Origin of the sequence: Clostridium sp. BSD9I1 (genome assembly GCF_900185645.1) — a bacterium.
Taxonomy (GTDB): Bacteria; Bacillota; Clostridia; order Clostridiales; family Clostridiaceae; genus Clostridium_AK.
In genome coordinates, this window is sequence record NZ_FYAM01000006.1 from 57672 (window position 1) to 173014 (window position 115343).

Below are 115343 nucleotides of genomic sequence, written 5' to 3' on the forward strand. Positions count from 1 at the left end.
TAAGAGTTTTAGGATCAGCATATAAGGTTTTAGACTCTGAAGCTGTAAATATTAATAGTTTAGAAAGTGATCTTACATTTATAGGACTTGTTGGGATGATAGACCCACCAAGAGAGGAAGTTAAAGACTCTATAGCTGAAACTAAAAAATCAGGAATTATAACTATAATGATTACTGGTGACCATAAAAATACTGCTTTTGCAATAGCTAAGGAACTTGGAATTGCAGAAAGAGAAGATCAAGCAATATTCGGAGCGGAACTTGATAAAATGAGTGATGAAGAGCTTGCTCGTAGAGTTAAAGATTTAAGAGTATTTGCTAGAGTATCTCCTGAGCATAAAGTTAGAATAGTTAAGGCATTTAAATCTAATGGAAATATAGTTTCTATGACAGGTGACGGTGTTAATGATGCTCCATCACTTAAGATGGCAGACATAGGAGTTGCTATGGGTATTACAGGTACAGATGTTGCAAAGGGTGCAGCAGATATGGTACTTACAGATGATAACTTCTCAACTATAGTTGCTGCTATTAAAGAAGGTAGAAATATATTTAACAATATAAAGAAATCTATAGTATTTTTACTTTCTTGTAATATAGGTGAAATTGTAGCATTATTCTTTGCAATACTATTTGGATGGGCAACACCATTAAGACCAATACACTTATTATGGGTTAACTTAGTTACAGATAGTTTACCAGCATTATCCCTTGGTGCAGACCCAGGAGACCCTGACGTCATGAAGGAAAAGCCAAGAGATCCTAAAGCTAGTTTATTTGCTGGCGGAACAGGTTACTTCTTAGTACTGAATGGATTACTAATTGGTATACTAACTTTAGCGGCATTTATAGTTGGAATTAAGGTATACACTGGAGATGCAAACTTATTCCCACTATTCCCTAAGGGTGAGATATCAGAAGAAGCTTTAAGACATGCACAAACAATGGCATTTGTTGTGTTAAGTGTATCACAGTTATTCCATTCATTTAACTTAAGAAATCCAAGAAAGTCTATATTCCAAGTTGGAGTATTTACCAATAAGTATTTACTAGCATCTGTACTATTTGGAATATTCCTTACAGATGTTGTAATAACAGTACCATTCTTAGCTAATATATTCGACGTTTGGGACTTAAATGGAAGGGATTGGATGTTTGTAGGAATACTTTCAGTAGTTCCACTTGTAGTAAATGAAATAGCAAAGATATTCTTAAGAGCAAGAGACAATGCATAACAATAAGAGGTATTATCTAAAAGATAGTACCTCTTATTCTTTTATATACTGAGTAAGGTAATGATCAATTATTGGATTAAATTCCATACATAGGCTATAATATTTAGTCTTTTAGTCAATAATAGAAATAAAGTAAGACTAAAGGAGATAAATTATGAAAAGGGTATTTTATATATTCATAGGCCTAGCATTTATAACTTCAACTATAGCCTGTACTCAAATTTTAAAGAAAAATGATAGTAGAAATGTTGAAGTAAAGTCAGCATCTAAAGTACAAAGATCAGATAAATATAATTTTATAGATTTTAATATGATAGATAGCACACATGGATGGGCAGTTTCAAAAGAGGGAATGCTTAAAACCGGGGATGGAGGATTTACCTGGGAGAATATTACCCCAAAAGGGATTAACGTAAGCGATAAACAATATATAGCTAGTAATAGTAAGAGTGTAAATAACAATTCATTATTTTATACAGTTTTAGATAAAGAAATTGGTTTTATAGCTTATAAAGAAAAAAATAAGATAAACATATTTAAAACTTTCAATGGAGGACAAAAATGGGAACAAACTATTTTAAATCTAGAAAGAAATTGGAATGATGAAACAATAGAAGTTAATATAGATGTTGTAAATTCTAAAGAAACTTTTGTAATGGTTACATCGCCTAAGATATCAAACAAGCTAAGAATGGAAATATATAAAACAGATGACTCAGGCAGCCATTGGTCAAAGGTAACTAAAAATGTTATAGATAGTTTAAATAATAAGGATAGTTCTTATAATATAGAGGGTATAACAGGTATAAAATTCATTAGTAATAATATGGGATGGTACACTATTAAGGGTGAAAAAACAAAATATCCATTTATATATAATACAAAGAATGGAGGAGTAACCTGGGAAGTTCAAAAATTAAATGTACCTAAAGAATACTTGAAAAATAATGAATATAGTATAAACACTTTTCCACCTAAGTTTAGCAAAGATAATAAACAAGGATATCTTCCAGTAGAATTTAAATCTAAGGACAAATCATCTATGATATTTTATAAAACTATAGATGGAGGAGTAACTTGGAATCCTTCAATTCCTGTTGAGGCCCAAGGAGGCATAGAAATAATCTATGGAGTAGATAAAGATGGCATACTTTGGATTGTAGATGGAGGAGGAAATAAAATATATAGAATTTTTTATAATGATAGCAATGTAAATGAAATAACCACTGAAATAAATCTTAGAGGAAGAAAGGTACAGTTTATAGATAAAGATACAGGGCTATTGATATTGGAGGGTATACTATATAAAACTAAAGATAAAGGAATCACATGGGAAGTAGTTAAATAAAGGAAATTGCGACATTTTTAATGTTGAACCATCAGTATGGGATTTGCATCTAGGAAAGCGTTCATTTGGCTAAAAACGGCTAATATTTTTGAATTTAAAATACCTAAGCCTTCTAAACTCGTTTGACTGAAATAATTGTACGGTGTTTTAAATTTTGAAATAAAGCCGTTTTAAAGCTTATTCAATGCTTTCTACGATGCAAATCTCATACCTGTTAACATCAAAAACCGATATGGTGAAAATTTGATTATTATAAATTCATATGATATACTTACCTAGGTAATAATTACATAGGTAAGTATATGGAGGACAAAATGAAATTAAATTTATATGGTCATAAGGTAAATCAATTAGGTAGATATTTTACTAAGAAATTAAATGAGAAGATTTCTCCACTTGGACTATATGCGTCACAATGGGGAATTATATTATACTTATATGAAAAAAGGCACTGTACACAAGTTGAATTGAGTAAATATCTTTGTGTAGAAGCACCAACGATTACTAGGACATTAACGAGAATGGAAGAAATGGGATGGATAATTCGAGAAGAGGGAAAAGATAAAAGGGAAAGGCATATACAATTAACTAAAAAAGCTTTTGAAGCATTCCCTCAATGGCATGAAGTTTCAACAAATTTAGAAATGGATGCTATACGTGATATCTCCCAGGGAGAATTGGAAGTATTTAATGATGTTTTAAAAAAGATGATAAAAAACTTAGAATGAGGGGAAATAATATGTCAGGAAAGAATTATGAATTGAATAACAATGTCACAAAAATAAATTTTAATTTTTTAATTAGAATTATAGTATTTATAATTGGAATATTTATTTTAGCTTTAGGAGCTGCAACTGTAATTAGAGCTAGTCTTGGAGTAGCAACATGGGATGTTTTGCATATTGGACTAGCTAATTTAACTAACTTATCTATAGGCAGATGGGTTCAAATAGTAGGGATTATTATGGTTTTGATGACATCTTTTTTGGAAAAGAAGATTCCTGCTATTGGTAGTATATTAAATATACTTCTAGTTGGTTTTTTTCTTAACGGTATTTTAACCTTAGAATTAATACCGTCCTTTACAGGAATAATCTCAAAATCTGCATTATTAGTACTAGGTATTGTATTTATGGGAATTGGGTCAGGAATGTATGTAGCATCCAAAGTAGGAGCTGGACCTAGGGATGGTATGACTTTATTTATAGCGAAAAGATTCTCCATTTCTATTAGATTATCTAGAACTTTACTTGAGATAACAGCATTAACGATTGGATGGTTAATTGGAGGACCTGTTGCACTTGGCACATTTATTTCAGTACTTCTAATTGGACCTGTTATGCAAACTTCATTAAAATATTGGACAAGACAATTGGACAAGTTGTATTGTTAAAGCTTTTATAGTATTTTTAATTGTATTAAACTGTAACCATGATATATAATAAAATAGTAAAATACATTCATGTAACCAATATTTAACTTTAGTTCATATATTAGATAAAGATGAGGGGATAGTGGCATGGAGATATCCAGAGTTAGAAATTCTTCTTTAATAAATAAAAATGATAATAAAGCTATAAGTGAAAAAAAGGACTTTTCTCAGAACTTTAGCTTTGCAAGAGAAAGAAGAAATGAGCAACAGTTAAAAGAAATGTTAGAAGAGATACAAAAAAAGGGTAACAGGCTTGCTGTAACAAAATGTTACTCAGATGTGTTTGCGTACAAAAAAATGATAAAAGAATACTTAAACTCGGTATTATCATATATGTATGGTGTAAAAAAGGACGTAAGCTTTTGGCAAACGCAATATTTTATTACAGTAGATACTATTGATGAAAAATTACAAGAACTTACTGAAATGCTTTTAAGTAATGAAAAGGAGAATTTAGATATAGCAAAAACTATAGATGACATCTCAGGACTTATAGTAGATATTTATAAATAAATATATTTAGTATGTTTTAAGGTTAGCTATGTATAAAAATTTAACTTCACAATTAAATATCCATGTTATAATAATTTATCTTATGTGACCATGTTCAAAATCTACATTCTATGTGGGTTTTAAACATGGTTCTATATTTTTTAAAATTAAAAGGATAATTAAATTTTTGTTGAATATATATGTAATATAAATTTCTATGAAGAAAGGAAGGATATGTATGGCTCCTGTAACGGCACTTTTAATTATTGCAGTTATTTTTGCACTTGGAGACTTTATAGGAACAAAGACAAAAGCATGGATACCATCGGTATTTGTAGTAGCGGTATTATTTTTAGCAGGCTATTGGACTTTTTTACCTAAAAATTTAATTGATTTGCCTGGATTTGGAATGCCTTTTGCAAGTATAGCTATGTATATGTGTATTACTCATATGGGAACTATTATAAGTATTTCAGAATTAATAAAACAGTGGAAAGTCATTGCGGTAACTCTAGCTGGACTTACTGGAATGATAATTGCATGTTGGTTTGTATGTATTCCATTAATAGGAAGAGAATATGTAGTATCAGGACTTCCATCACTCACAGGAGGGATAGTAGCTGCGCTTATGATGCAGGAAGGCGCTGCTAAGAAGGGCTTAGAACTTGCCTCAATTCTTGCAATAGTAATGTATGTAATGCAGGGGTTTGCTGGATACCCACTTACTGCTATCTGCTTAAAGAAAGAAGGAAGAAGACTTTTAAAGATATACCATGAAAATGGAGGAGCTGAAGGAGCTAAAGCTTCAGAGCAGGCCTCAGTAGCAATAGAAACAAAGGTAGAGAAGAAAAAACTTATACCTAAGGTTCCTACAAAGTACAATACTTCTGCAGTAATGTTTGCAAAAATGGCTTTTAGTTCATTTTTAGCAGTACAAGTGGCTGCACTTACTCATAATAAGGTCTCACCATTTGTATTATGTTTAGTTTTTGGTATTATACTTCAAGAAATAGGATTTTTAGAAAGAGATATATTACATGCTTCTAATTCATTTGGATTTTTAATGTTTGTGCTTATGGTGTATATATTTGGAGCACTTTCTAAAGCTACTCCAGCAATGCTTGCACAAATAGCTTGGCCACTCATAATAATTATAGTTGTAGGGGTAATAGGTATGGCTATTACTTCAATGCTTTTGGGAAAATTCCTTGGAATAACTAAGGAAATGGCTTTTGCAACTTCACTTACAGCTTTATATGGGTTCCCACCAAATTATGTTTTAACAGAAGAAGCTTCTAAGGCGCTTGCTAAGGATGAAGATGAAAAGAAATATCTCATGGATCAGATGCTTCCACAGATGATAGTGGGAGGATTTGTAACTGTTACTATAACTTCTGTTATCATAGCAGGAATATTTATAAACCTATTGTAGAAATTCAGTTCACTGAAATTTTCCATTTAGTAGGTGTTTGTAGATTGTATTTTTAATGTTTAATAATAGTATGGGATTTGCATTGTAGAAAGCATTGAATAAGCAATTAGAAGCTCTTTATTTATGAATTTAAATCACCGTTAAGAACTTTTTACTGTCTGAGTCGACAGCGAGTTTAAAAAGTTTAGGTGATTTAAATTCATAAATATTAGAGCTTCTTTGTGCAATGAACCGTTTTCCTAAATGCAAATTCCATACGGAGTATTCAATATTAAAAATTTATGAGTTTTATATTTGTCCAAGTGCTTTTAAAATGAATTGAGCAATTATTGCAGAGCCAATATAAGTTCCTACAAATACTATGCAAGAAACTACAATAAGCCTCCATCCAGATTTTTTAAAGCTATCTAAATCTTTACCTATAGAAAGTCCAACATAAGCAAGTATTGGAGTAGTTAAAGCTAAGAAGTCTACTTTTGCAATATATTTAGACATTTGACCCGCACCAGGAAAACTTGGGTAAGTTAATATACAAGCTAGTGTTACTATATAAGCTACTGCTGGAATTTTACCAGGCAACACCTTACTTAAAGAAATTCCAGCAATGGATATTGCAATTAATATAAGCATACCAGGAAGAGCTTCAAATATATTATGCTTAGGTCCTATCATGTTCCCAACAAGGGAAAGTAATCCTATTAATATTAATACAAATAATGAATCTTTAATTCTCATAGATTATACCTCCTTTGCTATCTTAGGCTGAGTTTTTTCTACCTCAGGGGCAGGAACGCCATATTTTAATTTATAACTCTTTCTATAAAGCCACTCAGCAAAAGGTAACGCAATCCAAAGTGACATATATAATCCATCAAGACCTGATAGCATATTACTTGCTGCACCAAAAGCTGCTAAAGTATCGGCCATTTCAGGGAACATTGCGCTTAATGAACCAACTGATGCAGTCATCATACTAGCACTCCCAACACCAGATGCCATAGCCAGTGCATAAGGATGGAGTGGAGTATAAGCTGCACATAAACTTGCTATTACTCCAAAGAATACTGTTCCAAGTACTGTTCCACAAATGTAAACACCCATTACACCTTTTCCTTCATCACCATCTAAGCCATACACATCGCTTATTAAAGCTACATTTGGTTCTCTAGAAACTGAGTGAGCAGCACCTATAGATTCACGTTTTAATCCTAAAAATACTGCTATAGGAACACCTAAAAGTACAGTGCCTATATTCCCAAACTCTTGAAGTATTAAAGCAGGACTGGACTTGATTATTTTAGGAAGAGTAGGTCCGATTTGTGAACCATACTTAGCCATTAAAAGCATAAGAGATATAGTAATAAGGGAACCAGCGTCAGTCATATCTTTATCATTTAATACTTTTAAAAATTTAGGGCTTAAAGATATTCCCATTATTAATGCATAAAGCATAGGTAAAAGAACTATTGTACCAGGACCAAACTTAAATTTCATAACGCCTATCATTTCAGCAATTATAACTAATATAAGAACTAAACCATGGTTTTTCCAATTTTTCATTTATTGCACCTTCCTTTCAAAACGGGCTTCTAAAAATTTTATATATTCTTCTTTGCTTTTAAATGTTGGAGTATATGAGCTCATTAAATATTTACCTTCTACAGCATCTTTATAGAGCAAATCTATAACTGTCATAGCCATAAGTTTTGCAGGTAAAATAACAGCTGCATTAAAGTCTTCTACTTTAAAATCTTTAGTATGAAGTGCGCCAGATACACCACCTATAAATGGATGAATTGAAGGAATTAAGTTTGATACATCCCCCATATCTGTTGAAGCTGCAAAATGTCCTGCATTTATAACTTTATCTTCTGGTAAAAGCATTTCTGCATTTTCTTTAAATATATTATTTAAAAGTGAGGAAGATATTAATGGCATATGGCCTGGAATGGTATCTATTATAGTTTGTGCTCCCATGGCAAATCCACCACCAAGTAAAGCTCTATCTACTTTTTCATTGGTAGATTTAATAGCTTCTACAGATTTTGCACGTACATAGGTTTCCATTCTTACATCTGATGGAACGCTATTTACCGTATCTCCACCTTTAGTTATAATAGGATGTACTCTTATAGAATCCTCATCCCTAAATGATTCTCTTAAAGCATTTATTCCCATCATTCCAAGCATGGCCGCATTTAAAGCATTTACTCCTTCATGAGGTGCTTCTGCTGCATGGGCAGCTTTTCCCATATATTGTACAGTTTTTCCAACAAATCCATTACTTGAATCTCCAAGGGCTACAATAGGCTCGGGTGAATTTTTTAAAGAGTGAACCATCATTGCTATATCTACATCATCAAAAGCTCCTCTATATATGAGCTCTTGTTTTCCAGATAAAAAGTGAAGCTTTCCTTCTTCTTTAAGTTTTTTTCTATAAGAAATTTCTATGTATTCCTCTGCAGGCACTGCCATAAAGGAAACATTTCCACATAAATCATTTTCAATATTTGAAAGTTTTAACCCTAAGGCAGCTCCAAGCATTGAAGCTACTTGTAAATTGTGTCCACAAGTATGAGCAGCACCTGTAAGTTTATCAGCCTTGTCACTATCGAAAGTTATTACTGCATCTAGTTCTCCAAGAATTGCCACATTAGGACCATCGCTACTATCTTTAAGCTTTCCCTTTACTCCAGTAATAGCTAAATTACTTTCATAGGAGATATTTAATTCTTTAAAAAAGTCACATACTTTTTTAGAAGTTTTTATTTCCTTAAAGCCTAGCTCTGGCTCATTTTCTATAGCTGCAGCTAAGTTTTTTATTTTATCTACGTTTTTATCAATAACGTCACATACTATTTTCTTCAATTCTTCTTTAATCAATGGTTATACCCCCTAAATTAAAAATAGTCTAAATATTATGTACTCTTTGTGAGAACAAGTGTTTCTTTAATGCGTACAATATAATTGTATGTATCTAGAAACTGTTTGTCAATATGAAGAAACATACTATTAAATTAGATATAATGAATTATTAGCCAATTTCGAGCAAAAATTGCTAATTACTAGTGCATGGAAGAAATTTGAATGACTATCAATATGATAAAAATTATCATATTGATAGTCATTTTGTTTTATAATTAGCTAATTTTTAACATAGGAAGATCATATATTTAATATATGTAGTTAATAGGTAACAGGTAAATTAGAGAAAATATGCTAACTGATTTTTATTAGAAAGCATTGATTATTAAGCATAAAAGTTGGCATAAATAATGCTATGTATATGATTAAAAATAAAAAAGGGGTGAGTTGTATGAAAACAGAATTAAGAGGCAGTAATGATGTAAGCTTTCTTGAAAGGTATTTTAAATTGCAAGAAAATAAGACTACAGTCAAAACAGAAGTAATGGCAGGTATTACTACATTTCTTACTATGGCATACATTATAGCTGTAAATCCAGAATTTTTATCTGCTACTGGAATGGATAAGGGTGCAATACTTACATCTACATGTATCGCAGCAGGATTAACTACAATACTAATGGGTGTATATGCTAATTTACCATTTGCATTGGCATCGGGTATGGGACTTAATGCATTCTTTGCTTTTTCAGTTTGTATAGGGATGAAAGTTCCTTGGCAAGTTGCATTAACAGCAGTATTTTTCGAAGGTATTATATTTATAGTGTTGTCATTAACAAAAGTAAGAGAAATGGTAGTAAATTCAATACCTACCACCCTTAAAATAGCAGTTAGTGCAGGTATTGGATTATTTATAGCTTTAATTGGATTTGAAAATGCAAAAATAGTTATAAACGATGATGCCACACTTATTACCTTAGGAAAAATGACAGACCCAAGAGCGGTTATATGTATGCTTGGTGTAATAGTTATAGCAATTATGACTTATAAAAATATAAAGGGTGCAATACTATGGGGTATACTTATTTGTTCTGTAGCGGCTTGGGGCTATGCATTAGCTATAGGAGCAGATGTAGCTGCTAAAAATTATGGAATATTTGTTCCAAGTGGTATTTTTGCATTTCATAGTATATCACCAATTGCATTTAAACTAGATTTTTCTTTGCTCACTCATTCTCAGGGTATTATCACGTTTTTAACTGTAATGCTGACATTCTTATTTGTAGATTTCTTTGATACAGTAGGAACATTAGTTGGCGTTGCATCTAAAGCTAATATGTTTGATAAAGATGGAAACGTTATAAGAGCAAGACAGGCACTTTTAAGTGACGCTATAGGAACAACCTTCGGTGCAATGATAGGAGTTTCTACAGTTACAACTTATGTAGAAAGTTCAGCTGGAGTTGCTGAAGGTGGAAGAACAGGACTAACATCTGTAGTTACAGGATTATTATTTTTAGTAGCCATAGTATTTGCTCCTATATTTATGTCAATTCCAAGCTGTGCTACAGCACCAGCATTAATTGTAGTTGGATTATTTATGATGCAAAATGTAGTTCAAATAGATTTTTATAACTATGTAGAAGCAATACCAGCATTTTTAACAATAATACTCATGCCCCTAACTTATAGTATAGCTACTGGACTTATGTTTGGAGTTGTATCTTATGTTATATTAAGTGTACTTGCAGGTAAAAAAGAAAAAATATCTGGAACTATGTATATACTTGCGCTATTATTTTTATTAAAGATGATATTTATGTAAGTAAGGTATTTTAATTATAAAGGGGAAATGAAATATGCTAGAAAGTATGAAAAGTAATATTAAAATTGCCGCCCGTAGAGAAAAGGCCCCTTTGGTATTAAAAAATACTTTTTTCCTAAATGTATTTACTAGGGAGTTTGAAAAAGGAGATATTGCTATAAATAATGGAATCATAGCAGGTATCGGCAGCTATGAAGGAATGGAAGAAATAGATTGCAATGGACTTTTTGTAACCCCTGGGTTTATAGATGCTCATGTTCATATAGAATCATCCAAAGCAATACCTGAGATTTTTTCTCAGGTATTGCTACAAAATGGAGTGACTACTTGTATTACAGATCCACATGAAATAGCTAATGTTTTGGGAGAAAAGGGCTTAGACTTTATGATGGAAAATAGCAAGAAGAGTTTGATGGATATATTTTATATGATACCATCATGTGTTCCAGCTACTGAATTTGAGGATAATGGGGCATTACTCAGGTCAGAAGATATAGAATCCTACAAGGATAGAGAAAATGTAATTGGTCTAGCAGAGGTGATGGATGTACCTTCAGTTATAAATTGTACCGAATGGATATTAAAAAAGATAAATATGTATAAAGATAAAACTATAGATGGACATTGTCCTCAAATAAGTGAAGATTGGTTAAATGCATATATAGCGGCGGGAGTAAAAACTGATCATGAATGCAGTGATGCTATGCAGGCTTTAGAAAAAGTTAAAAAGGGTATGTATGTAATGATTAGAGAAGGCTCTGCTGCTAAAAATTTATTAAGTTTACTACCAGCAGTAAATGAAAAAAATTACTCAAGATTTTTATTTTGTACTGATGATAAAGATATAGGAGATCTTATAGAAAAGGGATCTATAAATGAAAATATAAAGCTTTCGATAGAACATGGATTGGATGAAATTATAGCATATACTATAGCATCGTATAATGCAGCTCAGTGTTATAATTTAAAGGACAGAGGGGCTATAGGTCCAGGTTATAAAGCTGATTTAGTAATATTAAGTGATTTAAAAAAGGTTGCTATAGATAAAATTATAAAAAATGGAGTAGTTTATAATAATGAATTTAATTTTAAAGGTACAAATCCCAACTTGCAAAACTCTATGAATTTAGATGTCGTTACCGAGGAAAGCTTTAAGATAAAAGCTAAATCATCTAAAATAAATATTATAAAGGTTATAGAAAATTCTATTGAAACCCAAAAGGAAGAAAGAGAAGTTATAATCCAGAATGGATATGTAAACAGTGTAAAGGGAGAAGATATTTTAAAAATAGCTGTATTTGAAAGACATAAAAATACAGGTAAATATTCATTAGGATATATTGAAGGATTAGGACTTACAGAATGCTCTGTAGCGCAGACTATAGCACATGACTCCCATAATGTAATAGTAGTTGGAAGTTTAGATAGTGACATGGCACTTGCTGTAAACAGACTTATAGAAATTGGTGGAGGAATAGTTTTAGTTTCAAATGGAAAAGTAATTGAAGAGTTAGAACTTCCAATAGCAGGTCTAATGACATACAAGGAACCAAGTTATGTTATAGATAAACTTTCTAATATGAATAGTTTCATAAAAACTCATGAAAAATATGAAGATAAGGATATATTTTTAACTTTAGGTTTTATGGCACTTCCTGTAATACCTGAGTTGAAAATAACAGCAAGAGGACTATTTTATTTTAAGGATTATAAATTTATAGATTTGTTTTGTTAATATAGGATTATAAAATAAGTGGTAAGGCAAGATCTTTATCACTTGTTTTATTTATAATACTGAGATATTCTAATCTAATTCTAATCTTTCATTAATTGTTCTCTAATTAATCTACTCTATAATAAAATCATAAGTTAAGTCAATAAATTTTGGAGGGATTAAAATGTCAATAAAAATAGAACAAATTGATGAATTAAGAAAAAGAATTAATGTAAGTTATGAAGATGCAAAGGAAGCTTTAGAAAACTGTGATGGAGATATGTTAGAAGCAATAATATATTTAGAAAAAAACAATAAAGTTAAAGCTGAAAAAAATGATGACGAAAAGGGATGTCTCTTTGACAAAATTAAAGCACTTATAAAGAAGGGAAACAATATTAGGCTTGTTATTAAAAAGAAAGAGAAAATAGTTCTGAATTTATCTCTTAACGTTTCTATATTAATAGCGGTATTTGGGTTTCATATAGCTTTTATTGGTTTAATTCTAGCTTTACTATGTGGGTTTAGGATGAAGTTTGAAACTAATAAGGGTGAAGATATAAAAATAAATCAAACTCTTGATAAAGTACAAGATGAAATACAAGAAATTAAAAATGATTTAGTAGGTTAAATATAAATTGCATTGGCTATATACCAGTGCAATTTTTTACTTGCAATAGTTTGGTTATTTAGATTTAATAATAATTAAGGTTGAGTTTATATATATGGTTAAAGTGGAGGACTATCATAAATGAATAATCAAAGGATTCTTATTATTGAAGATGAAATTAAAATAGCTAGGTTTTTGGAACTTGAGCTTAAACATGAAGGATACGAAGTGGATAAAGCACATGATGGAAGGAAGGGACTTGACAAGGCTCTCGAGAAAGAATTTGATCTAATAATATTAGACATTATGCTTCCTTCCATGAATGGCATTGAAGTGCTAAGGAGATTAAGGCAAGGTTCGGAAGTTCCTGTCATCATGCTTACGGCTAAAGATGAAATTATGGATAAAGTTGTGGGATTAGATATGGGTGCTAATGATTATGTAACTAAGCCTTTTGCAATTGAGGAATTACTTGCAAGAATTAGAGCAGCACTTAAAAGAAAAGTAACTCAAATAATAGTATCAAATATTCTTGAGTTAGGTGATTTAAAGGTTGATTTAGATAAGTATATAGTAACATATAATAATGAGGTAATAGAGCTTACTAAAAGAGAATTTGATTTACTTCAATATTTCCTAGAAAATAAAAATATTGTTCTTACAAGAGATAAAATCCTTCAAGCAGTGTGGGGATATGATTATATGGGTGACACTAATGTAGTTGATGTATATGTTAGATATATAAGAGGTAAGATTGATGATAAATATAATAAAAAAATAATTCATACTGTTCGAGGGGTGGGATATCTATTAAAAGATGGAAAATAAGGCGAAGTATTTACAATTAATCAAACAGATAATAAGATGGATATCCATAGTTCCTTTTTTATTGCTTAAGAAGATAATAAGTTTAGTAAAGAATTTAAAAAATAGATTTGTTGAAAAACTAAGGTTTTCTTTAACTTTTAAAATAACAATAGTGTATATGTTTATAATAAGTCTTATTCTAATGCTGTTAAGTGGTGCAATAATAGGTGGATTTGCTATATATGTTGGATGGAACGCCGAAGGTAATTTGCAAAAAGATTTTCAGTTAATTTCAGATTATCTAAAAGAAAATACCGAAATTCCAGCAGAGAAGTTAAATAGGATCTCTAGGCTTGACAATATTTCAATATCCGTATTTGATGAAAATAGAAATTTATTATATACAACAGAAAGTGAGAAAGATTCTATAATCTTTTATGATGAAAGTAAACAAAACCAAAGTATAGTTATTAATGAAAACTATATGGTTATAAAAGATAGAGATAAGGTTTATGTGAATTGGGATTATCTTAACCATAATGATAATAATTTTGGATATGCGATGATGCTTAGTAATAGAGTGAACTGGCAATCAAAAGATATTTACATTCAAGTTAAAGATAAAATAATAAATGAAATATTTAGTGTAATAGTTTTAGCTTCTACACTATTATTTATAGATATAGTTGTTATAATCATAGTTCTACTTGCTGGTACAAGGGCTAGCAGAAAAACTTTAAAACCAATTCAAACAATGACAAATACAGTTGAAAATATAACTATTAAAGCATTAGATACAAGACTTAATATTAGAGGCTCTCAAGATGAACTTAAAGATTTAGCAAGAACTTTTAATACTATGCTTGATAGAATACAGCAGTCCTATGAGCAACAAAATCAATTTGTATCAGATGCTTCTCATGAATTAAGAACTCCGATTTCAGTTATTCAAGGATATGCAAATATGCTAGATAGATGGGGAAAGGACGATAAAAGCGTTCTTGAGGAATCTATTTCTGCAATTAAAACTGAATCTGAAAGTATGAAATCACTTATAGAAAAGCTTTTGTTTTTAGCACGAGGAGACAAGAATACTCAAAAGGTTGAAAAAGAGGAGTTTTATTTAAATAAATTAATTGATGAAATAGTTAAAGAAACAAAGCTTATTGATAGCACTCATGAAATAAAAAGTGAAAAGAATGATTTAGCAAAGATTAATGCAGATTATAAAATGCTTAAAGAAGCTCTGAGAGTATTTATAGATAATAGTATAAAGTATACTCCAGAGGGAGGATTAATAAAGATTAATTGTTCACTTCAAGATAATGAAGTTTTAATTTCTATTGAAGATACAGGCATGGGGATTTCAAAAGAAGACTTACCACATATCTTTGATAGGTTTTATAGAGCAGATAAATCAAGAACAAAACAAACAGGTGGCACAGGACTAGGCTTATCTATTGCAAAATGGATTATATTTAAGCACAATGGAGGGATTACTGTTGAAAGCAGAGTTAATGTAGGTACAAAGATAAATATAACATTACCTAGTATATAAAAATAAATATATAAACAGGAAGATAGTAAAAGAATAGTTGAGTTAGATGTAGGCTTAAGAAGGGATTTCTTAAGTCTATATTAATATACTAAATAATTATAACGTCAAAAAATACATTAAATATCTTAATAAAACACAAATTTCTAATCAAATTTTAATATTAAATAAAGAAATTCTTAAGAATTAGCTGATATAATAGGTCAAGTGATTAGAAAATATGAGTAATATTAAGGAGTTTGATTATAAAAAATGAGCCATAAAAATATTTATCTAGTTTTATCTAGAACAGGCACCTGGCTTTCAAATTTAATAAGTTTATTCACTGAAGGCAAATATATACATTCTTCTATTAGTTTTGATAGTAGTTTTACTAAGATGTATTCTTTTGGTAGGACAAACCCTGACAATCCTTTTTCAGGTGGATTTGTTGAAGAAAGTTTATATGATGGAGTATATAAAAAGTTCTCTAGAAGTGAGTGTGTAATATATAAATTAGAAGTTACAGAAGAACAGTATAATATCTTAAAAAATGAAATAGAAGGATTTTTAGAAAAAAGGGATGAATATAAGTATAATTTTTTAGGCTTATTTGGAGTTTTGCTTAATCAACCGGTTAAAAGAAAAAATTATTATTTTTGTACTCAGTTTGTTTCAGAAGTTTTAATTAAAAGTGGCGTTTATGATACTGATAAAAACCCTGCATTAATTAAGCCGGATGATTTATTTTCAATTGAAAACAAGGACTTAATTTACGAAGGTTTTATAAATCAATGTTTCAGATTTCAGAAAGCATATAATTTTAACTAATAATTCATATATATAATAAATAAAGAATTATATAATTAACAAATAAAATAGCTAATATTACTTCATAAATACAGTAACTGCAATGGATTAAAAAATTTAGAGTGTAATCCTTAATAAATAGTATTCAAAAGCAGCCTTTAAAACGGGCTGTTTTTTTATTAATATACTGTATTAAAGATTAAGTTAATTTTAACAAAGTTATATAATAAAAAAATTACAATTAACATATAAGTTAAAAATTTCGGAAAATTATAAAAAGAGTATTGACATTAATTAGGTAAAGTTGTATTATAAGGATAACACTTGTATGACAGGTGACAACAGTTATCTGTAATATGATAGAAGGGAGGTAAATAGTTATGATTGGGGAAAATCTTGAAAAAATTTTTTCATTAGAGAGAAAAGTAATAGTTTTAACAGGCGCTACAGGTGGCATAGGAAGTGCTTTAGCTAAAGGACTTGCTAGCGTAGGTGCTGAAATGGTACTTTGTGGTACAAGCATGGAGAAATTATCAATGCTTCAAGAGGAAATTGAAAATTTTAATGGAAAAGCAAAAGGTTTTGTGCTTGATATTGGTAATATGGATTCTATAAAACAATGTGTAAAGGATATCAACCAGGAATATGCCAAGATTGATGTTCTTATCAATTGTGCAGGAATTAACAAAAGAGAAGGTTTTTTAGATGTAGAAGAAGAGACCTATGATAAAATTATGGATGTTAATTTAAAAGGACTATTCTTTTTTTCACAAGAAATTATAAAGATTATGATTGAAGCTAAAAGTGGAAATATCATAAATATAGCATCTCATAACTCATTTGGAATGTTAGGTGGTTGTAGTGTATACGGTGCTACCAAAAGTGCTCTTTTAGGTATAACAAGGTCAATGGCAGTGGAGCTTGCTCAATATGGAATTAGAGCAAATGCAATTGCACCAGGACATATTTTAACACCTTTAACAACAGTCACTTGGGAACATCCTGAGCGCAGTAAATTTTTAAAAGAAAGAACTGCAATGGAAAGGCCAGGAAATCCCGAAGAACTTGTAGGAATAACTATTATGCTTGCATCAGATGCATCAAGCTATATGACTGGTATGGCTTACCATGTAGATGGAGGATATTTAGCTGGAGGAAAGCCTTGGTCATATGATACTAAATACTAATTGCAAAGATTTTATCCTGTATGTAGCACTTCGTATAAATAAGTGATATAATCAACTTAATTAATTTCAAAATTCATTAAAATGGAGTGGGAATACAAAAGAATGGCTATTAAACAGGTTAAAAAATCAAGTGTAGGAGAACAAGTTTTTGAACAACTTAAAAATCAGCTCTTAAATAATGAATGGAAGCAGGGCGAAAAAATTCCATCAGAAAATGATTTGGCAGATGCCTTTGGAGTTAGTCGTGCAACAGTACGGCAAGCGATACAAAAACTTACGGTTTTAGGACTATTAGAAACAAGATTAGGTGAAGGCTCCTTCGTAAAGGAAGCAAAGCCAGGATTATATATGAATACAATTATTCCGATTGCTTATCTTGGACAAAATTCATTTGAAGAAGTTTTAGAATTTCGTAGAAAAATAGAAGGCGTAGTAGCAGAACTAGCAACAGAAAAGATCACTGAGGATGATATAAAAGAGCTTGAAAAATGTTATAGAAATATGGAGTTATATAAGGATAATTTAGAACAATTTTCTAAGGCGGATTTTGAATTTCATTTGACTATAGCAGAAGCAACAAAAAATTCATTGTTTATAGAGATATATAATATCATTCATGATATTTTATATGATGCCATGACCAAAGTTGTTATCCAAAGGGGTAATTCAGCTGGTCTTTGCTATCACAATCTACTTTTGGAAGCTATGAAAAAAGGTGATTCAAAAGAAGTAAGAAGGCTTATGGATGAACATATGGAAGATACAGTAAATTCATTTAGAAAGTATGATGAAAAAGAAGAGTAGAAGACCTACTTTTCTATAATAACACCTGTATGACAACATACATCATACAGGTGTGTGTAATATGTAAACGTTAAAGGAGTGATAATACATAGATTTAAAATAAGGGATAGGGAAAAGAAAGAAGGTAAAACTATAAAAAATTAGGGGGAAATAAAATTATGTTACCAAGTACTTTTTTACTTATTTTAATTGGGGCCGTGGCGTTTCTTATGCTATTTATCTTAAAGTTTAAAATGAACCCAGTGCTGGCAATATTGCTTGTGACACTTCCTATGGCAATACTTCTTGGAAATTCACCAACTAAAGCAATTGAAGCTATCAACAATGGGTTTGGAGCAACTCTTTCATCTATAGGTATAGTTATTATTCTAGGTAGTATTATAGCAGTTATCGTACAAGATACAGGTGCAGCTATACCAATAGCGAACTTCTTTGTAAAGCTTGTACATGGAAAAAATGTTGAACTTGGGCCATCTATGGCTGCATATATACTTTCAATTCCAGTGTTTGGTGATATAACGACTTTACTATTAGCACCTATTGCTAGTAATCTTGCACAAAAACATAAAATAAGCATGGCTAAAATGGCAGTGTTTATCTGTATTGCATTAAATATAACGCACTGTCTAGTACCACCAACACCAGGTATCTTAGCAATTACACTTCAAATAGGTGCAGATCTTGGTAAAGTAATATTATTTGGTACAGTTATAGGTCTTATAGGTTTCTTTGCAGTATATTTCTTGCTTAGGAACTGGGCAGGAAAAGAAATGATACAGCCTATTGATGAATATCTCGAATCTGAAGAAGAAACAACTTCTGTAGCTAATCGTGAAATTGCAGCTGTTAGTGATGCTGTGATTAGCAACTTACCATCAACAATACACTCATTCTTACCACTATTTTTACCAGTAGTATTAATTACAGTTGCTTCTTTTATAAAGGTAGCATTAGATCCAAATAGTTTATCTTATACAATTATCACATTCCTTGGTGACCGTGTAGTTGCATTACTTCTTGGAGTGGTCGCTGCTATGACCCTTGTAATTGGAAGGGAAGATAAAGTTAAACATATAGCTAAAAAACATAATCCAAAGCTCGGAGAAAATGTTTCTTTACTTGATTGTATATTCGGAGAATGGGTAACAAGAGCATTACACATGGCAGTAGTTCCGCTACTTGTAACAGGTATGGGGGGAGCATTTGGTAAAGTTCTTGCAGCAGCGCCAGCAGCTAAAGACTTAGCAAGCATAATAGCAGGTTCTGGAATACCAGCACTTGTAATTCCATGGTTAATTGCTATGGTTATGATGGCTTGCCTAGGATCCATGACAATGGCTCAAATGACAGCGACAGCTCTAGTACTACCATTAATACCAGCACTTGGGCTATCACCGCTTGCAACAGTACTAGCTATTGGTGCAGGTGCAATTGGACCTAACCATGTAAATAACAGTGGGTTTTGGGTATTTAGCGGATTTTATAATTTAAATCCAAAACAGGCATTGAAGTATATAACACTTCCTAGTGTAATTATCAGTGTAATTTTATTCATAATCGTATTTGCATTTAATACAATTGGACTTTTGGGATAATTTAATTAGTTAGATTCTCAGGTTTGGGCAATAAAGTATTGCCCAAACTTGATTTGGAAAAATAATATTTAACAGAAAAGGAGATGTTAATAATGGCTAATATAAAACAAAAAAGTGCTCCAGAAAGACTTTTGTGGGCACAATTTGATGCATTACAAATGGGATCAGGATGGGATGAAGAGGATATTACAAAACCTCAAATATTAGTAGAAGATGTATTTGGAGATAGCCATCCAGGTAGTGTTCATTTGAATAAACTTACGGATCAAGCAAAATACGGTATATTCGAACGTGGGGGTTTCCCAGCACAGTTTCATGCAACAGATATTTGTGACGGATGTGCACAGGGACATGATGGTATGAATTACATACTAGCTTCCCGTGAAGTACTTTGTGATATGGTAGAAATTCATGCTTCAGTTAGTCCTTGGGATGGTATGATTTTAGCAGCTTCCTGTGATAAATCCATTCCTGCACACTTAAAGGCTGCAGCAAGGCTTGATATACCAGCAATATTTATTCCAGGTGGAAGTATGAGGCCAGGCCCTAATATGACAACATCTTTAGTGGCAGGAGATATATCACTTCGTCAAAAACGTAAAGGTGAAATTACAAATCAAGAAATAAGGGATTATAAATTAACGGGATGTCCTTCAGTAGGTGCTTGTACATTCCTTGGAACAGCAAGCACTATGCAGTGCATGGCAGAAGCTCTTGGATTAGCATTACCAGGTTCAGCTCTTATGCCTGCAACCATGACAGATATACTTCGTAATGCCAGAAAAGCTGGAAGAATTATTATGGAACTTGTTGAAAAAGGAATAACACCTAGTAAGATATTAACTAAAGAAGCATTTATAAATGCTATTATTATTCATAGTGCCATAGGGGGATCTACTAATGCAACTATTCATCTTCCTTCTATAGCTTTAGAACTTGGGATAGAATTAGAACCTGAATTATTTGATGAAATAAATCATAGAATACCTCACATTGGGAATATCAATCCAAGTGGACAACATTTAACAGAGACATTCTGGTTTGCAGGTGGTATTCCAATGGTACAGCTTATGCTTAAGGATTATCTAAACCTTGATGTCATGACAGCTACAGGAAAAACTCTAGGTGAAAATCTTGAAGATTTACAAAGAGAAAATTACTTTGAAAGAAATCTTGGATACCTACATAATTATGGAGTTAAGAGAGAAGAGGTAATATTTCCTGTAGAAAATGTTAAGGAAATAGGTTCCATAGCCATCCTTAAAGGGAATATAGCTCCAGAAGGTTCTGTAGTTAAATACTCTGCTTGTGCTGAAAATATGCGTTTTCATAAGGGGACTGCAAGAGTTTATAATTGTGAAGAAGATGCATATAATGCAGTTGTTAATGGAGATATTAATCCAGGTGATGTTATAGTTGTTCGTTATGAGGGACCTCGTGGAAGTGGCATGCCTGAAATGCTTATGACAACAGAAGCCATTGTTTGTGACAAACGTTTAAATGGTACGGTTTCCCTGATAACGGATGGAAGATTTTCTGGTGCTACTCGTGGTGCTGCAATTGGACATGTTTCTCCAGAAGCTGCATCAGGTGGTCCGCTTGCATGGGTAGTTACAGGAGATATCATAGAATATAATATTGAAAAACGTACATTAAATGTTGTGGGCATAAATGGAGTGGAAATGCCTCTTAAAGAAGTTGATAGAGTATTTGCTGAAAGGGCTAGGGAAGGAATAATTCCAAGACCTCCAAGAAAAGGTATATTTAAAAGATATACGGATTCTGCATTGTCAGCAATGAAAGGTGCGGGTTATTAAAAATTTAAGAGAATATTATATAGATATTAATTAAAGGGGATGTTTTTAATGAAAGCAAGATTTTTAACACCAGTGGTAACAGCATTTGATGAAAACGGAAAACTGGATATACAAGCTAATAAAAATATATATGATCATCTTATTAATGGTGGGGTAGATGGCATAGTTGTAATGGGAAGTACAGGTGAATTTTTTAATATGCCTTTAGCTCAACAAAAAGAACTTATTGACTTAGCTGTAGGTTATATAAATAAAAGAACAAAGGTTTATATTGGAACAAGCTGCATGTCAGTTGAAGATACAATTGAGATGGCTAACTATGCAAACAGCGCAGGGGCTGATGCTGTTATGATTATTAGTCCTTATTATTTCAGGCTTTCTGATGAGAGTATAGAGTCGTTTTATAATCAGGTTGCTTCATCAACAGAAGCACATATATACCTTTATAACTTCCCAGATAGAACTGGGCATGATTTATCACCAGAACTTACACTTAAACTTGTTAAAAAGAATAAAAATATTGTTGGATACAAGGATACAGTAACAGTAATGGCGCATACGAGATCACTAATTTCATTAATAAAACCGGAGTTTCCTGAGTTTGATATTCTATCCGGATTTGATGAAAACTTTACACACAATATTCTTTGCGGTGGTGGAGGATGTATAGGCGGACTTTCAAATCTTGCACCAGAAATATTTGCTGCATGGACCAAAGCTGTTAATGAAAAGGACTTTGATAAAATAGCTGAATATCAGAAGATTGTTGATAAAATGATGAAGATTTATGATATAGGAACTCCGTTTATACCAATTATAAAGAAGGCAATGATGATAAGAGGAATTGATATGAAAGACTACTGTACAAAGCCATTTATTCAAGCAAGTTATGAGCAAACTCAAAAAATTATAGCTATTATGAAAGAAGTGAATCTTTTATAGAAATTATTAATATATAGATAAGGATAAAGGAGAAAGTTATTATGAGTATTTATTATATACCACCAGTAAATTTACTTGGAAGAGGTTGTCTTGATGAAGCAAAAGAACCTATTAAATCACTTGGAGCTAAAAAGGCTTTTGTGGTCAGTGATAAGTTTTTAACTTCTAATGGAACAGTAAAAAAGGTAACAGATTTGCTAACTGAAGTAGGAGTAGAATATGTTGTATATGATGACGTTAAGCCAAATCCAACTGTAACCAATGTTAACAATGGGTTAGAAATTCTTAAAAAAGAAGGTTGTGACTTTGTTATTACAATTGGGGGAGGATCGCCACAGGATTGCGGTAAGGCTATTTCTATCCTTGCTACAAATGGTGGCTCTACAAAAGATTATGAAGGCGTAAATAAAACTACTAAAAAATGTCTTCCAATTGTGGCTATTACAACAACTGCTGGAACTTCTGCAGAAGTTACAATTAATTATGTTATAACTGATGAGGAACGCTATGTAAAAATGATTATGGTTGATACTAATTCATTAGCATCAATTACAGTTAATGATCCAGATCTTATGGTAAGTAAGCCAGCGCCTTTAACTGCTGCAACAGGTATGGATGCATTGACCCATGCTGTGGAGGCGGTAGTAGCTAGCGGTGCATATGATGTAACAGACTCAACTGCATTATATGCTATAAAACAAATATTTGAGTTTCTCCCAAGAGCTGTTAAGGATGGCAATGATATCGAAGCCAGGGAACAAATGTGCTATGCTTGCTTCTTAAATGGTATTGCATTTAGTAATGCTGGACTTGGAAATGTACATGCTATGGCACATCAATTAGGTGGATTATATGATCTACCACATGGTGTATGCAATGCTATGTTATTACCTATAGTTGAAGAAGAAAATGCAAAGGGCGCTCCTACTAAGTTCCGAGATATAGCAGAAGTAATTGGAATGGATGTTAAGGGCAAATCAGATGAAGAGTGTGCTGAATTTGTAATTAGTAAAATGAAAGCTCTTTCAGAAGAAGTTGGAATTCCAAAATCCTTAAAGGATGTTGGAGTAGACAATCCTGATTTTCAGCTACTTGCTGAAAATGCAATGAAAGATGCTTGTGCAGGTGCAAATCCAGTGTTTTTTAATAAAGAAAAATTGATTGAGTTATTTAAAAAAATATCTTGATCATAAAATAAATGCCAATTTTTATTGGCATCTCAGGCTGTTGATAAAACATTTTATCAACAGCCTTTTTATATTTATTAAAGCCAATACATTAAAAAAGAAGTATTTAAACTTGTAAAGACAGTTAAAGAGAAAATAATTTATAAAGTTACTTATTATACATTAGATACCTATTAAACATAATGGTATTGATTTTAGGAACTTATTTTGTATTTGCTCTATAATTGTTATATAATGGATATACAAATAATTCAAAAAATTTAGAAAGGATGTAAACTATGAAATCTATTCTAATGGAAATACAGCCTTCTATAAAAAGATATGCGGATATACTTTCAAAGGTTTTAAAGGTAGATGTTGAAATTGCTGATAGCAATCTTGTGAGGGTTGCAGGTACAGGAATGTACAGGAACCTTATAAATAGAAGTATGGAAAAGGAAGGATATATATATAAGCATATATTAAAAACTGGACAACCTAAAATAATAGATAAGCCAGGGGAAAGTGAATTATGTATACCTTGCAGTAAATATGGCAAATGCAGCGAAAAATATGAAATATGTACGCCAATAAAACTTGGTAGTCAAATTGTAGGAGTAATTGGACTTATATGCTTTGGAGAAGAACAAAAAAACCACCTTCTAAATGACTTTAATACATATATGGAATTCTTGCAGCAAATTTCTGAGTTTATAAGTATCACTGCCTATGAGAGAAAGGAAAAGCTTAGAGAAAATACTTTAGTAAAAGGCTTAAATTTAGTAATAGACAAGATGGATAGAGGAGTTATCATTTTAAATAATCAAGACAAGGTAACTCATATTAATAAAAAAGCTATTGAAATTTTAAAGTTTATAGATGGAAACTTTAGGCACACCATACAAATAGAAAAAATAGATGAAAGTATATTAGAGATGAGCAAATATAAATTAACTATAGATAAGCAAACTTTTACTGTCTATGGTCAATTTTATTCTATAGGACTAAATGAAGACCAATTTGATAAACTATTTATATTTCAGGAAGGGAAAATTACTAAAGGAGAAATTACATCTCATATAAAAATGGATATACAATGTAATGATATTTTAGGAGATTCACCTGCAATGTATGAGTTGAAAAATAATATAAAGAGAATAGCATCTTCCTGCTCCACGGTACTTATAACAGGGGAAAGTGGTACAGGTAAAGAAATGTTTGCACGTGCAATTCACAATGAAGGGGTAAGAAAAAGCGAACCATTTATAGCTATAAATTGTGCAGCTATTCCTTATGAATTGCTAGAAAGTGAACTTTTTGGTTATGTTAAAGGAGCTTTCACTGGAGCATCTGCATCAGGTAAGATTGGGAAATTTGAATTAGCAAATCATGGAACAATATTTTTAGATGAAATTGGAGATATGCCCTTAGCACTTCAGACAAAAATTTTAAGGGTACTTCAAGATAGAAGGATAATAAGGATAGGATCAAATACCCCAGTTGATATAGATGTAAGAGTAATTGCGGCGACTAATAAGGATTTAATGGCCCTTATTGAAAAGGATAAATTTAGAGAAGATCTTTATTATAGATTAAATGTCATACCTTTTAATATTCCACCACTTAGAGAAAGAATAAAAGATATAGAGTTCTTAGTAAAACACTTTATAGATAAATATATGAAGATACTTGGAAAGAATTTTACCAAGATGGATATACACCAAGAAGTTATGGATTTATTTTATGCATATAGCTGGCCGGGAAATATAAGAGAGCTTGAAAATACAGTGGAATTTATGATAAACATGGTTGATACCAGTGGAGTTTTGGTATTAGATATGGTTCCAAGGAGTATAATAAATTCTCAAAGAAAGGTTCAAAAGGGAAAGGAAGAAATAATGACATTAAAGGAGCTTGAAAAAAGAGAAATATTGAAGGCGATTAATATATTTGGGGATACAACTCAAGGAAAAAAGTTAGCTGCAAAAAAACTTGGGATAGGAATTGCGACTTTATATAGAAAGATAGATGAATATGGATTGAATAATTTATAGAAAGCTATTATTTCCTTATAAATTAGCACATCTCAATTCATTGAGATGTTTGATTTAAATATTAATTATCAATATAAGAAAGTTTATCAACTTGATAATATGCATAAAATAATAATTAGTTAAACATCAATGAACTCTATACTGCTAATAGAAATCTTATGAACGATATTGATAAAAATACCTTTATTGTTAATGATGTAAAGAAGTTTAAATAACAGTTTTTTTATGAATGACAACAAAACTTATATTGGCATAAATAATGCTATGAATAGTGGAGATTAAAATTTAATACGAGGGGGGATGAAGGTGAAAGTATTAACAAATGTCTCTATATATGATTTTCATTCATTAAGGAAAAACTGTTATATAAAGTTTAACTCGGAAATAGAAGAAATAGGGGAGATGAAAAACTTTAATGATGAAGATATAAATGAAATATATAATCTCAAAGGATCGATAGTAATGCCAGGGCTTACAAACTGTCATACTCATATATATTCTACTTTATCAAGAGGAATGAATGTTCCATTTAACCCCAAAAGTTTTCTAGATATTTTGGATCAGCTTTGGTGGAAACTTGATGCAAAACTTGATAACGAAGCTAATTATTACAGTGCATTAGTTTATGGCATTGATTGTATAAAAAACGGAGTGACCTCCATAATAGACCATCATGCTAGTGGACTTGAGATAATATACTCCTTAAGTGAAATTAAAAAAGCTATTTCAAATGAGTTAGGCTTAAGGGGAATATTTTGCTTTGAAACTAGTGATAGATTTAATACTTATGAATGTATCAAAGAAAATATAGAATTTTCAAGAAAAAAAGATGAGAAATTCGCAGGACTATTCGGAATGCATGCATCTCTAAGTTTAAGTGATAAATCATTAAGCATCATATCAAAGGAACTTAATGGACTACCTATACACATTCATGTAGCAGAAAGTCAAGAAGATGTAGAAGATTGCATGGAAAAACATAACATGTCAATAGTAAAAAGACTTGATAAGTTTAATCTTTTAAATGAAGAATCTATTTTAGCTCATTGCGTTCATATAAATGATGAAGATGCAAAAATAATTAGAGACAGGAATTGTAGAATTGCTATAAATCCAACTTCAAATATGAACAATGCAGTAGGTATAGCAAATTATGAAGTATTCAGGAAAAACAAAATAAAATGCATGATAGGAAATGATGGTCTGGGAGCAAATATAACCCGTGATTATTTAAATGTAGTATATGCTATGAAAAATAGATTAGGCAGCCCAACAAAGTTTGGTTTGAATGATTTATTAGAACTTATACAAAATGGGTATGATTATGTATCTAATATACTAAATATAAAAATAGGAAAAATAGAAGAAGGATACAAATCAGACTTTATAACTGTTCCTTATGAGCCGCCAACACCATTAAATGATGATAACGTTTTAAGTCATATCTTCTTTGGAGTTTTTGAAAGTTTTCATCCTAAAGATGTATGGGTAGATGGGAAAATGTTAATGGAAAACTATAAGGTTAAATATGATACAGAAGCTTTATATGAAAAGTCTGCGAAAGTAGCAGAAAAGGTGTGGGAAAGAGTAAATCAGTAGGGGGTTTTTATATGAATTTGAAAACAACTATAGCAGGTATTGAGCTTAAGAATCCAGTTATGCCAGCTTCGGGACCATTAGTTGGAGATTATGAAAAGATGATGGCACTTGCAGGCTTTGGACTTGGTGGAATGGTAACAAAAACAATATCTATAGAGGGAGCAGAAGTTGTAAGACCATGTATATATGGTAATAAAGACAGCATAATGAATGCTGAGCTTTGGTCGGAGTATTCACTAAAACATTGGCTAGAGTATATACTTCCTAATTTAAAGAGAGATTTAAATATACCTCTTATAATAAGCGTTGGATACACTAAAGAGGATGTGGAAAAATTAATTCCAGTGTTAGACCCTTATGCAGATGCCTTTGAGGTTTCAACTCACTATGTGGGAAAGGATTTAAGTGTTATAGGAGAAACTGTGAAAGCAATAAGAAGTAATACAAAAAAACCTGTATTTATGAAAATAAGTCCTCATATTCCAGATCCTGTAGCCTTTGCACAGGCAGTCAGAGATAATGGAGCAAGTGGGGTTGTAGCTATAAATTCTCTTGGACCTACTATGAAAATAGATATTCAAAATAGAAAAGTGTTAGTTGGAAATGAAAAAGGAGAAGTTTGGACATCAGGACCTGCTATAAAACCTGTAGCACTTGCCATAGTAAATAAAATAAAAAGTGCTATGCCAGATTTTACAGTAATAGGGGTAGGCGGTATAGCAACAGCCGAAGATGTAGTCGAATTTTTACTTGCAGGAGCAGATGCTGTGCAAATGTTATCGGCTGCAATGCTTAGAGGTAAGGATTTATATGAAAAGATAATAAAAGATCTTCCAGAGATCTTGAGAAAGTATAACTTTAATAGTATAGAGGAAGTTGTAAACACAAAACTTCAAAAGGGTGAAGTTAAATATGAACCAAATCATCCTGTAATTGATGAAGATAAGTGCACAAAGTGTAAGCTTTGTGAAAAGATATGCCCTTATTTTGCAATAGAAGTAAAAGAAATAGTTGAAGTAAATAATGACAAATGCTTTGGATGTGGGCTGTGTGAATCTAAGTGTGCTGTACATGCTATAAGTGGGGTTTTATAGAGAGGAGTGGGGATATTTGAAAATAAAAGAGTATTTAAAGCCAGTAAGTATACAAGAAGCTTATAATCTTGTAAAAAATGAACAAGCTGTTGTAATTGGTGGAGGAGCATTTATAAGACTTGGAGATAGAGAAATACAAAAGGCTCTTGATTTATCAAATTTAAACTTAAGTTTTATAGAAGAAAAAGGTGATGAAATAGAAATAGGAGCTATGACAACTCTAAGAGAAATAGAATGCTCTAAGATCTTAAAAACTGCATTTGATGGAATGCTATCAGATGCAGTTTCTGAAATAGTTGGAGTTCAAATAAGAAATATAGCAACTATAGGTGGAAGCATTTGTGGAAGATATGGTTTTTCTGATGTTATAACTCCGTTAATGGTACTGGATACTTATCTAGAATTTTATAATTTGGGGAGAGTTCCATTAGAAGATTTTTTAGAAAGCAAGTCTAAGATAGATGATATTTTAGTAAAAATAGTTATAAAAAAGGACGGAAAACGTGGAAAGTTTTTAAGTATAAGAAATACAGCCATAGATTTTTCTATACTAAATGTAGCAGTATCAAAAAAAGATAATAAATTTAAAATTGCTGTAGGGGCAAGGCCACTTATGGCAAAGCTTTCAATAGAAGCTATGGAATTTATAAGTAAAGTAGAATTAAGTGAAGAAAATGCTAAAAAGGCCGGGGAGTTAGCTGCGAAACATTTAAGTTTTGGAGAGGATTTAAGAGCTTCTGCGATATATAGAAAAGAACTTTGCAAGGCACTAGTTAAGAGAGGAATCATGGGGGTGATTTAATGAAGATTAATTTAAAGATAAATGGTACTCTACGATTGATTGAAATTGAAGCTCATGAAGTGCTTCATGATGTTTTAAGAAGCTGTGGATTTACAAGCGTTAGAAAAGCTTGTGATACAGGAAATTGTGGGATTTGTACAGTGCTTTTAGACGGCAAACCTGTTCCATCTTGCTCCTACCTTGCAGTAAAGGCAGAAGGTCATGAGGTAACTACTATTGAAGGAGTAGAAAAAGAAGCTGAAGAAATAGCAAAACTTATAACTGCAGAAGGAGCAGAACAATGTGGATTTTGCAGCCCAGGATTTGTACTTACAGTAATAGCTATGAAGAGAGAATTACAGAATCCCACAGTGGATGGTATGAAGAACTATTTAGTAGGAAACTTATGTAGATGCTCAGGATATCAAGGACACTTAAGAGCAGTTAAAAAGTTTATGGGGGTGGACTAAATGAAGGAAGTAAAAAGATCCATACCAAAGTTTGAAGGTATGGGACTTATAAAGGGAAGACCGGCTTATACCAATGATTTAGCACCAGCAAACTCGCTTATAGTTAAGGTTTTAAGAAGCCCTCATGCTTTTGCAAAAATTACGAGCATAAATATAGAAAAAGCTGAAGCACTACCAGGAGTAAGTTTAGTTTTAACCTATAAAAATGTACCAAGAAATATATTTACCCGTGCAGGACAAGGATTTCCAGAACCATCACCTCATGACAAATATATTTTAGATGAGTATGTAAGGTATGTGGGAGATGAAGTAGCTGCTGTAGCTGCAGAAAATGAGAGTATAGCTTTAGAAGCATTAAAGCTTATAGAAGTTGAATATGAAGTATTTGAGCCAGTACTGGATTTTGAAAAGGCAGAGGGACATACCTCCATAATACATCCTGAAAAAGAAGCTCATGAAATGTTTCCCATAGGATTTGAACCTGAGAAAAATATAGCTGCTGCATATAATATGAGCTTTGGAGATTTTGATGAAACATTAAAGAATTGTGAACATGTAGTGAAAGAGACATATTATACTCAAGCTCAAGCTCACACTGCAATGGAAACACATGCATCCTTCGCATACTTAGACTTACATGGAAGACTTACCATTGTATCTTCAACTCAAACACCATATCATGCAAGAAGGCTAGTAGGAAGAGCATTAGATATGCCAATAGATAGAATTCGTGTTATAAAACCTAGAATAGGCGGCGGATATGGTGGAAAGCAAGGATTGCATGGAGAATTCCTAGTTTCCTTAGTAGCTTTAAGAACGGGAAGACCTGCAAAGCTTATATATACTAGAGAAGAAGTATTTGAAGCAACCTACTGCAGGCATGCTATGAAGGTTGAAGTGACTCTTGGTTGTGATAAGGAAGGAAATTTAAAGGCCATAGATATGGAGATCTTATCAAATACAGGAGCTTACGGCGAACATGCTCTTACAGTATTTATGGTAGCAGGTTCTAAAACACTTCCTTTATATAATAAAGTTCTAGCAGGTAAATTTGGAGGAAAAGTAGTATACACTAATTTAACTCCAGCAGGAGCTTATAGAGGATATGGGGCCATACAAGGTAACTTTGCATTAGAATCTGCTGTAGATAAAATGGCAGAAATTATAGGAATGGATCCTATGGAATTTAGAAAGAAAAATATGATAAGACAGGGAGAAGGATCACCTGTATTTAAGATAATGGGAGAAGGTACAGAGGGAGTTGATATGATAATTGACAATTGCAAACTTCCTGAATGTATAGAAAGAGGATTAGAACTTTCAAATTGGAAGGAACAGTATCCAAGGAAACAGATTGCACCAAACAAAGTTAGGGGCATGGGTTGTGCTATTGCAATGCAGGGTTCAGGTATTCCAGCTATAGATATGGGGTCCGCACTATTAAAGTTAAATGATAAGGGATTTTTCAATCTTTTAGTTGGAGCTACAGATTTAGGAACTGGAAGCGATACTATACTTGCTCAAATTGCAGCTGAGACCTTAGGAATTCCCACAGAAAAGATTGTAGTTTATTCTTCAGATACAGATTTAACTCCATATGATGTAGGTGCATATGCATCAAGCACTACCTATGTTTCAGGAAACGCAGTAAAAAGGGCTGCTGAAAATATGAGAAATATGATTATTGATGCAGGAGCAGAAAACTTAGAGGTAGCAGTAGAAGATATAGAATTTGATGGAGAATATATTAAAACCTGTAATGGACAGAAACAAATTAGTTTAGAACAGCTTTCGGTGGAGCTTTATTATAATAAACATCATAAACAGTTAATAGCATCAGGCTCTTTCTCAGGAGAAATTTCACCAGCTCCATTTATGGCAGGATTTGCGGAAGTAGAGGTTGATACAGAAACAGGTAAAGTTGATTTGATTAACTATACAGCTGTAGTTGATTGTGGAACTACAATAAACCCAAATCTTTGTCGTATACAGGTAGAAGGTGGACTTATGCAAGGAATTGGCATAGCAATGTTTGAAAAAGTTAAGCATACAGAAAAAGGTAAGCTTTTGACCAATAATTATATGACTTATAATATTCCAACAAGAAAAGATGTAGGAAAACTTACTGTAGAGTTTATAGACAGCTTTGAACCTACAGGACCTCATGGAGCAAAATCTGTAGGAGAAATAGGAATAGATACTCCACCAGCAGCCATAGCAAATGCTATATATAATGCAGTAGGAGTAAGAATTCAAAAGCTTCCAATAACATCTGAAGATGTGCTTTTGGAAATGAAAAAATAGGCACTGAGGAGAGGGGTAATCTTAAGTGAGTAGAGAAGGAATAATTTTAGCGGCAGGTTTGTCCTCGAGAACTAAGACATTTAAAATGCTTTTACCCTTAAACGGTAAGAGTGTTATTGAAAACACCATAGATAATATGCTTGAGTTTTCGCAAAGGGTAATAGTTGTAGGAGGTTATAAGATAGAACTTTTACAGCCTATTATTCAAAAATACAGAAATGTAGAGCTTATATTTAATGAAAATTATCAGGAAGGAATGTTTAGCTCTGTTAAGTGCGGAATTAAAGCTGTGAGAGAAGATGAATTTTTCTTTACTCCGGGGGATTATCCTCTTATTTCTAAGGATGTGTATTCAAAAATTCTAAGTAAAACTGGTGATATAATAATCCCTACATATAAGGGGAGAAAGGGGCATCCAATACTCATAAAGAGTAAGTTTATAAAGGAAATACTTCAAGAAGGTAAATATGAAACTTTAAGAGATTTCATAAATATCCAAAATCCAAGTTTTATAGAGGTTAATCATAAAGAAATACTTATGGACATAGATACTATAGAAGATTATAAGAAAGCTTTGAAAAATTTAGGGGAAGATTAAGGGGGTGCAGTTTTATATGAAATGCATCAGTGAATCCATAAAAAGATTTGATACAGAAGACAAGATTTCTGGTAAGGCTAAATATATAGGGGATTATAAATTCCATAATATGCTTTATGCGAAAACATTAAGATCTACCGAACCAAGAGCTAAAATAAAAAGCATAAAGTATCCAGAATTTCCTGAAGGGTATTATGTAGTAGATAAAAATGATGTTCCTGGAGAAAATGGAGTGAAAATTATAACCTATGAAGAACCTTTTTTTGCAAAGGATATTGTAAATTATGTAGGGGAGCCTATTTCATTAATAGTAGGACCGGATAAAAGTATAATTTCAGATATAATTTCAAATACAAAGGTAAACTATGAAGCCCTAGACCCTATTTTAACATTAGAAGAATCCTTAGAATGTAAAAAGGAATCAATGTATAAAGATAATAATTGCTTTGTAGAATTTGAGTATTCAAAAGGAAATTTAGGAAAAGTGAAGAAAAATGCAAGCTATGTTATAGAAGGGGAATATGAAACAGGATATCAAGAGCAACTTTACTTAGAACCACAAGGAGTAATAGGTACTTATAAGGATGGAAAAGTTACTGTGTATGGTTCTATTCAGTGTCCATATTATGTTAAAAATGCCTTAATAGATGCTTTGAAATTACCAGAAGATAAGGTTCAAATTGTGCAAGCCACAACAGGGGGAGCTTTTGGGGGAAAAGAAGATTATCCTTCATTAATAGGAGGTCATGTAGCTTTTGCAGCATTAAAAACTAAGAAACCAGTACAACTTATATTTGATAGAAATGAAGACTTAGAATGTACTCCTAAGAGACACCCAAGTAAGATTAAAATTAAAAGCTATCTAGATCAAAATTACATGATAATTGGTAGAGAGGCAGATATAAGTTTAGACGGCGGAGCTTATGAAGGACTTTCAAGTGTAGTACTTCAAAGAACTATGTTTGCTGTAATTGGAGTCTATAATGTAGAAAATGTAAATATTAAAGGAAGAGTTATGGCCACAAATACTGTGGTTACAGGAGCTTTTAGAGGATTTGGAGCACCACAGGCTTTCTTTGCAGAGGAAATGCATATGGAACATATTGCAAAGAAATTAGGTATTGATTCATTAGAATTTAAACTAAAAAACATGGTAAAACAAGGTGATAAATCTTCAACAGGAGGAGTATTTAGAGATAAAATAAGAATGCCTGAAATGGTTGAAAGAGCTATACAGATGTCAGGATATAAAGATAAAAAACAAGTATTTAAAAATAATAAGAAAGATGGAAAACTTAATGGAATTGGAATATCACTATTTTTCCACGGTGGAGGCTTTACTGGCAGTGGAGAAAGAGATCATATAAAGGCTAAAGTTAAACTTGTAAGATACCCTGATAATAAAGTAGAAATACTAATAGCTAATGTAGAAATGGGTCAGGGGACTCAAACAGCACTGCGAAAGATAGTTGCTCATACTTTAAATGTACCAGTAAACACTATAATTTATGAAAACCCTGATACAGATAGAGTTCCTGATTCAGGACCTACAGTTGCATCTCGCACTACAGTTGTAGTTGGAAAACTTTTAGAAGAAGCAGCTTCAAAACTTAAAGCAAGGTGGAACGAAGAAGGGCAAATAGAAACGGAAGCAAATTACAAATTTCCAGAGATTTATTCTTGGGATGGAGATAATTTCATAGGTGATGCATATAACTCATATTCTTGGGGAGTAAATGTGGTGGAAGTAGAGGTTGATTCACTAACTTATTTACCAGATATAAAAGGAGTATGGTCAGTATTTGATATAGGTTGTGCTATAGATGACAGAATAGTCAGAGGACAAATTGAAGGTGGAATGCTTCAGGGGTTAGGCTATGGCGGCATAGAAGTTATGGAAATCAGGAATGGACGCATAATGCAGAAGACCAGCAGTGACTATACAATTCCAACTATTAAAGATGCTCCTAAAATTGAAAATGAACTTATATGTGAGCCTTACTTTAATGGCCCATTTGGAGCAAAGGGGCTTGGAGAGTTAACACTTATAGGTGCAGCACCAGCTTATGCACTAGCTATTCAAGATGCAATAGATAAAAATATTTATAAAATTCCAGTGAGACCTGAACATTTAATGGGGGTGATGGAAAATGAGCAAAATTAGCTTTGTTTTAAACTTTGAAAAGGTAGAAATAGATACAAATCCCCTAAGAAGGCTGTTAGATGTACTAAGAGAAGATTTTAATTTAACAGGGCATAAGGAAGGTTGTGGCGAAGGAGAATGTGGAGCTTGCTCAATTATCATTGATGGAAGACTTATAAATTCATGTTTAATGCCCATTGGAAGGATAGAGGGCAAGGAAGTTTTAACCATTGAAGGTATTCAAAGCACAAATAAATACGAAGTTCTAAAGGAAGCATTTGAAGAAGCAGGAGCAGTACAATGTGGCTTTTGTACTCCTAGTATGATAATGGCCACAGAAGTACTATTAAGAAATAATTCAAAACCTACAATAGATGAAATAAAGGAAGGGCTTTCAGGGAATCTATGTAGATGTACAGGGTATAACATGATAATAGAAGCGGTACAAATGGCAGCAAAAAGAGGTGACGGACTATGGTAGAAATATATAAACCTAAAACATTAAAAGAAGCTCTTCAAATATTGAATAAAGAGCAAGTAGTAATATTTGCTGGTGGAACAGATCTTATGGTTAAAAGAAAACAATGGTCAGGAATGACACCTAAATTTCAAAAAGCAATAGTATTTATAGCAGATATTCATGAGCTTAAGAAAATAGAAAGAAGTGAAGATAAGCTTACAATAGGAAGTGCTGTAACCTATACTGAACTTATTGAAAGTACAGTTATTCCTGAATATATGAGAAGTATATTTAGTGGGGTGGCATCACCTGCAATAAGAAATATGGGAACTATAGGTGGAAATATAGGAAATTCATCGCCAGTAGGAGATACACTTCCTTTACTATATGCCTTAGAAGCAAAATTAAATTTACAAGCGGAAACTTCAAAAAGACAAATAGATATAAAAGATTTTATATTAGGACCAGGAGTAAATGATTTAAAGGAAGAAGAATTAATAACTTCTATAGAGATACCTTTGAAGGATTTTAGCGTTAAAGATTATCATAAAGTAGGAACTCGTAAATCAACAGCGCTTGCAAAGCTATCATTCCTTGGTATAGCTGAAATTAAGGACAATAAAATTCATGATATAAGAATTTCATTTGGAGCAGTAGCTCCAACAATAGTGAAATCTAAAGAAATAGAAAATAGAGTTGTTGCACAATCATTAAATGGTGAAGAGATAGATAGAAATGAATTAATAAAACTATATGACAAACTTATAAGACCAATTGACGACCAAAGATCTACTAAAGATTATAGAAAAGCTGTTTGTTTAAATTTACTTAATAGTTTTCTAGATAAAATAATAAAATAAGGTTTAAGGTCATTATGATAATTCTAACTAAAATAGAATTATCAATGTGATAAGCAATTTCTCTTTCATACTAATTTTTTTAAGGTTATAATCTTCAATTTTAGTTATCAATTTGGTAAGTATTATCATATTGATAACTATTTCTTATGATTTTTCTGTGTATAAAACTATTATGCCATTATAAAGTAAAGAATAAAGCACTATAAAGCTTTTAAAAGATTATATTTTGATAGAATTACACAAAAATTTTTGCTTTATTGTTAAAGCTAATAATGTAACAAATTATTGGCATGGTTAATGCTTCTAAATAAATTATGATATCAGATACTAGAGATTAAAGTAGGTAACTTATCACTAATAGCTTGTTACTAAAAAGGGGGAAGGTAATATGGATATAAAATATAAAAGTAATGGCAAATGTCGAAGTGGAAATTTTAAAAGGACTTTGGTAAGAGACTTTGAAATGGATGAAATAAAAAAGGTGAATAAATTTCACGAAAGCTTTGAAGTTTATAATAAAACTCCACTAGCAAGACTTGATAATTTAGCTAAAAACTTAGGAGTGAAAAACATATTTGTAAAGGATGAGTCCTATAGATTTGGATTAAATGCATTTAAAGTACTAGGAGGTTCCTATGCTATAGGAAAGCTTCTTGCAAAAAAACTTGGTGTAGATATTTCAGATGTAAGCTTTGAATATCTAAGAAGTGAGGAAGTTAAAAATAAGATAGGACAAATTACCTTAACTACTGCAACAGATGGAAATCATGGAAGAGGAGTTGCTTGGGCAGCACAGCAGCTGGGACAAAAAGCTGTTGTTTATATGCCAAAGGGATCATCACTCACCAGATTAAATAATATAAAGGCGACTGGAGCAGAGGCTTATATAACTGATTTAAATTATGATGATGCAGTGAGACTTTCACTTGAAAATGCTAAAAAATACGGATGGGAAATAGTTCAAGATACTGCTTGGGAAGGATATGAAGAAATTCCACTTTGGATTATGCAAGGTTATGCAACTATGATGGTAGAAGCAGTAGAGCAATTAAAAGAAGCAGGAACTCAAAAGCCAACCCATGTATTTATACAGGCAGGGGTTGGTGCACTTGCCGGAGCAGTTCAGGGGTTTTTAACTGCATATTATGGTGAGGATAGGCCAATAACTGCAATAGTCGAGCCCAATTTAGCAGATTGTATATATAGGTCAGCTGTAAATGGAAAAATGACTAATGTTACAGGAGATATGCCTACTATAATGGCGGGACTTGCTTGTGGAGAGCCAAATCCAATTGGATGGAATATACTTGATGCATATACTGATATGTTTGTATCCTGTGAAGATTATGTGGCAGCAGAGGGGATGAGAGTTCTTGGTAATCCATTAAGAGATGATAGAAAAGTAATATCTGGAGAGTCTGGAGCAGCACCTGCAGGATTTATGTATTGCATACTTAAAGATGAGAAATATAAGGAAATAAGAGAAGCCCTTAGTATAGATGAAAACTCCTCAATACTTGTAATAAGTACGGAAGGAGATACAGACCCAGATAATTATAGAAAAATAGTATGGGATGGAGCCTATCCTTATCCTGAAGAATAAGGTGATTTTATGAAACTATTAATAAAAAATGGCACTATAGTAACTGCTAGTGACATATATAAAGGTGATATATATTCTGAGAATGGAATCATTAAAGAGATAGGAACCAATATCGAATACACAGCAGATGAAATTATTGATGCGGAGGGTAAGTATGTAGTTCCAGGTGGTGTAGATGTTCATACTCACTTAAATCTAGATGTAGGATTTGCAAGGGCAAATGATGACTTTTATACAGGTACGGTTGCCGCAGCCTGTGGAGGAACGACTTCAATTGTAGACCACATGGGCTTTGGTCCAAAGTGGTGCAACTTAAAGCATCAAGTGAGTGTATATCATGAGTATGCAGATAAGAATGCAGTAATTGACTATAGCTTTCATGGAGTTATTCAACACGTGGATGAAGGTATATTACAAGAAATGAAGACTATAGTTGAAGAAGAAGGAATACCAAGCTTTAAAATTTACATGACATATGATTATAGAGTAAACGATGTAGAAGCCTTTAAGGTATTAGAAACGCTTAAAGGGCTAGGAGGGATAACTACTGTTCATCCTGAAAATCATGAAATAGTAAATTATTTTAGGGAAAAGTTCGTAAAGGAAGGAAAGGTAGCCCCTATTTACCATGCACTAAGCAGACCTGAAAGGTGTGAATCTGAGGCAATAAATAGAATGATAGATTTAGCTTATATGGCAGGTGATGCTCCACTTTATATAGTCCACTTAACTAATAAAGATGGGTTAAAGCATATAAAAAGGGCACAAAGGAGAGGACAAAAGGTATTTGCAGAAACTTGTATACAGTATCTTTTGTTAGATATAGATAGGTATAATGAGCCAAATAATGAAGGACTTAAATATATAATGAGTCCTCCTCTTAGAGATAAGAAAAATCAAGGGGCATTATGGCAGGGGATAAGAGAGGGTAATATACAGGTAGTAGCTACAGATCATTGCCCATTTAGTTTTAATAAAGATAAGCAAATGGGAAGGAACGATTTCACAAAATGCCCTAATGGAGCGCCAGGAATTGAAGAAAGAATTCCACTTATGTTTTCGGAGGGAGTTGTGAAGGGGAGAATAAGCATAAATAAATTTGTGGAAGTATGCTCAACAAATCCTGCAAAGATATTTGGGCTTTATCCTAAAAAGGGAACTATACAAGTTGGATCAGATGCTGACATAGTAATTATAGATCCTGATAAGGAAGTGAAGTTAAGTAAAGATATGTTGCATGAAAATGTGGATTATACTGCTTATGAAGGATTTAAGCTTAAAGGATATCCTATATATACAATAGCCAGAGGAGAAATAGTAGTAAAAGATAATAAGTTTGTAGGCAAAAAGGGGTATGGAAATTTTATGAAAAGAGTAAAAAATTATTACTAGGGAAACACCTCAAAGAATTGAGATGTAATGATTTACAACAAAATTATAAATTTTTATAAATCATGTAAAAACATTAGGGGGTATGGAATATGTCAAAGGATTATAAAGCAGAGGAGATATTAAAGCTTTCTGAGGAATACAAGCAAGATATGAGCAAATTTTTAAGAGATATGATTTCAATTCCAAGTGAAAGTACACAGGAAAGAGAAGTAGTTTTACGTATTAAAGAGGAAATGGAAAAGGTAGGCTTTGATAAAGTAGAAATAGATCCTATGGGAAATGTACTTGGCTATATTGGACATGGAAAGCACATAATAGCTATGGATGCACATATAGACACAGTGGGAATTGGTGATCCAAATCTTTGGCACTATAATCCATATGAAGGATATGAAGATGAAGAGATTATAGTTGGTAGAGGTGCAACAGATCAAGAAGGCGGTATGGCTTCGATGGTTTATGCAGGCAAGATAATAAAGGATTTAGGACTCGAAGATGATTATACATTAATTGTTACAGGTACAGTTCAAGAAGAAGACTGTGATGGATTATGCTGGCAGTATATTATAAATGAAGATAACATAAGACCTGAGTTTGTAGTATCAACTGAGCCAACCTCATGCAACATATATAGAGGACAAAGGGGAAGAATGGAAATCAAGGTTACAACTAAGGGGATAAGCTGTCATGGCTCGGCACCAGAAAGAGGAGACAACGCTATATTTAAAATGGCTCCAATACTTATTGAACTAAGAGCTTTAGCAGAAAACTTACATTATGATGAGTTCTTAGGAAAAGGATCGCTTACAGTATCAGAAGTATTTTTCTCATCACCATCTAGATGTGCTGTAGCAGATGGATGTACAGTTTCAATAGATAGAAGATTAACAGATGGGGAAACCTGGCAAGGTGCTTTAGAAGAAATAAGGAACCTTCCAGCAGTGAAGGCAGCTAAGGCCGAAGTTTCAATGTATGATTATGCCAGAGCTTCTTATACAGGACTTGTATATCCAACAGAGTGCTATTTCCCAACTTGGGTATTACCAGAAGAGCACCCAGTATGTGAAACACTAGTGGAAGGATATAAAAAGTTATTTAGATCTGAACCATTAGTAGATAAATGGACATTTTCAACTAATGGAGTATCTATTATGGGGAGATATGGAATACCATGCATAGGATTTGGTCCAGGACATGAAGATCAAGCTCATGCACCAAATGAGAAGAATTGGAAGAGTGAACTTGTAAAATGTGCAGCTATGTATGCAATAATTCCGATATTATATGTTAAAGAGCATGCAAGTAAATAAGAGGGGGATATAAAAATGCAAACAGTATTTAGGGGAAGACACTTTATAACATTACAGGATTACACAAATGAAGAAATAGAAACAATGCTAGATGTATCCTATGATTTAAAGAGAAAATTTGCAATGGGAATAGATACTCCATATTTACCACATAAGACAATGTTTTTAATGTTCTTTGAACAATCTACAAGAACAAGAAATTCTATGGAAGCGGGAATAGCTCAACTTGGAGGACATGCAAATTACTTAGATACAAGTACAATGCAAGTATCCCATGGAGAAAGTGCAAAGGATACAGCAGTAATACTTTCAAGATTTGGTCATGGAATAGCTTGTAGAAACTGTTTCTGGGAAGAAGGAAATAAATATATAACTGAAATGGCAAAGCACTCATCAGTTCCAATATTCAATTTGCAATGTGATTTATATCATCCAATGCAGGCATTAGCAGACCTTATGACCATGGAGGAGAAGTTTAAAAATACTAAAAAACTAAAGGTATCAATAATTTGGGCATATGCAACAACACACAAGAAACCAATATCTGTGCCATTAAGTCAAGTGTTGCTTTTCCCAAGGTTTGGAATGGACGTAACTCTTGCATATCCAAAGGGATATGAATTACCAGATTGGGTAATAGAAAAGGCAAAAGTTTATGCAGCACAATATGGTGGCAGCGTAACACTTACTAATAACATGGAAGAAGCATATAAGGATGCAGATGTAGTAATACCAAAGAATTGGGGGAACTGGGTAACAAATCAAAGTAAAGATGTTATAGATGACCTGCTTGAAGCAAACAAGGCATGGAAATGTACAGAGGAAATGATGGCACTTACAAAACCAAATAGCATATATATGCACGCATTACCAGCAGATAGAAAAAATGAAGTTGTGGATTCAGTAATAGATGGACCACACTCTGTAATATATGATGAGGCAGAAAATAGAATTCATACAGCCAAGGCAGTTATGACTTTACTTATGGGCGGAAAGTAAAGTAGTAATTAGGGTGTAGGTTTAGAGATTAGTTGATTATAACAGGCGGTGATTTTCAATGAAGAAGTTATTAAAAGGCTTGAGTAAAGTTGTAACTTTTGATGATAAGGATAGTATTTTTGATGGCTATGACATTTTGATTAATGATAGGGTAATTGAGAAGATAGATAAAGATATTAAGCCGGAGATGGACATGGAGGTTATAGATTGTAGAGGACTTCTAGCTATGCCTGGTTTTGTAAATACCCATCATCATTTATACCAAACTTTATTTAGGGGTATAGATGAAGTTCAAGAAAAGCCCCTTTTCCCATGGCTTGTTGGGCTTTATGAATTTTGGAAGCATATAGGTCCAGAGGCTGTATATTATGGAGGAATGGTTGGATTTAGTGAACTTTTGAGAACGGGTTGTACAACAACGATGGATCATCATTATGTATTTCCAGAAAATAAACCATCTACCTTAATAGATGAACAGATAAGAGCAGCTAAGGAAATAGGGATAAGATTTCATGCCACAAGAGGTTCGATGTCGCTTGGGAAAAGTAATGGAGGACTACCACCAGATAGCGTAGTTCAAAGTGGAGATAGGATACTTGAGGACAGTGAAAGACTTATAAATAAATACCATGATAAAGAAGATTTAGCTATGACAAGGATAGCACTAGCACCATGCTCACCATTTTCTGTAACTGAAGATTTAATGATTAAATCTCAAGAACTTGCAAGAAAAAATGGGGTTATGCTTCATACTCATTTAGCAGAAACAAAGGATGAAGAAAGATTTTGCTTAGAAATGTACGGAAGAAAGCCAGTGGAGCTTATGGAAAGTGTAGGATGGCTTGGTGAAGACGTATGGTTTGCTCATGTAATTCATGTAAATGAAGAGGAAATGAAAAAGCTTAAGGGATCAGGGGTAGCTCATTGTCCATCTTCAAATATGAAATTAAATAGTGGTATATGTCCTACTACAGATCTACTAAAGGCAGGAGTGAAGGTTAGCATAGCAGTGGATGGAAGTGCTTCAAATGATGGGTCAAATATGTGGGAAGAAGTTAGACGTGCTTATCTTTTAAATCACTTAAAATATGGTACTGAGGGGCTAGATGCTTATAATATACTAAGACTTGCAACTAGGGGAGGGGCAGAGGTGCTGGGAAGATATGATATTGGTATACTTGAAGGTGGAAAGGCTGCAGATATAGTACTTTATGATTTAGACGACGTAGCTTATGCAGGATGCCATAATCCGTTAGTAGGATTAGTTACCTGTGGAAACACAAGTTTGGTTAAGATGACCATGGTAAATGGAAGGATAGTTGTAAAAGACGGCGAATTATTAACTGTGAATACAAAAAGTGTAAGAAAAGAAGCACATAAAATTGCAGAAGATATAGTTAAAATTGAGAGAAATAAAAGGTAAAAAGACGGGGGGATGCTCTATGGCTAAAGTTATTTCAATTAATATTAGTGAAAAAAAAGGAGTTATAAAAAATCCTATAGAAAAGGGATTTTTTAAAAAGGATTTTGGGCTAGAAGGTGACGCTCATGGAGGGAATTGGCACAGACAGGTAAGTCTTTTAGCTGAAGAAAGTATAGATAAAATGAAAGAACTAGGGCTAAGTGAGCTGACCCCTGGGGTATTTGCAGAAAACATAACTACCAAAGGAATAATTCTTTATACATTACCTATAGGCACAAAACTCAAAATAGGTGAAGTAGTTATGGAAGTCACTCAAATAGGAAAAGAGTGTCATAGTGGATGCCAAATAAGTAAGATTACAGGAAAGTGCATAATGCCAAGAGAAGGTATATTTGCACGGATATTAGAACAAGGCTACATACAAGCCGGGGATGAAGTTAAGATAGTTTAAGTAAAAGATTGGGGGATATAAAAATGCAAACAGTATTTAGGGGAAGACACTTTATAACATTACAGGATTACACAAATGAAGAAATAGAAACAATGCTAGATGTATCCTATGATTTAAAGAGAAAATTTGCAATGGGAATAGATACTCCATATTTACCACATAAGACAATGTTTTTAATGTTCTTTGAACAATCTACAAGAACAAGAAATTCTATGGAAGCGGGAATAGCTCAACTTGGAGGACATGCAAATTACTTAGATACAAGTACAATGCAGGTATCCCATGGAGAAAGTGCAAAGGATACAGCAGTAATACTTTCAAGATTTGGTCATGGAATAGCTTGTAGAAACTGTTTCTGGGAAGAAGGAAATAAATATATAACTGAAATGGCAAAGCACTCATCAGTTCCAATATTCAATTTGCAATGTGATTTATATCATCCAATGCAGGCATTAGCAGACCTTATGACCATGGAGGAGAAGTTTAAAAATACTAAAAAACTAAAGGTATCAATAATTTGGGCATATGCAACAACACACAAGAAACCAATATCTGTGCCATTAAGTCAAGTGTTGCTTTTCCCAAGGTTTGGAATGGACGTAACTCTTGCATATCCAAAGGGATATGAATTACCAGATTGGGTAATAGAAAAGGCAAAAGTTTATGCAGCACAATATGGTGGCAGCATAACACTTACTAATAACATGGAAGAAGCATATAAGGATGCAGATGTAGTAATACCAAAGAATTGGGGGAACTGGGTAACAAATCAAAGTAAAGATGTTATAGATGACCTGCTTGAAGCAAACAAGGCATGGAAATGTACAGAGGAAATGATGGCACTTACAAAACCAAATAGCATATATATGCACGCATTACCAGCAGATAGAAAAAATGAAGTTGTAGATTCAGTAATAGATGGACCGCACTCTGTAATATATGATGAGGCAGAAAATAGAATTCATACAGCTAAAGCTGTAATGACACTTTTGATGGGTGGAAAATAGAATCTTGATTTTTAGTAGTAATTTTCTTTGTAAAGTCATAAATAAAATGAAAATTACTACTAAAACTTTCTTTGAATTGTATAGTTAAAATAAAGGGGGATCTTTATGAAAATTGTTATAGCACTTGGTGGAAATGCACTTCAGGCAAACCCAAAGGATTTAACATCAGAGGCACAGCTTTTTACAAGTAGAGAAACAGCTAAATCATTGGTTGATTTAATTGAAGAAGGGCATACTGTAGCAATTGTACATGGCAATGGACCACAAGTTGGACAAATAATAAATACTCTAGAAACTGCAAACAAAGCATCAGGGTCACAAATTCCTGTTATGCCTTTTGATGTTTGTGGAGCCTTTTCCCAAGGATATATTGGATATCACTTGCAAAAGAGTATAGAAGAAGAATTGAAAAGAAGAGGAATAAAAAAGCCTGTAGGAACGGTTATAACCCAGATGCTAGTAGATAAAGAGGATTCTGGTTTTAAAAATCCAACCAAACCTATAGGTTCTTTTTATAGTAAAGAGGAAGCAGAAAAACTTATTAAAGAAAAAGGATATGTGATGAAAGATGATGCAGGTAGAGGATGGAGAAGGGTTGTTGCATCCCCAAAGCCAATTGATATAGTTGAAAAAGAAATTATTCATACTATGATAAGTTCAGGTATGATTACAATATCCTGCGGGGGTGGCGGAATACCTGTAATATATGAAGAAGACAGGATAGAAGGAATTGCTGCTGTAATAGATAAGGATTTTGCAGCAGAAAAGTTGGCTGAAGTAATAGATGCAGATATACTTTTAATATTAACTGCAGTAGATAAGATTTGTGTAAATTATAATAAATTTAATCAAAAGGAAATTTCAAATATAAATATAGATAAATTAAATGAATATATAGAAGAAGGCCAATTTGCACCAGGAAGTATGCTACCTAAAGTAGAGGCAGCTAAAAAATTTGTGCAATTTGATAAGAATAAAATAGCTATAATAGCATCATTAAGTAAAGCAATGGAAGCATTGAATGAAACAAGTGGCACAAGAATAGTCAGATAATTCAGTTGAGAAATTTCTTTATAAAGGATATAATACTATTAAGTAACAAATGCGTATATATATGGGGGTATAGATATGAAACAAGTCAAAGTTGAAGATGCTATAGGAATGATAGTTGGACATGATTTGACTAAAATTGTACCGGGAGAATTCAAAGGAGCTGCATTTAAAAAAGGACATATAATTAAAAAAGAAGATATACCCATGTTAAAAAGCATGGGTAAAAATCATATAAATGTTGTAGAAATAAATGAGGGAGAGCTTCATGAAAATGAAGCAGCAGAAAGAATAGTACTATCGGTAGCAGGAGAAGAATTATATTACGGAGATCCTAAAGAAGGTAAGATTGAGCTAAAGGCTAAGAATAGAGGCATCGTAAAGGTTAACATAGAAGCATTAAAAGAAATAAATAATATAGACCAGATAATAGTAGCTACTCTTCATAATAATACTTTGGTAGAAAAGGATCAAGCTGTAGGAGCTACAAGGACTATTCCTCTTGTAATAAAAGAGAACAAGATAGTAAAGGTTGAAGAAATTGGAAGATTAAATAACAAAGATATAATAAATATAAAGCCTCTTAAAGCTTTGAAAATTGGAGTCGTAGTTACAGGGACTGAAGTATTTGAGGGAGTGATTAAAGACAGATTTGCACCAGTGTTAGTTGATAAAGTAAAGGGATATGGAAGTACACTTATTGATTTAGTATATGCTCCAGATAATAGGGAAGTAATAAAAAATGAAATAGAAAAGTTAATTAAAAATGGAGCAGAAGTAGTGCTTGTATCTGGCGGAATGTCTGTAGATGCGGATGATGTAACCCCTCTGGCAATAGAAGATACAGCAACAGAAGTGATATCCTATGGAGTACCTGCTCTTCCAGGAAACATGCTTATGATTGCATATAGAGGAGAGTGTGCCATATTTGGAATACCAGGAGCTGCAATGTACTTTAAAACCACTACTTTAGATATTCTTCTCCCAAGAGTACTAGCAGGGGAAAAAATAAGGAGAGAAGAGATAGTAGAATTAGGGCATGGTGGTTATTGTCCAATGTGTAAAGAATGTACATATCCAAATTGTCACTTTGGAAAGTAAGAAATGGGGGTACAAATAATGAGGGCTGGGATAATTACTGTAAGCGATAAAGGAGCAAGAGGAGAAAGAGAAGATATAACGGGAAAGGTTTTAAAAGAAATGCTTATTAAAGAAGAGTATGACGTATGCTATTATAATATAGTTCCAGATGAAATTGATCAAATAAGTAATGAAATAGTAAACTGTTGTTATGAATTAGATATAGATTTACTGCTTACAAATGGAGGGACAGGCTTTGCTAAAAGGGATGTAACTCCAGAAGCTACATTAAAAGTTATTGATAAGGAAGTTCCAGGAATTCCAGAAGCTATGAGAATGGAAAGTCTTAAGATAACTCCCAAAGCAATACTTACAAGAGGGATAGCTGGAATAAGGGGAAATACTCTTATAATAAATTTACCAGGAAGCCCTAAAGGTGCATCGGAAAATTTACAAGTAGTACTCCCAGCATTAAAACATGGGATAGAAATTTTAAAAGGTGAAGCAAGTGAATGTGCTAGATGATAACTAGGCAAGGGGGATAGGTATGATAGATAAGCATGGAAGAATAATAAATTATTTAAGAGTCTCATTAACAGATAAGTGCAATTTAAGATGCATATATTGTATGCCTGAAATATGTCTAAAATCAAATAAAGAAAATCCCCCACAGCTTAAAATTAATAATGTGATTAAGATGATAAATGCTGTTTCAAAGCTTGGAATAGAGAAGATAAGATATACGGGTGGAGAACCACTTGTTGTGAAAAATATAGATAAACTTATATATGAAACGCATAAAATAAATGCAATAAAAGATATAGCACTAACTACAAATGGAATATTTTTAGAAGAGATGATTTATGACCTGAAAGTTGCAGGGTTAAACCAAATAAACATAAGTCTAGATACATTAAGAAGTGATAGATATAAAAAAATAACTCGTGGTGGAGAATTAAATAAGGTATTTAAAGCTTTAGAAAAATCTTTAGGTCTTGGCTTTAAAGCCGTTAAAATAAATACAGTGCTTTTAAAAGGAATTAATGATGATGAAATAAGAGATTTCATCAACTTAACAAAAGAGTATCCAATTCATGTACGGTTTATAGAGCTTATGCCATTAGGAGAGGGTATTAAATATTATGATAAGTTTTCTATGACGTCAAGAGAAGTTTTACAAAGGTTTCCTGAGCTTATACAAGAAAAGAGGAATGAAGTTTCTACTGCAGAGATATATACATTAAAAAATGCAATTGGAAAGGTAGGATTTATAAGTCCACTAAGCTGTAAGTTTTGCGATAGTTGTAATAAGATAAGGTTGACATCAGAGGGGAAAATAAAGCCTTGTCTTCATTCAGATGAGGAAATAGATATAATGCCATATTTAGATAATGAAAAAGAGCTTTTAAGTAGAATAGGATATTCAATAATGGAAAAACCAAAGGAGCATCATATTGAAGAAGTACATAAAACAAATACACATAGAATGATGTTTCAAATAGGAGGATAACTATGCAAAAGGACAAACTTACACATATAAATGAGCAAGGAAGAGCAAGAATGGTGGATGTAAGTTCTAAGGAAATTACTGAAAGAGAAGCAGTCGCTTATGCATGTATTTATATGAAAAATGGAACTTTAATGAGAATAAAGGAAGGAAGCATAAAAAAGGGAGATGTACTTTCTGTATCTCAAGTAGGCGGAATAATGGCATGCAAAAATACATGGAACATTATACCTATGTGCCATAATATAAATTTATCTTCTTGTGATGTAAATTTTAATTTAGATGAAGAAAATAATAAAGTTGATATATATGTAACCACTAAAACCATGTCACAAACCGGCGTGGAAATGGAAGCACTTACAGCGGCATCTGTAGCAGCACTTACCATATATGATATGTGCAAGGCAATAGATAGGGAAATGACAATAACAGATGTAAAACTTTTAAAAAAAACTGGGGGAAAATCAGGGGATTTTGTTAGAGAGTAAATTGAAGATTCTAGTATAAATTCTTTTAAATATAAGCAAATTAATAATGTACTTAATTATATTTAAAAGGAGTGATTTATATGGCAAAGAAAGGTATGACAAGACCAGCACCAGATAATATGCCAGGTAAAAGAGTTAAGAAAAGAAACAATAATGAACAAAACCAGGTTGTAGAAACAAAAAAATAATGAAGGATGAGTGTATATATGACTACTCATGAAATTTTTTTAGAAATTACTAAGCATCTTATGGAGGATGAAAAACCTTCTATATATTTAAATGAACTTGCAAAAAGAGAAGTGTTTAATGAATACCCTTTTAAACTACTTAAGGCTATGATAAAAACAGAGCAAAGCCCAACTCATCATCCTGAAGGCTCTGTGTGGAATCATACAATGATGGTAGTTGATGCTGCGGCAAAGGAAAAAAGTTTAAGTGAACACCCTAAAGTATTTATGTGGGGGGCACTTCTTCATGATATAGGTAAGCCACCAACTACTAAACTTAGAAAGGGTAGACTAACTTCCTATGATCATGATAAGGAAGGTAAAAAGCTTGCAGAGGAATTTTTAAGATGTTTTACAAATGATGAAGATTTTATAGAAAAAGTAGTGGCATTTGTAAGATGGCATATGCAGCCATTGTTTGTAGCTAAAAATTTACCCTTTGCAGATATAGATAAGATGTCTGAGGAAATTGATTTAGATGAAATAGCTCTTCTTTCTCTTTGTGATAGGCTTGGAAGAGGGGAAATGACAGAAGAAAAGATAGAAAAAGAAAAAAACCACGTAGAAGAGTTTAGGCATAAGGTTGAGGAAAAACTTGCTAAAGCATGCAAATAAGTAATAAAGTCCCTTGGCAATAAATACAATTAACTATAAAGCATAGGATTTTTTATAAATAAATGATATAATTGCTTTAGAGGATCTTATATAGTTACTATTTATATAAGGGGGCTTTATATGTTAGATGGAAAAAAGGTTAGAGAGTATAGGCTAAGGCTCGGATATACCGCAGCAGACGTGGAAATACTTACGAGAAACCCGAGATTTGAAACATCTATATCTAAATCTTATCTTGAGGAACTTGAGAGAGGAGATAAGAAAAACCCCAGTCTTCAGAAGATAGTGGTTTTAGCAAGTATACTTTGCTGTAAAGTAGATGATTTGTTATTACAGGCTTGTTAAGACTTTTAAAAACATATGTGTATAAAATAGGCGATGTTTAATTAAACATCGCCTTAAATGGCTAATGAAAGCTTTATATAAATAAGGCTTTGAAAATAAAGGAGGAATACATAATGACAAAGAATCCAATTGTTACTTTTACTATGGAAAATGGAGATGTAATGAAAGCTGAATTATATCCAGAGGTTGCACCAAATACAGTGAAGAATTTTATAAGTCTTATAAATAAAGGATTTTATAATGGACTTACATTTCACAGAATCATACCTGGATTTATGATACAGGGAGGATGTCCAGAGGGAACTGGAATGGGTGGTCCAGGATATGGTATAAAGGGAGAATTTAAGAGAAACGGCGTAAAAAATGATTTGAAGCATACAGAAGGTGTACTTTCAATGGCAAGAGCAGGACACCCTGATTCAGCTGGAAGTCAGTTCTTTATAATGGTAGCAGCAGCTCCACACTTAGATGGAGATTATGCAGCATTTGGAAAGCTAATAGAAGGAATGGACTTAGCAAAAATGATAGTTAAAGTTCCTGCAGATTACATGGATAAACCATTAGAACCACAGGTTATGAAAGAAGTAACTGTAGATACTTTTGGTGAACAATATGGGGAACCTGAAACTGTTTAGTAATTTATCAATTTAGGTTTTGTTAAAGAATAGTGTTGAAATACATGTTTTCAAGGGAACTCGAAAAAGAGTTCCCTTAATTGTTGCTTTAAAAAGATTCTCCACCTATTCTCAGTCAGATTACTTCATTCTATTTTACTAATGTCATATTAATTTTATTTGCATATAATATTTTAAAGCACTAAGTAAAGTTGATAAAGATGAACAACTTATTAGAAATTCAAAATTGTACGTTTCTTGGTTCTGGAACTGAAGGTAGTGTATACTTAATAGAAGAAGGATATGCACTTAAATGTTTTAATGATCTAAATGCAGCTAAAAGTGAGGAAGAAATACTTAACATAGCTAAAGACAGTGTTTTTTTTCCAAATACTATTTTAAGAGTTAGCAATATTTTAATAAGGGAATATGTTGATGGTGAAAACCTGTACGAATACATGAGTAGGAATGGATTACCTTATAGTCTTTCTATAGAAATTATTGAATTGATTGAAGATTTAAAAAGGCTAAACTTCAAAAAGCTGAATGTAAGGAATTCACATACATTTGTTACTTCTAGTGGAAAGATAAAGGTTATTGATCCAAGAAAACCTTTTACTACCAATATGCCATATCCAAAAGATATTATTAAAATGCTGCTAAAATTGCACCTTTATGATAAATTTTTAAAAGATGTAATAAGATATAAACCAAAATTACTTTCTTATTGGATTGAAGGTCATAATTATTTTGCATTTAAAAAAAATCGTAGAATGCGAAAATATGCTTAAGAACTAATAGCAGAGTTTAAAATAAAACTCTGCTATTAGTTTTATTTTAATAATTATAATATTTCTACTTACCTGAATCGCTTATATCTATAAGATCTTCAGGATAAGAGTTAAATATGGTTTGAGATAAAAGGTAATCTTCTTTAAATTGTATAGCATAGGATTTTAAAAGATGCAGTGGAACGCTTAAAGGTACCTTTTTACTGCGATATTCTTCAAAGGTATTTAATAAAAAATCCTTTTCTTTGGCAGATAAGTCCTTTGAAAAGTATCCGAAAATATGCTGAAGCGCATTAATTATAGAGGTATACCGTGGAGGATTTAAAAAAACCATTTCAAGATAATATTCATATTCTTTAATTAATTCATCAAAGTTTTTTCTTTCGTGATTAGCAACAATTTTACCTAGGGTCTTTTGATGAGTTTGATGATAAGCCATAAGCAAATACTTGTTATCACTTTGAAATTTTACAAGCTCAGCCATGGAACCCAAGGTCTTTACCTTTTGAAAATTGAACAATGTGAATAACTTGGTTAAAAAGTGTTCACGTAATCTAAAGTTTTTAAGCCTTCCTTCCTCTTCAATAGCTTTAAAGGGATATTTTTCAGTAACGGATTTTGCAAAAAAGCCCATCCCTTTTTTAGAACCTGTAGTCTTTTCTTTCCCCAGATATACTTTCACATCTTTAATTCCACAGGAAGGAGAGCGGCCTTTTAAAATAAATCCATCTACTTCAGTCAAAGAGGATAAAAATTCATTAGAAAAAAGGTTCATTTCTTCTGTAAGCTCTTTACCAGTAGCAGGTTGATAAAGTATATATTCACTATTTTCTAAAACCACTCTAATAGTTTCACGAGGAATTCCAAGTTTAATTTCAACTTCAGGACATACAGTTATAAAATTTACAAAGGGCTCTAATTTTTTTACAAAATCATCATGGGTTCCTTGACCGTCAAATCTACAATTGGCAAAGCCAAGACATTTACTAACTACAACTGTAGGTTTTAAACTATTTTCCATAATATTAATCTCCTTATTTATAAGGTGAAAATTTATATAGATTTTTTTATATTAAAAATGAGGCGTTGCTTGCATCTGATGGCATTCTTAAATCTCCTCTAGGGGATAGACTTATAGTTCCAACCTTTGGACCATCAGGTAGTGCTGAACGTTTAAATTGTTGAGAGAAAAATCTCTTAATAAATATTTGAAGCCATTTTTTTACTTCATCCTTAGAGTAATCTTCTTCAAAGGCTTTTTCACTTAAGAATAAAATTTTTTCCGGTGCAGCACCCTTCATAAAGTGATACAAGAAGAAGTCATGTAGTTCATAAGGTCCTACGATATCTTCTGTTTTTTGTGCTATTTCACCTTTAGAATCCTTTGGCAAAAGTTCAGGGCTTACAGGGGTATCTAGTATATCTAAAAGGATTGTTGAAATATCTGCTGAAACTTCATTTTCGGCCACATATCTAACTAAATATCTAACCAAAGTCTTTGGTATAGAGCAGTTTACAGAATACATAGACATATGATCTCCGTTATAAGTTGCCCAGCCTAGTGCAAGCTCTGATAAATCTCCTGTGCCTATGACAAGACCGCTTTCTTTATTTGCTATATCCATAAGAATTTGAGTTCGTTCCCTTGCTTGAACATTTTCATAAGTAACATCATGAATATCTGCAGCATGACCAATATCATCAAAATGTTGAAGTGAGGATTTTACTATATTTATTTCTCTAAAATCTGTGCCTAATTTTTTGCATAAATCTACTGCATTATTATAAGTTCTATCAGTAGTCCCAAAGCCGGGCATAGTTATTGTAACTATATTTTTTCTATCAATATTAAGCATCTCGTAAGTTTTAAGTATAACTAAAAGTGCAAGAGTTGAGTCTAGTCCTCCTGAAATTCCTACAACAGATTTTTTTAGTCCAGTATGAGAAATTCTTTTAGCTAAAGCAGAAGCTTGAATATTAAATATTTCCTTACATCTTTCTATTCTCTCACTTAAATTAGAAGGAACAAAAGGATGTTTATTTATGTATCTTTGAAAGTTTATAGTTTTATTAGACAAATACTGGAATTCTATTTCGCGAACTTTTGATATGGAAGTTTTAGAACCATCTCTAAAGCTCATATTTCTTATTCTATCATTCATAAGTTTTTCTACATCAACAGTAGATACTATGATTTCATTTCCCCTTTGGAATCTATCATTTTCCTTAAGCATAGCTCCATTTTCAGAGATTAAAAGATGCCCACTAAATAATAAATCAGTCGAGGACTCAAATACTCCAGAAGATGAGTACACATAAGCTGCCATGCATCTGGCACTTTGGGAATTAACAAGGTTTCTTCTGTAGGAAGCTTTACTTACTATTTCATTTGAAGCGGAAAGGTTTCCAATTATATTTGCCCCATTTAATGCAAGATAGCTACTTGGGGGAATGGTAACCCAGATATCCTCGCAGATTTCAAATCCAAATTTAAATATTCCTGAATAAAATAATAAATCTGTTCCAAAGGGTACATCCTTTTGGAATGGGAGATTTACCATTTCATCTGTTATATTAAGTCCTTCAGTAAACCATCTTTTTTCATAAAACTCAGAGTAGTTTGGTATAAAGCTCTTTGGAATAACTCCTAAAACTTCCCCGTTAAATATTATAAAAGCACAGTTATACATGCAGTTCTTAATTATAAGGGGAGCGCCTACTGCAATTAGTATATCTTTATCTCTTGAAAAATTACATAATTCATTTAAAGCCTCCATGGAAGAGATGTATAATTTGCTGTTTAAAAATAAATCTCCACAGGTATAAGAAGTTATACAAAGTTCAGGAAATACTATAAGCTTTGATTTCGTATCTAAAGCTTTATCTATACATTCCTTTATATTTTTTAAATTAAAGCTTATATCAGCCACATTCGTAATAGGACATGCAGCTGCAACGTTTATAAAATCCTTGGAAGGAGAATAAGTTGTATTAGTCATTGTTAAACCTCCAAACTTAAATAGTAACCAGTGACTAGTTACCAGTAATTATAATTAATAATGAATAAATGATAAACAAATAATAATTAATGTAAAAAAGTTGGCTGAAGGCCCACTTTGATTATATATAATAGTATAACTCATAGTTGGTAAATTTAACATAAACGGCATGAAAAATAATATTGTTTTATCAAGCTATTACATTGGGAAAAAAGATGTAATCGAATTTATAAATACGTCAACGCTTTTAGATAAATATCGATTCTTTTTTCGTATCAAAACCAGTTCTCTACTAGAAAGTTCCCCATCTAGTTTATAGAAGTAAACATCTTGATTAAAGTTCATATAGCGTACTAAAGAATCTCGTATAAATGCAATTCCAATACCTTTGCAAGCAATATGATAAGATGTCATTAATTGATCTAGATGCATTACTGCTTTTGGTACAAATCCAGCTTGCTGACAAAGTTTCATACCACGTGTATACATATCATTGCCTTTTTTAAGCATCACAAAGGGCTCATTTGCAAATTTATTTAACTGTACAGATGGAAAATCTGGTGACAGATGTTTATTCTTAGATATATCTTGAAAGGATAAGCGGTAGTTATTTAATTCATCGTTGATTTTGTAGTCTTTTGGTACTGCTAAAATAATATTTTCCTTTCCAATTACGTGATTTTCAAATTGCTTTGTATCTAAATAACAGCATTCTATTCCTAAATCAATTGTTTCTTTCATCAGTTCTTCCTGTAAACCAAAGGAATTTACTTCAACCAAATCCACAGTTATGCCAGGATGCTGCTTTTTGAATTCTGCTATTATGTCAGGAAGCACAAAGGAGCAAAAGAAAGTTGCACCGCCAATAGAAATTTTTCCTGTTTTTAGAGTTGTTATATCCTGAAAGTACTCTTCAAGATTATTTTGGATGGCTTTAACTTGAAGTATAGCTTGTATATACATCTTACCTGGCTCAGTTAAGTGTACTGGTGTTGTACTTCTATCAAACAAAGGAACACCTAATGATGTTTCTATTTTCTTAATATAAGCACTTAATGCTGGCTGACTGATATAAAGATTCTTTGCGGCTTTTGAAAAGCTGCCTTCCTTATAAACCTCGTAAACATAATCCATTCCTTGAAACATTTTGTTATCTCCTGTGTATAATTAAATTTGTATAATAATTATATAAATATATAAATTGGATTATATCATTTAGATGTGGTATTATCAAGTAAATGATATAATTTAAGGAGCTGATATTTATGGTTTCACTTTCAATTCCAGCACTACTTATGCTGTATTCTTTAGTTTTTATAGCTGGATTTATTGACTCTATTGCTGGCGGCGGTGGGTTAATTGCACTTCCTGCTTATCTAATTACTGGTATGCCCGTTCATATAGCTTATGGATGTAATAAGTTTTCTTCTGCTTGTGGGACTACCATTGCTACTATTAGATTTTTAAAGAACCGTTCAATAGATATTTATATTGCAGTGGTTGCTGCTGTAAGTTCGTTTATAGGTTCTGCCATAGCATCACAAATTGTATTAATCCTTGATGGAGAAATTTTAAAGAAGATGCTTGTTTTTATCATACCAATTGCAGCTGTTATTATTATATTTAATAGGAACTATGGACATGAAAATGCTTCTAAAGAGATTGGTAAAGCAAAAGGTTTTATTATAGCAGTACTAATAGGATTGCTTATTGGTTTTTATGATGGTTTAATTGGCCCTGGGACAGGCACCTTTGCTATTATTGCTTTTTCAGTTCTTATGAAATACGATTTAAAAACTGCCTCAGGTAATTCAAAACTTTTAAATCTTGCATCAAACTATGCATCTTTAGTAACATTTGTAATTGCAGGCACAATTAACTATAAAATAGCAATTCCAGCTGCTTTCTGCGGGATTTTAGGAAACTATCTTGGTGCAGGTTTTGCTATAAAAAAAGGAGCCAAGTTTATTCGCCCAACGATGGTAGCGGTGTTAGTTCTATTGTTAGTTAAAATGCTATCTGATGTATTTGTTTAAGGATGACTGTACAAAAATATATTCTTAATTATCTGTGTATTAAAAGAAGGTAGTCTAAATTTAGGTTGGACTACCTACTTTTAGTCTTTACTTATTTAGAATGTAGAAGTTCTATAAATGAAGAATAAAATAGAATAGCTGTTGAAAATATATTAACAGGAATGATAAAATATTAGATTTGAACCGTTGAGGCTAAAAATGAGGTCGCAATTTTTATTCAATTGATGTATAATGATATTAATAAAATTATATAAATGAAGTTTTACGTGCGAATTTGTAAAAAAACAAAATTTTTTTACAAATTCCCTCGCAAGTAATTAGTAAAGGAGGGCAAATACTATGGGGACAACAGCAGCTGCAATAATGTGGGTAATTATAGGGGCAGTGGCGCTTACTGTGGACTTAACTACAAGTAGTTTGTTATTTGTATGGTTTACGGTGGGAAGCCTTTCAGCACTATTAGCACTAATACTGGGCTATTCATTTACAGTGCAAGTTATAGCTTTTATAGCTGTTAGCGTAGTATTCTTGGCTATAGGGTATCCTCTTGCAAAAGAAATTCTAAAGAAGTCTGTGGATAAAATTCCAACAATGGAAGCAGGATATATAGGAAGGGAATTTGTGGTTAACAATGACGTGATAGAAAGAGCTATGATTAAAGTTGACGGCGTTTACTGGACAGTTAAAAATGAAGGAGAACCTATAATTAAAGGTGACAAAATTAGAGTAACTGCAACAGAGGGCAATAAACTAATAATAAAGAAGATATAGAGGAGGACAATTATGTTATTTGGAAAAATATTTTTTATTATTTTGCTTGTGATTTTACTATCAATGGTCATTTCGTCCATAAAGGTAGTTAACACAGGATATGTTTACATTCTCGAAAGATTTGGACAATTTTACAAGGTGCTTGAGCCAGGTTGGCATTTTACGATTCCATTTGTAGACTTTGTAAGAAAAAAGGTTTCTACAAAGCAACAGATATTAGACATTGAGCCACAAAGCGTTATTACCAGCGATAATGTTAAGATATCCATAGACAATGTTATATTTTACAAAGTTATGGATTCTAAGGATGCAGTATATAATATAGAAAATTATAAATCTGGTATAGTTTACTCAACTATTACAAATATGAGAAATATAGTTGGTAATATGAGTTTAGATGAAGTTTTATCAGGAAGAGATAAAATAAATAATGAGCTTTTAAAGGTAATAGATGAGATTACTGATGCTTATGGAATTAAAATATTGTCAGTTGAAATTAAAAATATAATCCCACCATCAGAAATTCAGCAGGCAATGGAAAAGCAGATGAGAGCAGAAAGAGATAAGAGAGCTACAATTCTTCAAGCAGAAGGTCAAAAGCAATCTGAAATTGCAAGAGCTGAAGGGGAAAAGCAGGCTAAAATTTTACAAGCAGAAGCAGAAAAAGAAGCAAATATTAGACGTGCAGAAGGTCTTCGTGAATCTCAGTTACTTGAGGCTGAAGGTAAAGCTAGAGCAATAGAAGCTATTGCAGAAGCTGAATCAAAGGCTATAGAAAAAGTTACTAAAGCAATTATAGAGTCAGGTACAAATGAAACAGTTATTGCTTTAAAACAGGTTGAAGCCTTACAAGAAATGGCTAAAAATCCAGCTAACAAGCTTATATTACCTAACGAAGCAGTTTCTTCACTTGGAAGTATAGCTGCAATTGCTGAAATGTTAAAGGATAAGAAATAAAACTTGATAAGTTTAAAGGAGTATGTGCTATAAAAGGCCGTACTCCTTTTTATTATTTGTTTTTATATATAATAAAATCAGTTAGATATTCATGAAATGTTATTAAAACATGAAACTTAACTACAAAATAGGTTTTCCTTTTAGAAGTACATTCTATATAAATGAAAAAATATCAATAGTTATTGATTAATGTAAAAAAAACCATTGAATTCCACATGGGATAATATTATAATTTAGCATATGTTACCATTTAATACATGTTAAATATTAATATATGTTAAATACTAACATATATTAATATTTAACTATGGATAATTACTATACTAGGAGGATAAAAATGAAGATAACTGAAGTATCAGTAAAAAGACCAGCCGCAATGTGGATGGTAGTAATCTTGCTAATTGCACTTGGCGCTTTTGGCTATAAAAAGATGGGTGCAAATTTACTACCTTCTATGAATAATCCTATTATAACAGTCAGCACAATCTACAGCGGTGCTAGTGCTGACGATATTAAAAATGATATTATAAGGCCTATTGAGGATGCAGTATCAGGAATAAGCGGTCTTGATACTATTAATTCCTCGGCAAAAGAAGGCTATGGTACTGTTACAGTAACCTTTAAATCCACCGCTAATTTGGAAACTGCATATCTAGATATGCAAAAGGCAGTTGAAAATGCTTCAGCACAACTTCCTGAAGATGCTAGCAAACCTACTATATTTAAGATGGATACTAATGCTATACCAGTTTTAGCAATTTCTCTAAATGGAAATGTAAGCTATGATGAACTTTATAATGAATCAGATATCTTAAAACAGAAGTTAGAGAAATTACCTGGCGTTGGAAACGTGAGCCTAATGGGTAGTGATAAAAAGCAGTTAATGATAAAACTTGATAAAACTGCTATGGAGTATTATGGTATAAGTATTAATACCATAATGGGAAAATTAAAATCAGTTAACCTAAATGTGCCTGCTGGTGAAATTAAACAGGACAAGTTAGACCAATCTGTTAGAGTTATTGGTCAATTTCAAAGCATAGAGGATGTTAAAAATATGCTAGTGCCTACATCAAATGGTGGGATGGTACGCCTAGGTGAAATTTCACAAATAAACTTGGAAGCTCCAGATGCAACTTCACTAATAAGATTTAATGGTAATAAAACTACTGCAGTTGTTGTTGGAAAGCAAAGTGATGCAAATGTAGTAGAAGTAGCAAATAGTGTGAAAAAAGAATTAGAATCAATTAAAAACAATATTCCAGATGGAATTAAGGTTGATATTGCATTTGATACTACTACATTTATTACTTCTTCATTAAAACAAGTGCAACATAATCTTATAGAAGGAATTATAACTACTGCAATTGTGCTTTACTTATTCTTCCGTAGTTTTCGTTCTTCTTTAGTTGTTTTAGTGGCTATACCTACATCCCTTATAGCTACCTTCTTTATGATGTACAAGCTTCACTTTACACTTAATATGATGTCTCTTATGGGAATGTCCTTGGTTGTAGGTACTCTAGTAGATGACTCTATAGTTGTAATAGAAAGTATTCAAAGACATCTAGGATTAGGTAAGAACCCTATGGCAGCGGCTATTGATGGACGTGATGAAGTTGGAATGGCTGCTGTAGCTATAAGTCTTTGTGACATAGTTGTATTTGCTCCTATTTCCCTTATGTCTGGTATGATAGGACAGCTATTTAGAGAATTTGGACTGACAATAGTTGTAGCTACAATATTCTCACTTTTAGTATCATTTACAGTTACACCAATGCTTTCATCTCGCATACTAAAGAGAGAAAATAAAGAAAATGAAATTAAAAAGGATGGATTTTACAACAAATTTTTAGAAAAATATAAGAGCACTCTTATGTGGTCTCTAGAAAATAGGGGAAAAGTTTTATCATCTGTTATTATATGTATTGTACTCAGCGTGGCTCTTATTCCGATGGGAATATTAAAGTCTGAGTTTATACCTACAGCTGACCAAGGCAGTTTTACAATTAATCTGAATCTTACTCCAGGTTCAACCTTAAAGCAAACGGATGAAAAAATTACTGAAGTTGAAAAATACTTAAAGGATATGAAAGAAGTAAAAAGTTATTTTTCAATAGTTGGATCAAGTAGCTCAGGAAGTAATGACAAGGCCTCAGCTGAAATTATGGTTAATCTAGTTACTAAAAATGAACGTAAAAAAACTCAGTCAGAGCTTGCATTACAAGTTCGTGACTTTGGTAAAAAAATGACCGGAGTAGATTTTACTGTAACGGAATCTCAGTCTGGTGGTGGAAGCAGTAAGCCTGTTTCTATTAGTATAAAAGGAAATGACCATGAAACTCTAGAAGCTTTAGCAAAAGAAGTTGAAAAGATGGTAAGAACAGTACCTGGAGTTATTGATATAAGTAATTCCTCCAGTATAAAAAGCACTGAACTAAGGGTAAATATAGATAGTCTAGCGGCCGCACAATATGGTATTGCTACATCAGATATAGGAATTTCTATCAGAACTGCTTTAGCAGGTACTAAAACAGGGGTTTATAGAGCAAATAATGAAGAAAATGATATAACACTTAAATTTATGGATGGTCAAATAAGAAATGCTGAAGACATTAAAGCTATAAAAGTTTCAAATCAATCTGGACAACAGATACCATTAAGTCAAATTGCCTCAGTTGTAAAAGTAGACAGTCAGCCATCCTTATCTAGAGAAGATAAACAAGATATTGTAACTATAACAGCAAACCTGCAAGGTAGAGTTCTTGGAGATGTAACTAAGGATATAAAAGCTAAATTAGACCATCTATCTTTACCTACAGGTTATAGCATAAATTATGGTGGAACTCAAAAGAATATGGCAGAATCATTTAGTTCTCTTGGATTAGCTCTAGGAGCGTCATTAGTTCTTGTTTATATGATATTAGTAGTACTTTATGAGTCCTTCTTAACTCCAGCTATAAGAATGGTATCTTTGCCTTGTGCTATAATAGGTGCCTTTGGTTTATTAGCGGTAACAGGGCAAACTTTAAATTTAATGTCAATGATCGGACTTATAATGCTTGAAGGTTTATCATCTAAAAATGGTACTTTATTAATAGACTATACAAACACATTAACAAAAAGGGGTATGAGTTTAAAAGATGCTCTTATTGAGTCTGGTATTACTAGATTAAGACCTATCATAATGACAAGTGCAACAATGATAGTTTCAATGCTTCCTGTTGCATTATCTATGGGTGAAGGAAGTGAATTAAAACAAAGTATGGCTATAGTAATAATTGGTGGTATGGTAGCATCAACTATACTTTCCCCAATAGTAATACCAGTAGTTTATACTTTAATGGATGACTTAACTAAATCTTTATTTAAGAAAAAAAGAAATGACAAGGGGGTTATGCAATATGAAGTTTAATATTTTGAATAAAAAAAACTTGATAATAGGTGTAGTGTTAATACTTGCTATTACTGGATGTGTATCCATTTTTGGCAAAAACAAAAAAGTAGAAGTAATGCAGCAAGATGTTAAAAATGTAAAGGTAAAAAAAATAGCTATTGGTTCAATATCCAATGAAGTAGAATATGCAAGTAAATTAAATCCCGTACAGGAGGTAACAATTTTTCCTAAAACTGGAGGGAAAGTTGCTAGTGTAAATGTAGATATAGGTGATAAGGTTACTGCAGGGCAAGTATTATTTACGTTAGATACAGCTGAGCTTCAAGCACAACTTCAAGCTCAGCAGGCAGCCTTAACAGCTTCAAATGCTAACTTAGCTAGAACAAGTGATTCTGGGCTTCAACAACAAATAACAGCTTCAGAGCAGGCAGTCAATAAATCTCAACTAGCTTATAATGATGCTAAAGGTAACTATGATAAGATGCAAAAATTGTATGATGCGGGAGTTATATCTAAACAAGAGCTAGATAATGTAAAGCTAAGGTATGATAACTCATCTTTGGATTTAAAGTCTGCTCAAGACAACTTAAATCTTTTAACAGAAAAGTCCGGTCCTCAATCTATACAAGCAGCATCAGCACAGGTTGCACAAGCTCAAGCAGGAGTAAATGCTGTACAAATTCAATTAAATAATGCTTCCATCACTTCATCTATTGCTGGAGTGGTATCCGCTAAAGATGTTAAGGTAGGTCAACTTGCTGGAGGTCAATCTGGTTCAGTTACTATAATAGATAGCAGTAGTTTTATTGCAGAGGTAAGTGTACCTGATAAGGTGGTTGGAAAAATTCAGATTGGGCAGTCAGTACAAGTAAGTGTAAGTGCATTAGATAATAAAAAAGTAACTGGAGTAATAAACAAAATTAGCCCTAATTCTAATTCTAAAGATAACTCTTATACTGTAAAAGTAAAGATTGACAATTCAACTGCCGAACTTAGAGCAGGTATGTTTGCAAGGGTGTCATTACCATCTGAAAAGAAAGACAAGATATTAACAGTCTCAAATGAGGCGATTAAAATGGAGAACAATGTAAATTACCTTTATGTGGCGGATAGTGGAAAAGTTAAAAAAATATCTGTTAATACTGGTATTTCCAATGAAAAGGTTACAGAGATAAGTGGAAATATAAAAGCAGGTATGGAAGTAATTGTGGAAGGCCAAAATTTATTAAGTAGTGGAGACAAGATTAACGTGGTTAAATAAGTTTTTTGACTATTATTTTAAATCTAAGTATTAGAGGGATGATATATGGGTATAGAAACAGTAGATATTTTAGCTGAAAAATTACTTGCTATTGGTCCAATTATGGCAAAAAAAATAATTCGAGTTGAGATGAACTCTAACGAGACAATACCTATAAATCAACTAATGGTATTAGGAACACTTCATGAATATGGAAGTTTGTCTATTTCTGAAATATGCAAGAAGCTCGTCATTTCCAAACCTCAAATGACAATTATTGTGGATAAATTAGCAAAGAGTGAACTTGTTTGTAGAATTTATAATAATAAGGATAGAAGAACTATAAATATTAATCTTACTGAAAAGGGTAATGAATATTGTAAAAACTTATTAGAGACATTTAAGAAGGATCTAAGACATAAGCTTATAACTTTATCCAAACAGGATTTAACGACATTATTAAATTCAGTGCAAATTACGGAGAGTATACTAAAACGGTTAGAATAAGTTATAATAAACGGCAGTAATATAACAAGTTAATACACACTAGTTATATTACTGCTGTTTATTTATTCATCAATGTTACCCAGTTTCTTGTAAATTGTCAGCCCAAACTTCTAGTTCAGTTAGTTTCATCATAATTTATATACCAGGCTGTCCACTTATTTTTAATAATTCTTCGTTAGTTAATGCTGCTTTATTTTCATTTACTAGTACAAGCAAGTAGTCCCCAGAATGTATTGTAGTGGATCCATTTGGAATAATTTCTTTTTCACCACGTCTAATACCCACAAGCAAGCAATCCGATGGTAAATCTAAATCTTTAATTTCTTTTCCATCCATCTCACAATCTAAACAAACAGGTACTTCTAAGATTAGCTTATCTTTACTATCCCCTGAAGTCTGTTCCTTTCCATTATTTTTAAGTAATCTATCCAATAGTGATTCATATATAGGTTCTGATTTTAATAAATCAGCTACCAAATAGGCAACTATAGATATAACACTTAAAGAGAGCAGATGAGAAAATGAACCAGTCATTTCTGTAATCAGTATGCTTCCTGTAATAGGAGCTCGTACAATAGCAGTAAAATATCCTGCCATGGCAAGTATTATAAAATTATTAACAAACTCAGGATTAAATCCAAAGAAATTTACTAATACATTTCCGTAAATGGCACCGGTTAAAGCCCCTAAGACTAATAGTGGAAAGAATATTCCACCGGGAGCTCCTGAACCATAGCTTATCATTGAAAATATAAACTTTCCTAGTAGAATAATTAATAACACTTTGATTGAAAAACTGCCGTGAATTAATGACTCTATAATTGGGTGACCACCACCTAGAACCTCAGGAAGAATTAAAGCAAGTACTCCTGCGATTAAGAAAGGAATCATAGGCCTAAATTTTACAGAAAGCCACTTTTGTTTTGCATAAATATTTTGAGCCTTCAATAAAGTATAATTATATATAACCCCAAAAACCCCTACGATAACTCCAAGAAGTATAATATATCCATAACTTTCAAGGGGCATTGGTATAATATTTTCAAAGTTAAAAACAGGCTTTAAACCAAAAAAGTATTTTGAGATAAAATCTGCAGTTAAAGATGCAGACATGGCAGATAATAATATTAAGGGAGAAAAATGTTTATGAACTTCTTCAAGTGCAAACATTACTCCAGCTAGAGGAGCATTAAATGCAGCAGCTAGCCCAGCACTAGCACCACTGGTGATTAAGTATTTTTCTTCAATTTTAATTCTTTTAAAAACTCTGCTAACGCCTTGCCCTACAGCGGATCCGAGTTGTATGGAAGGACCTTCGCGACCTAAGGATAAACCAGCTCCTATTGATATAACTCCGCCTATAAATTTTTTAACAACTACAGGTAACCAATTCATGCTAATTTTTCTCGTTAATATACCTTCTACTTGAGGTATACCACTTCCACTTATCATTGGTTCGCTTTTTATAAGTAATCCAACTATGTAAGCAGCAATTATTAGAAATATAAACCATATACCTATAAGTTTAATATTTCCAGTGAAATCTAAAATAAATTTTTGACGCAGCTCTTCAGCTTTTTCTAATGTGATTCTATAGAGAACAATTAAAAATCCCGACAAAATGCCTACAAAAATTCCTTCAATCATAAGTTTAAGTCTAAAGTTGTGAAAGTGGGATAAAGTTGAGTAGGTATCATTTTTAGTACACTTTTGCATATATTTTTAGCCTCCTATTCTATAAAATTTTAAATAATTCCTTTTAAGTATAGACTTATATAGAGAAAGAATCAAATTTGTGGATAAGTTTATAAAGTAAAAAAATAAAAACTTAAAGGAAAATTAGTAAAAATTAAATATAAACGTTGAAATAATGCTGGTAAAATTTTATAATTTTACTATAGTTATTTTCTAAATATTTACTGTATAGGATGGGAGTGGCAAAAATGAGAATATTAATGTTAAGCTGGGAGTACCCACCTAATAACATAGGGGGATTATCTAAACATGTATATAATTTGAGTCAAGAACTTAGCAAATTAAAACATGAGGTGCATGTTATAACTTGTGAAGAAGGTACATCATCATTACATGAAAAAGACAATGGTGTATGGGTTCATAGGGTTGCCCCTTATAATATTGATACCACAGATTTTGCAAAATGGGTAATGCATCTTAATTTTGCGATGATTGAAGAAGCTACAAGACTTATTAGAGAAGTTGGAAGATTTGATATAATACATGCTCATGATTGGCTTGCAACATATGCTGCAAAATCTTTGAAATGGTCATTTAACATCCCCCTTGTATGTACCATGCATGCTACAGAACAAGGAAGAAATAATGGGATAAAAACAGAACTGCAACGATATATATCAAATGCAGAATGGCTTTTAACTTACGAGTCATGGAAAACTATAGTATGTAATGAAAATATGAAAAATGAAGTAGTAGACTTGTTCAAAACTCCTGAGGAAAATATATGGACAATACCAAATGGAATAAGCACGGAAAAGTTTAATATGCCATTTGATGAGGAAGCGTTTAGAAGCAAATATGCATCATCTGAGGAAAAGATTATATTATTTTTAGGAAAACATTCTTATCAAAAGGGAATTCATCTTTTAATAGAGGCTATTCCAGAAGTTATTTCTTCATATTCTAAAGTTAAATTTTTAATAGTAGGAAAAGGACCAATGACAGAAGAGCTCCAGGATAGAATAAATTGCATGAATTTAGCACACAAGGTTATTTTCACTGGATATTTAGAAGAAGAGGAAAAGATCAAACTTTATAGAGTATCAGATATAGCGGTAGTTCCATCTATATATGAACATTTTGGTACAACAGCATTAGAGGCAATGGCAGCTAATTGTGCAGTTCTAGCTTCTGACATAGGTGGACTTAGCCAAATAGTGGAGCATAAACAAAACGGATTAAAGTTTATTTGCGGAGTCAGAGAAAGTTTAAGGGACAATTTGTTAGAGATTTTAAATGATGAGAATTTAATAGAAAAGTTTAAGAAAAGTGGTAAGAAAGAAGTAGATAAGAGATATTCATGGTACAATAGTGCTAAAATCACAGAACACCTTTATAAAACTGTAATAAGTGAAGTTGAAGGAAGTGTCTGGGCAAGTTGGGCGGAAGAGGAAGAAAGAAAAAAATTACAAGAAAAACTTAAGAAGGAAAAAGAAAAAGTGGCAGAGCTTAAAAAGAAACTTCAAGAATTACAGGAGGTAAAAGCAGACAAAGCTAAAGAATGTGAAATTTCTAAAGCTCTTAAAACCCAAAAGACGAAAGAAGTTACAAAAACACCACGAAAAAAGAAGATAGCAGCTAAAGATATAGTTAAGGAAGAAACAGAAAAAATAATTAATACTTAATGATTGTTTTTTATATAAAACGCATAAAAGTCAGCTCACGCTGGCTTTTTAAGTTTAATTAGATACTTGAACAATGAAGGAGATAAGGTTAATATTTTAAGGTAGAGGTGAAGTTATGAAGAATAAAGCAATTATAATTGAGGATGAAGATAATATTAGAGGATTTATAAGAGTAAATTTTCAAAGAGATAACTTTACGGTACTCGAAGCTACTTCAGCAGAAGAAGGAATGAGAATAATTAACTTAGAAAAGCCAGACATAGTTTTATTGGATGTAATGCTTCCCGGTATGAATGGGTTCGATGCTTGTGAGTTAATAAGAAAAGAATTTCCCCACATAGGTATAATTATACTTACAGCAAGGGGACAGGATACGGATAAAATAATGGGATTAGAATTTGGAGCTGATGATTATATAGTAAAGCCATTTAATCCTATAGAACTTTTATTAAGAACTAAAGCAATATTAAGACGTATGAAAGAAATAAAAAAGGATGACAATAAGCAAATACTTAACAATGGTCCTTTTAAGATAGATACCTATTCCCAAATAGTATATAAGGATGACGTTGAATTATACTTAACACCCAAAGAATATATACTTATGAAAATATTTATTAAAAGCCCAGGTAAAGCATTTACCAGAGATGAACTTCTAGATTTGGTTTGGGGATATGAGTTTATTGGTGATACAAAAATTGTCGATGTCAATATTAGAAGGCTGAGGACAAAAATTGAGGATTCTTCATCTAGTCCAATGTATATTGAAACTGTATGGGGAACAGGGTATCGCTGGAGAAAGGAATAAGGTGCATGCAGGGGAAAGAAGATAAAAAGGAACAATTTAAGAGTATAAAAAGGAGAATGATTGTTAATTTCATGCTTGTAATATTCATAAGTGTAGTTGCATTTGAAGCTTTATTAATTGGTTTTACACGATACTATTTTTATAACAATGCAGAAGGTATTTTAACTAATCAAATAAAACTATCAGCTGATTTTTATAAGAGATATTTTTCAAACACTTCCCTTCAAGATAACATAATAGATAATATAGATATATTTTGGAAGCAAACTACAGCTCAAGTTGAGATTATTGATTTAAATGGAAAAATTTTAATGGATTCAACTGGTGTTATACCAGATAGAAACATAGATGGGTTTGACTTTGAAGCGGCATTAAAGGGGGGAAAGGGGAAGTGGATAGGGAAATCTAGTTATGATGGAACAAGGATTATGTCTATTTCATACCCTTTAATGTCTAATAACAATATTGTAGGTGTATTAAGATTTAAAACCTCACTGGAGGAAATAGATAAAACTATAAATATGATCAACTTTATATTTTTGTTTATAGGTTTAACTGTAATAATAATTGGTAGCATTGTAAGTATATTTTTATCCTATAGTATAATTCATCCAGTTAAAGAACTTAAGAAGGCCGCCGAGGAAATGGCTAATGGTAATTTGAATATACGTGTAAAAGAGATGAGAAATGATGAGCTGGGAAGGCTCGGGAAAACCTTTAATTATATGGCAGATGAGATTCAAAAACGAGAGACAATAAAAAATGAGTTCATATCTTCTGTATCTCATGAATTAAGGACTCCTCTTACAGCTATTAAGGGATGGGCAATAACACTAAATAGTGATGGAGGTTCAGACAAGGAGATTCTTACTGATGGTTTAAAAATAATTGAAAATGAAAGTGAGAGGTTAACTGCAATGGTGGAGGAACTTTTAGATTTCTCCAAGTTTATTTCGGGAAGAATTTCGCTTCATAAGGAATTAGTAGCAATTGAAGATACTATAGAATATATAGAAAAATATATGAAACCTAGAGCAGAAAGAGAAAATATTAACTTTTGTGTTAAGCTTAAAGAAGGTTTACCGTTAGTAGAAGTTGATTTAAGCAGAATTAAGCAGGTACTAATTAACTTGCTTGATAATTCATTTAAGTTTACTTGTATTGGAGGAAATGTTTCTTTAGAAGTACTAGATCAAGAAAAATATATAATTTTTTTAGTGAAAGATAGTGGATGTGGCATTAACAAGGAAGATCTCCCTAGAGTTAAGGATAAGTTTTATAAAGGGAAAAATAGTAAAGCTCAAAATGGATTAGGATTATCTATTTGTGATGAGATAATAAGTATGCATGATGGAGAGCTAATCATAGAAAGCGAGCTCGGAGTAGGAACTACGGTTTTAGTTAAAATACCAGTTGCAATTAATAATAAAATTAGGAGATAGAAAAGAATGAAGTTTATAAAAGTTGCTATAGTATTAATATCAATCTTTCTGCAGGGATGCAGCCAAATTGATATTGATGTGGAAAATAAAATTATACCTCCTAAATACTCAGAATTACATGTTAAAGGCGTTTGGAAGATTGAAAAATATAAGTCCTTAAATAATGAAATAGATAAAGAAAAATTTAAAAATTACATAGATAAAATAGTAATTATCGATGAAAACATTACTGTAGTTGATAAGGAGATTTGTTTAAATCCTCAATATAAGATTAAAAGCGTATCATCTAATAACTTTTTTGAATATAGACATAATATAGATCATAAAAGTATTGGAATAAAAGGAGAAAATGTAGATATAATTTCTGCATCAGATAGCAGGCAGCTTTTTTATGATTTTATTAAAATAAGTAATAATCAGCTGGCTTTATATAAAGATCAGAGTTTACTATTAATGAATAAGATATCAGATGATACTGATGGATATATAGATAAACTTAATTTAAACAATACTAACAAGAAGTTGGAGAATCAGTCTAAAGAAGATAAATTATTGAGATCTGGAGTAGTTTTGGGATTGAGTTCTAGTAATTTAAATAATAGCAAATCCAGGTATAAGACATTATGGATTTCATCTCTTAATAGAAAGTTGCAAAATACAATAGAACTTTCTCAGCTTTTGGTTCCTAGAAGAAGTGGTTTTTGGGAAGTAGGCGTTAACAAAGAAACGAGTAATGGACAGCTTGTGCAAAAGCTATATGCACATCCAGTTATAGAATTTATTAAAGAAGGTACTTTATCAAATGATGAAAATACTCTTCAAGAATATCTAAAAAGAAATATTACTTTTATAGGCAACGATTATATATGTACAGAAATTGAAGAAAATGGACAGCTGCAGGTACTACCCATTGATAATATTTCCATGGCAAAGGGAGTTAATATTTCAGATTTAATGTCAGAAGAGATTAATAATACGATAACTCGCTCGGTTAATGTTTTTCGTGCTTCGAAGAATGAAGCTGATAAATTAGAAAAGCAAATGCGAAAAGATAATTTTACATTGACAAGAGGAAATGGACATTGGATGCTTAAGGGAAGGTTAAATTATATTTCTTCTATTGACAATAAAAACTTTGAAGATTTTATTATATATGGAGTTCCACCATCGACACTTATTAACTATGATGAGTTATGTGTGCCTTGGAGTGAAGTGAAGGCAAGAGTACCTGAAGCGATTGATGTTTTTACTTCACCTAATAAGGAAATTGCTTTAGTAGTTAGTAAAAACTATATTTATATATACTCAATTATAAATGAACAATTGTCAGAAGAGTCTATGGGGAAGATAGAGATTGAGGAAGATGATTCAATTGTTATGGCTGAATGGGCTACAGGAGATTATGTTGAAAAGTGGAATGAAATTATAATGAATATTAAATAGAAGTATACGTTTGTTTTAAAAGAATTATATTTAAAGTATAATATTTATTAAGAGGAGGGATAAAATGCAAAAGAAACAGTATGTTTGTCCAAAATGTGGCAACAACCAATATGAAGCTGACCAATTTCAAGCAACTGGAGGAAATCTAGCAAAAATATTTGACGTGCAAAATAAGAAATTTACTACTATCAGTTGTAAAAGATGTGGATATACAGAATTGTACAAATCACAAGCATCTGCTGGATGGAATGTTTTAGACTTTCTTATGGGAGGCTAAAATGACCTAGTGAGATATAGTACTAATTTTTTAAAGATTTTGAAGATGATTCCTGTTCACTGCAGAAATCATCTTTTTAATTTAAAATATATTTTTTATAAAGATAATTTTATTGAAATATCTTCTCAAACTCTGTTAAATAAATCCTTTTACTAATTTCAATATCTTTTACCTTCTGATAACCATTTTTTAAATATAAGTTGACAGCAGGCAGATTTTTTTGACCGGTACATACAACGGCTTTGTTTATGGTATCTTCAATTTTTTCTATAAAGCGTATCATTTTCCCAGCAATTCCTCTTTTAAAAAAGCATGGATGTACAGCAACTCTATGTATGTCTAAAATATTTTCATTAATCTTATAAGAAATTATTCCTGCTAAGATATTATTTATAAAATAACCATAAAAAATTTCATCACATTCAGTTAAACTATCAAGAGTGTCTTTTAAAGGAGGAATTTCATAAAAACCTATAAGTTCTGCTTCAATTTTATAGGATGCTATTTGCAATTGTAATACAGAGGCTGCTGTTTTCATATTGGTTAGGTCAAGTTCTTTAATCATATAAAAATCTCCTTATTTGCGGAATATAACCAAGACTTATATAGAAATACTATCATATACTATGTAAAGTTTATAGGAAAATCGGAGAAATTTTACTTGATATATAAATTTTAAAATTTTACAATATATATATAATCAAATTTAGAAAAAGTGAAAGAAGGGTAAATCTTATGGAAAAAATCATAAAGTTTTTGAAGGATAATCCTACATTTTATTTTGCAACAATAGAAGGGGACGAGCCTAAAATTAGGCCGTTAGGTTTCTTTATGGAGTATAATGGAAGATTGTATTTTGGTATAGGTAAACATAAGAAATCCTATAAACAAATAACTGAAAATCCCAATGTAGAAATATGTACTGCAAATGATGAAGGACAATGGATTAGAATAAGCGGTGTTGTTGAATTTGATAATAGTGAAGAAACAATGGCAAAGGCTTTTGAAACAATGCCAATGCTTAAAAATATTTATAACGACAAAAATGGTTTAACACTAGGTAACTTCTATTTAAAAAATGGGATTGCTGAAATAATGGATATGAAGGGAAATTTCGAAAAGATTACTTTTTAAAGTAGTAACCGTCACCAAAGTGGATGGCGGTTATTTTTGTAAATTAAAGTAATACCTGATATATACACTTTATTTTCGTACTCTTAATATACGGCTGTTATTTATATTTTGCAGTTCTTTAGTTGATATTTTAACTAATGAATACGGGGATCCGCCACCAGTATATATAAACTCTTTTTCCATTACTTTAGGATCTATTATAAAGATGGCCTTATATCCAAAAGAAGGAACACCTCCACAGGGAAATCCTGTTTTTTCAAGAATTTCATTTTCATTTGCAGTTCTTGGTACATCTATATTTAAAACTTTACCAACCCTTGAAGTACTTGCCCTATTTTCACCTTTTACAATTGCTACAATTAAGTTATTATTGTTGTCTATCATACATATGTTTTTAACAAAATCATCTGGGGAAGTACCAGCAGCCTTTGCTGCGTCCTCTACAGAATGACAGGACTCATTAAATATTAACTGCTCTGCTTGTATATTGTTTTCAATTATATAATTTTTGAGTTTTTCCTCATATGCTTTCATATTTTCATTCTCCTTTATATTTTTTCCGGATCAAGGCTTATTTCTTCTTAATTTTTAAAATAAGTGTATGAAAAGTTTTCTAAGGCCTAATTTTTCAACTATATAGTTTGCCACTGCCATATAAACTTTTGTAATTACTATATATAAGTAAAATGGTCAAGAAGTTTAACGTATATTCTATACGACCACCTATTATTGCCTTTAGCATAACATTGCACAAATATATACTAATAGTATATATCAATTATAGTTGTAATCCCAATATTTTCAATTAATTTAATGATTTAATTAACATCTAAGTTTTCGATATGAATATGATATAATTATTTATAAAAAGCAAGTGAAAATATCTACTTGAAGGATTGATTTTATGAGTAATAATAAAGAAATAAGGATTTCAGTTAGAAATTTAGTTGAATTTATACTGCGTTCTGGTGACTTGAATGCAGGATTCACAGGAAGCGGAAGAGCAGTAGAAGGTACTAAAATTCATCAAAGAATACAAAGGTCTAAGGGTAAAGAATATTCCTCAGAAGTATTTCTAAAATACACCTTTGATTATAAAGATATAACAATGACACTAGAAGGTAGAGCAGATGGAATAATAAATGTAAATGGAGAAATTACAATTGATGAAATAAAAAGTACTACAATGCCCTTGGAGAATATAGATGAAGAATATAACCCCTTGCACTTTGCCCAGGCAAAATGTTATGCCTACATATATTCGAAGCAGCAGAAATTACAATATATAAATGTGCAATTAACCTATGCAAGTGTTGATACAGAAGAAACAAAAGAAATAGTTCAAACTTATACCATTGAAGAACTTGAAGAGTTTTTTTATGAAATTATAGATAAATACTTTATGTGGGCAGACTTTAATAAAAAGTGGCTTGATGAAAGAGATGAAAGTATAGGAACTGTAAATTTTCCTTTTAAAAATTATAGAAAAGGACAAAGAGAAATGGCAGTTTCTGTTTATGGAACTATAAGAGATGGAAAGAACATATTTATAAATGCACCTACAGGTATAGGTAAAACCATGTCTACTATTTTCCCAACGGTTAAGGCTATGAGGGAAGGATTAACCTCTAAGATTTTTTATTTAACAGCTAAAACTATAACCTCCACTGTAGCACTAGAAGCATTTAATAAAATGGTAGAACAGGGACTTAAGCTTAAAGTTGTATTTATAACTGCAAAGGAAAAGCTTTGTTTTTGCAAGGATTCTAGCTGTAATCCAGAGCAGTGTGAATATGCAAAGGGACATTATAACAGGATAAATCAAGCACTAATGGACGTATTGAAAAACGAAAATATAATTACAAAAGAGTCCTTAGTCAAATATGCTGAAGAATACAAAGTGTGTCCCTTTGAATTTGCATTGGATTTAACACTGTGGGCAGATTGCGTTGTATGTGATTATAATTATGTATTTGACCCTAGAGTTTATCTTAAAAGGTTTTTTGATACAGGAAAAACAGATTACGTATTTTTAATAGATGAAGCTCATAACTTAGTGGATAGAGGGAGAGAGATGTATTCTGCTGAGTTATATAAAAGCAAGTTTAATAAAGGTAAGGAGTTAATTAAAAAGGGTACCAGTAAAATATATAAAGCTTTAGCCAGTATAAATAGAGAAATATTACAGCTTGGAGAAAAGTGTGATGAAAACGGATATTATCTTCAAGATGAGGAGCCAGATGAAATATATCCTTACTTAAGGAGTTTTATAAAAGAGGGTGAAGAATGGCTTAAAGAAAATGAAAATAGGGAAGGCTATGATGAGGTTTTAGATTTATACTTTGAGGTTATGGCTTTCTTAAGGATAAGTGAATATTATAGAAAAGGTTTTGTGACTTATGTGGAAAAGTCAAAGGATGGGGATGTAAAACTAAAGCTATTTTGCTTGGACCCATCAACCTTACTTAAGGATTCTTTAAGCATGGGGAGAGCAGGTGTTTTATTTTCTGCAACACTTACTCCTATGGATTATTTTAAGGAAGTATTAGGAGGAAGTGAAGGGGATTATCAAATGAGGCTTGAATCTCCCTTTAACAAGGGAAATAGGACAATAATGGTTAGTTCAAATATATCTACTAAATATAAAGTTAGAGAAAAGAGCTACGAAAAGATAGCAGACTATATAAATACTTTTATATCAGGAAAGATAGGAAACTATATGGTATTTTTCCCCTCCTATACTTATATGCAAAATGTAAAGGAGGTATTTGAGGAAAGATATCTAAGAGTAAATACTATAGCTCAAAGTACAGATATGAAGGATGAAGATAGAGAAGCCTTTTTACTTAATTTTAAGGAAGATACCTGTGAAACTTTAGTTGGATTTGCAGTACTTGGTGGAATATTTTCAGAGGGCGTAGATCTTAAAGGAGATAGGCTACTTGGGGCAATTATAGTTGGAGTGGGACTTCCTCAAATATGCTTTGAACGAGATATAATAATGGATTATTTTAATGAGGAAAACGGTAAGGGATATGATTATTCTTATACCTATCCAGGAATGAATAAAGTGCTTCAAGCAGCAGGAAGAGTTATTCGCTCAGAAGAAGACAAAGGGCTTATACTTTTAATTGATGAAAGATTTGTAACTTCAAACTATCAAAGGTTGTTTCCGCAAGAATGGTTTCCGTATACTAAAGTAATGGATTACAGCTTGGCACAAACAATTAAAGGGTTCTGGGAAAATGTGGATAATGGATATTAGTGTTAAACTAAAAAATATTTTTTTATTTAATAGGGTAAATATTAAGATGTATTTATTAAATAGAGATTTTAAGCTTACAGTGTTGATTTAACTAGGGAGGAATTGAATATGAAGTATGAATATTTATTTAAAGAAGGAAACATAGGTAAACTTAAATTAAAGAATAGAGTTATAATGCCTGCAATGGGTACTATGCTTGCTTCAGCAGATGGAGAAGTAACAGACCACCAAATTGCATATTTTGAAGAAAGAGCAAAAGGCGGAGTAGGACTTATAATAACTGAGGTTACTTCTGTGGAATACTTACTAGGTAAGGCAGGTTCCTGCCATCCAAGGGTAGATGACAATAAGTTTATCCCAATGCTTCAAAGATTAGCAGATACTTTACATAAATATGACACAAAGGTATTTATGCAGCTTCATCATGCAGGTAGGGTTGGGAATTCCATGCTTACAGGTGGAAAACAAGTAGTTGCTCCAAGTGCTGTAGCAAGCCACATTACAGGAGAAACTCCAAGAGCTTTAAATATCGAAGAAGTTAAAGACCTAATAAATAGATTTATATCAGGAGCCTTAAGATGCAAAATGGCAGGTATTGATGGAGTGGAGCTTCATGGCGCCCATGGATATTTAATATGTCAATTTTTAAGTCCATTTACAAATAGAAGAACTGATGAATACGGTGGAAGCTTTGAAAATAGAATGAGATTTGCAGAGGAAATTGTTAAGGGAATAAAAAAGACCTGTGGAGAAAACTATCCTGTAACTATAAGACTTAGCATAGATGAGTTTATGGAAGGAGGAATAACTGAAGAAGAGGGACTTAAAATAGCAAAGTACATGGAAAGTATAGGTGTAGATGCTATAAATGCCAGCTGTGGTAATTATGAAAGCCTTCCAACAGTTATGGAGCCGATAACCTATGAACAAGGTTGGAGAGTTTATTTAGCAGACGAAGTAAAGAAGGCTGTAAATATACCTGTTATAGCAGTAGGGGTTATAAGAGAGCCAGAGTTTGCAGAAAGTGTATTAAAAGAAGGTAAAGCTGATTTTGTAGCCATAGGAAGAAGTCATATTACAGATCCTGATTGGTGCAATAAGGCACAGGAAGGAAGAGAAAAGTATATAAGAAAGTGTATATCTTGTCTTCATTGTGTGGATAGTGCTTTTGCTGGTCATCACATGGAATGTGCTATAAATGCTAGAGCAGGACGTGAATTGGAATTTGGAAACCTAGAAAAATCAGGAGATGGGAGAAAAGTTGTTGTAATTGGTGGAGGACCTGGAGGACTTGAAGCTGCAAGAATTTTGGCAGAAAGAAACTTTAAGGTGGTTTTATTTGAAAAGGACAGTGAAATTGGGGGGCAAATAAAATATGGTTATAAGCCAGAGGGAAAGGAAAAACTTCATTGGCTTATAGATTATCAAAGAAATGAGCTTGAAAACTTAGGAGTAGAGATAAGATTAAATACAGAAGGAAAATTAGAAAATGTAAAGGCTGAAAATCCTTATGCTGTAATTGTAGCAACTGGTGCAATGCCTTTCATGCCTAATATAGAAGGAATAGATAGAGAAAATGTATATACTTCAGAAGATGCATTAAGTGGAAAGGTTACCTTTGAAGGAGAAGCTGTAGCTGTAATTGGCGGAGGAATGACCGGAAGTGAAATAGCTGAGTTTATAGCAAATCAAGGGAATGCAGTTTATCTTATAGAAATGCTTTCAGAAATAGGTACTGGGATTGGACTTATTAATAAGATTGATTTAATGCAGCATTTATTTGTAGCAAATGTAGAAATACTTACAAATTATAAATTAAATAGTATAGGTGAAAAATCTATTAAGCTTCAAAGTTTAAAAGAAGATAAAGAAGTTGAATTAGATATAGATAAAGTTGTAATATCCCTAGGAGTTAAATCAGATAATGAATTGTATCAAAAAATGAAAAATAATTTTAATAAGGTATATCTAATAGGCGATGCGGCATCTTCAAGAAAAATAGCTCATGCGGTAAGAGAGGGATTTGAGAAGGCGTATATTCTTAAATAACTTTCAATATTTAACATATATTGGTTAATGTTTTTGTAGAAAGTTCCTTTTGGGGCTTTCCTTTGTGCTATTTAAAATACAATTTATTATGTTAAAAAAGTAATAAGCGAAATCTTAAGGTTTTGGAATTACATCCTAAATTATACTTTAAAGTTATTGAAATCAATATGGCCCATAATGTTTCATCATATATTAATGATTAGAGGAGAGAATATATTTTGTACTGAAAAATAAAGTACAAAATATGAATTTTGAAAGGGGAAATAAAAATGGATAATAACTTTATTGAAGAAACTAAAAGATTAAATGAACAATCAAGACAAAATAAGGGTAAACCAGGATATGCTGCAACTAGTATGACCAATAGTATAAATAGTGGAATGACAAGTAGCACAACTAGTAACTTTTCTAATAGTACTTCTCAGTCTGCAATAGAAGAAGCAAAGCAACTAAATCAGCAGTCAAGACAGAACAGTGGGCAACAGGGATATGCCCAGTCTAGCATGAATAACAGCGCAATGGGAAGTTCTTCAAACAATTCTATGGGAAACTTTACAAATAGCACTTATGATTCTGCAATAGAAGAAGCTAAAAAACTAAATGAACAGTCTAGACAAAACAAAGGAATGCAGTAAGGGAACAATAATTAAAGTTAAGCTAAGAAGTCGATCTTTTAGATCGGCTTTTTATTTTTAGTGTACTGTGTATAGATCATAACATAAAATTATGGATAAATAAGATTATGGTTAAAATATGTAAAGGAATAATTGAGTTTTGAAAACTATGATATAATAAATTATTACTATAAATTCAAGTTAATAATGAAATTAACAAAGGGTGATAAAAATGAGTTTAAGGTTTATATACGGAAGATCAGGCAGTGGCAAAAGCTATTATTGTTTTGAAGATATAAAAAAGAAATTAAAAAAAGATGAAGAGCATCCTCTAATACTTTTAGTTCCAGAACAGTTTTCATTTCAAACAGAAAAAAACCTAATTCACTATATAGGAGAAAATGCCATGGAAAGGGCAAGAGTGTTGAGTTTTAAAAGACTTGCTCAAGTGGTATTTAACGAAGTGGGTGGAATAATTCATCAACATATAAATGAATCAGGGAAAAGTATGCTTATATATAAAATAATGCAAGAACATGCACATAGACTTAAAATTTTTAATAAAGCTGCAACAAGAGAGGGCTTTGTTAGTACAATGTCAGAACTTATAACTGAATTTAAGAGATATAATATAAGTCCACAAATTTTATATGGAGCTAATAATACAATTCAGGATCAAAATTTGCAGTGGAAGATGGAAGATATATCGCTTATATATTCTCAGTTTGAAGAAAATCTACATAAAAAATATATAGATTCAGAAGATGACTTATCATTACTTCTAGAAAGATTAGATAAATCAAAGCTGTTTTATAATGCAGAGGTTTGGATAGATGAGTTTTTTGACTACACACCTCAGCAATATAATATACTTGAAAAAATAATGAACCAAGCTAAGAGAGTAAATATTACTTTAGCTACAAATAGCTTAAATGAAACAAGAGCAATAGATAACTTAGATCTTTTTTATCCTACAAAGAGCACTGAAGATAAGATTTTAAAGATAGCTGAAAGAAATAATATATCCTTTGATAAACCAATAGCATTAAATTGTTCTCCTTGCTATAGATTTAAGGAAAGCAAAGAATTAAGCCATATGGAGCAAAATATATTTGCATATCCTTATAGGATTTTTAAAGGAGATACAGAGGATATATGCATGTTCAAAGCATTAAACAAGTATTCTGAAATAGAAGATACTGCAAGGGATATACTTAAATTAGTAAGGGATAGGGGATATAGGTTTAAGGACATAGCTGTAGTTACAGGTGATTTAGATGGATATGAAAATTTAATAAGAGCAATTTTTGATGAGCATTCCATTCCTTATTTTATAGATAAAAAAAGAGAAATAGTTAGTAATCCGCTTATAGTTTTAATATTATCCTCAATTGAAGTTATAGTTAAAAGATGGAGCTACGAAGCTGTTTTTAGATACTTGAAAACTGGACTTACTGATATTTCAAGAAAAGATATAGATCTTATAGAGAACTATGTTTTAGCAAATGGAATACGTGGAAAGAAGTGGACTACAGAAGAACCTTGGAGTTATCGAATAAAATATAGTTTTTCTGGGGATGAAATAAGCGAGGCAGAGCAGGAAAGCTTAAACAAGATAAATGAACTAAGATTTAAAATAGCTAAGCCTTTGATGGAATTTCATGAAAATATAAAGGGTAAAAAAACAGGTAAAGAAATGTGTCATGCCTTATATGACTTTTTAATGAAGCTCAATATTGAAGAAAAAACTCAAGCTTTAATACAAGTGTTTAAGGAAGAAAACTTACTAGATAAGGTAAATGAGTATAGGCAGATATGGGATGCTATTGTGGATATAATGGACCAAATTGCTGAAGTCATAAATGAAGATAAGATAGATAGTGAAGTATTTGGTAGAATTCTTAAAAGTGGCTTTGAAGAATATGAGCTTGGATTAATTCCTCCAGCTATTGACCAAATTCTTGTAAGTAGTGTTCAAAGGATTAGAAGCCATGATATAAAAGCGCTTTATATTGTTGGAGTGAATGATGGAGTTTTCCCAGGAGCCATAGCAGATGAAGGAATACTTACAGATTTGGAAAGGGAGAGCTTAAGGGAAAATGGCTTGGAACTTGCAAAGGATACAAAGAGTTTAGCTTTTGAAGAACAATTTTTAACTTACATTACCTTAACTATTATGAGCAAATATTTAAGATTAAGCTATCCTATAGCAAGTCTAGAAGGAAAGAGTTTAAGACCATCTATTGTGATATCAAGAATGAAAAGGATATTTCCACAACTTTGTGAAAAGAGCAATATAATAGCTAAGCATACTGAAGAGGAGGATATAGAAATGATTAGCACTCCCAAGGCTACATTTAACGAACTTATATCAGAGCTTAGAGGAAGTAGTGAAGAAATAAATTTAAGTAAGGTCTGGCTTGACGTATACAGGTGGTATAGAGACAGGGATAAGTGGAATAGAAAGTTAAATACTATACTGCAGGGATTTAGTTATAGTAATGATGCAGAAATACTAGATACCCAAAAGGTTAGAAAACTTTATGGACATAATATGAGTATAAGTGTGTCACGCTTAGAAAAATATGCATCCTGTCCTTTTGCATATTTTGTAAAGTATGGGCTTAATGCCAAGGATAGAAAGGTATATAAGCTTACCTCACCAGACCTAGGAAGTTTTATGCATGAAATATTAGATAATTTCACTAAATACTTAGGGGAAAAAAATTTGTCCTGGGAAAATGCAGATAAAAGTTTATATGAAACAGCAATTGGAAATTTGGTAGATGAAAAAATACAAAGTACTCCAGGGGCAATTTTTAATAGTTCTCCTAGATATGAGCACATGACACGAGGAATAAAAAAAATTCTTATAAGGACTCTAGAAGTAATTGGAGAGCAAATAAAAAGAGGAGATTTCAAGCCGCAAGGATCAGAGCTTTCATTTAATTTTAATGGAGATTTTCCGCCTATTTCTGTAGAACTTCATTCAGGAGAAAAAGTAAATTTAATAGGTAGAGTTGATAGATTAGATACATTGAAGGAAGAAGAAGGCACATATATAAGAATAATAGATTATAAATCAGGAAACAAAAAGTTTAGCTTGATAGATGTATATTATGGTCTGCAGCTTCAACTTTTAGTATATTTAGATGCACTTTTAACTGATTTGGAAGAAAAAATAAAGAACAATACGCTGCCAGCAGGAGTACTTTACTTTAAAATAGATGATCCTATAGTAAAGGGAACAGGTAAGGAAACTTATGAAGAGATAGAAAAGAAAATACTTTCAAGACTAAAGATGAATGGACTCTTACTTGAAGATGTAGATATAATCAAGGCTATGGATAGACAAATTGATAAATACTCAGATATCTTACCTGTGGCTTTAAGTAGTAAGGGTGAATTTTATAAAAATGTAATGGGGTCTCTTGCTACGAAAGAAGAATTTGATATATTAAGAGCCTATGTGAAAAAGACAATAGTAAATCTATGTGAAGAGATGCTTGAAGGAAATATTTCAATAAAACCTTATAAGAAGAAGGAGTCAACCCCTTGTGGCTTTTGTGAGTATTCTCCAATTTGTCAATTTGATTCATCACTAGATGGAAATTCATATAAAAACATACAAGAAAAAAGTACTGATGAAGTGTGGGAAATGATTAAAAAAGATATTACGACATTTTAATGCTCAGGGGCGTATAAGATTTTCATTTAAGAAGGCGATTCATTTCGCCAATAACGGCTAATATTTATAAATTTAAAATCCCTAAGCCACCTAAACTCGCTGTCGCTCAGACAGTAGGCAGCTCTTAACGGTATTTTAAATTTATAAATAAAGCGGTTCTAAGGCTCATTCAATGCCTTCTACGATGAAAATTCTATACTTTTGAGCATTAAAAAGGTCATTCAGAGCTACTAACTAAAAGGAAGGAAGTTCACATTAAAAATGTCGTCTTATTCCATTAGTCGCTAATCGCTAAGTTTTGTGGTATAATTTGGTATAGAGTATTAGAGGATGGTGAGTTAAAATGGCAAGGAATTATGAGTGCTTAAGATGTAAAGAAGAAATGGAGTACTTAAAGGATTATAGATTTGACTCTCAAGATGATAAAAGGGGAATTCTAGGTGCTTTATTTGATATTGAAGAACACCTAGTTTTTGCTGTATATGTTTGTCCAAAGTGTAGGCATACAGAATTCTTCTATACAGGCAGAAGAAGTGGTTTTGATGACTGGGTTTAATAAGCGGCTTTTGCACCTCAAAAGGGGTGCATTTTTTATTAAAAAAATTAAACTGTAAAAAAAAGCATTTATTATAGAGTGAGAAAGGATGATTAAAAAGTATGTATTATCTAATTGATTATCATATTCATACAAGTATTTCACCTGATGGTAAAGATTCAATTATGCAGGTTTGTGAAAGTGCCATAAACAAAGGATTAAAGGAAATAGCTATAACGGAACATTGCGAAATGCACAGGAAAGACTGGGCATCTAAATATTACGACTTGGGAAAATATAAAAATGAAATATTAGAGGTTAGGGAAAATTTTAAGGGGAAAATTGAAATAAGGGCAGGATTAGAATTAGGACAACCATATCGTAATTTAAAAGAATCAGAAGAACTGATAGGTTCTTTCAACTATGATTATATTATAGGTTCTCTTCATAAGATGATTAATAATATAGATCTTGGGAAATTAGATTTGACAACTATTACACTAGATAACTTATGTGTAGAGTATCTTCAGCAGTTAGATCAAATGGTGGTATGTGGAAAGTTTGATTGTTTAGGTCATCTTGATTTAATAAAAAGATATAGTACAGATTACTATAAACAAAGAATAACGCTAATAAAATACTATGATTTTCTAGTGGATATACTAAAAAAAATTATTAAAAATGGAAAGGGGATTGAAATTAATACATCAGGGCTAAGACAAGCTCCTAAAGAAACAATGCCAGGTCTTGATGTAATAAAATTATATAAAAGTTTAGGTGGGGAAATAATAACTGTTGGTTCAGATTCACACAATAAAAATGATGTAGGTAAAAATATTATAGATGCTTTGAAACTTTGTGAAGAAGTAGGATTTAAGTATATAACTACATTTAATAATAGAAAGCCATATTGGAAAAAGATTTATGAGTAAAGCCATATTTTAGAGTGAAAAGTGATTATAGAAAAATGATAGAATTATCAGTAAATTATATTGACAATTAATGTAATTTAAGTTAATATAATCATATAGTGAATATAACAACATATAACAACATAATATAATATATAACAACATGGGGATGTTGGAAAGATTTTAAGGGGGAATTGATTATGAAACCAGAACATGTAAAACAATTAGAAACTGCAATTGAGGCAATTAAAGGCATTAGTGTTAAAAATTTTTACTTTGTAGCTTGTGGTGGGTCAAAGGCAATATTTGAACCTGTACAGTATATAATGGACAGGGAAACAGAGATTCCATCTGCGGTTTATTCATCAAATGAGTTTGTGCATCGTTCACCAAAAGGTTTAGGACAAGGTTCAGTTGTGGTTCTTTGTTCACATTCAGGTAATACACCAGAAACAGTAAGAGCTGCTGAATTTGCACGCGAGAAAGGTGCGATAACAATAGCATTCTCACATCTTGTAGATTCACCACTTTGGAAGGCCGCTGAATATACAATACATTATGATTGGGGAACAGAAGCAAATGCATCAGAATTAAATAATGGAATGTTATATAATCTTATATTTAGTATGCTTAACGTTGTTAATCCAAATGAAAAATATACTCGTGCAGTAAAATCCATTAATAATTTACACGGAGTATTTGAATTAAATAAGACAAGCACCTATGAAGCTGCAGATGAGTTTGGACGAAAATATAAACGTGAAGAGCTTATATATACAATGGCAAGTGGTGGTTGTTATGGGGTAGCTTATTCCTTTGCCATTTGCTTACTTATGGAAATGCAGTGGATAAATTCTAGTGCAATTCATTCAGGAGAATATTTTCATGGACCATTTGAAGTTACAGACTATGATGTGCCATTTATTATAATTAAAGGATTGGATGAAACTCGTCCGCTTGATGAACGTGCACATGCATTTTGCAAGAAATATAGTGATAAGATAACTCTTATCGATGCTGAAACATTTGATATGGAAGGAATTGATGAAGATCTTCGTGGATACTTTGCACCACTTGTGGTTGGAGTTGTTCTTCGTCAATATGCAGACCGTATTGCAGAACATAGAGGACATCCGTTATCTGTTAGAAGATATATGTGGAAAATGGAATATTGATAATAGGATATATTAATTAAATATATATTAAGATATTAATTGGGGGGGTAAAAATGTTAAAGCGTATTCTTGCGGTAGCGTTAAGTTCTGTAATGGTGATGTCTTTAGTAGGCTGTGGTGGTGGAGCTAAGGATACTGCCGGCCAACCAACAAAATCATCTGATGGAAAAACTGTAATTAAGTTTTTCCATAGATGGCCTAACGAACCTAGAAATTCATATTTTAAGGAATTGGTTGCTGAATTTGAAAAACAAAATCCAGATATTAAAGTTGAGACAGATGCAGTTTTAAATGACTCGTACAAAGAAAAAATTCGTGTACTTGTATCATCAGATAATGTTCCAGATGTATTTGTATCCTGGTCAGATTCCTTTGCTGAAAATCTTGTAGCCTCAGGAAAAGTAAAACCACTTAATGATATAGTTGAAAAGGATAAAGAATGGGCTAGCCAAGTTATGGATTCACAAAAGGGTGCATTTACATTTGACGGTAAGCTTTATGGAATGCCTCTTACAATTGATGGGAAAGCATTCTTCTATAATAAAGATGTATTTGAAAAGAATGGACTTAGTGTTCCTAAAACATTTGATGAACTTATAGCATTATTAGAAAAGCTAAAAACTCTTGGATATAAAGCCCCAATTATTGAAGGATTGACAGATCCTTGGACTATAGCGCATTACTTAGGAACAATGAATCAGCGTATGCTTGAGCCAGCAGTTCTTAAGAAGGATTATAATGCAAAAACTGGAGAATTTACTGATCCAGCATATGTAAAGGTCTTAGAGCACTTTAAAACATTAACAAAATATATGGGAACAACGGCAACTGCAATCGACCATGAAACTGCACGTAACATGTTTGCAAGTGGTGAGGTTCCTGTTATGTACATGCAGCTTGCAGAAATTAAAAAAGTTCAAGATAACGGAGATATCAAATTTGGGTTCTTTAACTTCCCAACATTTGCTGATGGAAAGGGAAGTCCAGAAGCACTTACTGGAGCACCAGAAGGCTTTATGTTAAGTAATGTAAGTAAAAATCCAGAAGCAGCTGAAAAACTTTTAAAGTTTATAATCTCCAAGGAAAATGCTACCAAGTTTACAAAACTAGATGGACAGGTTACAGCAATAAAAGGCGCTGTCTCAGCTGATAATGCATCAAAGGAAATTTTAGAAGCTGTTGATTTAATTATGAATTCTTCTGAAACTACCCCATGGCTTGACAATGCAGTGAAAATCAGTGTAGCTGATGCTTATATGCGTGGAGGTCAATCTATAGCAGCAGGACAAAAGACTCCGCAGGATGTAATGAAGGATGTACAAAAAGCAGCTGCCGAAGAACGTAAATCTGCAAAATAATCTAAAATAATATTACAAATTTGAAAAGAGGGGGCTTCCCCTCTTGTGTTATATAAGTTTATAGTAATCTATTTTGCTAGGAGTGGTGGTAATGAAAAAATCAAAAGTTGTATTAGCTCCATATTTATTTATAGCTCCATGCATTATTATGTTAGCAGTGTTTATATACATTCCGCTAGCTCAAAATATTCTTTATAGTTTTGAAGAATTTTCAACATTATCTCCTATAAGAAAAATTGTTGGATTGCAAAATTATAAAACACTACTATCTGATAAAGTTGTGGTTACAGCATTAATAAATAATGTACGTTATGCCGTAATATCTGTAATATGGCAAGTATGTTTAGGCCTGGTAGTGGCAGCAGTATTGGAAGATAAGGTTTTTAGAAAAATTTCTCCTGCTATTCGAACTATATACTTTTTGCCGGTTATAATCTCAATGACAGTAATTTGTTTGCTTTTTAGTTTTATATACAACCCTCAGACAGGGCTACTAAATAGCTTTCTTAGAATTATAGGACTCGACAGCTTAGCAAAACCTTGGCTAGGTTTACCTTCTACCGCACCATATGCAGTAATTGCAGTATCTCAGTGGCAAAGTTTGGGATACATTATGATGCTATTCATTGTTGCAATTCAAAAGATACCAGAGGAGTTATACGAAGCAGCAGAGATAGATGGGGCAGGAAAAATTAGACGTTTTATAAGCATAACTTTACCACAAGTTAAAGAAATGTTTTTTGTAACTAGCTTAATCACAATTACAGGTGCATTTACGGTATTTAATGAGCCGTATATTTTGACAAAGGGTGGAGGACCTGGAACAAGCTCTATGACTATTGCAGTTCATATGTATCAGTCAGGCTTTTTTAAAGATAAAATGGGATACGCTGCTACTTTAGCTGTACTAATATTTGTTATAACAGCATCGCTTGCTGTGGTTCAAATGTTATTATTTAGAACGGGAAAGGAGGAATAGAGATGGATAAACAAAAAGTTTCTTCTTATAGTGATATGCAATTAAGCACTGAAAATAAAATGCCTAAGATGCCTAGATATAAAACTTCCTCTTATCGCCGTAATAAATTTGGCATAGGTGAAATTTTAGTTTTAGCAGTTCTTTTGATTGGAGTTGTATGCATTGCATATCCTTTATTCTGGATGGTAATGTCTTCTTTAAAAAGCTATAAAGAAATCTATGGGAATGTGTGGGGATTACCTTCAGTTTGGAAATTCTCTAATTATGCAATCGCATGGGAGAAGGGAATATCAAAATACTTTTTAAACAGCTTAATAGTTACAGTCTCGACAGTTACTGGAGTAGTTATAATTGCCTCATTATGTGCATATGGACTTAGTAGGTATAGATTTAGAGGTATGAGTATAGCGCTTATAATTTGTATGGGTGGAATGATGTTAAATCCCCAGGTATGTGTAGTTCCACTTTATGTTCTTTTGCAAAAACTAGGAATTCATAATACTCGTTTTGCGATGATTCTTCCTTATATAGCATTTAGATTACCTTTAACCGTATTACTTATTAGATCATTTTTTCTTGCAATTCCAAAGGAATTAGAAGAATCAGCAAGAATAGATGGATGCAGTGCTTTTGGAATTTATTGGAGGATATTTATGCCTGTTTCAAAACCAATTTTACTTACAAGTGTAATACTTACATCATATTATTCTTGGAATGAATTTTTATTTTCAATTATATTTATAGATTCAGACAACTTAAAAACCATTCCTTCAGGACTTATGAATTTTAGAGATGCACTTCAAACGGATTGGGGAGTGTTACTTGCAGGTATGGTTATTTCTGCACTACCTATAATTATACTATTTATATGTATGCAAAAATATTTCATAAGAGGTATGGCGGCCGGGTCTGTAAAAGGTTAATATTTTAATTGGAGGGTATGTAATATGAAAATGATAGCTGTAGGAGATAATGTAGTTGATTGTTATTTAGATCAAAATCTATATTATCCAGGTGGGAATGCTGTAAACGTTGTAGTTAATTGTAAACGATATGGATTTGATGAATGTTCTTATATTGGAATATTTGGAACTGACAAAAAAGCTGAACATTTGACCTGGGCACTTAATCAAGAAGGAATAAATTATGAAAAGTCGCGCCATGTGATAGGAATAAGTGGACAACCAAGAGTGAATTTAACCTCTGAGGGAGATAGAGTATTTGTTGGTGGTCCTAAGAATACTGTACAACATATTGTTAGATTACGTTTAACACCAGAGGACTTAAATTATATTTCTAATTTTGATGTATGCCATACCAGTTGTTATTCAAATATTGAAGCGGAACTTGTGAAAATTAAAGATTACTGTAATATTTCATTCGATTTTTCCGATAATAGAGATATAGAATATTTAAAAGGAGTATGTCCTAATGTGAAATTTGCATTTTTCTCAGGTTCAGATTTGACATTGGAAGAAGTAAAGGGTCTTATAAAGACATGTCACTTGTTAGGAACTGATATAGTTGGAGTAACCCTAGGAGGAAAAGGGGCATTATTTTCTAAAAATGGTGAACTATTTGAGCAGGGCATAAAGCAAACGGAAGTTATTGATACCATGGGTGCAGGAGATAGTTTTATTGCAGGATTTTTAACAAATTATACTCAAAATAAAAATATGCAAGAGGCTCTAGAATTTGCAGCCACTTGTGCAGCAAAAACATGCACATTCCATGGAGGGTTTGGATATCCTCATCCATTTGATGACTAAATATTAAAAAAAAGGAGAAATAATATATGTTAGTAGCTGATAGCTCAATATCTTTGTATGAGCAACTAAAGTTTCTGATTAAAGATGATATTGTAAAAAGAACCTACAAACCAGGCCAAAAGATGCCAACTGAAGCGGAACTAGGTGAGCGATATGGAGTAAGTCGAATAACTGTTAGAAGAGCAATAAAGGAATTAGTAAATGAGGGATTATTGGTATCTAGGCAGGGAAAGGGAACTTTTGTAGAATCTTCAAAGATACATTCAAAGATTTTGAGTTTAGATGGCTTCACTGACTTAGCAACTTCAGAAGGTATTAATCCTGAAAGAATAGTTTTATCAAAAGCAATAATAGAACCATCAAATAAGGTTTTAAAATCTTTGAATTTACCTAAGGGATCCAAGGTTTTAGAATTAAAACGTATGATTGTGTATGAAGGATCACCATTTAGTATTGATATAGCTTATTTCCCTACTGACCTTTTTCCAGATATAATTTATAAAATCTCCGACCATGTATCGACTTTTAAAGTTATGAGGGAAGAATATGGAGTTGTAATGAAAAAAGCTTATAAGGAATTTAGCGTTACTGTAGCAAATGTTGAGCAAAGCGAGCTACTTAATTGTTCACCTGGTGAGGCGCTATTTTTAGTTGAAAAAATTATCTATAATGAAGAAGATAAGCCTATTCATTTTTCACATTTTTTAGTTTTATCAAGTAGAGCAACCTATTCTATTACCGTAGAGCAAAACTGAGTAGAAGTGCAAGTGGAAGGGAGTAGGGAGATAAAAATAGAAGTTTGCAACTGCAAACTTCTATTTTTTATAATTGGTATTTAATTATATTCTAAAGAACTGTATCACGGCTGCTTATCTTGCTTTTTAGATAGGCAAAAGCTCCAGGTAAAACTGATACAAGGATTATTGCAAATATAACTAATGTAAAGTTATGTTGTACTGCTGGTAGATTTCCGAAGAAATATCCCATTAAAGTAAATAGGGCTACCCAAGTAATTCCTCCAACAATATTATAAGATATAAATTTGCTGTAATGCATTTTTCCCATACCTGCAACAAAAGGAGCAAAAGTACGTATTATTGGTACAAATCTTGCAAGTATTATAGTTTTGCCACCATGCTTATCATAAAAACTATTGGTCTTATCTAAATATTCCTTTTTTATAAATTTGATATTTTGATTTTCATAAAGACCTCGTCCTAAAAGTTTTCCTATCTCATAATTTACTGTATCGCCAATTATTGCTGCAGCCATAAGTACTAAAAGTAAAGTGAAAATATTCATAGAGCTTACAGAAACTAAGGCGCCAGCGGCAAATATAAGTGAATCTCCTGGTAAAAAAGGAAGTACTACAAGGCCTGTCTCGCAAAATACTATAAGAAATAGTACAGCATAGGACCACATTCCATAATTTTGCACGATAGCACTTAAATGCGTGTCAATATGTAATATAAAGTCTATAGTCATTTGTATAAGTTGCATAATATAACCTCCTGACGTTTATCAAAATGACAATAGATATTATATCACATAACAGAAATAAAATTTTCAATGATTTGATTAATTACTAAATTTTACATTAAAAAAGTGGATTTTATATTTTATAAAAATAATTTTTATGTAAATGTTTTCGGTACGTTGACACATGTTTAAGAACGTGATAATATCTTTAATAACAAATCAAGAATGTTAAGTTAGTTCACAATAGAATATAAATTTTAAAAATTATGACGAAGACAAAACTATCATCATGTTAATTACAGAGAACCGGATAAGCTGAGAACCGGGTTAACTGGATAGCAATACTCACTTCTGAGTTGTATAGTCGAAATTAAGTAGATTATACCGCGGGGCTGCGTTAAAAAGCTGAGGTTTAATAGAACCTGAAAAAGACTATTCTTATGATGAGAGTAGTGAAGTAGAGTGGTACAGCGTTAAATATCGCCTCTACATGTGTTAAGCACACATGTAGAGGCGTTTTTTTATAACCTATAACCTTAAATAGGGGGCTATTTTAAAAAATAAAGGGGGCAATTTTATGAAAAAGAAATTATCATTATTATTCGCAACAATGTTTGTCACAGGAGCATTAGTAGGATGTGGAAGCAAACAAACATCTGCAGATGCTAAGACCGTAAAGGTAGGTCTTAACTATGAACTATCTGGAAATGTGGCTACATATGGCCAAAGTTTAAGTGAAGGTATTGAACTTGCAATTGAGGAAATTAATAAAGCAGGTGGAGTCTTAGGAAAACAAATTGAAGCTGTAAAGGTAGATAATAAGTCTGAAACTGCTGAAGCTGCTAACGTTGCAACTAAGCTTGCAACTAGAGATAAGGTTGTAGCAATACTTGGACCTGCAACTTCTGGTAATACAAAGGCAGCAGCACCAATTGCTGTACAAAACAAAGTTCCATTAGTATCAGCTTCTGCTACAGCAGATGATGTTACCGTAGATAGCAATGGTAAGGTAAGAGAATTTATATTTAAAACTTGTTTTAGTGACTCTTTCCAGGGGGTTATAGGAGCTGACTTTATAGCTAAGGATTTAGGTAAAAAGAATGCAGCTATTCTTGTGGATACTACTAGTGACTATAGTAAAGGTCTTTCAAAAAGCTTTAAAGAAACCTTTGAAAAACATGGTGGAAAAATTGTAACTGAACAGGCATATCAAGCGAAAGAAACAGACTTTAAAGCAGTACTTACAAAAATTAAGGGTTCAAATCCTGATGTAATATATCTTCCAGGTTATTATGAAGAAGTAGGTTTGATAGTAAAACAAGCTAGGGATCTTGGAATTACTGCTCCGATAGTTGGAGGAGATGGTTATGAGTCACCAAAACTTGCAGAACTTGCTGGGAAGGCTGCATTAAATGGAGTTTATTTTACAAATCATTATTCTTCAAAGGATACTTCAGCTGAGGTTGTAAATTTCCAAAAAGCATTCAAAGCTAAATATAATAAAGAGCCAAATGGATTTAGTGCTCTTGGATATGATTTAGGATATTTCTTTGCAGATGCTGTAAAGAGAGCTGGGGAAGCTAACCCTGTTAAAGTTAAAGAGGCTATGGCAGCTACTAAAGATTTCAAAGGAATAACAGGTAAGTTTTCTATAGATGAGAATCATAATCCAGTAAAATCAATAACAATTCTTGAAATGAAGAATGGAGAGCAGACTTTCTTAAAGAAGCTAGATCCACAATAATAAATAAACTATAAGAGTAGCTAGGATTAGAGAGCACAAAGGACACAATATGAAATTAAATGAACACTTTGTGCTCTCTAATATATTTTAAAAGGATGTGAAAACGATGGAACAAACTTTACAGCAGTTAGTTAATGGACTTTCACTTGGGAGTATATATGCATTGATTGCGTTAGGATATACAATGGTTTATGGTATCATAAATCTTATAAATTTTGCTCATGGTGATATATATATGTTAGGAGCTTATATAGGTTTTGCTGTTACCACATTTCTACATGTTGGTTTTATACCAGCAATCATTATATCAATGGTTTCTTGTGCAGTTATAGGGATTATAGTGGAAAAAGTAGCATACAAACCTATTAGAAATTCAACTAGAATTGCTGCACTGATAACTGCAATAGCAGTTTCATTATTCTTAGAATATGGAACAATGTATTTTGTTAAGGCGGAAACGAGAACTTTTCCAGAAGAGCTTGCAAGTAAAAATATAAAACTATTCAATGGTGGAGTAGTACTTAATACTACAGATATATATATACTAGTAATTACTATTGTACTTATGATAGCTCTTCAGTTTATAATTCATAAAACAAAAATGGGTAAAGCTATGAGAGCTGTTTCAATGGATAAAGAAGCAGCACAATATATGGGGATAAGCATTGATAAAACAATATCCTTTACTTTTGCTCTTGGTTCTGCACTAGCAGGAGTTGCGGGTGTACTTGTTGGAGTATATTATAACTCAATAAATCCTTTAATGGGAGTTCTTCCTGGACTTAAGGCTTTCGTAGCTGCGGTAATCGGAGGAATAGGGATTATACCAGGAGCGGTTCTTGGTGGATACTTCCTTGGAATGACAGAAACTATAGTTAGTGCTAATGGTGGATCTTTATATAAGGATGCCGTAGCATTTGCAGTATTAATTATAATACTTTTAGTAAGACCTAATGGACTTTTAGGTAAGAATGTAAAAGAAAAGGTATAGGAGGGAATAGTATGAAGGTATTTAATAAAAATAATATAGTAACAGCGGTTCTCGTACTTCTCCTATATGTATTAGGACAAATATTAATAAGTGCTGGCATCATTGATTCTTATATTTTACTTAATTTAATAGTAATAGGTATTAATATAATACTTGCTGTAAGCTTAAATCTTATCACAGGTTTTACAGGACAATTTTCACTAGGACACGCAGCTTTTATGTCCATTGGAGCATATGCTTCTGCTGTAGTTACAGCTAAATTTAGCCTGCCATTTGGAGCAGGAATAATTGCAGGAGCAGTAATTGCTGCAATTGCAGGAATTGCTATAGGAATTCCTACATTGAGATTAAAAGGAGATTACCTTGCTATAGCAACATTAGGATTTGGGGAGATAGTTAGAATAATAATTCTTAATAATGAATACTTGGGTGGTGCTAGTGGACTAAATGATATACCACAATATACAAATTGGGCATGGATGTTTGCAATGGTCGCACTCACTATCGTTTTAATAAAGAACTTTATCAATTCAAAGAGTGGAAGAGCTTGTATTGCAATTCGTGAAGATGAGATTGCAACGGAATCCATGGGGGTTAACACTACTTTTTATAAGGTACTTGCTTTTGGTACAGGTGCTTTCTTTGCAGGAATTGCAGGAGCATTATATTCAGGGTATTTCTATTTTATAAAGCCAGATGCCTTTGGTTTCATGAAATCTATTGATATTCTAGTAATAGTAGTATTTGGAGGTATGGGAAGCATTATGGGTTCAGTAGTTGGAGCCATAGCACTTTCTGTAATATCTCTTCTACTTCAAGGATTTCCTGAACTTAGAATGGTTATATATTCAGTTATACTTTTCTTAATAATGGTTTATAGACCACAAGGAATTATGGGTAATTATAGATTTAGGTTATTTAAGAGGGGAGGTATTCAAAATGCCAGTGTTAACAGTAAATAATATTTCAATGTCTTTTGGTGGAGTAAAGGCAGTAAGTAATGTAAATATGAAAATAAAGCATGGAGAAATAATTGGTCTTATTGGACCAAATGGGGCAGGAAAAACCACATTTTTCAATTTGCTTACAGGCATATATAATCCAACAGAAGGTGAAATAATATATAATTTTGACAAAAAAGTTCATCCCAATAAAATGAAACCTCATGAAATAGCTGCAGCAGGAATAGGTAGGACATTTCAAAATATAAGACTTTTTAGTGAAATGACAGTGGAGGAAAATGTTAGAGTAGGATTTCATAAGAACATTAAGTATAAAGCTATTTCTTCCCTATTTAGAACTCTCTCTTATTATAAAGAAGAAGAAAATGCAGATAAAAAGGTTACGGAGCTTTTAAAAATATTCAACCTTGATGAAAAAAGAGAAGAACTTTCTAAAAATTTATCCTATGGGGAACAAAGAAGACTAGAAATAGCAAGAGCTCTTGCGTCTAATCCAAAGATTTTACTTCTTGATGAACCAGCAGCGGGAATGAATCCAAATGAAACACATGAGCTTATGGAACTTATAAGATGGATTAAGGATAAATTTGATATCACTATAATTTTAATAGAGCATGATATGTCACTTGTAATGTCTGTATGTAATAGACTTTATGTTCTTGATTATGGGAAGCTTATTGCAAATGGAACGCCAGAAGAAATAAGACATAACCCTGCAGTTATTAAGGCATATCTTGGAGGTGAAGATGAAGCATGTTAGAAATGATTGATGTTAATGTGTATTATGGAGCTGTTCATGCTTTAAAAGGTATAAGTTTAAAAGTAAATGAGGGCGAAATTGTTACTTTAATAGGTGCAAATGGAGCTGGGAAAACTACAACTCTTAAGACAATTTCTGGAGTGCTAAAGCCTAAAGTTGGGAAAGTTACATTTGATGGAAAAGACTTAAGTAAAGTTAATGCAAGCAATATGGTAAGCCTTGGAATGGCTCATGTACCAGAGGGTAGAAGAATTTTTGCTAACATGTCGATTATGGAAAACTTGGAAATGGGGGCGTTTTCAAGAAAAGATAAAGCAGAAATAAAAAAGGATTATGGGAAAATATTCGAGACATTTCCAAGATTATTAGAACGTAAAAATCAAATGGCAGGAACTTTATCAGGAGGAGAGCAGCAGATGCTTGCTATAGGGCGTGCTCTTATGTCAAGACCTAAATTGCTTCTTCTAGATGAACCTTCCATGGGGCTTGCGCCGTTAGTAGTTAAACAAATATTTTCAATAATAGAGGATATAAACAAAAATGGTACTACAGTTTTACTTGTAGAACAAAATGCTTCTATGGCACTTAAAGTAGCTCATAGAGCTTATGTAATACAAAATGGATATGTGGAAATGGAAGGGGACGCTTCAGAACTTTTAAATGATGAAAGCGTAAAAAGTGCATATCTTGGGGCATAATAATCTGTAGTCTATGAGTTTAGATAAAAGGGGGCTTTTATCTACGATATATTTGATAAACCCTAGCTAAATAAAATTAGCTAGGGTTTATTTTTTATCAATATTATTTAAATATCCTATCTAAAACAGAGGATGGAACAGAGCCATCTCCTCCTATTGTATACTTCATCTTCATATATTGTCGTATACTTCTCAATTCTAAAAGAATTTCATTTTTACTTAGTAAACTTTTGTCTGCAAGGAGGATAGGTGATTGTACTAATCCTGCTAGCGCAGAGGCTGACAAGGCGTCTGCAAAACCTTGTCCTGAAGCTATAAAAGTCGTTCCAAAGTAAAACTTAAATCTGCTCAAAACCTTTAGATTTGTTTCATATCTGTTATTACCATATATTCTTTCAGGATTACGCAAATCAATTAGTAGATTATCATTAATAACTCCAGGTCCACCAATTACATATGTCTTAGATATATCATAGTCTGATACGTATTTCTCCAATCCTATTGGGAGACTATCTTTTCCAGTTAGAATAATAGGAATTCCTTGCGCTGCAGCATAAGAAGCTATGGATAGAGCATCAGGGAAATTACTTCCTGCAGTAATAAATATTTCTCCATTTGTGCCTATAAAATTTGCAACAGATAGAGCTGTTTGGTATCTATCGTTTCCATGTAATCTTGTAATTTTAATTCCATTTGAAGCTATTTTATCTTCTATTTCTTTCGATACAGAGCTATATCCACCTATGATAAATATTTGTCTAACTCCAAGTCTCTTTATTTCCATTTCTGTCTTGGTAGCTAAAGTTTTAGGATTAGTTAGTAAAATAGGTGCATTATACTTTGCAGCAAGAGGAGAAGCGCTTAAAGCATCTGGGAAGTCTTGCCCTGAAGCAAGTACAGCATATTTACAACTAGACCATTGCTTTGAAACCTCAATGCTTGTTTCATATCTATTTAGTCCAGATATGCGGTTGTATTCTTCACCTGTATAAAAATTTAGAGTAAATTTGCCGTTAAATTTATCTTCATCTACACTACCTACAGTATCTTTTTCAACTATTAAAGTAATATTTGAATTATAGGGAAGATCTTCATGGGCAATTATAAGCATATTGCCACTTACAGATGCTTTAACTTTATAATAATTTTTGCCATCTGAAATTGATATATTTTTTTCATTAACTAAATTAATTTTATCTTGGTATTGAATTACTATAGGAAAGTCTATAGGGTTATCTTTTTCATTATTTTCAGGCATAGATCTAAGTGCTTCAAATCTACTTACAGATGCAAAGGGATCTATAGAATACATATCCTTTCCAGTAAAAAAGTGCAGTTTGCCATCTTTATCAAAAAATATATTATTACTATAGTTTGGCATATATCTAACAGTTTCCATAGTATCTAAGTTATATATTCTCGATTTTCCCACGGCTATGCTTCTATCTTCATCCACTGCATAAATAGGCTCATTAAAGCTTCTTATTGGCTTAGATAAGTTATTTATATTAAAAACCTTATCCTTACATATAATTAGGCCTTTTTTTTCTAATACCATAATTGGAGTATCTAATGGATCTCTATACATGCTTAATTTTTCATTTGTACTTGTATAACCTATATTGGATTTTTCAATTTCCGTAATTTTATCTCCATCTGTTAAATACTTTGCTATTTCAGATGTTAGTGAACCTGCTGACCAACCATATTGAGTCCATTTATAAATATATTTACCATCAGAACTAAAAGATATATTTCCGACTTCTTCCATTCTAGGAGTATAATTTATTTCATTAAAGGTATTTGAATCAAATACCAATAATTTTGGAGACCATTCTCCATTCACTATATAAAGTCTATTATTTTTTTCATATATATGCCTATGACCAACTAATATACTTGAATTTTTCTCAATTTTACAAGATAGATTTTTAGTATTTGAAAAGTCATTTAAATCATATACACTTACTAAATAATTTTCATCTTCATTTACAATATACAAATTACTAAAGTCTTCTGATATAGCTAAATCTGATGGAGTATATAATAAATTAATAGTTCTTTCTAATTTATTAGTTTTTATATCCATAACTAATAAATTATTTAGAGTTTTATCTAAAGCATATGCTTTATTTCTACTGACATCATATTTTACAGTAGCAAAAATATCTTTATATTTATTATGCAGCTCATCATTATCATCAATAGGCAGCGAAGATTCCAAGAGGATACTTTCAATAAAATATTCGTTATTATTATTTTTTGAAACTGCTATGAGAGTATCATTTTGGGAAAATAAACTATCTACTTTACCTAAGGTAGTATAATATTTTAATATATTAAAGTTGCTATAATCATGTTCGGCAATTTTATTGCCTTCTACAGCAGCATAAAACGTATTTTGCTTAGTATTAAATGCTATATCAAAAAAATTAGCATTTAATGAGGTAACATAAGTCATATCACCATACATACTGTCCGATGTCTTGAATATAGTTCCTGCAGCATTAAATATATACTTTCCATCTGGAGATATTCTAAACTTTGGAAGCATTTCATAATCACCATGATAAGGAGAACCATAAATATTTCTTGTAAAATCTCCACTTTTTGTTCCATATACAGTAAAGTCTCTTGGAGAAACGTCAGTGGTTATAGTATATAATTTATCTTGATTAGGGTTAAACTCAATGTAACTTCGCATATGAACACTAGTTACAGTATCTATTTTTAAATGAGTTTCTCTTGAATAACTTTTGGCCACAGTCCATTGATTTGAACCACCAAAGAGGTATATAAAACCTTCCATATCTACTGCAATATCAAAAGGATCTATGTCTACATCAAATCTGTCCTTAAGCGTAAAGTTATCTGCGTCAATTATACCAACAGCTCCAGCTCCATCTCCAGCTGAAAGATTAGAATAATGATGTCCACTTTTTAAAATAGTTACATAGACTTCGTTATTAGAAAAAGTAAGTCTTTCTATAGGCAGATCAAATTGAATACTTTTAGTTTCACCAGTTTCATAATTGATTGAATAAACTTTTCTAGCGGATCTATCTGTAAAATATAAAATAGACTTATTTGGGTGAATAATAGAATGAGTAGGGGTAAAGCCTAAAGGTATATTTATTTTTGAATTTGCTGCGTATACCTTATTTAGTGAGCTTCTGCTACTTAATGGAAAAAAACTAAATAAAGCATTAGAAATTAAAATAGCTGCTATAAAAGTTGTCAAAAAGTTTTTTTGTATTTTACTCATAATATTCGTCCCTTTTATATATTTTTAATGAATTCATTTTTTGTCTTTCATTGATATTATTTAAATAGCTTGTCTATAACATAGGATGGAACGGAGCCTTCTCCTCCTATTGTATACTTCATTTTCATATGTTCTTTTATACTTTTTAATCCCATGAAAGCTTCATTTGTGTATGGTAAGCTTTTGTCTGCAAGTACAATAGGTGACTGTGATAATCCTGCCAGTGCAGAAGCTGATAGGGCATCTGCAAAACCTTGTCCTGAAGCTAAAAAAGTAGTTCCAAAATAAAATTCAAATCTACGTAACACATTAAGGTTTGTTTCATATCTGTTGCTGCCGTATATTCTCTCGGAGCTAGGCATCTTATGAAGTAGATTATCACTAATAACTCCAGACCCACCAATTACATAAGTTTTATTTATATTGTAATCTGATACATAATCATCTAATCCTTCTGGAAGTGTATCTTTTTTTGTAAGTACAATAGGAATTCCTTTTGCAGCAGCATAGGAAGCTATAGATAATGCATCAGGGAAGTTACTTCCTGCAGCAATGAATATTTCTCCATCTGTGCCTATGAAATTTGCTATAGCCATGGATGTTTTATATCTATCTTTTCCCTGTAATCTTGTAATTTTGATTCCTTTTGAAGCTATTTTATCTTCTATTTGCTTTGACACAGAGGCAGATCCACCTATAACAAAAATTTCACTAACTCCAAGTCTCTGTATTTCTGCTTCTGTCTTAGAATCTAATTCCTTAGGATTAGTTAGTAAAATAGGTGCACTATACTTTTTAGCAAGAGGTGAAGCACTTAACGCATCTGCAAAATCCTGTCCTGAAGCAAGTACTGCATATTTAGAGCTAGTCCACTGCTGTGAAACCTTAACGCTTGTCTCATATCTATTTAACCCAGCTATACGAGTATATTCTTTTCCCGTATAAAAGGTTAGAGTAAGTTTGTTATTAAATTTCATTCCCTGAAGATCACTTATAGCATCTTCTCCAACTATTAAACTAATATTTGAACTATAGGGAAGATCTTCATGTGAAATTATAAGCATATTTTCACTTACAAATGCTTTAACACTATAGTGTTTTTTTCCATCTGAAATTGATATATTATTTTCATTAGCTAAACTTATTTTTTCAGGATACTGAATTACTATAGGAAAGTCTATAGGAGTATCTTTTTCTTTATTTTCAGGCATAGATTTAACTGATTGAATTTTACCTACAGGTGCTAAAGGATCTATAGAATACATGTCTTTTCCATTAAATAGGTGTAGTTTTCCATCCTTATCAAAAAACATACTGTTAGTACTATGACCTGGCATAGATCTAACAACTTCCATAGTATCTAAGTTATATATTTTTGTACTTCCCACTGCTAGGTTTCTTTTTTCATCTACTGCATAAATAGGTTCATCGAAACTTTTTATTGGCTCAGCTAAATAATTTAGAGTAAAAGCCTTATCCTTACATATAAGTAATCCCTTATCCTCTAATATTATATTTGGAGTATCTAGTGGCTCTCTATTTAGCATTAGTTTTTCATCCATTGGATAACCTGCTTTAGATATTTCAACCTGAGTTAATTTATTCCCATCTAGTGAGTACTTTATGAGTTGAGAGTATACAAAGCCCGACTGCTTCCATTTATAAATATATTTATCATCTGAACTAAAAGCAATGTCTCCTACCTCTTCCATTATAGGGCTGTACTTTATTTCGTTAAAGTTATTTGAATCAAATATCAATAGCTTTGGAAACCATTCTCCATCTATTACATAGAGTTTGTTATTTTTCTCATATATGTGCCTATGTGTACCTTCTAATACTGAACTTTTGCTAGTTTTATAAGGTAAATCCTTGATATTTGAAAAATCATTTAAATCATAGATACTTACTAAACAATTCTCATCTTCATTTACTATATATAACTTACTAAAGTCTTCTGATATAGCTAAGTCTGAAGGTTTATATGATAACTTAATTGTATTTTCTAATTTATTAGTTTCTGCATCCATAACAAATAAGTTATTTAAAGTTTTGTTTAGTGCATATACCTTATTTCTACTGCTATCATATTTTCCAGTAGTAATGTCATATTTATTTTTATTGAACAAGTTATCTGATTCATCAAGAGGTAATGAATAAGCTAAGGAGATATTTTCAATAAAATACTTATTATTAATATCCTTAGAGACTGCTATAAGAGAGTCATTTTGAAAAAACAAGCTATCAACTTTACCTAGAGTAGAATAATATTTTAGTATGTCAAAGTTTGTATAATCATATTCAGCAATTTTATTGCCCTCTATTGCAGTGTAAATCTTATTTTCCTCGATGTTAAAAGCTGCATCAGAAAAGGTAGCATTTAGTGAACTAACATAATTCATATCATCAGGTTCATTATCTGAAGCTTTAAAAATAGTTCCTGCGGAGTTGAATATGTATTTTCCATCTGGTGATATTCTAAGCTTTGAAGACATTTTATAATTTCCATGGTAAGGAGAGTCATAATCAGCTTCAAATTTTCCATTATTTATTTTATATGCATTAATATCTGTTGGCATATAAATAGGACTTACAGTATATATCTTATTCTTGTTAGGATTAAGCTGAATATAACTTTCTACTTCAACACCGCCTATAGTATCTACTTCTAGCTTAGTTTCCCTAGAATAACTTTTCGCTATTGTGTATGAATTTGATCCACCAAACAGATATATATAACCTTCCATATCTACTGCAATAGCAAAAGGGTCTATGTTCACATCAAATCTATCCTTTAGTGTAAAATTGTTAGCATCAATTATAGCTACAGCACCAGTTCCATAATCTGATGAAGGAAGATATTGCTGATGTCCACTTTTTAAAAGGGTTACATAAACCTCATCATTAGCAAATGTAATTCCTTCTACTGGCAAGTCAAACTGTATACTTTTAGTTTCACCTGTTTCGTAATTGATTGAATGAGCTTTTTTGCCTGATTTATCTGTAAAATATAAAATAGGCTTATTTGGGTGAATAATAGAGTAAGTGGGTGTGAAACTTAAGGGAATATTTACCTTTAAATTTGCTGCTTGTACGTTGTCTGGTAAATTTCCGATATTTAATGCGAAAAATCCAAACAAGTTATTAAAGATTAAAATAAGTGCTACAAAAGTTGTCCAAAAAAATCTTAACTTTTTATTCATAATACGCCTCCTTTTTTAAATGTTTTTAATTATATTCAATTCAGTATAGCATGGGATTTTACAAAATTTAATTTGTAATTGGAGGGATATGAGGAATATTATACAAGTTAAGAAATAAAGCTTTTGTATCGATAAAAATTATAGTACTATAGTAGAGCAAAAAATATATTTATAAGGCACTAGCTATTTAAGTTTATTTTTACTAAGTTACAAGTCTTTAGTAAATTAATCAGAAGTATAGGTTATAGGAGGATTTTATGAAAAAGGCAAAGAAAATATTGTGTTTGTTAGCAACTGTACTTATTTCAAATGCATTAGTTCCTATACATAGGGTTTCGGCAGAACCAGAGTTAATGGGGGAGAAATTTTTATTGTATCAGGACAATACTTCCCAGATGCTCTAGGAGGAGCGGCTTATGTAGCAAAACGATCTGCTCCTATGTTCTTAGTTTCACCACAGGTTAACAAAGCAACAGAAGATTATATATACGGCTTTTATCAGCTTGGTTCACCTATGGGAAATTTTGTGATACTTGGGGGAACAGGTATGGTACCCGACTATGTGGCTCAAAGGATAATAACGAAGAAAAGACCAACAAATAAAAAGGTTACTTTAGGAATGACTATAGATGAAGTTTTAGAAATTATGGGTAAACCTGTTGATAAAGATGAACCAAGTCGTGATACTTATAGATATTATTATATCTTTGAAGAAGTAATAAAAGCAATGGGTCCCACAACTGAAATTCATCCTAACTTTGTTGACTTTGGTAAAACATTAAAATATAAAGATTCCTATGTAGAAATTGATAAGGATGGAGAGATAAAGGAAACTTAAAATTAGCACAAGAGGAATTAGAATATTAATTGTCAGGGTAAACGTATATAAAATTTTAGGGCATAGCCCTTTTATTTTTATAGTTCAATAAGTATAATTTAAAGTATTATAATTTAGGGGGATAAAATGTATTATTTATTAGTTATTTTGTTATTTTTAAAACCTAGCATTAAAAAAGAAGACTTGCCTGAACAGATAGGAAGAGGAATTATTGGAGGAATAGTTTCATTCTTGGTTTTATATGTGTTTAAGTTTGACCATACTCTTTCCTTCATTTTATCTATGCTTTGGCTGCCAGCAATTATTCAGTTGCTATTTTATGGACTTTCAGAGGCAGTAAATAAGGACAAGAAAAATAAAGAGAATAGAAAAGGTTCAGCCTTTATTGGAATATTTCTGATCTTAGTCATAATCTTAAGTGCTTTATATAACCAGTTTCCGTATATAACAGGTGGGGCAAAGAATTTTGCTAAAATGGTTCCTGTAGAGGAAAGTACAGAAAAGGTTTCTCAAATTAATGCAGAGCATGTTATTGTTATTTCACCAGAAACTGCATATTATGAGATGCAGAAGATGATTGGAACACTTCCTAACCCAAGTGCTTATGAAATTGGAGAAATTGGTATTACAATGACAAAGGACGGAGCTCTATATGTAGCTACAATAGAATTTGATAGCTTTTTTAGAGCTTTTAGGAGTAAAGAGATACCAGGGGTAATATATGTTTCAGCTGAGAAGCAGGCAGAGGCAAAAATCATAAATATGCCAGTAGGTTATGCTAAATCTTTGGTATTTGGGAGAGATTTTGAAAGAGTTTTACGTAAGGCTAAACCTGAAGCAATACTTTTTCAGGCAAATGTTGAGCTTGATGACGCAGGTAATCCATATTATGTAGGCACCTATGGTCATTACAAGTATGGTCGCAGGGGGCCTATAGTTGATGGTGCTTTGCTTTTAGATTTTAAGGATGGAAAGATTACGGATTACAGCAAAGACAAGGTGCCTTCATGGGTAGAAGAAATATATCCTTCTGACGTTGCTGAAGCCTATAACAGTTATTTTGGTACTCTTGCTAAGGGATTGATAAATAAATTCTTTGCAAAAGAGGGAGTGCATGTTCCGACACAGTGGAGTGGGGATACAAGTGTAGAAGGACTTAAAGTTAATTCTTATGAAGTATCAGGAGTTGTAGATAGTAACGGAAAAATGAAGTGGTTTACTGATCATACTAATACATCAAGTAATTCAACTACTATGACGGGATACACACTTATGGATATGAGGACTGGAGACATGATTTACTACAAGACAGCAGGCTATGTAAACGGAAAGGGTGCTATGAATGCTGTGGACAAGAATCTTGGGGCTAATAAGGCAAATTGGGCTCCTGTACAACCGTTATTTTATAACATATTTGGTTATGAGGCTTGGGTAGTTCCTGTGGTAAATAAGACCGATGGAGCACTAGTAAAGGTGGCTATAGTGGCAGCACAAAATAGTTATGTGGTATTAGAAGATAATAAGACTTTAGCCATTGAATCCTTTAAAAATGCCATTGCTTATGGAAAAATAAATGACGCAACTAATAAAAATGCAAACAGCATAAAAGCTGACAAAAAGAATATCATAGGAAAAGTTTCAAGAATCAATGCTGTAGCAGAAAATGGAAGTGATGTTTTTTATGTGAAGCTTGTAGAATCAGAAAATATTTATATGGTTAACAAATCCGCTGGAATTGATATTGTATTAACTAAAGAAGAGGATACCGTAGAAATTGAATACCTTGATATTAAAGATAATAATATAGTTTCTACTACAAAGTTTAAAAATAGTAGTATTAAAAAATAATTATGTGCATTATCTAGTATTTTTATTGAATTATAAAAAATTGTATATGAAAAAAAGAAATAAGCCAATAGAACGATATAAGTTCTGTTGGCTTATAATATATTATACACAATGGTCACTCATGTTCCTAGTACCTTTACCCTAATCACCTAGAACTTTGAAGAGGGCTTTAAGACTTTCAGCTGCTAGTTCTCTAGGTCTTACCTCTATTATATAAACTATAGGTTTATCTTTCATAAGATTAAAGTGCCATTTGAAATCAATAAGACCTGTTCCCGGAATTTGATGGTCGCTTTTGCCATTGTTATCGTGAATGTGGCAAGTGCGTATTTTATCTATATTTTTAATGAAGAATTGAATTTCTTCATACTTATTTTCAAGGGAATGACCTATATCCCAAGTTAAGTATAAATTATAATTATCGTTATTTAGAAGTTCTTGAACAGCTTCTTGAACAACTTTCTTTGGAAATCTTCCTGAGTTTTCTACGCATACTTTAATCTTATTTCCTGCAAAATCTAAAATTTCTTTTAAATTATTATTTAGAACATTTTTATATTCCGCTTCATAAGATTCGTCCATGTAGCTTTTCTTATCTGTCAAAGTAAAGCATACAGAAGGACCTACATGCAGAGTTAAATTCTTTGCACCAATATCTATTCCAAATTGAATTATGGTCTTAAATCGACTTATTACTGACTGTCTTATATCTTCTTGAAGCTGAAGTAGTGAAATATCCTCAGGAGCATGTAATGTTATAGTTATACCTTTATGTGAAGTATAATTTTTAATGTTAAGTCTGTCCTCTTTAGAATAATTTTCAGGAAAGAACATTGGAACGTTCATGTTTATTTCTACTGCATTAAAGCCACTTGAAATTGCAAAATCAATGGTATCATATATGCTTTTTTCTCCTAAGCAAGCTGCGTAACCTATAGGGTTCAACAAGTTATATCACCTCTCTAAAAAATATGAAGGAGCTTTGTTTATTCAAAACTCCAACAAAATTATTAACTAATATTATAGGTTTATGTTTTTGGCCCATATTATATCAGGAATATTTTCAAGTTCCGTTAAGGCATCTTTAGCTATTCTTTCATCTATTGTAAGTATCATAAGGGCCTTGTCGCCTTTAAGCTTTCTTCCTACCTGCATAGTAGCTACATTTATATCTTGATCTCCAATAAAGGTTCCAACTTGGCCGATTACTCCTGGTACATCCTTATTTTGTATAAACAACATATGTTCTGTAGGTTTTACATCTACTTCATAACCAGCAATTTCAACTAACTTGCCCTCTCCCTTAGTTGAAATTGTACCTGCAAGGGTAAAAGTGAAGCCTCTATTGCTTCTAATTTCTACAGTAATTAAATTTGAATATCCATCATAAGCTTCAGATGTATTATTAACATTAACTGCAATTCCACTATCATTAGCTTTTACTCTTGAATTTATATAGTTAACCTTATCCTTCATAACAGGCTCTAAAAGTCCCTTTAAAAAGGCTATAGTTACAATTTCAGTATCTTGAACTCCTATTTCTCCACGATAGTTTATTTCCACTAGTTCAATAGGAGCTTTATGAAGCTGATAGTATATTTTACCTAAGTTTTCCATCAAATCTATATAAGGAGTTATTTCCTTTAACTCATCTCTGTGTATAACAGGAAGATTTACTGCGTTAGGAACAATTCCGCCCTTAAGTCCGTTAATAACCTGCTGAGCTATAGTCATTCCAACATTTTGCTGTGCTTCTACAGTAGTTGCTCCAATATGAGGAGTTACAACTACATTATCAAATTGATAAAGAGGAGAACTGTATCTAGGTTCTTTGTCATGTACATCTAAGCCAACACTTGCAATTTTGCCGCTTTCAAGTCCCATAAGAAGTGCCTTTTCATCCATGAGCTTTCCTCTAGCTGCATTTACAAGTCTAACTCCATCCTTCATTATTCCTAGTTCTCTTTCGCCAATCATACCAATAGTTTCTTCTGTACGTGGAGTATGTATTGTTACATAGTCAGATTGCATTAAAAGCTCATCTAAGGTTTCCATTCTTGTTGCATTATATCTTTTAAATCTTTCCTCAGAAATATAAGGATCATATGCAACTATATTCATGCCAAATGCATGCATACGAGTAGCAACTAAAGCTCCAATTCTTCCAAGACCTATTATGCCAAGAGTTTTGCTATATAGCTCATTTCCCATAAAGCTATCTCTATCCCAATTTCCTTCTTTTAAAAACTTATCAGCACTGCATACATTTCTGCTTTGAGCAAGTAAAAGTGCTATAGCAAGTTCACAAGCTGAAATACTATTACTATCTGGAGTATTTGCTACAATTATTCCGCGTTTTGTAGCTTCTGGTATGTCTATATTATCAACTCCATTACCAGCTCTTCCTACAATTTTAAGGTTAACAGCTTTATCCATAAGTTCGCTATCAACTTTAGTATCACTTCTTATCATAAGAGCATGATAATTTCCAATTATATTTAAAAGTTCCTCTCTTTCAATGCCGATCTTTATATCTAATTGAAAATCCTTCTCTTTCTTTAAAAGCTCAAGCCCCATTGGATCAATATTATCTACAACTAGTATCTTTTTAATGTCGTTCATTTAAATTGCCCCCTCTTTTTATATAATATTAAATAAATAATCAATAAATTCAAATGAAAGTATATTTTTAAAATTATATTATATACATTGGTAAAACACAAGTCTTTGTAGTAAATAAAATTTATTAAATAAGTTAAGTTTTTTTAATTATAATAAAATAAGTTAAGGTTATATAGATTTCATAACTCAACTGATATAAAATAAAGTTATTAGTAAAAGGAGGTAAATTATGAGAGATTTTAAAAAATATCAACTAAGTTTTTGTTTGTTTATAATATTAATTGCTTTAATCTTTGGGAAAAGTACTGTACTGGCAGAGGAAAAAATAGTCATTTCTAATTGGAATGTAAATTCTAATGTGATGGAAGATGGTTCCCTAAACATAAATGAATATATTACATTTAAGTTTAATGATAAATTTAATGGCGTATATAGAAGTATAGTACTTACAGGAACAGAAGGAATAAGTAACTTGAAAATATATGAAAAAACTCCTTATAAGGATATAGAATATAAAAAAGTTGATAAGGCATCTAAAGGAGATAAGGGTGTATATACTGTTGACATTAAGAAAGATACAGCTGAAATAAAGATATTTTCTCCTTCGAAGTCTAAGGAACAAAAAACTTTTAATTTAGTTTATATGATGTCAAAGGTTTCTACTAGATATAATGATACAGCAGAACTTTATTATAGTTTTTTGGGCAAAGAAAATGAGACTTCTATAGAAAACTTTAATGTTAACATAGGATTTTTATATAATTTTGATAAGGATAAGGTTAAGATATTTGCACATGGCCCTTTAAACGGGACTGTAAAGTTTATAAATAACAATACAGTAAATTTAAATGTTAAAGATGTGCCTAAAAAAACCTTGGTAAGTGGAAGGATTTTATTTCCAAAAGAGTTTTTAGATAAGAATTTATATCCTAAGGCTAAAAGTGAAGATAGTTTCAAGAAAATTTTACAAGAAGAATTAAAGTCTGCAGAAAATATAAAAAAGAAACTAGAAAGAAAAAGTGCTTTTAAAAATACCTTTAATAATATATCAATAATACTTTCAATATCTATATTAGCTGTTTTAGCCTATATATTTAACAAATTAAAGAGAAATAAAGTAAATCTATCAGATGAATATAATATTCGTCCTAAAATTTCTACTCCAGCCATGCTTAGTATATTTTACTATAACACTTTAGACTTTAAAAGCATACTTGCAACTCTCTTAGATTTAAATAAAAAGGGGTATATAGAAGTTAATGAAATAGGAGAAGTAGATGAAGAGACAAAGGATTATTTAATTCAAAGAATAAAAGAAAATACTGAGGAATTAGAAGAACATGAAACTTTTTTTATGAATTGGATATTTGGGGAAATATCAGATAATAACTGCATAACCACAAAAAAGTTGAAAGAATATGCAGAGGAACATAAAAAAGAGTTTGCAGAACGATTGGAAAAATGGGAAAATATAGTAAAGAGTGAATTTGATGAAAATAACTATATAGATAAAAGAGGGAAAAAATATGGAATTCCATTAATGATTACTTCATTTATATTCTTAGGAGTGAGCATAGCTGCATTAGTAAATGAATCTATGCTTGGAGTACTTTTAATGATAATTTCAATTATGAGCTTAATAACGGGGATAACCTTATTTTATCGCAAAAGTGACATCGGATACGAAGAATATACTAAATGGCAGCGATTGTTTAAAAGAGTTAAGAAAAGGGATGAAGCAGGAGATGTATATTTGTTTGAAAACTATTTACCTTATTTTATAGTAATGGGGTTAAATCATAAACATGTGGAAAACTTCAAAATTAGAACTCAAGGAGCTTCATATAATACAGGATTTTTTGCATGGTATTATTTAGCTAACAGCACCTCAGGAAATAGCTTTAACAGCTCTTTAAACTCAGCGCTTCAAAGCACAGTGCCATCAACTGGAGCAGGAGGAGGCTTTTCATCAGGAGGAGGCGGTGCTTCAGGAGGTGGAGGAGCTGGAGGGTTTTAAAAAATAGGTGTTTAATATTGAGAATTATAGAAAAAATTTATTTTATAACTAATATAAATTATTTTCATAAAAATATTAAATTTGGGGAGTTACTTTAAATGAAGAAAGTAAAAAAAACAAAGGACACCTGGGGAAAATTAAGAAATGGGTTCATGATAATAAATCTTATGTATTTTATATGGCTTATAGGAAAAGGGAGATTTAAAGAGTTTTATATGATATGGAATATAATACTTTGCTGGATACCCTTTGAATTATCTTTATTTTTTCTTAGGAATAACTCAAGGAAAAAAGGGTCATCTAAGTTTTTACTGATTTCGTGTGCAGTACTTTGGGTATTATTTTTGCCTAATTGCTTTTATATAATTACAGACTTTATTCATATAAGTGGGAATTCCTATATGGTTATAAATCCTAACTATAAGCCATATACAACAGCCAATGAGAGCATGTACTTTTTTAGTGATAATATAACAATATGGTATGATTTTTTATCTATATCATTAGGAGTTTTTATAGGACTAAGCCTCGGTGTATTATCTCTTTATATAATTCAAAATCTTATTGAGAAAAAATATAACAAAGTATTTTCCTGGATAACCGTTATAGCTATAAGTTTTACAAGCGGATATGCTATATATTTAGGAAGATTCTTAAGATGGAATAGTTGGGATTTAATATTAAATCCTATAAATATAATAAACATGTTTATTCATCACATAAATACTAAATCCTTAAAATTTGCAATGCTTTTCGGTACATTAAACTTTGTAGTATATATTTTGGTTTATATACTTATAAGCGTTTCTAAATATATTTCTAATGAAAGTTAATATTTTTTTAAATTTTATGCACATTTTTAAAGTTAGTGAATACAATTAAACAGGTGGAAAAAAACTACCTGTTTTTTTAGTTGTTTTTTTAATAAAATCAAAAAAAATTATATTATAAGGAGGAAAAATTTTACATGCGTCGAATACATTATATGGAAAAGGACGCAAGAAAATTTATGGCACAAAGGGGATATGGAGAATGAGAGCAAATATTGAGATGAGTTTTAACAACGAACTAACAGTACCAATTGATTACAACTATATTTTGCACGAAATGATATTAAATTGTATGGGTAAAGAGGGATATGAAACTTTAATTCATGATAAGAGGTATGAGTATAAAAATAGGAGTTATAAGCTTTTTACCTTTTCAAAGCTTTTTGGAAAGTTTGAGATGGACAAAGAAAATAGCACTATAACATATTTTGATAGAGCAAATTTTACGGTATCTAGTCCAGATTATACATTTTTAAACTATCTTATAAATAGAGTTTTAAAAAATCCTAATTTTAAAATAGGATGGAATGATATAAAAATAAAGAAAATAGAAAACTCTCATGCTCAGCTTGGAAGTTCTGAAGTAATATATACAAAATCACCTATAGTTGCATATAAAACATTAGAGAATGACAAAAGAAGGAAAACTTTATACTATAGTCCATTTGAAGATGAATTTCAAGAAATATTAAAAGAAAACCTGGTGAATAAATATAAAGCAATTTATGGATGTAAGCCTGAGCGTAATGATTTTAAAATAAATGTATTAGATACTAAAAAACCTAAGTCTAGTTCTATCAATTATCAAGGTCACATAATAAAGGGATGGAATGGAGAATTTTTATTAGAAGGTTCTCAAGAACTCTTACAAATTGCTTACGACACAGGATTAGGATTGAAAAATTCACAAGGCTTCGGATGTATAGAAGTAAAGGAAATAATAGGTTAATAATAATAGAATAAAAAGTTGGTGATTTAAGGTCTTACATTTTTAATTAGATGTAGGACCTTAACATTTTTGGTTAATTTACCATTGTATTACGAACAATAAAATATAAATTAAATAAAATATCTAGAATAATACGAATGATTATATAAAAAAATAATAAAATGTATTGAAAAAAAGTTTATTAAGTGTTACTATAAATACAAGATAATTAAATATTAATTACCCATATAATCTCGATAATAAGGTTCGAGAGTTTCTACTAGAAGACCGTAAATTTTCAGGCTATGGGTAAGTCCAGATTTTTAACTGCATTTTATGTAGTGTATTTGGCATCTTTAAAAATCTATCTTGGGCTTACCTAAAGGCTTGGGGTGGATTATTTTTTTAAATAAAAATAAGGAGAAGTCAAATATGAAAAATAATGTTATAAGACTTTATGTAGAGAAAAAGCCTGGTTTTGATGTTGAGGCAAAACATTTGTTAAGTGATTTAAGAGATAATCTCGGAATCACTGGAGTTAGAGAATTAAGACTTGTAAATAGATATGATATAGATGGTATTTTAAAAAGTACGTATGAAAAAGCAAAGGATTTAATATTCTCAGAGAAAACTGTTGATAAAATTTATGAGGAAGAATTACCAGTTAAAGAAAGCAATAAGATTTTTGCAATGGAATATTTGCCTGGGCAATATGATCAAAGATCAGATTCAGCTTGTCAATGTATACAAATCTTAACGGAGGGGGAAGTAGCAGAAGTAGCTTCAGCAAAAGTCATAGTATTAGATGGAGAAATAAGTGAAGAAGACTTTATTAAGATAAAAAGCTATTGTATAAACCCTGTAGATTCTAGAGAATCCTCCCTTGAAAAACCAAAGGAGATTTGCAATGAAACTAAAAATCCAGAGGATGTAATAATTTTAGAAGGTTTTATAGATTATGACGAAGAACAATTAACTGCATTTTTAAATAAGTTAAATTTAGCTATGAGCTTTGAAGATTTATGTTTTTGTAGGGATTACTTTAAAGAAACTGAAAAAAGAAATCCAACATTAACTGAACTTAAAGTTATTGATACTTATTGGTCAGATCACTGCAGACATACAACTTTTATGACATCTATAGAAGATATACAGATAGAAAAGGGAATCTTTAATGAACCTATTCTAAAATCTTATCAGGAATACTTAAAAGCTAGAGAATATGTTTATGAAGATAATAAGAGAGATGTGTGTCTTATGGATATAGCTGTTATAGCTATGAAAGAGCTTAGAAAAAAAGGCCTTTTAGAGGATTTAGATGTATCAGATGAAATCAATGCTTGCAGCATAGAAATTGATGTGGATGTGAATGGTAATGATGAAAAGTGGTTGTTGATGTTTAAAAATGAGACACACAATCACCCTACTGAAATAGAACCTTTTGGTGGAGCAGCTACTTGTCTTGGAGGGGCTATAAGAGATCCACTATCTGGAAGAGCATATGTTTATCAAGCTATGAGAGTCACAGGAAGTGGGGACCCTAGAACGAAGGTTTCTGACACTCTTTCAGGAAAAATTCCTCAAAGAAAGATAACAATAGGTGCGGCTCAAGGTTACAGCTCTTATGGAAATCAAATTGGACTTGCTACGGGACAAGTTTCTGAATTATACGATGAAGGCTTTATAGCTAAAAGAATGGAAGTAGGGGCAGTAATAGCTGCTGCACCAAAGGAAAATGTAGTAAGAGAAGAACCTAAGCGCGGGGACATAGTAGTTTTAATTGGTGGAAGAACAGGAAGAGATGGCTTAGGTGGTGCGACAGGTTCTTCAAAGGAGCATGATGAAGAATCAATTTTGAATTGCGGTGCTGAGGTACAAAAGGGGAATGCAGTAACTGAGAGAAAAATACAAAGATTATTTAGAAATCCTGAAGTAAGTAAGATGATTAAAAGATGTAATGACTTTGGAGCTGGGGGAGTTTCAGTAGCTATAGGAGAGCTTACAGACGGACTTGATATAAATTTAGATTTAGTTCCTAAAAAGTATGAGGGACTAGATGGAACAGAGCTTGCTATATCAGAATCACAGGAACGTATGGCTGTGGTTGTAGCTAAAGAAAATGTAGAAAAGCTTATAAATTTAGCCCTAGATGAAAATGTTGAAGCTACAGTTGTTGCTGAAGTAACAGATAGCGAAAGACTTAAAATGACATGGAGAGGAAAAGACATTGTAAATATAAGCAGAGACTTCTTAAATACCAATGGAGTTAAACAAGTTATAAAGGCAGTTATAAAAGCTCCTTCCTTAGATGGAAATTATTTTGAGAAGGCAGAGGAAACTGTAAAAGAATTAAGTATTAAGCAAGCTTGGCTTTCTAATTTGCAGAAGCTTAATGTATGTTCTCAAAAGGGAATGGCCGGAAGATTTGACAGCACTATAGGAACAGGCACAGTTGTTATGCCTTTTGGTGGAAGATATCAGGCAACACCTGCAGAAGGTATGGTAGCAAAAATACCAGTGCTACATGGAGAAACAAGTACAGTTTCAATGATGACCTATGGATATAATCCTGAAATAGGAAAATGGAGCCCATATCATGGAGCTATATACTCGATTGTTGAAGCTGTAACTAAAATGGTAGCTATGGGTGGAGATTACTCAAAGATAAGATTATCCCTTCAAGAATATTTTGAAAAGCTTGGTAAGGAATCAGAAAAATGGGGAAAACCTTTAGCAGCACTTTTAGGTGCATTGCATGCACAAAGAGAACTTGCAATACCTGCAATTGGAGGTAAAGACAGTATGTCTGGAACATTTAAGGACTTAAGTGTACCTCCAACAGTAGTAGCGTTTGCAGTTGCAACAAATAAGGCAGAGAATATTGTATCTTCTGAATTTAAAAGAGCAAATAGCAAGGTAGTTTTAGTATCTGCTTTAAGAGATAATGAAGAAATTCCTGACTTTGAAGTTTTAAAGAAAAATTTTAATAAGATAACAGAACTTATAAATGCTAACAGAGTTTTATCAGCCTTCTCAGTAAGGGGCGGCGGAGTTTCCGAAGCTATTAGCAAAATGTGCTTTGGAAATAAAATAGGAATGACTTTTGAGAAAGATATAGAAAGAAAAGAATTATTTAGTTCAGATTACGGCTCAATTATTCTAGAATTAAATGAAGTAGATGATTTAAAAGAAACTTTTGGTGAAGTTCAATATAAATTATTAGGATGCACAAATGATAAGGATGTAATTGAAGTTTGCGGTGAAAAAATTAACTTGGAAGAAGCTTATAAGACATATGAAAAGCCACTAGAAGCAGTTTTTCCTACAAAAGCTAAAGATCACAGTCAAGTAGTAGAAAATATAAGCTTTGATAAGAAAAATATAAAGACACCTGTAATCCATACAGCTAAACCCAGAATATTTATCCCAGCATTTCCAGGTACAAACTGTGAGTATGACTCTCAAAGAGCATTTGAAAGAGCGGGGGGAGTAGTAGATAGCTTTATATTTAGAAATTTATCATCTAAAGCGATTGAAGAATCTATAGATGAAATGGTTAAGAAAATAAATAATTCACAAATTATTATGCTTCCAGGTGGATTTAGTGCAGGAGATGAACCAGATGGTTCAGGAAAGTTCATAGCTACTGTATTTAGAAATGAAAGAATAAAGAATGCAGTTATGGAACTTTTAAATAACAGAGATGGATTAATGCTTGGTATATGCAACGGCTTCCAGGCACTTATCAAGCTTGGACTAGTACCTTATGGAGAAATAAGAGATTTGGATGAAACCAGTCCAACACTTACTTACAATAGCATAGGAAGACATATATCTTCTATGGTAAGCACAAAGGTAGTATCAAAGCTTTCACCATGGCTAAGCAATGTAGAACTTGGTGACATACACACTATACCAATATCTCATGGAGAAGGAAGATTTGTGTGCAGTGAAGAGGAAATAAAGACATTAATTGAAAATGGGCAAATAGCTACTCAATATGTAGGAGATAATCCAAATGGTTCTTTCCATAGTGTAGAAGGTATAACAAGTCCAGATGGAAGAGTATTTGGTAAAATGGCCCACAGCGAAAGAGTTGGGGAATGGTTATACAAAAATATACCAGGAGATAAAGATCAGAAGTTATTTAAAGCAGGAGTTGACTATTTTAAGTAAGAATTAAGGAGGATTTTTCATGAAAGTTGCAATTATATTTGGAAGTAAATCAGATACGGATGTTATGAAGGGAGCAGCAACAGCATTAAAGGAATTTAATATTGATTTTAAAGCCTTTGTGCTTTCTGCTCATAGAGTACCAGAAAAACTTGTAGAGGTTTTAGAAAAGGCTGAAAAAGATGGCTGCGAGTGTATTATAGCAGGAGCAGGACTTGCTGCTCATTTGCCTGGAGTAATAGCTTCTCATACAACATTACCAGTTATAGGAGTACCAATTAATGCTGCTATTAATGGATTAGATTCCCTTTTATCCATAGTTCAGATGCCAAAGTCAATACCAGTAGCTACCGTTGGAATAAATAATAGTTATAATGCTGGAATGCTTGCGGTACAGATGTTATCTCTTAAGTATCCAGATTTAAAGGAAGCTTTAGTAGAGTATAGAAAAACAATGAAAGAAAAATTTATAAATGAAAATAATGAAGGAGTGGAATTATAATGGAAAAATTAGAAATGATTTATGAAGGAAAAGCAAAAAAAGTATACAGCACAGAGGACAATGACAAGGTTGTTATATATTATAAAGATGACGCAACAGCTTTTAATGGAGAGAAAAAAGGACAAATCGAAGATAAGGGCGTATTTAACAATACTATTACTTCTACAATTTTTAGTCTTCTTGAAAGTAAGGGAGTTAAGACTCACTTTATAAAGAAATTAAGCGATAGAGAACAGCTTTGCAAAAAGGTACAGATAATACCTCTTGAAGTTATAGTTAGAAATGTAGCAGCAGGAAGTATGGCAAAAAGACTAGGACTTGAAGAAGGTCTTAAGTTAAATACTACAGTTTTTGAGCTTAGCTATAAAAATGATGAATTAGGTGATCCGTTAATAAACGATTATCATGCAGTAGCAATTGGAGCTACAACATTTGAAGAGCTTCAAGCTATATATGTAATGACTTCAAACATTAATAACATATTAAAAGATTTCTTTATAAAACAAAATGTTAAGCTTATAGACTTTAAGCTTGAATTCGGAAAGACTAAGGATGGAGAAATAGTTCTTGCAGATGAAATCTCCCCAGATACTTGTAGATTCTGGGATGCAGAAACAAATGAAAAGCTTGATAAGGATAGATTTAGAAGAGATTTAGGAAATGTAAAAGAAGCATATACTGAAATGTTAAAAAGAATATGTGGAGAGTAGGGATATTATGATATTTGAAGATGAGGATAAGTTCAAAGAAGAATGTGGAGTATTTGGAATTTTTGCAAATGAAGACCTTGATGTATCCTCTATAACTTACTATGGACTGTATGCTCTCCAACATAGGGGGCAAGAAAGTGCAGGGATAGCTGTTTCAAA

At 31.9% G+C, this 115343-nt stretch carries 97 protein-coding genes and 1 riboswitch (2 of these 98 cut by a window edge); of the genes, 83 read left to right on the plus strand and 14 right to left on the minus strand.

The features are described from left to right. The 6 genes from BSD9I1_RS03260 to BSD9I1_RS03285 all read left to right on the plus strand — a co-directional run. Window positions 1-1235, plus strand: the final stretch of a protein-coding gene (locus tag BSD9I1_RS03260) for a cation-translocating P-type ATPase (RefSeq protein WP_186429116.1). It extends 1435 nt beyond the left edge of the window; 1235 of the gene's 2670 nt are visible here — the last part of the coding sequence; the start codon falls outside the window, past its left edge; it ends in the stop codon at window positions 1233-1235. A 154-nt stretch (window positions 1236-1389) separates the two neighbouring features. After that, a complete protein-coding gene (locus BSD9I1_RS03265) occupies window positions 1390-2583 on the plus strand; it encodes a hypothetical protein (protein WP_186429117.1) in 1194 nt (397 codons plus the stop codon). A gap of 314 nt (window positions 2584-2897) precedes the next feature. After that, entirely contained in the window at window positions 2898-3311 is a 414-nt protein-coding gene (locus BSD9I1_RS03270; protein WP_242966398.1) for a MarR family winged helix-turn-helix transcriptional regulator, read from the plus strand. Window positions 3312-3322: 11 nt separating this feature from the next. After that, window positions 3323-3976 (plus strand): YitT family protein, encoded by a 654-nt coding sequence (locus tag BSD9I1_RS03275; RefSeq protein WP_186429119.1) that lies wholly within the window; start codon window positions 3323-3325, stop codon window positions 3974-3976. Window positions 3977-4102: 126 nt separating this feature from the next. Next, window positions 4103-4528 carry a YaaR family protein gene (locus BSD9I1_RS03280; RefSeq protein WP_186429120.1) on the plus strand — a complete coding sequence of 142 codons (426 nt, stop codon included), beginning with the start codon at window positions 4103-4105 and terminating at the stop codon, window positions 4526-4528. A gap of 217 nt (window positions 4529-4745) precedes the next feature. Then, entirely contained in the window at window positions 4746-5939 is a 1194-nt protein-coding gene (locus BSD9I1_RS03285) for a hypothetical protein (protein WP_186429121.1), read from the plus strand. A gap of 288 nt (window positions 5940-6227) precedes the next feature. On the opposite strand, the gene BSD9I1_RS03290 is transcribed toward BSD9I1_RS03285, so the two are convergent. Genes BSD9I1_RS03290 through BSD9I1_RS03300 form a run of 3 tightly spaced genes read right to left on the minus strand, consistent with a single transcriptional unit; the run spans window position 6228 to window position 8822 of the window. Continuing rightward, window positions 6228-6674 (minus strand): DUF340 domain-containing protein, encoded by a 447-nt coding sequence (locus BSD9I1_RS03290; protein WP_186429122.1) that lies wholly within the window; start codon window positions 6672-6674, stop codon window positions 6228-6230. Between the two features lie 3 nt (window positions 6675-6677). Then, window positions 6678-7499 carry a DUF3100 domain-containing protein gene (locus tag BSD9I1_RS03295; protein ID WP_186429123.1) on the minus strand — a complete coding sequence of 274 codons (822 nt, stop codon included), beginning with the start codon at window positions 7497-7499 and terminating at the stop codon, window positions 6678-6680. After that, on the minus strand, window positions 7500-8822 hold the full coding sequence (locus BSD9I1_RS03300; RefSeq protein ID WP_186429124.1) for an amidohydrolase: 1323 nt from the start codon (window positions 8820-8822) through the stop codon (window positions 7500-7502). A 433-nt stretch (window positions 8823-9255) separates the two neighbouring features. Between BSD9I1_RS03300 and BSD9I1_RS03305 the strand changes: the two genes are divergently transcribed. From BSD9I1_RS03305 to BSD9I1_RS03490, 38 genes are all read left to right on the plus strand, one after another. Then, window positions 9256-10629, plus strand: coding sequence for an NCS2 family permease (locus BSD9I1_RS03305; protein ID WP_186429125.1), 1374 nt, complete (start codon window positions 9256-9258; stop codon window positions 10627-10629). Window positions 10630-10663: 34 nt separating this feature from the next. After that, window positions 10664-12364 carry an adenine deaminase gene (gene ade, locus BSD9I1_RS03310; protein ID WP_186429126.1) on the plus strand — a complete coding sequence of 567 codons (1701 nt, stop codon included), beginning with the start codon at window positions 10664-10666 and terminating at the stop codon, window positions 12362-12364. A gap of 163 nt (window positions 12365-12527) precedes the next feature. Further along, window positions 12528-12974: a DUF4342 domain-containing protein gene (locus BSD9I1_RS03315; protein WP_186429127.1), complete on the plus strand. Its 447-nt coding sequence runs from the start codon at window positions 12528-12530 to the stop codon at window positions 12972-12974. A gap of 120 nt (window positions 12975-13094) precedes the next feature. Beyond that, a complete protein-coding gene (locus tag BSD9I1_RS03320; protein ID WP_186429128.1) occupies window positions 13095-13781 on the plus strand; it encodes a response regulator transcription factor in 687 nt (228 codons plus the stop codon). Continuing rightward, on the plus strand, window positions 13771-15318 hold the full coding sequence (locus BSD9I1_RS03325; protein ID WP_186429129.1) for an ATP-binding protein: 1548 nt from the start codon (window positions 13771-13773) through the stop codon (window positions 15316-15318). Before BSD9I1_RS03320 ends, BSD9I1_RS03325 begins: the two co-directional genes overlap by 11 nt. Window positions 15319-15567: 249 nt before the next feature. After that, window positions 15568-16125, plus strand: a complete 558-nt coding sequence (locus BSD9I1_RS03330) for a hypothetical protein (protein WP_035311637.1) — start codon at window positions 15568-15570, stop codon at window positions 16123-16125. 359 nt (window positions 16126-16484) lie between these two features. Continuing rightward, window positions 16485-17291: an SDR family NAD(P)-dependent oxidoreductase gene (locus tag BSD9I1_RS03335; RefSeq protein ID WP_186429130.1), complete on the plus strand. Its 807-nt coding sequence runs from the start codon at window positions 16485-16487 to the stop codon at window positions 17289-17291. 102 nt (window positions 17292-17393) lie between these two features. After that, on the plus strand, window positions 17394-18095 hold the full coding sequence (locus BSD9I1_RS03340; RefSeq protein WP_186429131.1) for a FadR/GntR family transcriptional regulator: 702 nt from the start codon (window positions 17394-17396) through the stop codon (window positions 18093-18095). 158 nt (window positions 18096-18253) lie between these two features. Beyond that, a complete protein-coding gene (locus BSD9I1_RS03345) occupies window positions 18254-19690 on the plus strand; it encodes a GntP family permease (RefSeq protein WP_186429132.1) in 1437 nt (478 codons plus the stop codon). A gap of 92 nt (window positions 19691-19782) precedes the next feature. Next, window positions 19783-21507, plus strand: coding sequence for a dihydroxy-acid dehydratase (gene ilvD / locus BSD9I1_RS03350; RefSeq protein ID WP_186429133.1), 1725 nt, complete (start codon window positions 19783-19785; stop codon window positions 21505-21507). Between the two features lie 48 nt (window positions 21508-21555). After that, on the plus strand, window positions 21556-22449 hold the full coding sequence (locus BSD9I1_RS03355) for a dihydrodipicolinate synthase family protein (RefSeq protein WP_186429134.1): 894 nt from the start codon (window positions 21556-21558) through the stop codon (window positions 22447-22449). A gap of 41 nt (window positions 22450-22490) precedes the next feature. Next, window positions 22491-23636, plus strand: a complete 1146-nt coding sequence (locus BSD9I1_RS03360; RefSeq protein WP_186429135.1) for an iron-containing alcohol dehydrogenase — start codon at window positions 22491-22493, stop codon at window positions 23634-23636. A gap of 278 nt (window positions 23637-23914) precedes the next feature. Further along, a complete protein-coding gene (locus tag BSD9I1_RS03365; protein ID WP_186429136.1) occupies window positions 23915-25669 on the plus strand; it encodes a sigma-54-dependent Fis family transcriptional regulator in 1755 nt (584 codons plus the stop codon). Between the two features lie 306 nt (window positions 25670-25975). Then, window positions 25976-27268: an amidohydrolase family protein gene (locus BSD9I1_RS03370; RefSeq protein ID WP_186429137.1), complete on the plus strand. Its 1293-nt coding sequence runs from the start codon at window positions 25976-25978 to the stop codon at window positions 27266-27268. 11 nt (window positions 27269-27279) lie between these two features. Continuing rightward, on the plus strand, window positions 27280-28362 hold the full coding sequence (locus BSD9I1_RS03375; protein ID WP_186429138.1) for a 4Fe-4S binding protein: 1083 nt from the start codon (window positions 27280-27282) through the stop codon (window positions 28360-28362). 16 nt (window positions 28363-28378) lie between these two features. After that, window positions 28379-29164: a xanthine dehydrogenase family protein subunit M gene (locus tag BSD9I1_RS03380; RefSeq protein ID WP_186429139.1), complete on the plus strand. Its 786-nt coding sequence runs from the start codon at window positions 28379-28381 to the stop codon at window positions 29162-29164. Continuing rightward, window positions 29164-29613: a (2Fe-2S)-binding protein gene (locus BSD9I1_RS03385; RefSeq protein ID WP_186429140.1), complete on the plus strand. Its 450-nt coding sequence runs from the start codon at window positions 29164-29166 to the stop codon at window positions 29611-29613. The genes BSD9I1_RS03380 and BSD9I1_RS03385 overlap by 1 nt, the downstream gene beginning before the upstream one ends. Beyond that, complete coding sequence (locus tag BSD9I1_RS03390) at window positions 29614-31917, plus strand: xanthine dehydrogenase family protein molybdopterin-binding subunit (RefSeq protein WP_186429141.1); 2304 nt, start codon at window positions 29614-29616, stop codon at window positions 31915-31917. Window positions 31918-31942: 25 nt separating this feature from the next. Continuing rightward, window positions 31943-32515 (plus strand): NTP transferase domain-containing protein, encoded by a 573-nt coding sequence (locus BSD9I1_RS03395; RefSeq protein ID WP_186429142.1) that lies wholly within the window; start codon window positions 31943-31945, stop codon window positions 32513-32515. A gap of 16 nt (window positions 32516-32531) precedes the next feature. Next, entirely contained in the window at window positions 32532-34679 is a 2148-nt protein-coding gene (locus BSD9I1_RS03400) for a xanthine dehydrogenase family protein molybdopterin-binding subunit (protein WP_186429143.1), read from the plus strand. Continuing rightward, complete coding sequence (locus BSD9I1_RS03405; RefSeq protein ID WP_035311417.1) at window positions 34666-35139, plus strand: (2Fe-2S)-binding protein; 474 nt, start codon at window positions 34666-34668, stop codon at window positions 35137-35139. The genes BSD9I1_RS03400 and BSD9I1_RS03405 overlap by 14 nt, the downstream gene beginning before the upstream one ends. Beyond that, window positions 35133-35978, plus strand: a complete 846-nt coding sequence (locus BSD9I1_RS03410) for a xanthine dehydrogenase family protein subunit M (protein WP_186429144.1) — start codon at window positions 35133-35135, stop codon at window positions 35976-35978. Before BSD9I1_RS03405 ends, BSD9I1_RS03410 begins: the two co-directional genes overlap by 7 nt. Window positions 35979-36366: 388 nt before the next feature. After that, complete coding sequence (dpaL, locus tag BSD9I1_RS03415; RefSeq protein WP_186429145.1) at window positions 36367-37581, plus strand: diaminopropionate ammonia-lyase; 1215 nt, start codon at window positions 36367-36369, stop codon at window positions 37579-37581. A gap of 9 nt (window positions 37582-37590) precedes the next feature. Continuing rightward, a complete protein-coding gene (gene hydA / locus BSD9I1_RS03420; protein ID WP_186429146.1) occupies window positions 37591-38973 on the plus strand; it encodes a dihydropyrimidinase in 1383 nt (460 codons plus the stop codon). 89 nt (window positions 38974-39062) lie between these two features. Beyond that, window positions 39063-40283: a YgeY family selenium metabolism-linked hydrolase gene (locus BSD9I1_RS03425; protein WP_186429147.1), complete on the plus strand. Its 1221-nt coding sequence runs from the start codon at window positions 39063-39065 to the stop codon at window positions 40281-40283. Between the two features lie 15 nt (window positions 40284-40298). Next, the gene (locus BSD9I1_RS03430) at window positions 40299-41282 is read left to right on the plus strand and encodes an ornithine carbamoyltransferase (RefSeq protein WP_186429148.1); all 984 of its coding nucleotides are present in this window, start codon (window positions 40299-40301) and stop codon (window positions 41280-41282) included. A gap of 58 nt (window positions 41283-41340) precedes the next feature. Then, on the plus strand, window positions 41341-42705 hold the full coding sequence (locus tag BSD9I1_RS03435; RefSeq protein ID WP_186429149.1) for an 8-oxoguanine deaminase: 1365 nt from the start codon (window positions 41341-41343) through the stop codon (window positions 42703-42705). A 19-nt stretch (window positions 42706-42724) separates the two neighbouring features. Continuing rightward, the gene (locus BSD9I1_RS03440) at window positions 42725-43156 is read left to right on the plus strand and encodes an MOSC domain-containing protein (RefSeq protein ID WP_035312040.1); all 432 of its coding nucleotides are present in this window, start codon (window positions 42725-42727) and stop codon (window positions 43154-43156) included. 23 nt (window positions 43157-43179) lie between these two features. After that, window positions 43180-44163: an ornithine carbamoyltransferase gene (locus tag BSD9I1_RS03445; protein WP_186429150.1), complete on the plus strand. Its 984-nt coding sequence runs from the start codon at window positions 43180-43182 to the stop codon at window positions 44161-44163. Window positions 44164-44268: 105 nt separating this feature from the next. Further along, window positions 44269-45216 carry a carbamate kinase gene (gene arcC / locus BSD9I1_RS03450; protein ID WP_186429151.1) on the plus strand — a complete coding sequence of 316 codons (948 nt, stop codon included), beginning with the start codon at window positions 44269-44271 and terminating at the stop codon, window positions 45214-45216. 75 nt (window positions 45217-45291) lie between these two features. Next, the gene (locus tag BSD9I1_RS03455) at window positions 45292-46314 is read left to right on the plus strand and encodes a molybdopterin-binding protein (protein ID WP_186429152.1); all 1023 of its coding nucleotides are present in this window, start codon (window positions 45292-45294) and stop codon (window positions 46312-46314) included. An 18-nt stretch (window positions 46315-46332) separates the two neighbouring features. Further along, window positions 46333-46818 (plus strand): molybdenum cofactor biosynthesis protein B, encoded by a 486-nt coding sequence (locus tag BSD9I1_RS03460; RefSeq protein ID WP_373419338.1) that lies wholly within the window; start codon window positions 46333-46335, stop codon window positions 46816-46818. A gap of 22 nt (window positions 46819-46840) precedes the next feature. Further along, window positions 46841-47803, plus strand: a complete 963-nt coding sequence (gene moaA / locus BSD9I1_RS03465) for a GTP 3',8-cyclase MoaA (protein WP_186429153.1) — start codon at window positions 46841-46843, stop codon at window positions 47801-47803. A gap of 2 nt (window positions 47804-47805) precedes the next feature. Beyond that, window positions 47806-48288, plus strand: coding sequence for a cyclic pyranopterin monophosphate synthase MoaC (gene moaC / locus BSD9I1_RS03470; RefSeq protein ID WP_186429154.1), 483 nt, complete (start codon window positions 47806-47808; stop codon window positions 48286-48288). Window positions 48289-48494: 206 nt separating this feature from the next. Beyond that, entirely contained in the window at window positions 48495-49130 is a 636-nt protein-coding gene (locus BSD9I1_RS03475; protein ID WP_242966399.1) for an HDIG domain-containing metalloprotein, read from the plus strand. A 120-nt stretch (window positions 49131-49250) separates the two neighbouring features. Continuing rightward, window positions 49251-49475, plus strand: coding sequence for a helix-turn-helix domain-containing protein (locus BSD9I1_RS03480; RefSeq protein WP_035308132.1), 225 nt, complete (start codon window positions 49251-49253; stop codon window positions 49473-49475). A 113-nt stretch (window positions 49476-49588) separates the two neighbouring features. Then, complete coding sequence (locus tag BSD9I1_RS03485) at window positions 49589-50110, plus strand: peptidylprolyl isomerase (protein ID WP_186429156.1); 522 nt, start codon at window positions 49589-49591, stop codon at window positions 50108-50110. A 200-nt stretch (window positions 50111-50310) separates the two neighbouring features. Then, the gene (locus BSD9I1_RS03490) at window positions 50311-50880 is read left to right on the plus strand and encodes a serine/threonine protein kinase (RefSeq protein WP_186429157.1); all 570 of its coding nucleotides are present in this window, start codon (window positions 50311-50313) and stop codon (window positions 50878-50880) included. Window positions 50881-50944: 64 nt separating this feature from the next. Here the strand turns inward: BSD9I1_RS03490 and BSD9I1_RS03495 are convergent, their stop codons facing one another. From BSD9I1_RS03495 to BSD9I1_RS03505, 3 genes are all read right to left on the minus strand, one after another. Beyond that, window positions 50945-51901, minus strand: a complete 957-nt coding sequence (locus BSD9I1_RS03495; RefSeq protein WP_186429158.1) for a DUF523 and DUF1722 domain-containing protein — start codon at window positions 51899-51901, stop codon at window positions 50945-50947. A 46-nt stretch (window positions 51902-51947) separates the two neighbouring features. After that, entirely contained in the window at window positions 51948-53879 is a 1932-nt protein-coding gene (locus BSD9I1_RS03500; RefSeq protein WP_186429159.1) for an NAD(+) synthase, read from the minus strand. A 198-nt stretch (window positions 53880-54077) separates the two neighbouring features. Next, window positions 54078-55025, minus strand: coding sequence for a LysR family transcriptional regulator (locus BSD9I1_RS03505; protein WP_186429160.1), 948 nt, complete (start codon window positions 55023-55025; stop codon window positions 54078-54080). A gap of 119 nt (window positions 55026-55144) precedes the next feature. Here BSD9I1_RS03505 and BSD9I1_RS03510 point away from each other — a divergent pair, with 119 nt between their 5' ends. From BSD9I1_RS03510 to BSD9I1_RS03535, 6 genes are all read left to right on the plus strand, one after another. Next, a complete protein-coding gene (locus tag BSD9I1_RS03510) occupies window positions 55145-55915 on the plus strand; it encodes a TSUP family transporter (RefSeq protein WP_035308113.1) in 771 nt (256 codons plus the stop codon). 339 nt (window positions 55916-56254) lie between these two features. Then, window positions 56255-56686 carry an NfeD family protein gene (locus tag BSD9I1_RS03515; RefSeq protein WP_186429161.1) on the plus strand — a complete coding sequence of 144 codons (432 nt, stop codon included), beginning with the start codon at window positions 56255-56257 and terminating at the stop codon, window positions 56684-56686. Between the two features lie 12 nt (window positions 56687-56698). Then, entirely contained in the window at window positions 56699-57643 is a 945-nt protein-coding gene (locus BSD9I1_RS03520; RefSeq protein ID WP_035308109.1) for an SPFH domain-containing protein, read from the plus strand. 337 nt (window positions 57644-57980) lie between these two features. Then, window positions 57981-61058 (plus strand): efflux RND transporter permease subunit, encoded by a 3078-nt coding sequence (locus BSD9I1_RS03525; protein WP_186429162.1) that lies wholly within the window; start codon window positions 57981-57983, stop codon window positions 61056-61058. Further along, window positions 61048-62301: an efflux RND transporter periplasmic adaptor subunit gene (locus tag BSD9I1_RS03530; RefSeq protein ID WP_186429163.1), complete on the plus strand. Its 1254-nt coding sequence runs from the start codon at window positions 61048-61050 to the stop codon at window positions 62299-62301. Before BSD9I1_RS03525 ends, BSD9I1_RS03530 begins: the two co-directional genes overlap by 11 nt. Window positions 62302-62346: 45 nt before the next feature. Then, window positions 62347-62787 carry a MarR family winged helix-turn-helix transcriptional regulator gene (locus BSD9I1_RS03535; RefSeq protein ID WP_186429164.1) on the plus strand — a complete coding sequence of 147 codons (441 nt, stop codon included), beginning with the start codon at window positions 62347-62349 and terminating at the stop codon, window positions 62785-62787. Between the two features lie 135 nt (window positions 62788-62922). On the opposite strand, the gene BSD9I1_RS03540 is transcribed toward BSD9I1_RS03535, so the two are convergent. Beyond that, window positions 62923-64503: a ClC family H(+)/Cl(-) exchange transporter gene (locus tag BSD9I1_RS03540; RefSeq protein WP_186429165.1), complete on the minus strand. Its 1581-nt coding sequence runs from the start codon at window positions 64501-64503 to the stop codon at window positions 62923-62925. Between the two features lie 227 nt (window positions 64504-64730). Here BSD9I1_RS03540 and BSD9I1_RS03545 point away from each other — a divergent pair, with 227 nt between their 5' ends. The 5 genes from BSD9I1_RS03545 (at window position 64731) to BSD9I1_RS03565 (ending at window position 70137) form a co-directional block, all read left to right on the plus strand. Further along, window positions 64731-66167: a glycosyltransferase family 4 protein gene (locus BSD9I1_RS03545; protein ID WP_186429166.1), complete on the plus strand. Its 1437-nt coding sequence runs from the start codon at window positions 64731-64733 to the stop codon at window positions 66165-66167. Between the two features lie 115 nt (window positions 66168-66282). Continuing rightward, window positions 66283-66975: a response regulator transcription factor gene (locus tag BSD9I1_RS03550; RefSeq protein ID WP_035308098.1), complete on the plus strand. Its 693-nt coding sequence runs from the start codon at window positions 66283-66285 to the stop codon at window positions 66973-66975. 5 nt (window positions 66976-66980) lie between these two features. Next, the gene (locus BSD9I1_RS03555; RefSeq protein WP_186429167.1) at window positions 66981-68417 is read left to right on the plus strand and encodes a cell wall metabolism sensor histidine kinase WalK; all 1437 of its coding nucleotides are present in this window, start codon (window positions 66981-66983) and stop codon (window positions 68415-68417) included. 6 nt (window positions 68418-68423) lie between these two features. After that, window positions 68424-69860 (plus strand): hypothetical protein, encoded by a 1437-nt coding sequence (locus BSD9I1_RS03560; RefSeq protein ID WP_186429168.1) that lies wholly within the window; start codon window positions 68424-68426, stop codon window positions 69858-69860. Between the two features lie 64 nt (window positions 69861-69924). After that, window positions 69925-70137: a zinc ribbon domain-containing protein gene (locus BSD9I1_RS03565; RefSeq protein ID WP_186429169.1), complete on the plus strand. Its 213-nt coding sequence runs from the start codon at window positions 69925-69927 to the stop codon at window positions 70135-70137. A 109-nt stretch (window positions 70138-70246) separates the two neighbouring features. Here BSD9I1_RS03565 and BSD9I1_RS03570 read toward each other — a convergent pair whose 3' ends face one another. Continuing rightward, the gene (locus BSD9I1_RS03570; protein ID WP_186429170.1) at window positions 70247-70702 is read right to left on the minus strand and encodes a GNAT family N-acetyltransferase; all 456 of its coding nucleotides are present in this window, start codon (window positions 70700-70702) and stop codon (window positions 70247-70249) included. 170 nt (window positions 70703-70872) lie between these two features. On the opposite strand from BSD9I1_RS03570, the gene BSD9I1_RS03575 reads away from it, so the two are divergent. Beyond that, the gene (locus tag BSD9I1_RS03575) at window positions 70873-71271 is read left to right on the plus strand and encodes a pyridoxamine 5'-phosphate oxidase family protein (RefSeq protein WP_186429171.1); all 399 of its coding nucleotides are present in this window, start codon (window positions 70873-70875) and stop codon (window positions 71269-71271) included. 69 nt (window positions 71272-71340) lie between these two features. On the opposite strand, the gene BSD9I1_RS03580 is transcribed toward BSD9I1_RS03575, so the two are convergent. Continuing rightward, window positions 71341-71805, minus strand: coding sequence for a YbaK/EbsC family protein (locus BSD9I1_RS03580; RefSeq protein WP_186429172.1), 465 nt, complete (start codon window positions 71803-71805; stop codon window positions 71341-71343). Window positions 71806-72175: 370 nt separating this feature from the next. Here BSD9I1_RS03580 and BSD9I1_RS03585 point away from each other — a divergent pair, with 370 nt between their 5' ends. The 12 genes from BSD9I1_RS03585 to BSD9I1_RS03640 all read left to right on the plus strand — a co-directional run bounded on the left by BSD9I1_RS03585 (window position 72176) and on the right by BSD9I1_RS03640 (window position 88369). Further along, entirely contained in the window at window positions 72176-74536 is a 2361-nt protein-coding gene (locus BSD9I1_RS03585; protein ID WP_186429173.1) for an ATP-dependent DNA helicase, read from the plus strand. A 108-nt stretch (window positions 74537-74644) separates the two neighbouring features. Then, window positions 74645-76585: an FAD-dependent oxidoreductase gene (locus tag BSD9I1_RS03590; RefSeq protein WP_186429174.1), complete on the plus strand. Its 1941-nt coding sequence runs from the start codon at window positions 74645-74647 to the stop codon at window positions 76583-76585. 269 nt (window positions 76586-76854) lie between these two features. Then, the gene (locus tag BSD9I1_RS03595) at window positions 76855-77220 is read left to right on the plus strand and encodes a hypothetical protein (RefSeq protein ID WP_186429175.1); all 366 of its coding nucleotides are present in this window, start codon (window positions 76855-76857) and stop codon (window positions 77218-77220) included. A 211-nt stretch (window positions 77221-77431) separates the two neighbouring features. Further along, window positions 77432-80887, plus strand: coding sequence for a helicase-exonuclease AddAB subunit AddB (gene addB, locus BSD9I1_RS03600; protein WP_186429176.1), 3456 nt, complete (start codon window positions 77432-77434; stop codon window positions 80885-80887). A gap of 343 nt (window positions 80888-81230) precedes the next feature. Then, a complete protein-coding gene (locus BSD9I1_RS03605; protein WP_035308082.1) occupies window positions 81231-81443 on the plus strand; it encodes a hypothetical protein in 213 nt (70 codons plus the stop codon). Between the two features lie 101 nt (window positions 81444-81544). Further along, entirely contained in the window at window positions 81545-82354 is an 810-nt protein-coding gene (locus BSD9I1_RS03610) for a histidinol-phosphatase HisJ family protein (RefSeq protein WP_035308080.1), read from the plus strand. A gap of 179 nt (window positions 82355-82533) precedes the next feature. Beyond that, on the plus strand, window positions 82534-83508 hold the full coding sequence (locus BSD9I1_RS03615) for an SIS domain-containing protein (RefSeq protein ID WP_186429177.1): 975 nt from the start codon (window positions 82534-82536) through the stop codon (window positions 83506-83508). A 53-nt stretch (window positions 83509-83561) separates the two neighbouring features. After that, window positions 83562-84866: an ABC transporter substrate-binding protein gene (locus tag BSD9I1_RS03620; RefSeq protein WP_186429178.1), complete on the plus strand. Its 1305-nt coding sequence runs from the start codon at window positions 83562-83564 to the stop codon at window positions 84864-84866. A 91-nt stretch (window positions 84867-84957) separates the two neighbouring features. After that, window positions 84958-85845, plus strand: a complete 888-nt coding sequence (locus BSD9I1_RS03625; protein WP_035308073.1) for a carbohydrate ABC transporter permease — start codon at window positions 84958-84960, stop codon at window positions 85843-85845. 2 nt (window positions 85846-85847) lie between these two features. Continuing rightward, a complete protein-coding gene (locus BSD9I1_RS03630; RefSeq protein ID WP_242966400.1) occupies window positions 85848-86768 on the plus strand; it encodes a carbohydrate ABC transporter permease in 921 nt (306 codons plus the stop codon). A gap of 24 nt (window positions 86769-86792) precedes the next feature. Then, on the plus strand, window positions 86793-87614 hold the full coding sequence (locus BSD9I1_RS03635) for a PfkB family carbohydrate kinase (RefSeq protein ID WP_186429179.1): 822 nt from the start codon (window positions 86793-86795) through the stop codon (window positions 87612-87614). Between the two features lie 26 nt (window positions 87615-87640). Next, complete coding sequence (locus BSD9I1_RS03640; RefSeq protein WP_035308067.1) at window positions 87641-88369, plus strand: GntR family transcriptional regulator; 729 nt, start codon at window positions 87641-87643, stop codon at window positions 88367-88369. 91 nt (window positions 88370-88460) lie between these two features. Here the strand turns inward: BSD9I1_RS03640 and BSD9I1_RS03645 are convergent, their stop codons facing one another. Then, on the minus strand, window positions 88461-89114 hold the full coding sequence (locus BSD9I1_RS03645; RefSeq protein ID WP_186429180.1) for a DedA family protein: 654 nt from the start codon (window positions 89112-89114) through the stop codon (window positions 88461-88463). 556 nt (window positions 89115-89670) lie between these two features. Between BSD9I1_RS03645 and BSD9I1_RS03650 the strand changes: the two genes are divergently transcribed. The 5 genes from BSD9I1_RS03650 to BSD9I1_RS03670 all read left to right on the plus strand — a co-directional run bounded on the left by BSD9I1_RS03650 (window position 89671) and on the right by BSD9I1_RS03670 (window position 94248). Then, window positions 89671-90837: an ABC transporter substrate-binding protein gene (locus BSD9I1_RS03650; RefSeq protein WP_035308062.1), complete on the plus strand. Its 1167-nt coding sequence runs from the start codon at window positions 89671-89673 to the stop codon at window positions 90835-90837. A 106-nt stretch (window positions 90838-90943) separates the two neighbouring features. Then, window positions 90944-91828 carry a branched-chain amino acid ABC transporter permease gene (locus BSD9I1_RS03655; RefSeq protein WP_035308060.1) on the plus strand — a complete coding sequence of 295 codons (885 nt, stop codon included), beginning with the start codon at window positions 90944-90946 and terminating at the stop codon, window positions 91826-91828. An 11-nt stretch (window positions 91829-91839) separates the two neighbouring features. Beyond that, window positions 91840-92790, plus strand: coding sequence for a branched-chain amino acid ABC transporter permease (locus BSD9I1_RS03660; RefSeq protein WP_186429181.1), 951 nt, complete (start codon window positions 91840-91842; stop codon window positions 92788-92790). Next, the gene (locus tag BSD9I1_RS03665; protein WP_035308056.1) at window positions 92768-93550 is read left to right on the plus strand and encodes an ABC transporter ATP-binding protein; all 783 of its coding nucleotides are present in this window, start codon (window positions 92768-92770) and stop codon (window positions 93548-93550) included. Before BSD9I1_RS03660 ends, BSD9I1_RS03665 begins: the two co-directional genes overlap by 23 nt. Continuing rightward, window positions 93544-94248, plus strand: a complete 705-nt coding sequence (locus tag BSD9I1_RS03670; RefSeq protein ID WP_035308054.1) for an ABC transporter ATP-binding protein — start codon at window positions 93544-93546, stop codon at window positions 94246-94248. The genes BSD9I1_RS03665 and BSD9I1_RS03670 overlap by 7 nt, the downstream gene beginning before the upstream one ends. Before the next feature lie 103 nt (window positions 94249-94351). On the opposite strand, the gene BSD9I1_RS03675 is transcribed toward BSD9I1_RS03670, so the two are convergent. Both BSD9I1_RS03675 and BSD9I1_RS03680 read right to left on the minus strand, forming a co-directional pair. Continuing rightward, entirely contained in the window at window positions 94352-97513 is a 3162-nt protein-coding gene (locus tag BSD9I1_RS03675; RefSeq protein ID WP_186429182.1) for a cell wall-binding repeat-containing protein, read from the minus strand. 56 nt (window positions 97514-97569) lie between these two features. Then, on the minus strand, window positions 97570-100716 hold the full coding sequence (locus BSD9I1_RS03680) for a cell wall-binding repeat-containing protein (protein ID WP_186429183.1): 3147 nt from the start codon (window positions 100714-100716) through the stop codon (window positions 97570-97572). 257 nt (window positions 100717-100973) lie between these two features. On the opposite strand from BSD9I1_RS03680, the gene BSD9I1_RS03685 reads away from it, so the two are divergent. The 3 genes from BSD9I1_RS03685 to BSD9I1_RS03695 all read left to right on the plus strand — a co-directional run bounded on the left by BSD9I1_RS03685 (window position 100974) and on the right by BSD9I1_RS03695 (window position 103402). Further along, entirely contained in the window at window positions 100974-101120 is a 147-nt protein-coding gene (locus BSD9I1_RS03685) for a hypothetical protein (protein WP_186429184.1), read from the plus strand. Further along, the gene (locus BSD9I1_RS03690) at window positions 101087-101554 is read left to right on the plus strand and encodes a cell wall-binding repeat-containing protein (RefSeq protein WP_242966415.1); all 468 of its coding nucleotides are present in this window, start codon (window positions 101087-101089) and stop codon (window positions 101552-101554) included. Before BSD9I1_RS03685 ends, BSD9I1_RS03690 begins: the two co-directional genes overlap by 34 nt. Window positions 101555-101680: 126 nt before the next feature. Then, window positions 101681-103402 (plus strand): hypothetical protein, encoded by a 1722-nt coding sequence (locus BSD9I1_RS03695; RefSeq protein WP_186429185.1) that lies wholly within the window; start codon window positions 101681-101683, stop codon window positions 103400-103402. Between the two features lie 141 nt (window positions 103403-103543). Here the strand turns inward: BSD9I1_RS03695 and BSD9I1_RS03700 are convergent, their stop codons facing one another. Next, window positions 103544-104347 (minus strand): sugar phosphate isomerase/epimerase, encoded by an 804-nt coding sequence (locus BSD9I1_RS03700; RefSeq protein ID WP_242966401.1) that lies wholly within the window; start codon window positions 104345-104347, stop codon window positions 103544-103546. Between the two features lie 75 nt (window positions 104348-104422). Then, a complete protein-coding gene (serA, locus tag BSD9I1_RS03705; RefSeq protein WP_186429186.1) occupies window positions 104423-106024 on the minus strand; it encodes a phosphoglycerate dehydrogenase in 1602 nt (533 codons plus the stop codon). Window positions 106025-106253: 229 nt separating this feature from the next. Here serA and BSD9I1_RS03710 point away from each other — a divergent pair, with 229 nt between their 5' ends. The 7 genes from BSD9I1_RS03710 to purF all read left to right on the plus strand — a co-directional run. Beyond that, window positions 106254-108041, plus strand: a complete 1788-nt coding sequence (locus tag BSD9I1_RS03710) for a DUF2207 domain-containing protein (RefSeq protein ID WP_186429187.1) — start codon at window positions 106254-106256, stop codon at window positions 108039-108041. A gap of 98 nt (window positions 108042-108139) precedes the next feature. After that, complete coding sequence (locus BSD9I1_RS03715) at window positions 108140-108874, plus strand: DUF1361 domain-containing protein (RefSeq protein ID WP_186429188.1); 735 nt, start codon at window positions 108140-108142, stop codon at window positions 108872-108874. Window positions 108875-109073: 199 nt separating this feature from the next. Continuing rightward, window positions 109074-109820 carry a CRISPR-associated endoribonuclease Cas6 gene (gene cas6 / locus BSD9I1_RS03720; protein ID WP_035309763.1) on the plus strand — a complete coding sequence of 249 codons (747 nt, stop codon included), beginning with the start codon at window positions 109074-109076 and terminating at the stop codon, window positions 109818-109820. A 203-nt stretch (window positions 109821-110023) separates the two neighbouring features. Then, window positions 110024-110125: riboswitch (purine riboswitch) on the plus strand. Between the two features lie 106 nt (window positions 110126-110231). Then, the gene (locus BSD9I1_RS03725; RefSeq protein ID WP_186429189.1) at window positions 110232-113975 is read left to right on the plus strand and encodes a phosphoribosylformylglycinamidine synthase; all 3744 of its coding nucleotides are present in this window, start codon (window positions 110232-110234) and stop codon (window positions 113973-113975) included. Between the two features lie 19 nt (window positions 113976-113994). Then, window positions 113995-114474 carry a 5-(carboxyamino)imidazole ribonucleotide mutase gene (purE, locus tag BSD9I1_RS03730; protein ID WP_186429190.1) on the plus strand — a complete coding sequence of 160 codons (480 nt, stop codon included), beginning with the start codon at window positions 113995-113997 and terminating at the stop codon, window positions 114472-114474. Continuing rightward, window positions 114474-115184, plus strand: coding sequence for a phosphoribosylaminoimidazolesuccinocarboxamide synthase (gene purC / locus BSD9I1_RS03735; RefSeq protein ID WP_186429191.1), 711 nt, complete (start codon window positions 114474-114476; stop codon window positions 115182-115184). Before purE ends, purC begins: the two co-directional genes overlap by 1 nt. Before the next feature lie 7 nt (window positions 115185-115191). Continuing rightward, a protein-coding gene (purF, locus tag BSD9I1_RS03740) for an amidophosphoribosyltransferase (RefSeq protein ID WP_035310006.1) crosses the window boundary here: on the plus strand, window positions 115192-115343 show its 5' portion. It continues 1255 nt past the right edge of the window; the window shows 152 of its 1407 coding nt (coding positions 1-152); its start codon is at window positions 115192-115194; its stop codon lies off the right edge, out of view.

Coding starts and splice junctions, on each gene's coding strand:
- BSD9I1_RS03495 (WP_186429158.1), bottom strand. CDS start 51,901: ATGGAAAATAGTTTAAAACCTACAGTTGTAGTTAGTAAATGTCTTGGC.
- BSD9I1_RS03510 (WP_035308113.1), top strand. CDS start 55,145: ATGGTTTCACTTTCAATTCCAGCACTACTTATGCTGTATTCTTTAGTT.
- BSD9I1_RS03695 (WP_186429185.1), top strand. CDS start 101,681: ATGTATTATTTATTAGTTATTTTGTTATTTTTAAAACCTAGCATTAAA.
- BSD9I1_RS03410 (WP_186429144.1), top strand. CDS start 35,133: ATGGTAGAAATATATAAACCTAAAACATTAAAAGAAGCTCTTCAAATA.
- BSD9I1_RS03340 (WP_186429131.1), top strand. CDS start 17,394: ATGGCTATTAAACAGGTTAAAAAATCAAGTGTAGGAGAACAAGTTTTT.
- BSD9I1_RS03390 (WP_186429141.1), top strand. CDS start 29,614: ATGAAGGAAGTAAAAAGATCCATACCAAAGTTTGAAGGTATGGGACTT.
- BSD9I1_RS03610 (WP_035308080.1), top strand. CDS start 81,545: ATGTATTATCTAATTGATTATCATATTCATACAAGTATTTCACCTGAT.
- BSD9I1_RS03570 (WP_186429170.1), bottom strand. CDS start 70,702: ATGATTAAAGAACTTGACCTAACCAATATGAAAACAGCAGCCTCTGTA.
- dpaL (WP_186429145.1), top strand. CDS start 36,367: ATGGATATAAAATATAAAAGTAATGGCAAATGTCGAAGTGGAAATTTT.
- BSD9I1_RS03475 (WP_242966399.1), top strand. CDS start 48,495: ATGACTACTCATGAAATTTTTTTAGAAATTACTAAGCATCTTATGGAG.
- BSD9I1_RS03655 (WP_035308060.1), top strand. CDS start 90,944: ATGGAACAAACTTTACAGCAGTTAGTTAATGGACTTTCACTTGGGAGT.
- BSD9I1_RS03480 (WP_035308132.1), top strand. CDS start 49,251: ATGTTAGATGGAAAAAAGGTTAGAGAGTATAGGCTAAGGCTCGGATAT.
- BSD9I1_RS03430 (WP_186429148.1), top strand. CDS start 40,299: ATGCAAACAGTATTTAGGGGAAGACACTTTATAACATTACAGGATTAC.
- BSD9I1_RS03320 (WP_186429128.1), top strand. CDS start 13,095: ATGAATAATCAAAGGATTCTTATTATTGAAGATGAAATTAAAATAGCT.
- BSD9I1_RS03665 (WP_035308056.1), top strand. CDS start 92,768: ATGCCAGTGTTAACAGTAAATAATATTTCAATGTCTTTTGGTGGAGTA.
- BSD9I1_RS03550 (WP_035308098.1), top strand. CDS start 66,283: ATGAAGAATAAAGCAATTATAATTGAGGATGAAGATAATATTAGAGGA.
- serA (WP_186429186.1), bottom strand. CDS start 106,024: ATGAACGACATTAAAAAGATACTAGTTGTAGATAATATTGATCCAATG.
- BSD9I1_RS03715 (WP_186429188.1), top strand. CDS start 108,140: ATGAAGAAAGTAAAAAAAACAAAGGACACCTGGGGAAAATTAAGAAAT.
- BSD9I1_RS03295 (WP_186429123.1), bottom strand. CDS start 7,499: ATGAAAAATTGGAAAAACCATGGTTTAGTTCTTATATTAGTTATAATT.
- BSD9I1_RS03560 (WP_186429168.1), top strand. CDS start 68,424: ATGAAGTTTATAAAAGTTGCTATAGTATTAATATCAATCTTTCTGCAG.
- BSD9I1_RS03315 (WP_186429127.1), top strand. CDS start 12,528: ATGTCAATAAAAATAGAACAAATTGATGAATTAAGAAAAAGAATTAAT.
- BSD9I1_RS03275 (WP_186429119.1), top strand. CDS start 3,323: ATGTCAGGAAAGAATTATGAATTGAATAACAATGTCACAAAAATAAAT.
- BSD9I1_RS03305 (WP_186429125.1), top strand. CDS start 9,256: ATGAAAACAGAATTAAGAGGCAGTAATGATGTAAGCTTTCTTGAAAGG.
- BSD9I1_RS03660 (WP_186429181.1), top strand. CDS start 91,840: ATGAAGGTATTTAATAAAAATAATATAGTAACAGCGGTTCTCGTACTT.
- addB (WP_186429176.1), top strand. CDS start 77,432: ATGAGTTTAAGGTTTATATACGGAAGATCAGGCAGTGGCAAAAGCTAT.
- BSD9I1_RS03620 (WP_186429178.1), top strand. CDS start 83,562: ATGTTAAAGCGTATTCTTGCGGTAGCGTTAAGTTCTGTAATGGTGATG.
- BSD9I1_RS03360 (WP_186429135.1), top strand. CDS start 22,491: ATGAGTATTTATTATATACCACCAGTAAATTTACTTGGAAGAGGTTGT.
- BSD9I1_RS03530 (WP_186429163.1), top strand. CDS start 61,048: ATGAAGTTTAATATTTTGAATAAAAAAAACTTGATAATAGGTGTAGTG.
- BSD9I1_RS03625 (WP_035308073.1), top strand. CDS start 84,958: ATGAAAAAATCAAAAGTTGTATTAGCTCCATATTTATTTATAGCTCCA.
- BSD9I1_RS03490 (WP_186429157.1), top strand. CDS start 50,311: ATGAACAACTTATTAGAAATTCAAAATTGTACGTTTCTTGGTTCTGGA.
- BSD9I1_RS03615 (WP_186429177.1), top strand. CDS start 82,534: ATGAAACCAGAACATGTAAAACAATTAGAAACTGCAATTGAGGCAATT.
- BSD9I1_RS03335 (WP_186429130.1), top strand. CDS start 16,485: ATGATTGGGGAAAATCTTGAAAAAATTTTTTCATTAGAGAGAAAAGTA.
- BSD9I1_RS03640 (WP_035308067.1), top strand. CDS start 87,641: ATGTTAGTAGCTGATAGCTCAATATCTTTGTATGAGCAACTAAAGTTT.
- BSD9I1_RS03575 (WP_186429171.1), top strand. CDS start 70,873: ATGGAAAAAATCATAAAGTTTTTGAAGGATAATCCTACATTTTATTTT.
- BSD9I1_RS03460 (WP_373419338.1), top strand. CDS start 46,333: ATGAGGGCTGGGATAATTACTGTAAGCGATAAAGGAGCAAGAGGAGAA.
- BSD9I1_RS03595 (WP_186429175.1), top strand. CDS start 76,855: ATGGATAATAACTTTATTGAAGAAACTAAAAGATTAAATGAACAATCA.
- BSD9I1_RS03540 (WP_186429165.1), bottom strand. CDS start 64,503: ATGCAAAAGTGTACTAAAAATGATACCTACTCAACTTTATCCCACTTT.
- purC (WP_186429191.1), top strand. CDS start 114,474: ATGGAAAAATTAGAAATGATTTATGAAGGAAAAGCAAAAAAAGTATAC.
- BSD9I1_RS03345 (WP_186429132.1), top strand. CDS start 18,254: ATGTTACCAAGTACTTTTTTACTTATTTTAATTGGGGCCGTGGCGTTT.
- BSD9I1_RS03435 (WP_186429149.1), top strand. CDS start 41,341: ATGAAGAAGTTATTAAAAGGCTTGAGTAAAGTTGTAACTTTTGATGAT.
- BSD9I1_RS03685 (WP_186429184.1), top strand. CDS start 100,974: ATGAAAAAGGCAAAGAAAATATTGTGTTTGTTAGCAACTGTACTTATT.
- BSD9I1_RS03585 (WP_186429173.1), top strand. CDS start 72,176: ATGAGTAATAATAAAGAAATAAGGATTTCAGTTAGAAATTTAGTTGAA.
- BSD9I1_RS03270 (WP_242966398.1), top strand. CDS start 2,898: ATGAAATTAAATTTATATGGTCATAAGGTAAATCAATTAGGTAGATAT.
- BSD9I1_RS03565 (WP_186429169.1), top strand. CDS start 69,925: ATGCAAAAGAAACAGTATGTTTGTCCAAAATGTGGCAACAACCAATAT.
- arcC (WP_186429151.1), top strand. CDS start 44,269: ATGAAAATTGTTATAGCACTTGGTGGAAATGCACTTCAGGCAAACCCA.
- BSD9I1_RS03265 (WP_186429117.1), top strand. CDS start 1,390: ATGAAAAGGGTATTTTATATATTCATAGGCCTAGCATTTATAACTTCA.
- BSD9I1_RS03500 (WP_186429159.1), bottom strand. CDS start 53,879: ATGACTAATACAACTTATTCTCCTTCCAAGGATTTTATAAACGTTGCA.
- BSD9I1_RS03535 (WP_186429164.1), top strand. CDS start 62,347: ATGGGTATAGAAACAGTAGATATTTTAGCTGAAAAATTACTTGCTATT.
- BSD9I1_RS03710 (WP_186429187.1), top strand. CDS start 106,254: ATGAGAGATTTTAAAAAATATCAACTAAGTTTTTGTTTGTTTATAATA.
- hydA (WP_186429146.1), top strand. CDS start 37,591: ATGAAACTATTAATAAAAAATGGCACTATAGTAACTGCTAGTGACATA.
- ade (WP_186429126.1), top strand. CDS start 10,664: ATGCTAGAAAGTATGAAAAGTAATATTAAAATTGCCGCCCGTAGAGAA.
- BSD9I1_RS03635 (WP_186429179.1), top strand. CDS start 86,793: ATGAAAATGATAGCTGTAGGAGATAATGTAGTTGATTGTTATTTAGAT.
- BSD9I1_RS03375 (WP_186429138.1), top strand. CDS start 27,280: ATGAATTTGAAAACAACTATAGCAGGTATTGAGCTTAAGAATCCAGTT.
- BSD9I1_RS03285 (WP_186429121.1), top strand. CDS start 4,746: ATGGCTCCTGTAACGGCACTTTTAATTATTGCAGTTATTTTTGCACTT.
- BSD9I1_RS03405 (WP_035311417.1), top strand. CDS start 34,666: ATGAGCAAAATTAGCTTTGTTTTAAACTTTGAAAAGGTAGAAATAGAT.
- BSD9I1_RS03680 (WP_186429183.1), bottom strand. CDS start 100,716: ATGAATAAAAAGTTAAGATTTTTTTGGACAACTTTTGTAGCACTTATT.
- BSD9I1_RS03330 (WP_035311637.1), top strand. CDS start 15,568: ATGAGCCATAAAAATATTTATCTAGTTTTATCTAGAACAGGCACCTGG.
- moaC (WP_186429154.1), top strand. CDS start 47,806: ATGCAAAAGGACAAACTTACACATATAAATGAGCAAGGAAGAGCAAGA.
- BSD9I1_RS03290 (WP_186429122.1), bottom strand. CDS start 6,674: ATGAGAATTAAAGATTCATTATTTGTATTAATATTAATAGGATTACTT.
- purE (WP_186429190.1), top strand. CDS start 113,995: ATGAAAGTTGCAATTATATTTGGAAGTAAATCAGATACGGATGTTATG.
- BSD9I1_RS03525 (WP_186429162.1), top strand. CDS start 57,981: ATGAAGATAACTGAAGTATCAGTAAAAAGACCAGCCGCAATGTGGATG.
- BSD9I1_RS03605 (WP_035308082.1), top strand. CDS start 81,231: ATGGCAAGGAATTATGAGTGCTTAAGATGTAAAGAAGAAATGGAGTAC.
- BSD9I1_RS03645 (WP_186429180.1), bottom strand. CDS start 89,114: ATGCAACTTATACAAATGACTATAGACTTTATATTACATATTGACACG.
- BSD9I1_RS03670 (WP_035308054.1), top strand. CDS start 93,544: ATGTTAGAAATGATTGATGTTAATGTGTATTATGGAGCTGTTCATGCT.
- ilvD (WP_186429133.1), top strand. CDS start 19,783: ATGGCTAATATAAAACAAAAAAGTGCTCCAGAAAGACTTTTGTGGGCA.
- BSD9I1_RS03555 (WP_186429167.1), top strand. CDS start 66,981: ATGCAGGGGAAAGAAGATAAAAAGGAACAATTTAAGAGTATAAAAAGG.
- BSD9I1_RS03580 (WP_186429172.1), bottom strand. CDS start 71,805: ATGAAAGCATATGAGGAAAAACTCAAAAATTATATAATTGAAAACAAT.
- BSD9I1_RS03630 (WP_242966400.1), top strand. CDS start 85,848: ATGGATAAACAAAAAGTTTCTTCTTATAGTGATATGCAATTAAGCACT.
- BSD9I1_RS03515 (WP_186429161.1), top strand. CDS start 56,255: ATGGGGACAACAGCAGCTGCAATAATGTGGGTAATTATAGGGGCAGTG.
- BSD9I1_RS03455 (WP_186429152.1), top strand. CDS start 45,292: ATGAAACAAGTCAAAGTTGAAGATGCTATAGGAATGATAGTTGGACAT.
- BSD9I1_RS03545 (WP_186429166.1), top strand. CDS start 64,731: ATGAGAATATTAATGTTAAGCTGGGAGTACCCACCTAATAACATAGGG.
- BSD9I1_RS03675 (WP_186429182.1), bottom strand. CDS start 97,513: ATGAGTAAAATACAAAAAAACTTTTTGACAACTTTTATAGCAGCTATT.
- moaA (WP_186429153.1), top strand. CDS start 46,841: ATGATAGATAAGCATGGAAGAATAATAAATTATTTAAGAGTCTCATTA.
- BSD9I1_RS03485 (WP_186429156.1), top strand. CDS start 49,589: ATGACAAAGAATCCAATTGTTACTTTTACTATGGAAAATGGAGATGTA.
- BSD9I1_RS03355 (WP_186429134.1), top strand. CDS start 21,556: ATGAAAGCAAGATTTTTAACACCAGTGGTAACAGCATTTGATGAAAAC.
- BSD9I1_RS03425 (WP_186429147.1), top strand. CDS start 39,063: ATGTCAAAGGATTATAAAGCAGAGGAGATATTAAAGCTTTCTGAGGAA.
- BSD9I1_RS03280 (WP_186429120.1), top strand. CDS start 4,103: ATGGAGATATCCAGAGTTAGAAATTCTTCTTTAATAAATAAAAATGAT.
- BSD9I1_RS03400 (WP_186429143.1), top strand. CDS start 32,532: ATGAAATGCATCAGTGAATCCATAAAAAGATTTGATACAGAAGACAAG.
- BSD9I1_RS03365 (WP_186429136.1), top strand. CDS start 23,915: ATGAAATCTATTCTAATGGAAATACAGCCTTCTATAAAAAGATATGCG.
- cas6 (WP_035309763.1), top strand. CDS start 109,074: ATGAGAGCAAATATTGAGATGAGTTTTAACAACGAACTAACAGTACCA.
- BSD9I1_RS03440 (WP_035312040.1), top strand. CDS start 42,725: ATGGCTAAAGTTATTTCAATTAATATTAGTGAAAAAAAAGGAGTTATA.
- BSD9I1_RS03505 (WP_186429160.1), bottom strand. CDS start 55,025: ATGTTTCAAGGAATGGATTATGTTTACGAGGTTTATAAGGAAGGCAGC.
- BSD9I1_RS03445 (WP_186429150.1), top strand. CDS start 43,180: ATGCAAACAGTATTTAGGGGAAGACACTTTATAACATTACAGGATTAC.
- BSD9I1_RS03520 (WP_035308109.1), top strand. CDS start 56,699: ATGTTATTTGGAAAAATATTTTTTATTATTTTGCTTGTGATTTTACTA.
- BSD9I1_RS03650 (WP_035308062.1), top strand. CDS start 89,671: ATGAAAAAGAAATTATCATTATTATTCGCAACAATGTTTGTCACAGGA.
- BSD9I1_RS03590 (WP_186429174.1), top strand. CDS start 74,645: ATGAAGTATGAATATTTATTTAAAGAAGGAAACATAGGTAAACTTAAA.
- BSD9I1_RS03325 (WP_186429129.1), top strand. CDS start 13,771: ATGGAAAATAAGGCGAAGTATTTACAATTAATCAAACAGATAATAAGA.
- BSD9I1_RS03385 (WP_186429140.1), top strand. CDS start 29,164: ATGAAGATTAATTTAAAGATAAATGGTACTCTACGATTGATTGAAATT.
- BSD9I1_RS03725 (WP_186429189.1), top strand. CDS start 110,232: ATGAAAAATAATGTTATAAGACTTTATGTAGAGAAAAAGCCTGGTTTT.